Source organism: Sphingomonas sp. P4_D12 (genome assembly GCF_056401895.1).
On the sequence record NZ_JBFUIL010000011.1, the window covers coordinates 56,978 to 166,932 of the forward strand.

Below are 109,955 nucleotides of genomic sequence, written 5' to 3' on the forward strand. Positions count from 1 at the left end.
ACTTCGGCTTCGGCGCTCGGCAGCATCGCCAATGTCATCACCGGCAGCCTGTTCGCCGGGCTGACCCAATTGATCTTCGACGGCGGCCGCACGCGCAGCCGGGTACGGTCGCAGGAAGCCGCCGCCCAGGGCGCGTTCGCTGCCTATAAATCGACCGTGCTGACCAGCCTGGAGGATGTCGAGAACGCGCTCCAGGCGCTGCAGGCGGCGAAACAGCGCCAACGCGAGTTCGCGGTCGCGCTCGATGCCTCGAACGCCGCGGCGATCCTCGCGCGCAGCCAGTATCGCGCCGGGCTGACCGACATCACCACCCTCAACAACAGCGAGGCGGCGTTGCTCTCGGCGCAGAATGGCTTGAACAGCGCGCGCGGTGATCAGGCGCAGGCGATGGTCGCGCTCTACCTCGCGCTCGGCGGCGGGTGGGATGCCACCAAGCCGCCCGAACTCCCGCAGGGATAAGAATATGGCGACCAACCAGGCCGAACTCGACGACTTCCTCGGCGGGCGCCCGCCGTCCAAGCTCAAGCGCTATGCCCTGTGGGCGGGGATCGCGATTGGCGTCGTGCTGGTCGTCCTGCTCCTGATGCGGCTGTTCGGCGCCGCCGCGACATCGGGCTATGCGACCGAACAGGCGCAAAAGGGCAATCTCACCGTCACCGTGTCGGCGACCGGCAAGCTCGCGCCGATCAATCAGGTGACGGTCGGCTCGCAGCTGTCGGGCCAGGTGATCAAGGTGCTGGTCGACGTCAACGACCGCGTCACCGCCGGCCAGCCTCTGGCGCTGATCGACCCGTCGCAGTTCGACGATCAGGTCAAGCAGGCGCAGGCAACCTTGGCCGCGAACAATGCCGCGGTCGGCCAGGCGCAGGCGACGCTCGCCCAGTCCAAAGCCACGCTCTCGCGCTATCAGGAAGTCAGCCGGCTGTCGGGCGGCCGCGTGCCGGCCAAGACCGAGATGGATCAGGCGATCGCCGATCGCGACCGCGCTCTGGCCAATCTCAGCGCGGCCAATGCCAATGTCATATCGGCGCGCGCCGCTTTGTCGTCGGCCCAGACCCAGCGGGTGCGCGCGGTGATCCGCTCGCCGGTCACCGGCGTGGTGCTGGCGCGCCAGATCGATCCCGGCCAGACCGTCGCGGCGTCGTTCAACACGCCGACTTTGTTCGTCATCGCCCAGGATCTGCGCCAGATGAAGCTGGAAGTCGCGATCGACGAAGCCGATGTCGGCAACGTCAAGCAGGGACAGCGCGCCACCTTCACCGTCGACGCTTTCCCCGGCAAGACCTTCCCGGCGATGATCACCCGGGTCGATGTCGGATCGAACCTGTCGGTGCAGGACGCGACCTCGTCGTCCTCGACCTCGTCGACCGGTTCGACCACCGCGCAGGTCGTCTCCTATGCCGCCGATCTCTCGGTCGCCAATCCCGACGAGCAATTGCGGCCGGGCATGACCGCGACTGCGGACATCGTCACGATGGAAAAGAAGAACGTCCTGCTCGTCCCCAACGCCGCCTTGCGCTTCAAGCCGCAGACGGCGGGAGCACCGGCGGCGCAGGCGAGCGGCGGAATTGCCGGCGCGCTCACTCCCCGGATGCGGCGGCGTGGCGGTGGCGGCGGTGACGGCGCGGCCCCGCTCGAACGCGGCTCCAGGCAGAGCGTCTACGTCAAACAGGCCGATGGCAGCCTCAAGGCGATATCGGTCACCACCGGCGACAGCGACGGCTCGATGACCGAGATCACCGGCGGCGATCTCCAGCCGGGGATGCAAGTCGTGACCGGCCAGCTTGCCGGCGCGACCAGCGGCAAGTCGGGCGGCAGCGGCAGCGGCCGGCGGCGCTCGGGCGGCGGCGGCGGCGGACAGAGCGGTGGCTGATACGCTCCCAGAGCCGCTGATCCGGCTGCGCGGTGTCACCAAGACCTATGGCACCGGCGCGACCGCGTTCCAGGCGCTGAAGGGCGTCGACCTCGACATAGCGGCGGGCGATTTCGTCGCGGTGATGGGGCCGTCGGGGTCGGGCAAGTCGACGACGATGAATATCCTCGGCTGCCTCGACATGCCGACGGCGGGCGAGTTCGTGTTCAAGGGCCATCATATCGAGAGCCTCGACCGCGACCAGCGCGCCTTGCTCCGGCGCAAATATCTCGGCTTCGTGTTCCAGGGGTTCAACCTGCTCGCGCGGACCTCGGCGCTGGAGAATGTCGAATTGCCCCTGCTCTATCGCGGCGACGCCAAGGCCGAACGGCGCGAGACCGCGCTCGGCGCGCTCGACAAGGTCGGGCTGAAGGAATGGTGGGACCACACCCCCGCCGAGTTATCCGGCGGCCAGCAGCAACGCGTCGCCATCGCCCGCGCGATCGTCACCCAGCCCGCGGTACTGCTCGCCGACGAGCCGACCGGCAATCTCGACAGCGAACGCTCGGTCGAGATCATGGAATTGCTCACCGACCTCAACAAGAATGCCGGCATCACCGTGCTGATGGTCACCCACGAAGCCGACATGGCCGCCTTCGCCAAGACCATCGTCCATTTCAAGGACGGGTTGGTCGAACGGATCGAAGCGGGGCATCGGCAGGGGGAGAGAGTGGGATGAACTGCATGGTTGAGTTCAAGCCCCTCCCCTTCAGGGGAGGGGTTGGGGTGGGGCCTATCCACAGGCGACAGGGCTTGCCGCACCGCCCCACCCCCCGCCCCTCCCCTAAAGGGGAGGGGAGCTTCTAGTGCTCGGCACCACCTTCATCCTCGCGATCCGTTCGATCCGGCGCCACTTGCTGCGCTCGTTCCTGACCGTGCTCGGCATCGTCATCGGCGTCGCCGCGGTGGTGGCGATGGTGACTTTGGGCAAGGCGACCACGCTTCAGGTCCAGAAATCGATCGCGAGTCTGGGCACCAACGTGCTCCAGATCCGCCCCGGCCAGGGCTTCGGCCGTGGCGGCGGCGGGCCGCGGCCGCCCGATTTCGACCCGCAGGATGTCGAGGCGATCGGCAAGCAGATCACCGGCGTCACCGCGGTCGCGCCGCAAGCGCAGTCGACCGGCACCGCGATCTATGAAGGCCAGAATTGGTCGACCACGATCAACGGCACCACCAACGGCTATTTCCAGGTCCAGCCCTGGCCGCTCACCAGCGGCCGCTATTTCAGTCCCGCCGAGGAAGCGTCGGGCAAGGCGGTCTGCATCATCGGCAGCACGGTCTATACCAACCTCTACAAGACCGCGCCGGCGATCGGCACCCGGATGCGCATCGCCGGCATTTCCTGCGACGTGATCGGCTTGCTGACGACCAAGGGCCAGTCCGGTTTCGGCGGCGACCAGGACGACGTCGTGATCATGCCGATCAAGGCGGTGCAGCGGCGGATGACCGGCAATACCGATGTGCGGCTGATCCTGGTCGGCGTCGACGAAGCCTATTCGACCGCGCAGGTCCAGGCGTCGATCACCGATTTGCTGCGCGAACGCCGCCACATCACCGGCGGCAAGGACGACGATTTCAACATCTTCGACACCAAGCAGATTTCCGACACGCTGAGCAGTACGACCACCTTGCTCACCAACATCGTCACCGCGGTGGCCGGGATCAGCCTGATCGTCGGCGGCATCGGCATCATGAACATCATGCTGGTCTCGGTCACCGAACGCACGCGAGAGATCGGCATCCGCCTGGCGATCGGCGCGGTCGCCAACGAAGTGCTGATGCAATTCCTGGTCGAGGCGGTGGTGCTGTCGTGCCTGGGCGGATTGATCGGGCTGCTATTGGGTCAGCTCGCGGTGATATTATTGTCGATCCTCGGCCAATTGCCGTTCATCTTCGACGTCCAGATCAACGTCATCGCGTTCCTGATCTCGGGCGCGATCGGCGTGGTGTTCGGCTTCTTCCCGGCGCGCCGCGCGGCCTCGCTCAACCCGATCGACGCCTTGCGGCACGAATGAGCGAACGCGGCTTATGTCCGTCATCCCCGCGACAGCGGGGACCCATCTCCTACGCCATCGCCAGGCCATGTCCGCCGAATCAGCGGAGAACGCAGGGGCTGGGTTCCCGTTGTCGCGGGAATGACGAATCAGGATTCTAGGCGGCTGCGGATCTGCCCGAACTTGGCCATCAGTTCGTCGAATTCCTCTTCGGTATCGACATCGATCAGTTCGTCGGGATGCGTGACGACATGGCGGCCGGCCAGGATGAGGTCGCGCGCGCCGGCATCGCCATCGAGGCTTTCGAGCGCGTCGAAGCGGTTGGCGCCGAACAAGGCCGGTGGCTTGGGGTGCACGCCGTCGCTCGATGCGACGATCGTGTCGGGACCGGTCGCAGCGTGGAACAGGCGATAGATTTGCGCCGCGGTCACGCGCGGCATGTCGGCCAGCGCGATCAGCACCGCTTCGATCCCCGGACCGCGCGCCGCCGCGACGCCCATTTTCAGCGACAGCGACAATCCCAGTTCGGGGTGCCTGTTGTGCACCTCGTGATAACCGCGCGCGGCATAATCGAGCTGGACCCCGTCGCGCACCGCAATGCGCCGGGCGAACGGCACCGCGTCCAACGCGGTGACGACGTGCATACCGAGCGGCTGGCCCAGGAACATCTCGGTCAGCTTGTCGGACAGGCCGAAGCGCGCCGACTTGCCCGCGGCGAGCAGGATCAATGCGGTGGTTTCAGGCGCGATCATGCAATGCTCCCACCATACCGGCGGCGATCGACAAAGCGATCTCGGCCGGGCCGACCGCGCCGATGTCGATCCCGGCGGGCGCATCGATGCGGTCGAGGTCGGAGTCTGAAACGCCCAATGCGCCAAGTCGCTCCCGTCGCGCCGCGTGGCTCCGCCGCGATCCCAGTGCGGCGATATAGCCAGTCGGTGCCACCAGCGCGGCGTGCAGGGCGGGGTCGTCGATCTTGATGTCGTGCGACAGCGTGATGACGGCGGTCGCGGGATCGGGCTTGAGCGCGGCGACCGCCTCATCGGGCCAGCGGTCGTCGAGCGTCACGCCGGGGAAACGCTCGGCGGTCAGGAAGCGCGCGCGCGGATCGATCACCGTCGTCGCGATGCCGAGCTCGCGCGCCAGCCCGGTCAGCGCCTGAGCGATCTGCACCGCCCCGACGATCAGCAAGCGGCGCGGCGGTTCATAGCGATTGACGAACGCGGCGCCCTCAATCGGACGCAGGCTCGACTGGCCGGTGTCGAGATTGGTGACGACGTCGAGCGCCGTGCCGCTCGCCCGCGCCTCGGCGATGCGGTCGAACAATTCGGGGTCGAAACCGTCGGCGGCGACCGGCTGGACCATCACCGCGATCTCGCCGCCGCAGGGCAGGCCGACTTCCCACGCCGCGGCGTCGGCGACGCCATAATGTTTGAGCTGGAACGGCGCCCCGGCAATCACCTCGGCGGCGGCGGTCATGATGTCGGTCTCGACGCAGCCGCCCGACACCGATCCCTCGAACCGCCCGTCCTGGTGGACGATCATATGGCTGCCGCGCGGACGCGGCGCGGACCCCCAGGTCGAGACCACGGTGGCGAGCGCCATCGGGGCGTCCCGCCAGGCCAAAGCGGCGGCGATGACGGCGTCGTTATCGGCCATGGGTAACTCCAAAATCCTCCCCAGGATGGGGAGGGGGACCAAGCTGCAAAGCGGCTTGGTGGAGGGGGCGCTCCTCATCGGAATCGGCTTGCGGGACGCCCCCTTCACCGCTCGCTTCGCGAGCGGTCCCCCTCCCCGTAAACGGGGAGGATTTTTGGTCAGCCCCCTTCATACCGGCGGCAACCCAGCCAGCAGCTTGTCGAGCGTAATCGGAAAGTCCCGCACCCTTATCCCGGTCGCATTGTAAACCGCATTCGCCACCGCCGCGCCGGCGCCGGAAATCCCCAGCTCGCCGACCGCCTTGGCCCCGACCGGATTCGCCTGATCATCGACCTGTTCGATGAAATGGCATTCGACCGCCGGCGCATCGGCATGAACCGCGACATGATATTCCCCGAAGTCGGGGTTCACGAATTGCCCGGTGCGAGTATCGACCACGGCATCCTCGCTCAGCGCATAGCCGATGCCCCAGATCATCCCGCCGACCATCTGGTTGCGCGCGGTCTTCTCGTTGAGCACGCGGCCGACGTCGAACACGCCGATCAGGCGGCGCACGCGGATTTCGCCGGTGACCGCATTGACCGCGACCTCGGCGAATTGCGCGCCGTGGCTCGCCTGGCTGGTGCGGCGGCTGACCTGGCCGGGGCCGGTCTTGCCATGGGCGGCGATCGGCTTGCCGCGAACCAGGTCGGCGATCGGCGAGGACCGCCCGCCGGCGCTGACCACGCCGTCCTTGAGCGTCAATTCCTCCGGCGCTGCGTTCATTCGCCGCGCGAGTTCGGCCAGGATGTCTTCGCAGGCCAGCGCCACCGCCGACCCCGAGCTTCCGGCGCCGAACGATCCGCCCGATCCCGCGCTGACCGGCAGATCGCTGTCGCCCAGCCGCACGTCGATCGCCGATACCGGCAGCCCCAGCATTTCGCCTGCGACTTGCGCCAGCACGGTATAGGTGCCGGTGCCGATATCGGTCATATCGGTCTCGATCACCGCGCGCCCCTCGGCGGTCAGCGTGACGCGCGCCTCGCTGTTGACGGTGAAATTGCCGCGCAGCGCCGCCGCCATGCCATGGCCGATCAGCCACTCGCCCTCGCGATTCTGGCCCGGCACCGGATTGCGCCGGTCCCAGCCGAAGCGCCGCGCGCCGTCGTCATAGCATTGCAGCATCAGCCGCGTCGAAAACGGCTTGCCGCTGGTCGGATCACTCTCGGGCTCGTTGCGGCGGCGCAGCTCGATCGGATCGAGCCCGAGTTGCTCGGCCAGTTCGTCCATCGCGCATTCGACCGCGAACGTGCCGACCGCCTCGCCGGGCGCGCGCACTGCGCCCGAGGACGGCAAGTCGACGATCGTCAGCGCAGTGGTGAAGCGGCGGTGCTTGCCCGCATAAAGCGGGATCGTGCCGAAATGGACCGGCTCGAGGAATCCCTTGTCCGGTTTCTGCGAGGTCACGCTGTCATGCGCGAAGGCGGCGATATGCCCCTCGGCGTCGCAGCCGATGCGGATGCGCTGCACCGTGTCGCCGCGATGATGGACCAGGGCCGCGGTCTGGCGGCGCGGCAGCGCGATCTTGACCGGCCGCCCGATCTCGCGCGCGGCGACCGCGGCCAGGATCGTTTCGGGTCCGACCCCGGTCTTGCCGCCGAACCCGCCACCGACATAGGGCGCGAGCACGCGGACTCGCGCCGGATCGAGCCCCAATTGGGTGGCGATCGTCTCGCGCGCGCCGTTCAGGACCTGGAGCGAGGCGCGCACCACCAGATTCTCGCCTTCCCACCAGGCAATGGTCGCATGCGGCTCGAGCGCGGCGGGGAAATGCGGCGGCGTGGCATAAATCTGGTCGAAACGGACTTCCGCCGCGTCGATCGCCGTATCGACATCGCCGATGACGATATTGGGCAGAAAGCCGATCTTGTGGTCGACGATCGGCGTCTGCTCGGCGGGATCGAACCGCCCGTCGCGGGTTTCGTACGTCACCGCGACCGACAAAGCGGCGTCGCGCGCGATTTCCAGGCTTTCGGCGACGATCAGCGCGATCGGCTGGCCGAAATGATCGATGTCATCGCTCCAGTCGCTCATCGGCTCGCGGCTGCTGCCGCCGCTCGACGGGAAATCGGGATGCTCGACGATCACCTTGACCACGCCCGGAATGGCTTCGGCGGCTTTGGTATCGATGCTCAGCACCGTGCCGGCGCCGATCGTTGCGCCAACGATATGTGCATAGAGCGTCCCGTCGGGCGCGCCTTCGACCGCATAAGGCGCGGTGCCGCTGACCTTGAGCGGACCTTCGTAGCGGTCGATCCCCTTGCCGATCAGGCCCTGCATGCCCTTGTCGAGCGCCGCCGGGCGATAGGGGGCGTCCATGGCATGATCGTTCATCGTCGCCTCCCGGTCACAAAACGCCGATAGGGCCGGGCGTCTGTAGATAGAGGAATCGGGTCGCGCATGACGGTTTTCAAGCGAATTCGCGCCGTAACGGTGCTGGGCATCGCCGCGCTGGCATCTTCCGCGATGGCGGGGCAGGGTGGAACAATGACGCCGCTCTCGGATCCCATCGTCATCGGCCATCGCGGCGCAAGCGGCGAACGTCCAGAGCACACGCTGGCGAGCTACAATCTGGCGATCGACGAGGGCGCCGATTTCATCGAGCCCGATCTCGTCCTGACCAAGGACAATGTCTTCGTCGCGCGGCATGAGAACGACATTACCGGCACCACCGATGTTGCCGACCACCCCGAATTCGCCGGCCGCAAGACGACCAAGCTGATCGATGGCGAAAGCCACACCGGCTGGTTCACCGAGGATTTCACCCTCGCCGAACTGAAGACGTTGCATGCGAAGGAACGCCTGCCGCAATTGCGCCCGGCCAATGCCGCGTATGACGGCAAGTTCGAGATCCCGACGCTTGCCGAGATCATCGCCCTGGCCAAGCAACGGTCGAAAGAAGTCGGCCGCACGATCGGCATCTATCCCGAAACCAAGCACCCGACCTATTTCGCCTCGATCGGCAAGCCGATGGAGCGCCAGTTGGTCGCCGAACTGAAGCAAGCCGGCTGGGATTCGGCCGACGCACCGGTGTTCATCCAGAGCTTCGAGGTGAACAACCTCAAGCTGCTCCATTCGATCACCAAGATCCGCCTGATCCAGCTGATGGATTCGACCGGCGGTCCGGCCGACAAGGCGGCGCCGAGCTATGCCGCGATGATCACGCCCGAGGGGCTCAAGCAGGTCGCGACCTACGCCTGGGGCATCGGCCCCAACAAGGACATGGTGGACAAGGGTGCGGGGGAACCGTCGGCGCTGGTCGCCGACGCCCATGCCGCCGGGCTGCGCGTGCATGTCTGGACGTTCCGTGCGGAGAATTTCTTCCTGCCGGCTTCGCTCAGGAAAGGCATCGATCCTCGCGCGCATGGCGATGTCGACACGGCGATCCGGCGCCAGCTTGCGGCGGGCATCGATGGCTTTTTCACCGATTTTCCGCTAATTGGATCGACCGCGCGCAATGCCTATCGGGCGAATGCGGGCAAATGATCCCTGGGGACGAGTAAATGCGTAATATCCTGATCGCCACCGCGGCCGTCTTGCCGCTCCTGACCGGCGGGTGCCTCGCCAAGACCGTGGTCGATGTCGCGACCTTGCCGGTCAAGGCGACGGGCAAGGCGGTCGACTGGACCACCACCAGCCAGTCGGAAGCCGACCGCAATTACGGCCGCAAGATGCGCAAGCAGGAAGCGCGCGAGGGCGCAGCGCGCAAGAAGGCCGCGGAGGCGTGCAAGAAAGACCCGTCGCAATGCGGCACCTATGACGGCTACCGCGCGGGCGACCCGGCGCCGCAGAACTGAGGAAGTTCAAGCCCCTCCCCTTCAGGCGTTCCGGGTCGGTTGTGCCCCCGGCACAACCTGAACAGTCCGGGGGACTGTTCACCCGGAACGGGGTTGGGGTGGGGCAGTCACGGGCGAAGCGCTCTGCGAGGCATCCCCCACCCCCTACCCCTCCCCTAAAGGGGGAGGGGCTTGAATTGATTTCGTCCCCTTTTCTCCCCCCAACACCCCCGCAACCGCGCGCAGCGTTTCCGGGTGCATCTGCACCCCCATATGGCTGCTGACGATCTCGATCTCGCGGCATTGCGGGTCGTGGCACAAATGGCCGTTGACCAGTCCGTCGCTGGCCGACCAGATCGCGGTCGACGGCACCGGCAGCGGCTGCGCGATCTCCTCGCGGCGGGCGACGACGTCGGGCGAATCGACCTTTTCGCCGGTCAGCCATTCGAACGCCCGCCAGACATTGGTCGCGTGCGGATCGCCGGCGAACGGCGAGCTGACGGTGATGACCTCACGCACCATCTCCGGCGCGCGATGCGCCAGGAAGCGCGCCATGATCCCGCCCAAACTGACCCCGATCAACGTCACCGGCTCGCCCGCGTCGCGATGATAGGCCTCCAACCGCGCGAGCAGCTTCTCGCCTTCCGATCCGATCGCCTTGGCACCGCGATTACGCCCCAGCCGCCAGCCCTCGACCCGATAGCCGAGCGCGGTCAGATAGCGCTTCATCACCACGTTCGACCGGTCCGAATTGAACAGGCCGGGCAACAGCATGATCGGCCGGCCGTCGCCCGCCGGCGCCTTCATCAGTTCGGCCCATTCGACCGGAATGCGCGCGATCGTGCCCATCATTCGGGGGAATTCCGCCGCCCATTGCGCCTTGCTCGGCGGGGTCAGAACCATGCCATCACGTCGATCGGAAAAGGTGTCCATACGCCTACTCTCACGCCTGCGGCTCTAAGCGCGCCACCGGTCCATTCGTTGCATGTCCGGATCGCGCTGTACGATCCACGCCCGTCATAGAAGACGTCGTTGACGTCATATCCGCCCGCGACCTTGCCGCCGGGCCCGCGGGTCGCGCGGATATAAGCGGCCAGCCGGCGATATTGCTCCTCGCTCAGCACGATCGCGCGGGTGTCGGGCGCGAGTGGCGGCTCGTCGACATGCTCGACATGGAGCACGGTGCGCGTGCTGCCGGTCGCGGCGCGCAGCACGGTGAGCGGATGGACGTCGCTCCAGGTCGGCGTCTCGACATAGAAGGCGCGATCGCCCCAGCCGACCGCGACCCAGCCGAACCGGGCATAGCGCGGATCGGCGATGTCGCCGGCCGGGAAATCCTGGCTCCAGTCGATCCCAGCCGCACGGACCGGCAGCACCAGCCCGGTATGGATGCCGTTATCCTCGACCAGGATCCGCACGCCCTGCGCTGGCGGTGTCCAGCCGGCATTGGCCGGGATCGACCCGCCGACCATCCCCGCCGTGACATAGGCCAGGACGACGAAGATCAGCGCTCGGCCGAACCATCCCAGGACGCTCGAGGCGCGCGACACGATTTCTTTCCCCACGGTCGTCGTGATAGATGGTTTCAATGGCAACTGAAACGCACGTTCTTGATTCTCCGCCGCCCGGTGCCGCGTCCGACTGGACGATTCCCCAGGATTGGGCGCACTACACGGCCGAAGAGCACGCCACATGGGATACTTTGTTCGCGCGCCAGGCGAAATTGCTCCCCGGCCGCGCGTCCGAAGCCTATCTGCGCGGGCTCGACGTGCTCAAACTGTCCAAGCCCGGCATCCCCGATTTCGAGGAATTGTCCGAGCGGCTGATGAAGCTGACCGGGTGGCAAGTCGTCGCCGTCCCCGGCCTCGTCCCCGATGACGTGTTCTTCGACCATATGGCCAATCGCCGCTTCGTCGCGGGCAATTTCATCCGGCGGCCCGACCAGTTCGATTATCTCCAGGAACCCGACGTCTTCCACGACGTGTTCGGCCATGTGCCGATGCTCGCCGACCCGGTATTCGCCGATTATCTCGCCGTCTATGGCCAGGGTGGTCAGCGCGCCTTGGGGCTGGACGCGCTCAAATATCTCGGCCGGCTTTATTGGTACACGGTCGAATTCGGCCTGATCGCCGAGCCTGAGGGCCTGCGTATCTATGGCTCGGGGATCGTGTCGAGCTATGCCGAAAGCCAATTCGCGCTCGACGATCCCAGCCCCAACCGGATCGGGTTCGATCTCGCGCGGGTGATGGGGACCGAATATCGGATCGACGATTTCCAGCAGAATTATTTCGTCATCCCGAGCTTCGAGGAATTGCTCCGCGTGACGGTGGAGACCGACTTCGCCCCGCTTTACGAACGACTGAAGGCGCAGCCTGACATTCCGATCGCGGCGATCCTGCCCGAGGACAATGTCATGACCCGCGGTACCCAGGACTATGCGCGGGGCAAGGGACCGGCGATCGTTGGCTAAATCGCCCTACGGACTCTGGATAGCTCTGATAGCCTTCGCGGTGGGTTGTGTTGTCCTGGTCCGCGCACAGCCCGTCGACCCTCCGCACTTGGCCGGGCTTGCACCCGGCGATTGCTGGTTCCGTGCTCAAGGCGTCAAGATGTTCTATGGCGAGCCGCGTTGCTACCGAACTCTGCCGCAACGCAGGATCTGTGGCGTGTGGATGCCGGGCTTCGAGCAATCCTTGTTTCTGCACGACGTCGCCGACCTCTCGGCGGTGCGGGCCATTCACTACGAGGATTTACCCTGGTTGGAAGTCGCCAATGGCGCGACCGGATTGCCGACGACAAACGACATCATGAGCCACCGTGCAGCCTACAGGCTTTGCTTTGTCGGGCGAGAGTCGGATTACTATGGCGCTTATGGCCATATGGGGATGTCGCGGACCGGCGTGTTGTTGGAAAAGGTTGAGATCATCCAGGAAATACCCATTCCCGCTGCGCTGAAATTTACCCCGCCCGTCGGCAATTAACTCACCGGATGCTCGCGGAAGCATTCGCCGGCATAGCGCTTGGTGTCTTCCTGTGACGGGCCGGTCATCAGCTCGCCGACGCTCTTGTTGGCGATCAATTTGTCGGCGACGCAGCCGCAGACGACCGAGAAGTCCTTGGTCGAGCCCGACGTCTTCTGCGCGCCTTCCTGGCATTGCGCGATGAACTTGGGCCGGAACGAATCGACGAACCCCTTGTCGAAGCTCGAACTCGAATTGCCGGCGGGACCGCCGCCGCTGCAGCCGGCGAGGATCAGCATGGCCAGGGTCAGCGGAACAGCACGAGTCATAAATCCCCCTTCGAGAATCAGATATCCAATGCCCAGCCGTCCCGGCCCTTGGGATCGAACGGCCTGGTCGGCACATAGCGGACCCTGCCGGCTTCGAGCTTCAGGATCGTCCAGTCGCCGCGCCGGTCGGTCTGTAGCAGAGTGCAACCGCAAGCGGCATAGGCTTCAACCACTTGATCGCGCTGCGTTTCGAGTAGCCCCGCCAGCACGATCGTCGCGCCCGGCGTCGCGACCGCCGCGAGTTCGGGCGCCATCGAGACGAGCGGCCCGGCGAGCACATTGGCGATGATCAGATCATAAGGCGCGGCCGCGGTGATCGCATCGTCGAGCGCGCCGTCGGCGACGATCAGCTCGACGCCGGCAATCGCGTTCGCCTCGGCATTCTCGCGCGTCACGTCGATCGCCATCGGGTCGATATCGGTCGCCATCACCCGCGCCTCGGGCCACAGATGCCGCGCGGCAAAGGCGAGCAGGCCGGTGCCGGTGCCGATATCGATGATATTGGCGAAGCGCCGCTCGGCCATCGCGTCGAGCATCTTCAGACAGCCCGAGGTGGTGGCATGGTGCCCGGTGCCGAACGCGCGCCCGGCATCGATCAGGAAAGCGCGCCCGCCCGCCGGCGGATCGATCGGATGCGCGCTGGTGTGGACGACGAAGCGGCCTTCGCGGATCGGCTCGAGCCCGGCCTGGCTCAACGTCACCCAATCCTCGTCATAGAGCGGCTCGACCAGCGGCGCGACATCGGCCGCGCTCGGCACCAGCGCGCGGATCGCCGCGATCATCGCCGCGTCGGGCTCGGCCTCGCTATAGGCATCGAGCCGCCAGCGCTCGACATCGTCCTCGACTTCCTCGGTCGTCATCAGCACCGCGTCGATCGCGATCTCGGCGGCATCGATCGCCTCGGCCTCGGCGCGCGTGCACGGCAGGGTCAGCCGCCAGCTGTCGATCGTGCGCTCCGCCTCAACGGACATAGCTGGCCCCGTTCACGTCGATCACCGCGCCGGTCATCGACGGCGGTGCGGAGGTCGCGAGATAGGCGACCGCATTGGCGATTTCTTCCGGATCGGCGACGCGCCCGAGCGGGATATCGGCGAGCAATTTATCGCCGCCGCGGCTCGACAGATACTCCTCGGCCATGCCGGTCATGGTGAAACCCGGACAGACCGCGAAAGCGAGGATGCCCTGGGCGGCGTAGCCGCGCGCGATCGACTTGGTCATCGCCACCATGCCCGCCTTGGACGCGGCATAATGCCAGTGCTGGGGACTGTCGCCGCGATAGGCGGCACGGCTGGCGACGTTGACGATCCGGCCGCCCGATTGGCGCTTTTGCCAATGCCGAACCGCGAACCGGCACAATTCGGCGCTCGCGGTCAGGTTGATCCGCATCGTGCGCTCCCAGCCGGCGACCCAGTCGTCGTCACCAAGGTCGATCGGATTGCCCTCGAACACCCCGGCATTGTTGATCACGACGTCGATGCTGCCGAGTTCGGCCAACGCCTTGTCCCACAATTGGCGCGGGCCGGCGGGGTCGGCGAAATCGGCGGCGATGCCGCTCGCGGTGCCGTGCCCGATCAGGCGGATGCCGTCGCCGGCGGAAAGAACCTGCGCGATCGCAGCACCGATGCCGCGGCTGCTGCCGGTCAGGAGGATGTTGGTCATGGGGTCGCGATTACGGGGTGCATCCGCGGCCGGCAATGCCTCCGAGGTGGGGGGCTGATTCAAATTCTTCGCGAGGCCGGGATGGGGTGAGGAGCCAAACCGGACATCGCCTCCAGCCCGGCTTATGGGACGTTCTTTCCCTTCTGATCGATCAGCACGGCTTGTTGCCATCGGCTCGGCGCCTTGTCGGTGCGATGGATGCAGCCGACCCAGCAACAGGGTCGCTTCTTCCCCTCCAGCAATTCTTCGCAGGTTCGCCCGATGCGGCGTTGGCGCGTCGCCGGCTGCTTCGCATCATCGACCCAGCAGATGAACTCGTTGCGACCGATCGGCGTCAGGCCTTCCCACAGCGCAAAGAGTTCGGGATCCGATCGCAGCGCTGCTTGCAGGTCGTCCGCTGCTTCGTGGACAGTGCCGTGCGGAAAAGCGTTCGCCACGAGACCTCCAGCCAATGCCACCGACCGCCCAATTCATCGACGCCGCATAGAGCGGCAGCCTCCGAGCTTGCCTGCTGGATAACGGAATGTCCATGATCGGGTCGTTAACGGTCTGACCGCTCTCGGATCGGGCCTACAGCACGCGAACGTCTGAGACTGGGTGGGAAACGGACATTGACCGCATGGGGTCCGACTGTAGTTTCTCCAGATGTCGACAGCTTACCTCTTCCGCTTTGGCTACGAGTCTCCCCACCAGTTTCGCATCAACCGCGCACTTGGGACCGATGACGAGTCGAGCGCAGCGTTTTGGATCGCAGGTGCGTCTGAACAGGAGGCTGTCAGATGGGGCCAATCTGTAGCCGACCGATTTGTGGCATGGTTGTTCGAGGAGGCTGGCGACGAAGGCTATTCGTGGCATGAAGGCCAGTTCGCGAACTGGATAGAGACAGAGCCAAGCGAGCTGGCAGCATGTCATGCGGCTAAACTGCCTGTCGTTGTGGTAGGCAAGGAGCCATCATTCGAGGCATTGGCAGGCTAATTGCCAACGTCCACAATGGGGTCGTTTGCCAACAGACGGCTTTTCAATTGGTTTCTACCTAGTTTGCCCTAGGTTGGGGGCTCAAATAAGCCGTTGTTCTTAAGGCGTTCCATTTCCATAACCCGTCATCCCAGCGAAAGCTGGGATCTCAAGCGGCATCGCGCCACTGCCAGAGACCAACATCGGGTCGGATCGTCCCCCAGACGATCCTTGAGCATGCGGGGCATGCTCAACCCGATGTTCTTTCGCTGGGGTGACGGGAGGATTCCACGGGGATGACGACAGAATATGAGTCCCCGACCTAGCCCCTCCACCAAGCAACTTTGCGTCTTGGAATCCATCCCGTGCCGGGGAGGGAATTAGCGGATCAGGCCGCCACGCTCGTCGAAAACTGGTCGGCCGCGTCTTTCAGCCCGCCCAGCCGGTCGTCGACATCGCTGACGTCGCTGGCCAGCGCGCCCATTTCGGCGGCGACGGCTTCGGTGTCTTCGCGGATCGTGGCGATGGTGTTCGACATCGAATCGGCGGCAAGCGCGGTTTCGTCGACTGCGGCAGTGATCGCGGTCACCGTCTGCGCCTGCGATTCCATCGCGAACCGGATGCGCGACGCCGATTCCTGCACCTCGGCGACAGTCGCCTTGATGCTGGCATTGGTATCGACGGTCGATCGGGTGGCGGACTGGATCGCGGCGATCTTGGCGGCGATGTCGTCGGTCGCCCGCGCGGTCTGGTTGGCCAGGCTCTTCACTTCCTGTGCGACCACCGCGAAGCCACGCCCGGCATCGCCGGCGCGCGCAGCTTCGATCGTGGCGTTGAGCGCGAGCAGATTGGTCTGACCGGCAATGTCGCGAATCAGCCCCAGGATCGATTCGATCGACTTGGCGTGATCGCTGAGCGCACCGCTGGTCTCGACCGCCTGGCCAGCCTGCGAGCTGGCGCGGGTGGCGATTTCGGCCGCCGCTTCGACTTCGGTCCGGGCATCCTCGATCGCGCGGATCAGTCCAGCGGCGGTCTGCGCCGCCTCGCGCATCGCCACCGCCGATTGTTCGGCCGCGGCCGCCACTTCGGCGGTCTTGTCGAGCATGCCTTGCGCCGAATTGGAGGTGCGCGCCGCCTGGCCGCGAATCTTGTTGCCGAGTTGCGCGGTGCCTTCGATCGACGCCGCGATCGATTCGCGGAATTTGTGCGAACTTTCCAGCCGCGCTTCCTGCGCGCGCGTGCTGACCAGATGGCTGATATAGCTCGTCAGCAAATGCGTCTCGACCAGGGACACGCGCTGCATCACATCGGCATAACGCGCCATGCGCACGCCATCCTGGGCGCACGCTTCCCCGATGATGCGCAACGTCGCCTGGTGCGCCGCGGCCAGCGAGGAGAGCAACGGCGCGAGCGGGACGCCGGCCTGGTCGGCGTCGCGGGCATGCGCGCAGGCCATCGCTTTCCAGTCGCGGCCGAGCGGATGCTCGAACTTGGCGCGCATATAGACGACGCTGCCGGCGATCTGCGCGTCGAACTTCTCCGGCGTGTAATAAGCGCGGACGTGCGCGGTCGCGGGATGCGCGACATAATGATCCCAGAAGACGCGGCAGATGCTCTCATAATGCGGTTCGACGATCGGCACGATTTCCGCGCAGATCGGCGCGACCTGACCATCCCAGTCGAACGGCGGCAGGTCGCGCTTGAGCGCCTGGCGCAATTCGTCGGGCCAAACGACCGACGGAGTTTCTCCCACGTTATCCTCTCCTGGATTCATGCCGCTACCTTGGCGACGAAGTCGCTGGCGCTGGCTTTGAGCTGCCCGAGCTGACCGTCGAGCGAATCGAATCCCTTGCCGACGCCGTCGATTTCGTTGGCGACGGCTTCGGTGTCCTCGCGGATCGTGGCGATGGTGTTCGACATCGAATCGGCGGCAAGCGCGGTTTCGTCGACCGCGGCAGTGATCGCGGTCACCGTCTGCGCCTGCGCTTCCATCGCGAAGCGGATGCGGTTGGCGCTTTCCTGCACTTCGGCGACGGTGGTCTTGATCGATGCATTGGTATCGACGGTCGATCGGGTGGCGGACTGGATCGCGGCGATCTTGGCGGCGATATCGTCGGTCGCGCGCGCGGTCTGGTTGGCCAGGCTCTTCACTTCCTGCGCCACCACCGCGAAGCCGCGGCCGGCGTCACCGGCGCGCGCCGCCTCGATCGTCGCGTTGAGCGCGAGCAAATTGGTCTGGCCGGCAATGTCGCGAATCAGCCCCAGGATCGATTCGATCGACTTGGCGTGATCGCTGAGCGCACCGCTGGTCTCGACCGCCTGGCCAGCCTGCGAGCTGGCGCGGGTGGCGATCTCGGCCGCCGCTTCGACTTCGGTCCGGGCATCCTCGATCGCGCGGATCAGGCCCGCCGCGGTCTGTGCCGCCTCGCGCATCGCCACGGCCGATTGCTCGGCCGCGGCCGCGACTTCGGCGGTCTTGTCGATCATGCCGCGCGCCGATCCCGAACTGCGAGCAGCCTGGTCGCGCAACGTCGCGCCTTCGCTGGTCGCGCGCTCGACCATCGCGGCGATGCCGTCGCGGAATTCGACCGACAGCCGGTCGCGCGCGCCCTGTGCCCGATGCTCGCGATAGGAATTATAGATATCGACGGTGATCTCGCCCTCGAGCGCGGAGAGCCGCATCAGGGTGTCGAGCAGCATCGGCAGGCGGGGATCGTCGCGATCGATTCGTGCCACCATCACGCCCAACGCGGCGCGGTCGCTGGCGGAGATCATCGACAGCAATGCCATTGGCGACACATCGGCGGAAAACGCCGCGGCGACCGAGCGCTCGATCGACTCGACCCAGGCGCGGCCCGACGTGTCGAGGAAGCGGTTGCGCAGAAAGTCGCAGCCGATGTCGATCATCTTCTGCGTCTCGTGCGTCGCCCAGATCCGCTCGTCGGCGAAGCACCGCAGCCATTGCTGCCAATAAGCTTCGGAAATAGCGTGGATTTCTGGCTCGAGCACGGCCCAGGCCTCGCGGCTCGACGAGGCCAGCGTGCCGTCGAAGTCGAACACCCTCAACCGCGCGCGAAGGTCGATCTTCGCGGCGATGGCGCCGGGGACGGGCAAGTCATGCGTGCTCAACGATTTTTCTCCGCCTTACCGGCCGCTGGGAGGAATTAGCCGGTCGGACGCCAGAGCTAGCGCGTACTTGGTTAAGGCAGGGTTAGGATGGGGGAGGGGGAGATACCACCAGATTGGATCTATCTGCCCTCTCCCGTTCACGGGAGAGGGTTGGGTGAGGGTCTTCTTTCTTCTAAAATCCTGCGCATGCGACCCGTCCGCCGTCAGATAAGCGAACACGCCTCCCAACTCCGCCGCGACCGAACCGACGCGGAGGAAAAGTTCTGGCAAGCCGCCCGCAACCGCCAGATCGACGGGTTCAAATTCCGCTTCCAGCACAGCCTGCTGCCGTACATCGCCGACTTCGCCTGCTTGGAGGCGATGTTGATCGTCGAGATCGATGGCGGGCAACATAGCGAAGCACGTGACGCCAAGCGGACGGCCTTCCTCGAATCCGAAGGTTTCGAGATTCTCCGCTTCTGGAACAATGACGTTTTGAGCAACTTGGACGGCGTTATTCACGTCCTCCGCGAGGCGCTGATCCGGCGGACCAAAGAAGAATAAGAAGACCCTCACCCTCCCACCGCTTCGCGGCGGGCCCCTCCCTCTCCCGCACGCGGGAGAGGGGAAATAGTCCGCTTTCATCGCAACGAGTCCCATTTGCCCTCTCCCGCTTGCGGGAGAGGGTTGGGTGAGGGTCTTCTTCTTTCTCCTTCTTTCTTCTTTCTCATCCATCCGATCGAAGAATTAGGAAGAGCGCGAGAGAGGGGATTTAGGTGCTAGCCCCACCCTTGCATCCCGACGCTCCGGGGCTAAGAGGGCGCAGCGCTTTCGCAGGGGACTTTACTTGGCCACGCCGTCCAAACCCGACCGCCCGATTTCGCCCCACCTGACGCATTATCGGTGGGGTCCGCACATGCTGGTGTCGATCCTTCACCGCGCCACCGGCGACGGTCTCGCCATCGTCGGCGGATTGCTGTTCACTTGCTGGCTGGCGGCGCTTGGCGGCGGCAAGGAAAGCTACGACTGGTTCGTGTCGTGGTTCTCGGGCGGCTATTGGAGCATCCTGGGCTATGTGCTCGGCGTCGGGCTCAGCTGGTCGCTGTTCCAGCATATGATGAGCGGCATCCGGCACTTCTTCCTCGATGCCGGCGCCGGCTATGAGCTCAAGACCAACAAGACCGGATCGATCCTGACGATCGTCTTCTCGATCCTCATCACTCTTCTGTTCTGGGGCGTGCTGCTCAAGGACGTCATCCTCGGAGTCGCCAAATAATGGGCCAGGGCACCGAACTCGGCCGCGTTCGCGGTCTCGGCAGCGCCAAGGAAGGCGCGCATCATTGGTGGCGCCAGCGCATCACCGCGGGATCGAACCTGTTCCTGTTGATCTGGTTCATGATCTCGCTAACCCGGCTCGGCGGGTTCGATTTTGAGACCGTCCATGCCTGGATCGCCTCGGCCTGGGTCGCGGTACCGCTTATCCTGCTGGTCATCTCGACCTGCTGGCATGCGCGGCTAGGGCTGCAGGTGCTGATCGAAGACTATCAGCACGACGAAAGCCGCGTCGTGACGATCGTCCTGATCGAATTCTTCCTCGCGGTGATCGCGGTCACCGCCATTTTCTCGATCCTGCGCGCGGCGCTGGCGGGGGCGTAATGAGCGACAGCTACAAGATCATCGATCACACCTATGACGCCGTCGTGGTGGGCGCGGGCGGCTCCGGCCTGCGCGCGACCATGGGCGTCGCCGAAAGCGGCCTCAAGACCGCCTGCATCACCAAGGTGTTCCCGACCCGCAGCCACACCGTCGCGGCACAGGGCGGCATCGCCGCCAGCCTGGGCAATATGGGTCCCGATCACTGGACCTGGCACATGTTCGACACCGTCAAAGGCTCGGACTGGCTCGGCGACCAGGATGCGATCGAGTACATGGTGCGCGAGGCCCCGGCCGCGGTCTACGAACTCGAACATGCCGGCGTGCCGTTCAGCCGGACCGATGCGGGCAAGATCTATCAGCGCCCGTTCGGCGGCATGATGCAGAATATGGGCGAAGGCCCGCCCGCGCAGCGCACCTGCGCCGCGGCCGACCGCACCGGCCATGCCATGCTCCACGCGCTCTATCAGCAGAGCCTGAAGTACGACGCCGATTTCTACATCGAATATTTCGCGCTCGACCTGATCATGGAAGGCGGCGAGTGCAAGGGCGTGATCGCGCTCTGCATGGAAGACGGCTCGATCCACCGCTTCCGCAGCCATGCCACCGTGCTGGCGACCGGCGGCTATGGCCGCGTCTATCAATCGGCGACCAGCGCCCATACCTGCACCGGCGACGGCGGCGGCATGGTGCTGCGTGCCGGGCTCCCCTTGCAGGACATGGAGTTCGTCCAGTTCCACCCGACCGGCATCTACGGCGCGGGCGTGCTGATCACCGAAGGCGCGCGCGGTGAGGGCGGTTACCTGACCAATTCCGAAGGCGAGCGTTTCATGGAACGCTATGCTCCCTCGGCCAAGGACCTGGCCAGCCGCGACGTCGTCGCGCGCTCGATGGCCGCCGAGATCCGCGAAGGGCGCGGCGTCGGCGCCAACAAGGACCATATCTACCTGCATCTGGATCATATCGATCCCAAGGTGCTGCACGAACGGCTGCCCGGCATCACCGAGACCGGCAAGATCTTCGCCGGCGTCGACCTGACGCGCCAGCCGCTGCCGGTCACGCCGACCGTCCATTACAATATGGGCGGTATCCCGACCAATTATCATGGCGAGGTCGTCCATCTGAAGGACGGCGATCCCGATGCGGTCGTCCCCGGCCTGTTCGCGGTCGGCGAAGCGGCCTGCGTCTCGGTCCATGGCGCCAATCGCCTGGGCTCGAATTCGCTGATCGACCTGGTCGTGTTCGGCCGTGCCACCGGCAAGCGCATCGCCGAGATCATCCGCAAGGATTCGAAGCACGGCACCGTCGTGACCGCCGCCGACGACCAGGCGATCGAACGGCTCGACCATTTCCGCAACGCCAAGGGCGCCAAGCCGACCGCGGAGATCCGCGCCGACATGCAGCGCACGATGCAGAAGCATTGCGCCGTGTTCCGCGACACCGCGTTGCTCGACGAAGGCGTCGGGCATATGGACGTGGTCTACAAATCGCTCGCCGATGTCGCCATCACCGACCGCTCGCTGATCTGGAACACCGATCTGGTCGAGACGCTCGAGCTCGATAATCTGCTCGGCCAGGCCGTCGTCACCATCCGCGGCGCATCGAACCGAAAAGAGAGCCGCGGCGCACACATGCACGAGGATTTCCCCGAGCGCGACGACAAGAATTGGATGAAGCACACCATCGCGACGTTCGACGGCTGGGGCGGCAAGGGCGGCAGCGTGACGCTCGATTACCGCCCGGTCCACGACTACACGCTGACCGACGATATCGACTATATCAAGCCGAAGAAGCGGGTTTACTGATGCGCAAAAGCCCTCTCCCGTTTACGGGAGAGGGTTGGGTGAGGGTCTTCTTTCTTCTTCCATGCGTGTGTCGAAACAGAAGAAGACAGAAGACCCTCACCTTCCCACCGCCTTACGGCGGCGGGCCCCTCCCTCTCCCGCAGGCGGGAGAGGGGTTCACAGGCCAACGCCATATCTCCGCGCTGGCGTCCACCACTCCGCGGGTCTAGGAAATGCTCGCCTTGCCGCCCCCTGCTCTATCCTTCGGAGAGTCGTCCATGCGCCTGCCGCTTCGCCTTCTTCCCCTTTCGCTCGCCCTGATCGCGGTGCCCGCCGTCGCGGCGCTGTCGACCGGTGCCGCCGCGCCCGATTTCACCACGCGCGGCGCGATCAACGGCAAGGTGTTCCGCCTGCATCTGGCCGATCAGCTCAAGAAGGGGCCGGTCGTGCTCTACTTCTTCCCGGCCGCCTACACGTCGGGCTGCAATGCCGAAGCGCACGAATTCTCCGAACATATCGACGAGTTCAAGGCCGCCGGCGCGACGGTGATCGGCATGTCGACCGACGCGGTGCCGACCCTGGTCAAATTCTCGACCGAGAAATGCGCCGGCAAATTCCCGGTGGCGAGCGCGGGGCCGCGCATCGTCAGCGCCTATGACGTCGCGCTCGGCAAGCAGTTCACCGATCCCAAGACCGGCAAGGCGCGCGACATCACCAACCGCACCAGCTACGTGATCGGCCGCGACGGCAAGATCAGGTTCGTCCATTCGGACCTGTCGTACGTCGACCACGTCAAACTGACGCTGGATGCGGTCAAGGCGCTTAAATAGGGCCTTTGCAGCTTCGCTGAGACGGTGCCGTCGTTGTCACAAAGACGGATAGGTAGTCACACGCAACGGCTACCTATCCGATAGCTTCGCAAACGCGATCTTAGCCTATCGCGGCTAGGACTTTGCCATCGCCCAGGTGCGATTTTGGCAAGGGAGCGGACGGTGGCGAGCGCCGTAGAAAATTCATCCAAGGCATCGGATCGGCTCTATGCCGCGATCGGCGAATTCCTCGCGCGGCACCGCCTGAGCGTCGATCCGGCGCATTACGCCTTTGCCCACAAAGTGTTGAGCGACCCACGCGGGCCGCTGGCCGCCGCCGTCGCGCGGATCACCGATGGCGGCGTGCGGCTGAGCTCGCGCGATATCGAGGAGCTTGGCGGCAGGGCGGTGATGGGAGCCCCGGCGACCGCGGGCGGCGATTCGGCGCCCACTCTCTCCTCGCCGCCGCAGCTTACCGTCGTCGCCGACAACACCAAGACCCAGTCGCTGGTCGCGCGCGCGCAGATGCAAGTCGAGGATTTCGGCGACACGGTGCGGGCGATGCATGCCGATGCGCGCGGGTTCGGCCAGGATCTGCGCGCCTCGCGCGACGCGATCCGCGACGCGCGCGATGCCCGCGACGGCAGTGCGATCGATGAGGTCGTGCGCATGGCGAGTTCGATGCTCGACCGCGTCTCGTCGGCCGAGGCCAGATTGCAGGAAGCGACCCACGAGGCCGACCGGCTGCGCCACGAACTCGAGCAAGCACGCGACGATGCGCGCCGCGACCCGCTGACCGGCCTGCCCAATCGCCGTGCGTTCGAGGACGCCTATGCCGCCGCGGTCGCCGACCACGCCAATATCTGCGTCGCGATCTGCGACGTCGACAAGTTCAAGTCGGTCAACGACCGGTTCGGCCATGCGGTCGGCGATCGCGTGCTCAAGGCGATCGCGGAGGCACTGCGTGTGGGCTGCGACGAGCATCTCGTCGCGCGTTATGGTGGCGAGGAATTCGTCGTGATGTTCACCGGGCTGGCCCCGGCCGACGCGCTGTCGACGCTGGAGGGCGCGCGCGCCGCGGTCGCCGCCAAGCGCTATCGCCTGCGCGAAACCGACGCGCCGCTGGGCGCCGTCACTTTCTCCGCCGGCCTGACTCCGGTCGCGCCGGAGGACACGATCGGCTCCGCCATGGGCCGCGCCGACCGCCTGCTCTACGCCGCCAAGGAAGATGGCCGCAATTGTATCCAATCGGATCGGTAATATTCACCGACATATAGCGAAAAGTGCGATTTCATTGCGGTAAAAACCGCCATTGCGCGCTTTCTGAAAATACGAATCCAGCATTATCAATAGCTTATAAAACTGGCACGCTCCCTGCAATTCAGTCGGCATGGTCGTCGGATGGTCCGATAGCCATCCACAAATAGGGAGTTAAGATCATGTCGGTTCGTTTCGCTTCGGCTCAGCAGGTTGCGGTTTCGGTGTTCAGCGCGCTCGTCTGCACCATGGTTCTCGTCAACGCCGCCACCTCGTTCGTCCCGGTCGCCTGACCGGGACACACCCCTTCGCGGCGAGCGGGAGGGGGAGGCAAGCCAGCTCGCCAACCGGCGGCCGCGATAGGGCGGCCGCGCCGGGGCCGGGAAACAGCCCCTTCTTTTTATCTAGCGTCCGAGCAGGAAGGTCAGCGGAATATCGACCCGCGCCTGCCACGCGCGTTCGCTATGTTCGGCGCCGGGAAACGCCCGGCTGACCCAGCCACCGCCGCGCGGTCCGGCCGCCGCGTCGAGCTTGTGCTGGAACGGCTCGATCGATCCGTCATTGGTCCCGGTGCCGTAATCGAAATAGAGCCGCGCGGTCCTGGGCGGCAAATGCGCCTCGAACCAGCGTTCGGCGAACCCGTCGCCGATCGGCCACGAGGTCGACAGGCACGCCGCCGCGCCGAACATTTTGGGATAGCGCGTCACCGCATAGGCCGAGATCAGCCCGCCCATGCTCGACCCCATCAGCATGGTGTTTTGGGGGCCGTGTAACGTGCGATAGCGGCGATCGATCAGCGGCTTGAGCTCGGTCGCGAGGAAATTGACGTACGCGTCGCCGACGATCCTGGCACGTTCGACCGGCAGCTTCTTGAACAGGTCGGCCGAGGCCGGATCGCCCTTCGCCCCCAGCGCTGGCACCGCGGCTTGCGGCATATATTCGCCCAGCCGATTGTCGGTGTTCCACACCGCGACCAGGATCGCCGGCCGCACTTTGTTGGCCGCGATCAGCCGGTCGAGCGCGCGATGCACTTCCCAGCTCTTGCCCGAAAAGGGCGACGGCGTGTCGTACACATTCTGCCCGTCGTGGAGGTAGAGCACGGGGTAGCGTTGCCTGGAGGTCGCGTAACCGGGCGGCAGCCAGATCTGCACCGTCCGCGCGGGGACGAACTTGGACTGAACGGTAATTGGCGGTTGCAGCCCGTCGGTAGGATCGGCGAGGGCTGGGGCGGCGACAAGTGCCAGGACGACGGCTAACAGGAAGCGGATCATGCCCGCATTGACCGCGTAACCGCTGCTTGCGTCAACCTATTCCGCCGCCAGCGCTTCCTGCCGTTCCTGCGCCTGGCGTGCCCACATATCGGCATAGAGGCCGTCCTTGCGCAGCAGCTCGGCATGCGTGCCGCGCTCGGCGACCAGGCCGTTGTCGAGCACGACGATCTGGTCGGCATGGACCACGGTCGACAGGCGATGGGCGATGACGATCGTCGTGCGCCCGCGCTCGATCGCCTGGAGCGTGCCGAGGATCTCGGCCTCGGTGCGGCTGTCCAGCGCGCTGGTCGCCTCGTCGAGGATCAGGATCGGCGGGTCCTTGAGCAGGGTGCGGGCGATCGCCACGCGCTGTTTCTCGCCGCCCGACAATTTCAGGCCGCGTTCGCCGACCCGCGTCTCGTACTGGTCGGGCTGGCGCTCGATGAAGCCGGCGATCGCCGCGCCCTTGGCGGCGCGCACGATCTCCTCTTCGCCAGCGCCTTCGCGGCCATAAGCGATATTGTAGCCGATCGTGTCGTTGAACAGCACCGTGTCCTGCGGGACGATGCCGATCGCGGCGCGCAGGCTGGCTTGCGTGACCGTGCTGATATCCTGGCCGTCGATCGTGACCCGCCCGCCGGTCAGATCGTAGAAACGGTACATCAGCCGCGCGAGCGTCGACTTGCCCGCGCCCGATGGTCCGACCACCGCGAGCGTCTTGCCCGCCGGAATATCGAGATCGATGCCCTTCAGGATGTCGCGGCCCGGGTCGTAGCCGAAATGCACGTCCTCGAACCGGATATGGCCGCGGTCGATATTGAGCGGCAGCGCGCCGGGCGCGTCGACGATTTCGGCGCCGGTATCGAGCAGGTCGAACATCGCCGCCATGTCGACCACGCCCTGGCGGATGGTGCGATAGACCATGCCGAGCAGGTCGAGCGGGCGGAACAATTGGGTCAGCAAGGTCGAGACGAACACGACGTCGCCGGGTGAGAAGCGGCCGTGCGCCCAACCCCAGGCGATGAACACCATGCCGCCGCCGAGCATCAAATTGGTGACCAGGGCCTGGCCGATATTGAGCCAGGCCAGGCTGTTCTCGCTCTTGACCGCGGCATTGGCATAGGCGCCGACCGCGGCCTCGTAACGCCTCGCTTCGCGTTCCTCGGCGCCGAAATATTTGACCGTCTCGAAGTTGAGCAGCGAGTCGACCGCGTGCGCCACGGCGCCGGTGTCGAGATCGTTCATCCGCGTGCGCAGTGCATTGCGCCAATCGGTCACGATGCGCGTGAACCCGATATAGACGACGATCATCACCAACGTCGCCACGTCGAGCCACAAGCCGAAATTCGACCAGAAAATCTGCATGACGAAACAGAGTTCGAGCAGGGTCGGCGCGATGTTGAACAGCAGGAAATAGAGCATCGTGTCGATGCTCTTGGTGCCGCGCTCGACGACCTTGGTCACCGCCCCGGTGCGGCGCTCGAGATGGAAGCGCAGCGACAGTCGATGGAGGTGGCGGAAGACGGTGGCGGCAAGCTGCCGGGTCGCCTCCTGGCCGACGCGCTCGAATACGACGTTGCGCAGATTGTCGAACACGACGCCCGACAGGCGCCCGGCGGCATAGCCGATCACCATCAGCATGACGAACTGCGGGACGTTGGCGACGCCCCAATCGTTGCGTCCCGACATCGCATTGACCGCGTAGCGAAGCGCATAGGCCGTGACATAGACCTGCACCACCTTCGACAGGACGACGAAGGTCATCGCGATGACGATGCGTATCTTGAGCCCCGGCGCATCGGCGGGCCACAGATAAGGGAGGAAGCGCCGAAGCGTCGGGATCAGCGGGCGATCCTTGGTCGGCGGGAGTTCGGTGGGCGGCATCGCCGCTTTATGTAGGGTGCCGCGGGCAATCAGGGAACCGTCGTCATGCGCCAGGGATTATAGGCGCGACGGAGGAAGGCATGGGTTCTGTATTCTACGTCATCGCGATCATGGGCTGCGGCGATGGCCAGACGCAATGCGCGCAGCAGCGGATCGAGCCGGTCCGTTATTATAGCGCGGCGCAATGCCGGGCAGCGATGCCGGCGGCGCTGATCCGCAACACCGATATCGACTATCCGACCATCACCGCGGCGTGCCGCCAGGTCGGCCAGTCGATGGCGGACAATAGCAAGGCGCAAGCGCGCCGCAGCTAAGCTGGCGCGGACTTCACCGCACCGGTAATGATGGCCCAGGCATAGGCCAGGGGACATCATGCGCAGGATTATCGGGACCATTATCGGGCTGGTGCTCGCCATCGCGCTGATCGATGGTGCGTGGGAGCTCGCCGAACGCTGGTTCCCCGCCGCGATCCCGGCCGACGCCAGCGACCGGGAGATGCTTGCGCGCTTCGTCATGGCGATGCCGCTCGCCGGCCAGGCGATCATCGCCGCGGGCTGGCTGCTCGCCGGTCTGGTTGGCGCGTTTGCGGCGCTGCGGATCGGCCAATGGCGGCCCGGCGGATGGATCGTCGCTCTCGTACTGGTCGCCGACGGCGTCTGGAACCTGACCCAGCTGACCCAACCTTTGTGGTTACAGGGTGCCACCCTGATCCTGCCCATCGCCGGTATGTGGCTCGCCGAGTGGCATTTTCACCGCGCGCGGCCGGGCGATCCCTTAATCAGCTAATTCCACGTCCGCACCGCGGCGGATCGGCAGCGACCAGCGGATCTGGTCGCGCAGCATGGCCTCGAGATCATCGGCACCGACATTGTGCGCGGCGGCGCGCTTCCTGAGCAAGGTCAGCAACAGCCCCGCGCGCGTCGGCGGCGGTGCCGGCTCGGCGCGGCCACGCTGCAGGGTACGCGCGAACTTTACGGACAACAGGGTCATATTGGGTAAGTTAGGCTGCCCGGCTTGCAGAGTCCTGACCGGACACCCTTTACGCACCGCTAACCACGTGGCCGCGCCCACAAATCCGGATCGCGCGGCGCCGCGGGATAGAGCCGGTTGCGCTGCACGGCCTGACCGAGCGCCCGCGCGATCCAACCGATCTTGGCGGCGGCCGAGGTGCCGGCGCGATGGTCCCAGGCATGGTCGCCGCGCGCGACCACTTCGCGCCCGATCGCGCCATAGATGCCTGCTGCCGCCAGCACGGCCCAGGCCGATCGAAGGCCGAGCCGCCGCGTGCCGACGCGCGCGCTCGCCTCGAACGCCGCCGCGCGCTCGACCAGGCGCCGCGCCAGGACCGTCAGACGGGGGCGGAAGGGCGGCTTCATATGCTGGCCGGGCGGCATGTCCATCTCGACCAGCCATTCCTCGGGCAGGTAACAGCGCCCGCCGCGGTCATCCTCTTCGATATCGCGCGCGATATTGGACAGCTGGAACGCCATGCCGAGGTCGCAGGCGCGGTCGAGCGTGTCCTCGTCGTCGGGCGACACCCCCATCGCGATCGCCATCATGCAGCCGACCGCGCCGGCGACGTGATAGCAATATCGATAGAGATCGTTTTCGCTGCGCGGTCCCCACTCCTCGAGGTCGAGCCGAAAGCCCTCGATCAGATCATGCGCGAAACGGTGCGGCAGCCGCGTTTCCGCCGCGACGATGCGGAGCGCGTCGAACGCCGGATCGCCGACTGTCTCGCCGGCCAGCGCGGCGTCGGTCAGCCGGCGAATCAGCGCGAGCCGCGCCGCGGGATCGGGGACGGCGGACAAATCACGGCCAAATTCCTGTCCGTCGGCGAGGTCGTCGCAGCGCCGGCACCAGGCGTAGAGCAGCCAGGCATGCTCGCGGGTCTTGCGGTCGAACAGCAAGGAGGCGGCGGCGAAACTCTTCGATCCGCGGGCGATTGCTTCGTGCGCCGTGGCGACGATCGCCGCGCGGCCGGGAAGACCGCCGCTCGCGCTCACATTTCCATCCGGTCGCGTCGAACGAAGGATCGGGCGCTCACAGGTCCTTCGCGCCGATCTGTCCGATCGTGGTGGCTGGCTGGAAAGCGGCCATCTTGTCGAGCAAGTCGCCCAATGTGTCCGCGACGATCAGCAGTCCCTGATGCTGCGGCCGGACGAAGCCGACCCGTGCCATCGTCTCCCAGAATTCGATCAGCCCGTCATAATAGCCGTGGAGGTTGAGCAGCCCGACCGGCTTGGCGTGATAGCCGATCTGCGCCCAGCTCAGCGCTTCCCACAATTCGTCCATCGTGCCGGTGCCGCCGGGGAGCGTGACGAACCCGTCCGACAGATCGGTGAACGCCTGTTTGCGCTGGTGCATCGTGCCGACGACATGGAGCTCGGTCAGGCCCTTATGCGCGACCTCGGCAGCGACCAGGGCTTCGGGAATGATCCCGATCACCTCGCCGCCCGCGGCCAGCGCGCTGTCAGCGATCGCGCCCATCAGCCCCAATCGTCCGCCGCCATAGACGACGCCGATCCCGCGCTCGGCGAGTGTGCGGCCGACCTCGCGGGCGTTCTCGACATAGCGGGGGTCGCTTGGGGAAGCGGAGCCGCAGTAAACGGCGAGGCGGTTCATAGATCCTCCCCGTTTACGGGGAGGGGGACCAAGGCGCGCAGCGACTTGGTGGAGGGGGCGGGCCACAAGGGATTCCGAGGAGGATATCCCCCTCCACCACGCGACTTCGTCGCGCGGTCCCCCTCCCCACAAGTGGGGAGGATTTTTTCGATAAAACTCATTTCTGCTCCAGCATCAATTTGGCGGTCGCCTTGGCGCTCATCACCACGCCGGGAATGCCCGCGCCGGGATGCGTGCCGGCGCCGACGAAATAGAGGTTGGGGATATTCGCGTCGCGGTTATGGACGCGGAAATAGGCGGACTGGGTCAGGATCGGCTCAAGGCTGAAGGCGCTGCCGAGATGCGCGTTGAGGTCGTGCGCGAAGTCCGACGGGGCGTAGCTGAATTTGGTGACGATCCGCTCGTGAATGTCGGGGATCAGCCGCGCGCCGATCTCATCGAGGATGCGCTTTTCCAGGATCGGTCCGATCTCCGCCCAGTCGACCGGAAACTTGCCGAGATGCGGCACAGGCGCGAGCGCGTAGAAGGTCGAATGCCCCTCCGGCGCCATCGTGGGATCGGTCACCGTCGGGTGGTGGAGATAGAGCGAGAAATCCTCCGCGAGCACGCCATGGTCGTAAATGTCGGCGAGCAATTCGCGATAGCGTGGGCCGAACAGGATCATGTGGTGCGGGATGCCCGGCCAGCTGCCCGTGACGCCGAAATGGACGACGAACACCGAGGGCGACCAGCGCTTGCGCTCGAGCCGGCCGACGCTGCGCTGCGCGCTGCGCGATCCCGCCAGCAAGTCGCGATAGGAATGCATCACATCGGCATTGGTCGCGACCGCATCGGCCTCGGCCGACCAGCCGCTCGCGGTGGTAACGCCCGTGGCGCGATCGCCGAGCGTCTCGATCCTCGCCACCGGATCGCCGAGCCGCAAGGTGCCGCCCAGCCGCTCGAACAAGGCGACCATGCCCGCGACCAATTTGTTGGTCCCGCCGCGCGCGAACCACACGCCGCCGTCGCGTTCGAGCTTGTGGATCAGCGCATAGAGCGCGCTGGTGGTCATCGGATTGCCGCCGACCAGCAAGGTGTGGAAGCTGAGCGCCTGGCGCAATTTCTCGTTCTTCACGAAGCCCGAGACGATCGAATAGACCGATCGCCACGCCTGATAGCGCATCAGCGCGGGCGCGGCGGCGACCATCTGGCCGAAATCGAGGAACGCGGTCGACCCGAGCTTCTCATAGCCCTCGTGATAGACATGGCCCGAATAATCGAGGAACCGCCGATAGCCGGCGACGTCGTCGGTGTTGAGCCGGGCGATCTCGGCATGGAGCTGGGCGTCGTCGTTCGAATAATCGAAGCTGGTGCCGTCGCGCCAGTTGAGCCGATAGAAAGGCATCACCGGCATCAGATCGACATCGGTGGCGATGTCCTGCCCGGTCAGACCCCATAAGTCGCGCAGCGCCGCGGGATCGGTGATGACGGTCGGCCCGGCGTCGAAGGTGAACCCATCCTTCTCCCAGAAATAGGCGCGGCCGCCGGGCTTGTCGCGCGCTTCGACGATGATCGTCTCGACCCCGGCCGATTGCAGCCGGATGGCGAGGGCGAGCCCGCCGAAGCCGGCGCCGACGACGATCGCGCGCTTCATGCGTGCTGCCTGCGGATCGCCGCGATCGCGCGGCCGACCGGCACCGGCGGCTTGCCGGTCAGGATGCGGGCCTTGTCCATCACGCTCGATCGTCCGGCATAGAACCGTCCTATAAGGCCCGGACCCAGCCGGTAAAAGCGTTCGAGAATGCGGTAGCGCTCTTCGGGTTCGGCGGCGCGGAACAGCATCGCGTCGAGCGTACGGTAAAAAGCGCGGTCGGCCCAGGCGCCGCTCGCCATGCCATAGGTCAGATCGTACAAAGCCGGGGTCGACAGATCGCTCACCGTGGCGATCCGCGCCGCCAGCCGCACCGCATCGGGCAGCGAATAGCCGGTGGTCGGGTGGAACAGCCCGGCGCGCAGCCCGGCCTTGGGCACCCTGACCCCGCCGGCACGCCAGAACGCCTCGAAATCGCCGCCGATCGCGACCGGCAACGCCCCGCTTTCCTCGCGCGATACCGCCTCGGTCACCCAGCCGCGGCCAAGCGCATAATCGTGGATGCGGTCGACCAGGGCATCGCGATCGATCGCCGGCGTATCGCTGTAATAGGTGTCCTCGACGAACATCCGCGTCGCGGTGAAGGGCAAAGAATAGACGAAGCGATAGCCATCGATCTGCTCGACGGTCGCATCCATGATCGTCGGCCGCGTCACCTCATGCGGTTCGCTCAGCAGCAATTCGCGCCCGACGAATTTCTGCCAGCCGAGGTCGAGCGATGACATGTCGCCCGGACCGCGCGCGTCGATAATCCCCTTGGCCTCGATCCGGTCGCCGTCCGCCAGCACCACCGCGGTCGTGCCGACGGCCAGCGCTTTCTGCGCGATCAGCTGGCCCGGCGCGAGGCTCGAGCGCACCACGCGGTCGAAACGCTCGGACTCGATCGAATAATAACTGGTCGGCAGCGTCCGGGCATGCGCCGGAAAGGCGACCTCGTAGCCGCGCCAGCCATAGGAGACGAGTGGTGCTGCGAGCCAGCGATCCTCTTTGGCGACGTCGCGGTCGAAAAACGACCAGACATGGTCGCCGCCGATATGCGGGCTCGCCTCGATCAGCCTGAGGTCGAGGTCGGGACGCTTCCTGCGCAGCGCGAGCGCGATCAGGCCGCCCGCCAATCCTCCGCCGACAATCGCAAGGTCACAGTCAACTTGGCCTGCCATGACGAATCGCTACCCGTTTTGGTCGGGAGCGCAACCCATGGAACGAGACGTTTGAGCCCTGCGGACGAATCCCCTGTGGAAAGATCGTCCTCAGCGACTGTTTGAAAACTCGCGGTAGAGCGAGTTTTAGGACGGTGCCGGCCCGCTCCCCACCCGACCTCCCAATCAGGRTATTCTATGGGAGGTCGGGTGGGGGAGCGGGCCCAGCCATCGAGGCTCAGCCCGGCATATTCGGTCCAGTTGAGCACCGCGAGCAGATAGGCGTCGGCGACCGAAAAGCTGTCGAGCAGATAGTTACGCCCGGTCAGATGCGTTTCGAGCAGGCCGAACCTCTTCTCGATCAGCTGCCGCGACCAGTCGCGCGCACCCTCGGTCGAGCTCCGCGACATCAGCGGTGCGAACACGCCCTTGTGGATTTCGGTCGAGATGAAGTTGAGCCATTTGGTCAGCTCGTAGCGCTCGCGAGTATAGGGCGCCGGCGCCAGCACGCCCTCGGCGGCGAGGTCGGCGATATAGGTCAGCACCGCCGGGCCCTCGGTCAGCGTCACGCTGCCAGCTTCCATCGCCGGGACGTAGCCCATCGGACTGATATCGGTGAAGGCACGGCCATCGGGCAGCGCGCCATCCGGCACGACCTGAACGAAATCGGCATCCAATTCGGCTTCGTTGATCGCGATGCGAGTCGCCAGGCTGCACGCGAACGGGATGAAATAGAGTTTCATGACAGTCCTCCTGGGGCTTGTTTATTTTTGTACTAATCCGCATAAATGTATCCCGCGTCAAGGATTGTTTGCGAGTTGGTACAAAAATCAAACACGACACCGCGGCGGCGTGGCCGGCCGCGCGGCTTCGATACCGGGGAAGTGCTGGGCGCCGCCACCGAGCGCTTTCGCACGCGCGGTTATGCCGGAACCTCGCTCGACGATCTGGTCGACGCGACCGGACTGCAGCGCCCCAGCCTCTACGCCGCGTTCGGCGACAAGCGCGCGCTCTATCTGGCGACGCTCGAGCGCACGATCGAGCGCGCCGGGGCTGCCTTCGATCAGTTGATCGCGGCCGATCTGCCGCTCAAGCCCAGCCTGAAGGTGATGTTCCGCGCGGTGATCGAGGGCTTCCTGACCGGGGAGACCGGGCCGTCGGGCTGCATCATGGTATCGACCTCCGCCACCAGCGCGGTCGACGATGCCGAGATTCGCGCCCGGCTGGCGGCGTTCGTCAAACTAGAGGACGGCAAGATCGAGGAGTTGCTGATCGCGCGCGGCGATCCGCGCGCCGCGATGCATGCGCGCATCGCAACCTCGGTGATCCATTCGCTCAGCGTGCGCGCCCGCGCCGGCGCGACACGCGAGGAACTCGAGGCACTGGCGGCGGATTGCGTGGAATTGATCGCCGGGTGACGGCGGTCGATCCTTCGCCTAGCGTCGGGGCGTGATCCGCCATCCCCTTACCGTCGATCRCCGCGCCTTGGTCGCGGCGATCGGCGCCATCGTCCTGTTCGCCGCGATCGAAATCGCCTGGGGCCGCCCGCCACTCTGTCCGTGCGGCCATATCGCTCTATGGGCCGGCGATCCCAACAGTCCGGAGAACAGCCAGCAACTCAGCGACTGGTATTCGCTCAGCCACATCATCCACGGCTTCCTGTTCTACGGGTTGCTCTGGTCGATCCTGCCCGGACGGCTGCGCCTCTGGGCGCTGCCGCTCGCGGTGCTGATCGAGGGCGGTTGGGAATTGCTCGAAAATTCGCCGATCATCATCGACCGCTATCGCGCGGCGACCATCGCCGTGGGCTATTCGGGGGATTCTATCCTCAATTCGATGAGCGACATCGTCATGATGATGCTCGGCTTCGCGATCGCGCGGCGGTTGCCGCCATGGGCGACGGTCGCGCTGGCGATCTTCTTCGAGCTGCTCGCCCTGGCGGTGATCCGCGACAATTTGACGCTCAACGTACTGATGCTCGCCTGGCCGATCGACGCGGTCCGGACGTGGCAGGCGGGCGGGTAGCAACGTCCTGGCCGTCGCGGCGCTTGACTAGGGTGCGAAGCCGTCATCCATCCATTGCTTGTACTGTGCGATGCGATCGGCGCTCCACGGCTGGCCCGGCGGCATGCGCGGCGGGGCGACACCGGTCAGATGATCGTGCACCGACCGAGCATTGGCGTGGTCGGCATAACCATCATCCCCATCGGGATCGGTCATATAGCCGACATTGCCGAGGAACACGCCGTGTCCGTTCATGCAATTGATGTCGTTCGGCGTGAACAGCGGCTTGATATCCGCAGTATAAGAAAGGGTCATTTCTTCATCGCCTTCGGTTGCGCGCGAGTCAACGACCAGACGAAGTCGAACTGGACGTATTTCGACGATCCATTGGGCTGTTTGAACCAAGTGGGATCGACCGGTCCGACATAGCCGTCGCCATTCGGCTTGAAGATGTCGAGCGCCCTTCCCGTAGCCGCAACCGTCGCCCGTGAATGGCAGGTGATGCATGATGACGTTTTTTGAAACGGCCCCTCGGGCTGTGAATTCGCGAGCAATGTGGCCCCTCCTCGAGAGGTCGCAAAGTCGACTTGCGTACCGCGCAAGCGATAATTCGCCCACGCAGTTCCCTCGAGGCCCATTCCGGCGGGCACCCTGTTGCAATCGGGCTTTTGTCCCTTGCAACCGAAGGTATCGTTGGATGGCAATTCCCATTTCGCGTTGTTGGGCAGGGTGGGATTGTCGACATGTTCGAATGTCGCCCAAAACCAATTGGGCAGATCCTTCGAAATGACGTGCAATGCGGTCAGACCAAAGATCGAGGTGGTGCCGTCGCTGTTGCGCACCTCGGTCCAATGATAGCGCGGCTTGTCGGCGGCCGTGATTGCCCGCCATTGTGCTTTGATCTCCTTGGCGGCCGGTGGGAAGGTGATGGTCAGGTCGCCTCTTTTGGCGAGTGCTCGCTGGCCGTCGAGGTTGAAGAGATCGTTGGTGGTGATGAACTCATATGCCGCGCGGTTCATGCGCGTCTCATTCCCTCCCTGCGGCGACGTTTGCGGATCGAAGAACAGCTTCTGCTTACCAAGCATGGCGTCGCGGAGTTGTAGCTGTCGCGCTCGTGTATCAAATTCGCGGAAACTCCTGATCGCCGGCTTGGTACCCCCGCTCCACGGACCGGGGTCGGCGCCGTCGACGAGAAAGACTTCGTTGGCGTTCTTCCAGCTTTCCCAGACCGTGTCGCCTGTGCTGCCGAGCGGTTTGGCCGAGTCGGCTATCCCTGGCGCGGCGCTTGCCGGCCAATTCAGGGCGACGAATAGCCTCCAGGCATATTGGTCCGGATCGGAGATCGCCATGGCGCTGTCCTGTGGCTCCACCCAAGGCTGCGCCGACTGAGCTTGCGGCAGCGTAGGGGGCTCCGCGCGAAGCGTCGCCGATGCCGAAACGAGGGTTGCAGCGGACAAAAGGATAATGCTTCGCATAACTATCGTTCCTGAAGATAGCGGTGGAGCAAGTCGACCAAAAGAACTGCAACTTTAGTAATGCTAAGGGCATTCTATGGCGATTCAATTTTAATCCAGATTGAACTCGTTAAATTAACATCTGAAAATGGGACGATAATTTCCGTCCAAGTAATTCATCCTGCGCGGGGTTTTATTGGTATCATGCGATGGGGCGTGCGGGGCGAACTTCACGCCCGCGCGACAAAGGCCTAGATCAGCGCCGTGACCTCCGCGCTCGCCATCCTCCTCTCCGCGCTTGCGATGACGCTGATCGTCGGCGTCCGCTATCTGATCAGCAGTGGCGCTTTCGCGCTAGCGACACGTGCGGTGCGGCCGGGACTCTATGCCGGGCTCGGCAGGCAGATCCGGTGCGAGATCGCCTGGAGCCTCGCCTCGGCGGCGATCTATGGCATTCCCGCGGGCGTGGTTGCCTGGGGGTGGCAGAACCGCGGATGGACGCGGATCTATGGCGATCTCCACGCCTTCCCGCTCTGGTATCTGCCGCTGTCGGTGCTGCTCTACCTCGTGGCGCACGACACCTGGTTCTATTGGACGCATCGCTGGATGCACCGGCCGGCGCCGTTCCGGCTGGCGCATGCCGTCCACCATGCCAGCCGGCCGCCGACCGCCTGGGCGGCGATGGCGTTCCACCCGATCGAGGCACTAACCGGGGCGATCGTCCTTCCTGCCCTCGTCTTCGCGATTCCGATCCATATCGGCGCTTTGGCCTTCGTGCTTGGAATCATGACGCTTATGGGGGTGACCAACCATATGGGCTGGGAAATCTTCCCGCGCTTCATGTGGCGGGGACCATTGGGGGCATGGCTGATCACCGCCAGCCATCATCAACGGCATCACGCCGAGTATAGGTGCAATTATGGCCTTTATTTCCGCTTCTGGGATCGCCTCTGCGGCACCGACCGCGGGGTCGGCGGGTTCGCGCGCGGCGAAGGCCGGCGCCCTGCTGGTGCTGGGCGCGCTGCTCCCGGCGACGGCGCCGGCCGCCAGTCCGGCCGCCCCGGTCGGGAGCCTTGAGATCGATGTCGCCGGGATGCGCTCGGCGCGCGGGCTGATCCGAATCTGCCTGACAGCCGAGCCCAGGAACTTTCCCGGCTGCGTCGATGACAAGCACGCCGTCACGCGATCGGTCCCGGCCAGTCAGCACATCATCCGGTTCGACGATCTGCCGCCGGGCAACTACGCCGCCGCGCTGATCCATGACGAGAATTCGAACGCGAAGCTCGATACGCTGCTGGGCATTCCGCGCGAAGGATTCGGGTTTAGCCGCAACCCGCCAATTGGCTTTGGCCCGCCGCGCTTCGCCGCCGCCGAATTCGCGCTGGGCGGCGTTGCCGAAACGCAACAGGTGACGATGCGCTATATGCTTTAGTATCTGGGGCATGGACACAAAACGCCTGGGTGGCGTTGCTTTACCCAAACGTCATCCTGATCGGAGCCTGCCTGTGCGTCTTTTGCTGCTTGCCCCCGCCTTGTTGCTCGCCGCGCCCGCTTTCGCGCAGGACACTGGAGCGCCGCCGGCCCCCACCGCGCCGGAACAGCTCGATACCGGTAGGGACAATGTCACGATCGGCGCCGGCGCGGTCTACACGCCCGATTATGAAGGCGCCGATCATTCCGGCTTTTCCGTCGCGCCGGTGGTGATCGGATCGGTCTCGGGGTTCAATTTCCAGCTGATCGGCAATCGCGCCTCGATCGACCTCATCCCCAACAAGCCCGGGCCCAATTGGGATATTCAGGCGGGCCCGATCGCGGTGCTCGACCTCAACCGCTCGGCGCTGTCGTATATCGACGACCCCCGCGTCCGCGCGCTCGGCAAGCGCGACCGTTCGCTCGAGGTCGGCGGCTTTGTCGGCATCGGCAAGACCGGGGTGATCACCAGCCAGTACGACCAATTGTCGGTGTCGCTCAGCTATCGCAAGGGCGTCACCGGCGCCCAGCGCGGCGCGATCTGGTCGCCGACGATCAATTACATGACCCCGGTCAGCCGCAAGGCCGCGGTCGGCCTGTTCGCCTCGGCCGAGCATGCCGACCGCAAATATGGCCGTGCCTATTTCGACGTCGACGCGGCGGGCAGTTTTGCCAGCGGCCTGCCCCAGTTCAACACCCGCGCCGGGTGGAAGAGCTGGACCGCGGGCGGCTTCGTCACCGTGTCGCTGACCGGCGACCTGCTCCATGGGTTCAAGCTGCTCGCGGGCGGCAGCTACAAGCGCATGCTCAACGACTTCGCCGACTCCCCGATCGTCTCGATCGCCGGCAGCCGCGACCAATGGATGGGCGGTGCGGGCGTGGCCTATACGTTCTGATCCGGCGGACGATTGGCACCTATGTTAAGATGCCTTCGCATTCAGGATTAGGACAAGATGCCAAACTAGGCTAAGGATGCTTCATCACCGACCGTCTAGACGCATATCGGTGGCTGAGAGACTTTGCGAGCGCTCCCGCCTGAGGGAGCACACCATTTTGACCAGCCTAGAGCGCCTGACGCTCCAACCCTTGATCGACAAGCTGAAATTCTGGGCGCCGCTGAGCAACGCGGACGAAGCGGCGCTGCGCGCGCTCCCGGTCACCTTTCGACGCCTCAAGGCCGGACATTATGTCGTGTGGGACGGCGACCGGCCGCAGCATAGCTGCCTGTTGATCCACGGCTTCGCTTATCGCCACAAGATTGTGCGCGAAGGCAAGAAACAGATCTTCTCGCTGCACATGGATGGCGACCTGGTCGACCTGCAGAATTCGCTGCTCGGCCGCGCCGATCACAATGTCGAGACGCTGACCGATTGCGACGTCGCGCTGATCCCGGTCGATGCGATCCGCAAGATCGCGTTCGATCATCCGTCGGTGGGCATGGCGATGTGGTACGAAACGCTTGTCGAGGGATCGATCTTCCGCGAATGGATCGCCAATATCGGCCGGCGCGACGCGCGGGCCCGCATCGCGCACCTGATCTGCGAATTCGCGATGCGGCTGAAGGCCGCCAAGCTCGGCACGCCCGACGGATTCATGATCCCGATGAGCCAGGAATGGATCTCGGACGCGGTCAGCTTGACCTCGGTACATGTCAATCGCGTGCTGAAGGGGCTGCAGGCCGACGGCCTGATCCATCGCTCGCGCCGCTGGATCGAGGTGCGCGATTGGGATGGCCTGGTCGAGGCCGGCGATTTCAACCCGGCCTATCTCCATCTCGATCAGGTGCACCCGGCCGCGATATAGATGGCTTATTCGCCCCTGATGCGATCGACCAGGACGGCCAGCACGGTGATCGCGCGTGCCGGTTTCAGGATCATGGGAAGCTCGGGATGGGTTCGCGCGAGCTCGTCGGGCAATCCCGTACCGGTATAGATGACGACCGGCGTGCCGCGCTCGATCAGGCGGAGCGCCAGCGGGGTGACATCGCGATCGCGCAGATTGGCGTCGAGGATCGCGCCGGCGATATGCTCCTGATCGACACGGACCAACGCCTCCGCCACGCTCGCGATCGGTCCCACCACGCGGCCATCGAAATTCTCGACGATTTCGCATAGCTCGAGCGCAATCAGCGGCTGATCCTCGACGATCAGGATAGGCAGGCCGTCGAGCATGATATCTCCCAGGAGCGGGAGCGCCAAGTCTCTCAGTCGGGGATGCTCGCAAAAACGACCCGATCCGCCAACAACAATCCTAATCTCGATTGGTTTCGATTCATATCCTGGATTAAGTTGTACTTTGCGGCTTGTGGATATGTTGGAAGCAAGATCAGGGTTCGCGGATCGCGCTAGGGGTGACCGTCCGATGCGCGGTCGTCCATCGTCTTCGGGCTGCGCGAGCGCCGCCGATCGAAACAAGTGGCTTTCCTTCGCGCGCTCAAGCGCCTAGCGTGCACGGCATCCCCGGGGGAGCGCCGATCCGCGCTTGAGAGGAGGGCAGGAGCCCTCGACCCGTCGAACCTGATCCGGTTGAGACCGGCGGAGGGAGTGGGCGGTTTTCATCCGAAATCCGTGTCCTCGCTCCGGTATTTGGAGTGAAGACGAATGGCCGACATCCCCGCGCGTACCGAAATCGGTGTGACCACTGGCCCGATCCGGGGCAGCCGCAAGATCCATGTCGGTCCGCTCAAGGTCGCGATGCGCGAGATCGATCTCGACCCGAGCTGCGACGAGCCCCCCTTGCGCGTCTACGACACGTCGGGCCCCTATACCGATCCGAACGCCCGGATCGACATCCAGGCCGGCCTGCCCAATCTGCGCCGCGAATGGATCGAGGCGCGCGGCGACGTCGAAAGCTATGACGCGCGCCACCTCAAACCCGAGGATAATGGCCAGCTCGGCCCCGACCGTTCGGGCGGCGTCGATCCCTTCCCCAATGTGGTCAAGCGACCCTTGCGCGCCAAGCCGGGGATGAATGTCAGCCAGATGCATTATGCCCGCCGGGGCATCATCACCCCCGAAATGGAATATGTCGCCGAGCGCGAGAATCTCGGCCGCGCCCGCCTGGCGGAATATGTCCGCGACGGCCAGGATTGGGGCGCCGCGATCCCCGATTACGTCACGCCGGAGTTCGTCCGCGACGAAATCGCGCGCGGCCGCGCGATCATTCCCAACAATATCAACCACCCCGAATCCGAGCCGATGGCGATCGGGCGCAATTTCCTGGTCAAGATCAACGCCAATATCGGCAATTCGGCGGTCGCCTCCAACGTCGCCGCCGAAGTCGACAAGATGGTCTGGTCGATCCGCTGGGGCGCCGACACGGTGATGGACCTGTCGACCGGCCGCAACATCCACGACACCCGCGAATGGATCATCCGCAACTCGCCGGTGCCGATCGGCACCGTGCCGATCTATCAGGCGCTGGAAAAGGTCGGCGGCATTGCCGAGGACCTGACCTGGGAAATCTTCCGCGACACCCTGATCGAACAAGCCGAACAGGGCGTCGACTATTTCACCATCCATGCCGGCGTCCGCCTGCCGTACGTGCCGCTGACCGCCAAGCGCGTCACCGGCATCGTCAGCCGCGGCGGCTCGATCATGGCGAAATGGTGCCTGTCGCACCACAAGGAGAGCTTCCTCTACGAGCGGTTCGACGAGATCACCGAGATCATGAAGGCGTATGACATCGCCTATTCACTGGGCGATGGCCTGCGCCCGGGATCGATCGCCGACGCCAATGACGAAGCGCAATTCGCCGAGCTCTACACGCTGGGCGAGCTGACCAAGCGCGCCTGGGCGCAGGACGTCCAGGTGATGATCGAGGGCCCCGGCCACGTGCCGATGCACAAGATCAAGGAGAATATGGACAAGCAGCTGGAGGCGTGCGGCGAGGCGCCGTTCTACACGCTCGGGCCGCTGACCACCGACATCGCGCCGGGCTACGACCATATCACCAGCGGCATCGGCGCCGCGATGATCGGCTGGTACGGCACCGCGATGCTTTGCTACGTCACGCCCAAGGAGCATCTCGGCCTGCCCGACCGCGATGACGTCAAGGTCGGCGTGGTGACCTACAAGCTCGCCGCGCACGCCGCCGATCTCGCCAAGGGCCACCCGGCGGCCAAGATGCGCGACGACGCGCTCAGCCGCGCCCGCTTCGAATTCCGCTGGCGCGACCAGTTCAACCTGTCGCTCGATCCCGACACGGCGGAGCAGTACCACGACCAGACCCTGCCCGCGGAAGGCGCCAAGACCGCGCATTTCTGTTCGATGTGCGGACCCAAATTCTGCTCGATGAAGATCACCCAGGAAGTGCGCGACTTCGCGGCCAAGCAGAACTCGGCGCCGGAGACGTTCATCGCTGCTGAGGAAGCGGAAGCCGGGATGGCGAAGATGAGCGAGCTGTACAACGAGACCGGGCGGGAGTTGTACATGGGTGCTGGGGGGCGGGAGCACGATTGATGAAGTGACGAACGGGCGATGACTTTACCCGTCGCCCGTTCGCTCGTTCGTTAAACCGGTGACGCTCCGGTCCGCGGGGTCGCATTGCTCAATAATGATACCGGCATTGCGCGATCTCGAGCGATTGCGCCTCGTCCTTGCCGCTCACCCGATAGACCAGCCGATGCTCGCGGTTGATCCGGCGCGACCACCAGCCTGACAGATTGCCGCTGAGCGGTTCGGGCTTGCCGGTTCCCCGGAACGGATCGCGCAGGCATTCCTTGATCAGCGCGTTGACGCGATCGAAGCCGCGGCGATCGTCGCCTTGCCACGAAAGATAATCTTCCCAGGCTCGCGACGAGAAGACGAGCTTCATGGCTCGATCAGTTGGCGCTCTTTACCCTTGCCGGCGTCGAGCTCGGCCACGCTGTCGAGCAAGCGTTTGGCGTTGGCCGGCGACTGCAACAAATACAGTGTCTCTTCGATCGACGCCCATTCGCTTTCGGACACCATGACGACGCCTTCGCCCTTCGGGCGGGTGATCGCGATCGGCGCCTTGTCGGCGACGACCTTGTCCAGCACCGCTTTCAGGTTCGCGCGAGTTTCGGAGATGCTCAGACTTTGCATGTCGATCATGTACGATAATTTGTACAAATTTGCAATGGCCCTACCCAGCGCGCGCCGCTAGAAATGGCGGAATGCAGACACACCTCGCCCATATCGCTCTCGTCGTTCGCGACTATGACGAAGCGCTCGCCTTCTACGTCGGCAAACTCGGCTTCACCCTGGTCGAGGACAGCTACCAGCCCGAGCAGGATAAGCGCTGGGTGACGATCCGCCCGCCCGGTGCGCCGGTCAATGCTACCACCATCCTGCTCGCGCGGGCGTCGACCGAGCATCAGGCCAAGTATATCGGCGACCAGGCCGGTGGGCGGGTGTTCCTGTTCCTGGCGACCGACGATTTCGATCGCGATCATGCCGCCTTTACCGCCGCCGGGGTCGAATGGGTGCGTCCGCCGGCGATATACGATTATGGCAAGGTGGCGGTGTTCCTCGACCTTTATGGCAATCGTTGGGATCTGGTGCAGTTGCGGAGGGGCACGCGGACGCGGCCTGACCTCTAGTTCGTCATGCCGGCCTTGTGCCGGCATCCACGGAGCCGCGAGTCCTGGGGCATGTGGGACGGTGGACCCCGGGACGAGCCCGGGGTGACGGTTAGGATTGTCGGGCCGCCGTCGCGCCCAATCCCACGCCACTGAACCCTTCCGCCCCCAACGCGTTTCTCCCCCCGAGCGGGGGCTGGAGACACGCCATGCGCCTGCTGTTCCTCACCCTCGCGCTGCTGCCTGCCGCGGCGATCGCGCAGGACAACACGTCGCCGCCACCGCCCGACGGGGTCGGGGTCGAGACGATCGGGCTCAACCCGGGTGAGGCCAAGAGTTTCGTCCTCCGCCCCGGCAAGAACCACCAATTGCTGGTTCCCGCCGCGATCGACGATCCCGGCGCGATTTCGGTCGCTTATACCGACAATGGAGGCAAATCGGCGATCACCGTGACCAGCGCGTCGGGTCCGATGACCTACAAGATATTGTCGGATCCGACCGGGAGCGGCGGCTATGTCGACGCCGGCACCTTCACCATGCGCGGCAACGGCACCGCGACGACCGAGAGCTTCAATCGCGATCTCGGAGCGATCGTCGTCGGCGAGTTCAAGCAGGCGGGCTGAATTCGATTTCGGCAGAGACGAAAAAGGGCGCCCGGACCCGCCGAACGCCCTTTCTTCAGCCGATCGGCCGCCGCTTAGAAGCGGACGCCGACGCCCGCCGCGACGTGGCGGCGCTGCAGGTTGATGCCGTAAAAGCTACCGTAATCGGCGTAGTTAACTTCGCCCATCAGATAGACGTTCCTGGTGACGTTGACGTCGACGCCCAGCGCGCCCTGCACGCCGTCCTTGTTGGCGTTGGCGGAAGCGCCGCCACTGCTCGCCTTGAAGCTGATATGGGCATAGCCTGCCTTGGCGTAGATCACGACCTTGGGTGACACGACGAAGCCGATGCGGCCGCCGACGCCCAGATTGCCGTTCTCCTTCAGGCAGTCGCCACCGTCGCACAGCGACACGCTCGACGCCTCATAGACCGCGTACGGACCGAACGTGACGTTCTTGGCACGAAGGTCGAAACCGATTTCGCCGCCGTACGACACTGCGCTGCCGATCTTGTAGACGCCGCTGTCATCGCTGACGGTCGGCGTTTCGTAACCGATGCGCGCCTCGAGACGAACGCCGGAAAGCTTGGCGTCGGCGGGCTTGTCCTGCCCATAAGCGACCCCCGGGACGCACGCCATCAATGCGGCGAGCGCGACAAACTTCTTCATGATTGCCCCCAAATTCTTACTGCTGTTGAACCGGCATTCCGCCAGGACGGCGGGCCGGAGGCGTGCCGCTAGGATAAGACACTTTCGCTGTCCAGTGGTCGGGCAGGCTTTTCTACCCATTATGGATAAGATTTTGGAATCGTTTCAATTCCGAATCCGTTCGCGATTGTTCGCGCGGCGCGATCGTCGTCGGGGAATTCAGGCAGGCGGGCTGAGCCGGGACAGGCTCACAGCCCCTTGCGGCCGAAACCACGCGCCGCCGGAGCGGCCGTGGCGGGTTGCGGCTGATAGGCCGGCGTCGGCGCCGGGGCAGGAACCGCTGCCGCGATGCCGCCGTTTTCCAGTTCGGCAAGCCGGTCGATGCCGCCGGCTCGAACTCCGGCCGACCCGCAGGTCAGAGCCAGGCCTTGCTCGGATCGGTCTTGTCCACCCACACTTGGATCGCGTCGCCGCGATGCGCGTAGAATTCGTCGTCATTGCCGTCGATCTTAATCTCCGCGGTCTGGAACGACTGGTCCTTGGGCGAGGTGAAGCTGACGGTCAGAATGCCCTTGCCGACGATGTTCTTGCGGCGCTCGCCCGGATTCCCGCGTAGCGCCTCGAACTCGTCGGTCGTGTCGCAGGGCAGCATCTCGCCCATGCGTTCGGTGATCGGGCGGCCCTTCCGCTCTCCGACCACCGATCGGTACGAGCATTTGCGCTCGATACTGGCGATCTCGGCCTTGACCGACACGGCATTGGGATTGCCGCAGGCGGCGAGCGGTGCGGCGGCGATCGCGATCAGGCAGAAGGGGTGGAGGCGCATCGGTGAGAATTTCCCGGCTGGTTGGTTGATCACAGGCCCTTGCGGCCGAACCCGCGCGCCGCCGGGGCGGTCATCGCGGGTTGCGGCTGATAGGCCGGTGGCGAGGTCGAGGCGGCCGGACCGGCGCCGCCGCTGCTTTCCAGCTCGGCGAGCCGCGCGCTGACTCGCGATTCGAACGGATCGGCCTCGGCGAAGGTCCGGCGCGCCGGGCGGCGGAACAGCGGCGACAGCGCGGCGCGCAACGCCGATCGCAGCATGAAGCGCAGCATCGCGAAGAAGCCGACCACGACGATCGCGGCGACGAAGCCAAGCCCGCCCGATCCGCGCCGCGTCGGCGAACGATCGGGCAGCGGCTGTCCGGCGGCCGGCGCGCTATCGTCGTCGCTCGCCACCCGGCCGCGGCTGGCGGCGACGGGCGGGACATAGTCTTTGGTCGGATCCTCGCCCAGTGCGAACGTGACCGCGCTCAGCTTTTCCGGGTCGAGCTTGATATAGCGATCGTCGTGATAGAGCACGAAGCCCTGTCCGGTCCGCGCCACGTCGGCGCCGTTCACTCGCTCGGTCGAATAGAGATAGCCCAGATCGTAATATTGGCCGTCATGCTCGAACGGATCTTCGTTGGGCAGGTCGCGGACCAGGTCGATCCTGGAACTGGTCGGCATGCGGAAATTGGGCTCGGCCATGGCGGGCGCCGCGGGCATGACGGCGGCCAGCGCGACGGCCAGCACCGCGAGCGGACGGACGGATCGGGTCATCTCTTGCCCCCCTTGGTTCGAACATCGGGGGGATATCCAAAACGGGTAAACATAGGCTGAAGCCCCGTCTGGGGGCGCTGAATCGTTGCGATATCGATTCGACTCGTCGAACCGGGCGCGCTGGGTTAAGCTGCTGGAATCGTCATCGATTGGGGAAACGCGATGAACACGATCCTCGGCCTGTCGCTTCCGGCCTTTACCGAATTGCACGTCATCATCAGCCTGATCGGCATCGTCGCCGGGCTGGTCTTCTTCGCCGCCTTGACCGGCGGGCGCTGGCTGTCGCTGATCAACGGCCTGTTCCTGGTCTTCACCATCCTGACCAGCGTCACCGGTTTCCTGTTTCCGCCCAAGCCGATCGGACCGCCGTTCATTTTCGGCGTGGTGTCGCTGGTCGTCCTCGCGATCGCGCTCTACGCTTTGTACGGGCGCAAGCTCGCGGGCGGATGGCGGCGCGTGTTCCTGATGACCGCTCTGTTCGCGCAATGGCTCAACATGGTCGTGCTGGTGGTGCAGAGCTATCAGAAGGTCCCGGCGCTGCACGCGCTGGCGCCGCTCGGCAACGAACCCGCCGTACTGGCGACGCAAGCCGTGGTCGCGGTCGTGATCCTCTATTTTGCGTGGCGCACGCTACGGCGCCCCGCCGCCTGACGTCCAGAGCGACTGCCGCGCTCTAAAGATGGCGAGCTAGCCCCTCCCCTTCAGGGGAGGGGTTGGGGTGGGGCAGTGCCGCAGGCGGTGCACTCTGTGAGACGTCCCCCACCCCCATCCCCTCCCCTGAAGGGGAGGGGCTTAGAGAGTTAGCTCAGCGGACCTGCGCGTCGTGCTTCTGGCGATAGATGGCGCGGCTGGTGCGGTCCTGCATCCGTTCGATGCGATAGCGTTCGCGGCCGCTCAGCCCGCCGCCGTCCGCGCGGCTGCGTGCTTCGTAGCGGGCGATATGGCCTTCGCGGCGCTCGAGCCGATAGGTTTCGCGGGCGTTGAGCTGGCCCGAATTGACGCCATTGGCGATGCGCTGTTGCTGGCGATTTTGGCGCTGGTTGATCCGTGCCTCGGCCGGGGCGGCGGCGGTCAATGCGGTCAGGCCGATCAGCGCGGCGCAAAAGAGCTTGGTACGCATGTCACTTCTCCTCTGGGGTATCGTCCCCGCGAGAGATCAACGAACCGCCGCGCCTCACCCTTCGGTCTGGCCGAACCGGTCAGATCCAGCCCGGCGCGTGGACGATCTCGAGCTTGAGCCCATCGGGATCGGCGAAGAAGACGGCGTAGTAATCGCCCGAATATTCCGGATAATGCGCCGGCGGATCGAGCACCGCGATGCCGTGTTCGACCAGCAGGGCATGCGCGGCGTCGACCGCATCGCGGCTCTCGACCCGCCAGGCGAGATGGTGCAGCCCGGGCGCATAGCGGTCGTGCGATCCGCCGCTGGTCGCGACGCGAATGCCCAGCGAGGCGCCGAACGGCTCGCGCCCCTTCAAATCCCACTCGCAGCCGTCTGGCCGGTCCTTGACCATCGTATAGCCGAGAAAGTCGAGCATTGGCGCATAGACGCGCCGGGCCGCGGCGACGTCGCTGACGCTCAGGTCGATATGATGGAAGGCACCGCGATTGGCATTCGCGTCGGTCATGAGTCGACTCCTTCGATCCAAGAACATATCATGAACATTACACCCGATTCGGAGGACTGTCATGCTCGTGCAAACGCTTCACCGCCTGTTCTTCGCCATCAAGCCGGCGATGCACGCCATTCCCGCGATCGAGGCGGCGCGCCGGCTTCATTGTCCCGGCCGCCCGGTCCGCAGCGAGCATCTCCATGTCACGATGGAGATCTTCAACGACCATATCGGCCTGCCCGAAATGCTCGTCGATCGGCTGATCGCGGTGGGTAACGATATCGACATGCCCGGGTTCCTGCTGTCGATGGGGCGCGTGGTCGGGACGACGCGGTCGGTGGCGCTCCGGCCCAATGGCCGCTCGACCGGACTCGCGTTGCTGCAACGCGCGATCCGCGAGCGGGTGACCGATGCCGGGCTGGAGCCGCGCGATGGCTGGACGTTCAATCCGCACATGACGCTCGGCTATCGCGACGACGCGGCCTTTTCGCGCGCGATCGATCCGATCCTGTGGCAAGTCGAGGAATTGGTACTGGTCCACAGCCATGTCGGCGAAACGCGGCATGACATTATCGGGCGGTGGATGCTGTCGCCGGAATTGCCGTTGTTTCAGTGAGTGGGCCGTGGGTGCGGCCTGTAAATCCTCCCCGCTTGCGGGGAGGGCGTTGGGGCTTTGGTTCGCCCCCGGCGAACCTGCCCAATCGATCGGTTTCTCGCCATGCGCCTCGAGAAACGCATTGGCCTTGGAGAAATGGCGACAGCCGAGGAAGCCGGTATGCGCCGACAGCGGCGACGGGTGCGGCGCGCGCAATACCAAATGCCGCCCACCGCGCTCGACCGACTCGACGAACGCCGCCTTCTTCTGCGCGTGGCTGCCCCACAGCATGAACACGACCGGCTTTTCGCGCGCATTGACCAAGCGGATCACCGCGTCGGTAAAGCGTTCCCAGCCGCGCCCCTGATGCGACGCCGCCATTCCCATCTGCACGGTCAGCACGGCGTTCAACAGCAGCACGCCCTGCTCGGCCCAATGTTCGAGAAAGCCGTGCCGCGCGGGCGGAATGCCGAGATCGGCCTCCATTTCCTTGTAGATGTTGACCAGGCTGGGCGGGGTGCGCGTCCCCGGCTTGACCGAGAAGCACAGGCCATGCGCCTGGCCGGGGCCGTGATAGGGATCCTGCCCGAGGATGACGACGCGAACATTCTCCAGCGGCGTCAAATCGAGCGCACGGAACCATTCGGGTCCCTTGGGAAAGATCGCCTTGCCCGCCGCTTTCTCGGCGACCAGGAAGGCGCGCAGGCTCGCCATATAATCGCTGGCGAACTCGCCGCGCAGCGGTTCGAGCCAGCTCGGGTGGAGTTTGGGCTCGCTCATCGCTTGGCCTCAGTCCGCGCGTTCGACCAGCGCCCGATATTCGGGATGGCGCTCGATGAACGCCTTCACGAACGGGCAGATCGGGATGACCTTGAGCCCGCGGTCGCGCGCCGAATCGAGCGCCGCGCGGATCAGCTTCGATCCGACCCCGCGCCCTTCGAGCTTCTTGGGCACCAGGGTATGCGTGAAAGTGATCGTGTCGCCTTCCAGCTGGTATGCCGCGATCGCGCGATGGCCATCGACCTCGAGCTCGAATTCGTTCTCGGCGCGATTGTCGACGACTATATTCTCGGCCATTCCTGTTCTCCGCTGCTGTCCATTCCGCTTAACGGTAGCACCGCGCCATGCAACCCAACCGCCGCACCGTTCTTGCCGCGCTCGCCGCATCATATCGATTGCAAACCGTTGCCGTTAAAGCCCTCTCCCGTTCACGGGTGCACCGGGTCGGTCATGCCCCCGGCATGACCTGAACAGCGCGGGGCGCTGTTCACCCGGTACAGGTTGGGTGAGGGTCTTCTTTCTTCTTCCAAGCGTGTGCCAATATAGAAGAAGGAAGACCCTCACCCTCCCACCGCCTTCGGCGGCGGGCCCCTCCCTCTCCCGCAAGCGGGAGAGGGATCCATCCGCCTTGCCGATCGAGAGGCTTATTCCAATCGACGACTCTCCACGAAAAAAGCGGCCGGTTTCCCGGCCCCTATCGCCGCGGTGCGCCGGAATTTCGCCGGGCGGCTCGTCATCGGCCGCGATTTGATGGAAGTCTGAGCCGCGCATGGCTACATCCGCCGCCGTGACCGATCCCGCTAGCGTTCTCCACTCGACTTTTGGCTTCCCTGCGTTTCGCGGCGTGCAGGAATCGGTAGTGTCGCGTGTGCTGGCGGGGGAGAATACGCTCGCGGTGATGCCGACCGGGGCCGGCAAGTCGCTTTGCTACCAATTACCGGCAGTGATGCTCGACGGCACCTGCGTTGTCGTCAGCCCGCTGATCGCGTTGATGCACGATCAGTTGCGCGCGGCGGAAGCGGTCGGCATCCGCGCCGCGACCCTGACCAGCGTCGATGAGAATCGCGCGGAAACGCGCGGACGCTTCCTCGATGGCGAGCTCGACCTGCTCTACATCGCCCCAGAGCGCGCCTCGGGCAGCGATTTCCACGATTTGCTCGAGCGCGGACGCGTCGCCTTGTTCGCGATCGACGAAGCGCATTGCGTCAGCGAATGGGGGCACGATTTCCGCCCCGATTATCGCCTGCTGCGCCCGCTGCTCGACAAATTTCCCGGTGTCCCGCGGCTCGCGCTGACCGCGACCGCCGATGCGCATACCCGCGCTGACATCCTCGAGCAGCTCGGGATTCCCAAGGACGGGCTGATCGTCGCCGGGTTCGACCGGCCAAATATCCGCTATGCGATCAGCCCGCGCGACAATACCACGCGTCAGATCGCCGATCTGATCACCGAAACGCCAGGCCCCGGCATCGTTTACGCCCAGACGCGCGCCGGCACCGAGAAACTGGCCGAGGCTTTGGCCAAGACCGGGCGCCCGACCCGCGCTTATCACGCCGGGCTCGAACCGCGCGTGCGGGCGAAGAACCAGGCCGATTTCGTCGCGTCGGAGGACATGGTGATTGTCGCCACGGTGGCGTTCGGCATGGGCATCGACAAGCCCGACGTCCGCTTCGTCGCGCATGCCGGGCTGCCCAAGTCGATCGAGGCTTATTATCAGGAGACCGGCCGCGCCGGGCGCGACGGCGACCCCGCGATCGCGCATCTGTTCTGGGGCGCCGAGGATTTCGCCAAAGCGCGCCAGCGGATCGGCGAGGTCGAAAGCGCACGGCAACCAGGCGAGCGCATCCGGCTCAACGCGCTTGGCGCCTTGGTCGAAACCGCGGGATGCCGCCGCAAGCTGCTGCTCGGGCATTTCGACGAGCGCGACGTGCCCGATCGCTGCGGCAATTGCGACAATTGCCTCGCCCCGCCCGCCGCGGTCGACGCGACCACCGTCGCGCAGAAATATCTCTCGGCGGTGTTCCGCACCGGGCAGAGTTTCGGCAGCGGCTATGTCGAAGCGATCCTGACCGGCCAGTCGAGCGAGCGCAGCCTGATGAACGGGCACGAGGCTTTGTCGGTATTCGGCATCGTCGATGGCGAGGAAGCCGCCTTGCTCCGTCCGGTCGGCCGCGCGCTCCAGGTCCGCGATGCGCTGCGCACCAATCCGCATGGCGGGCTCGAATTCGGGCCGGGCGCGCGGGCGATCCTCAAAGGCGGCGAGAAAGTCGAACTCGTCCTGCCGCCCAAGCGCGAACGGCGGCGCCGTGGCGGTTCGACCGCGGGCGGCGCCAATCCGGTGGGCGATCCCTTGTTCGAGGCGCTGCGCGAGAAGCGCCGCGAGCTCGCCAGGGACGCGAGCGTCCCGCCTTATGTCATCTTCCACGATTCGGTGCTGCGCGCGATGGCCGAGCTCAAACCCGACAGCCGCGCCGCGCTCGGCACGATTTCGGGCGTGGGCGAACGCAAGCTCGACGCTTATGGTGACGCCTTCCTGCAAGTCATCCGGGAAGCCGCGTGAGTCTGTTTCCCGAACAACGATGAGGTCCAGTGACGATGATCCGCAAGGTCGACGACAATATTTCGGTAGCACCGCAGATCGCGGTCGAGGACGTGGCGGCGATCAAGGCGGCCGGCTTCACCGCGATCGTCAACAACCGCCCCGATGAGGAAGAAGCCGGCCAGCCCGAAGGCGATGCGATCCGCGACGCCGCGCTGGCGGCGGGGCTGACCTATACGGCGATTCCGATCACCCATGCCGGCTTCAGCTATCCGCAGATCGAGGCGATGGCCGAGGTGCTGGCGGGCGCCGACGGCCCGGTGCTCGCTTTCTGTCGGTCGGGCACGCGGTCATGCAACCTGTGGGCCCTGGCCCAGGCCCGGAATGGCGCCGATCCGGAGGAGCTGATCGCGAAGGGTGCGGGCGCGGGCTACAATCTCGACGGTCTCCGGCCGCTGCTCGATCAGTTGAAGGCGCAGGCATGACCCACGCCCAGCTCGTCCAGCTCGCAGGGTCGATCGTCGCGATCCTGGCGCTGGCCGGGTTTGCGCGCTGGCTCAAGCTGGGCGAGAGCCGGATCGCCACGGAGGAAGACGCGCGCCGCTTCGCCGAAGAGGCATTGGCGGGATTCGAAGGCGGCCGTGCGCTGATCTCGGGCGACGGTAGCGCGGCGCTGGTCCAGGGGCAGGGCACGATCGCCGTGCTCAAGCGCCACGGCGCCAAGGTCGCGGTGCGCCGGCTGGTCCCGCCGCTGCGCGTGCGCGAAGCGGTCGAGGGGGCGACGGTCGATACCGGCGAGAAATTGTTCGGGCCGGTCACGTTGTTCGGCATCACCGCCGATCAGGTTCGGGGTCTGGAAGCGCCACTGACACTCGTGTAAGCAAGCCGCGGTAGGGGTAAATATGCCCCAGAGGATGCTGATGACCGCGCCGCACTTGCCCGACATCGTCTCGCTCGCCGTGCCCGGCTTCGTGCTGCTGGTACTGGCCGAGATGCTGGTCGCCTGGGCCAAGGACAAAAGCCGTTACGAGCCGAAGGACACGCTGACCAGCCTCGCGCTCGGCACCGGCAGCACCGTTGCGGGCGCGATTACCGCAGGCCTGATCTACGCGCTGGCGACCTGGCTCTACGGCCATTTCCGCATCGTGACATTGCCCAATCCCTGGGCCTGGTATTGGTTCGCTTTGTGCTTCGTGATCGACGATTTCGCTTATTATCTGTTCCACCGCTCGGCGCATCGCGTGCGCTGGTTCTGGGCAAGTCACGTCATCCATCACAGCTCGCAGCATTATAATCTGTCGACCGCGCTCCGACAGACCTGGACGGGATTCCTCTCGATCGCCTTCATCTTCCGGCTGCCTTTATTCCTGGTGTTTCCGCCGGCGATGGTGATCTTCGTCGGTGGGGTGAATCTGATCTATCAATTCTGGATCCATACCGAAGTGATCAGGCGGATGCCGCGCTGGGTCGAAGCGGTGATGAACACGCCGTCGCATCACCGCGTCCACCATGCGACCAACCCGCGCTATCTCGACAAGAATTATGCCGGCGTGTTCATCGTCTGGGATCGCTGGTTGGGCACGTTCGAGCCCGAGCGCGACGACGAGGCGCCGCGTTACGGCATCGTCAAGAATCTGGGCAGCTTCAACCTGATCTGGGCGGCGTTTCACGAATGGGTCGGAATCGCCAGGGACGTGTGGGCGGCGCCGGGGTTCAGGGCCAAATGGAATTACATCGCCAAGCCGCCGGGCTGGAGCCACGACGGCAGCCGCGAGACATCGGAAACTATCAAAGCTCTTTGGGAACAACGCGAGCGCGAGCGGGAGAAAGCTGAGTGGACGAAGCCGATATCGTCGTCGTTGGGGGAGGATCGGGCGGCGCCGCGGCGGCCGGACGGCTCAGCGAGGACGGTCGCCATACCGTAGCGTTGCTCGAGGCGGGCGGGCGCAATACCGGGCTACGGACGCGCGTCCCCGGCTTCATGGCCTTCCAGACCGACAAGACCAATTGGCGGCTGGAAACCGTGCCGCAACCGGGGCTGAACGGCCGCCGCGGCTACCAGCCGCGCGGCAAGGGGCTGGGCGGGTCGAGCGCGATCAATGCGATGCTCTATCTGCGCGGCAACGCCTGGGATTACGACAATTGGGCGGCGATGGGCTGTGACGGCTGGTCCTATGCCGACGTGCTGCCGGCGTTCAAACGGTCGGAGGGCAACGAGCGCGGGGCGAGCGACTATCATGGTGGCGATGGGCCGCTCAGCGTGTCCGACCAGCATTGGCCGCATCCCGGCAGCCTCGAATTCGTCGAGGCGGCGGCAATGCTGCAGCTTCCGCGCAACGAGGATTTCAACGGCGCGCGGCAGGACGGCGTCGGCCTCTATCAAGTGACGCAGAAGAACGGCGAACGTTGGACGTCGAGCCGGGCTTATGTCGATCCGGCTCTGTCGCGGCCCAATTTTCACGTCGTGACCGAGGCACTGGCCGAGCGCGTGCTGTTCGAGGACGGCAAGGCCTGGGGTGTCGCTTATGCCCACGGCAACGAGCATCATGTCATCCGCGCGCGCGAGGCGGTGGTGCTGGCGGGTGGGGTGTTCGGCACGCCGCAATTGCTGATGCTGTCGGGAATCGGCCCCGCCGCGCATCTCGCCGCGCATGGCCTGACCGTCGCGGTCGACCGGCCCGCGGTCGGCGGCAACCTCCAGGACCATGTCGATTACGTTGCCGCCTATGAAGTGCCGGGGCGGTTCTTTCTCGGCAGTTCGCTGGCCGGAACGCTCAGTATGGCGGGCGGCGTGATCCGCTGGTTCAAGAGCCGATCGGGCGTGATGACCACGCCGTTCGCCGAGGCAGGCGGCTTTCTGACCGTGATGCCCGACGCGCCGGCGCCCGACGTGCAACTCCATTTCGTGCCGGTGGTGCTCGAGGATCACGGGCGGACCAAGGTCAAGGCGCATGGCTTTTCGTGCCATGTCTGCGTGCTCCGGCCGGAAAGCCACGGCACCGTCCGCCTCGCCTCGCCCGATCCGCGCGCCGCGCCGCTGATCGATCCCGCCTTCCTGAGCGATCCGCGCGACATGGCGGTGATGAAGGCCGGGGTGCGCACGATGTACCGCATCCTCAACGCCCCGCCGCTCAGCCGGCATCGCGGCAAGGACCGCTATCCGATCGATTTCGGCGACGATGACGCGCTGGAGCGGCTGATCCGCGCGCGTGCGGATACCGTCTATCATCCGGTCGGCACCGTGCGGATGGGCTCGGACGCCGATGCGGTATGCGATCCCAAGCTGCGCGTGCGCGGGGTCGGCGGCCTCTACGTCGCCGACGCCTCGATCATGCCCAAGCTGATCAGTGGCAATACCAACGCGCCGTCGATCATGATCGGGGAGCGTTGCGCGGACTTCGTGAAGGCGGATTTGGCGGGCTGACTCCCCTCCCTGAAAGGGAGGGGTTGGGGGTGGGTGCGCGCGTCTGCGCGCCCAAAAAGACTCATTCGTCCACGGGCAAACAGCGTCAGGCGAGGCATCGAGCCTCGCCTGACGCTAAACCCACCCCTTGATCCCCTCCCTTTCAGGGAGGGGAGGAAAACTCAGTACACCCAGTCGACCGTCAGAAACACCTTGTCGGTATCGGTCGCGAAGGCGTCCGCGCGATAATGCGCGAAGCGTGCGGCGAGCGTGTAGCGCTTGACCTTGGCCGAGGCGATCACATCCAGCTCATCGCCATAATGCAGCGACAACCGGTCGCTGTCGAAATGGTGATACGTCGCGCCAAGCCCGTAACTCGACACCCAGCCCTGACCCTTCCAATTGGCGCCAACTGTCGCATAGGCATCGCGCAGGCCGTTGGGCGGCGTGACGGTGAACTTGCTGTCCCAGCCCTGGAACTTGAAGAACGACGCCAGCGGGGTCTGCACGCTGGTCAGCGCTACGCCCTTATCGGCGCCGAGCACTTCGTAGCCGGCGGTCGCGCTCAGCACCTTGCCGGTCAGGCTCGCTTCGCCCAGCCAGTAATTGGCGGCATAATGGTTGGGATTGCGCGCGTAATCGCTCTGCCGCGCATAGCTCGCGGTGTAGCCGAGCTTGATGGTCTTCGACAGCGGCCGGCTGCCGGCAAAGCGCACGCCATAGGTCTGGCTCGACAGACGGAAGCCCGACAGCGTCGCCGAATCCTGGTCGACCAGATAGGCGAAGCCCGACAGCGTGCCGATCGGCGTGGCATAGCCCAGCACCCCGAAGTAATTGTCGCCGCCGATTGATTGCGGCCGCGCGGGCGTGCCCTGGATGCCGTTCACCGTGCGCACCGACCAGGAGTAAGCCGCATCGACGGTCAGGCCTTTCAACCCGCCCAACCCGCTATATTGCAGGCGCACGGCGTCGAACGTCTGTTCGTTCTGGCGCCACGCGGCGGGGCCGACGAAGCGTTGATCGGCGAAGTCGAGCACCTGGCGCCCGGCGGTCAGCTTGAAACCTTTGCTCGCATAAGCAAGCTGTGCGCGGTTGAGTTCGATATTGCCGGGATCGACGACGAGCGGCGTCGGGCGGCCGTTGAACCCGTCATTGTAGCTGGTGGTGAAAGGAATATTGCCCTCCGCCTCGACCAACGCACTGAACGGCCCGGTGCTCGCCTGGATACCGCTCCGGATCCGGAGCGTGACCGCATCGGCGCTGTCGGCGATGCCGTCCTGGTCGACATGTTCGTAGCGCAGCCGCGCATCGATCAGCGGCTTGAGCGTGATGTCCTGGGCATGCGCACCGGACGCGGCCAAGCCGGTGGCGGCGAGCGCGAGCGCCCGCAAGGTGCAGCGATGCATGACGCTTACTCCGCCGCGTCGATCGCGAGCGCCCCGCGCTCGGGCGTGTTCAGCGCGCCGAGCTCACCATCGGCGCGCGCCTTGCGGCCGTAGACGATCTCGAACAGCGGCCCGGCCATCATCGTCGTGACGATCGCCATCAGCACCAGCATCGAGAACAGGGTCGGGCCGATAATGCCCTTTTGCAGCCCGATATTGATGATGATCAGCTCCATCAGTCCGCGCGAGTTCATCAGCGCGCCGATGCCGAGCGCGGTGCGATTGTCCTCGCCCGACAGCCGCGCCGCCGCCCAGCAGGCGCCGAACTTGGCGAGCACCGACACCGCCAGGATACCGAGCGCGATCAGTACCAGCTCGACCGAATTGACCATGTCCATCCGGGTGTTGAGCCCCGAATAGGTGAAGAACATCGGCAGCAGCAGGACGACCGCGAGCGGCTCGACCTTGCGCTTCAATTCCTCGACGAACAGCCCGCGCGGCATGCACACGCCGAGCAGGAAGCCGCCAAAGATGGCGTGGATGCCGATCGCGTCCATCACGAAGGCCGAGGTGCAGAACAGCATCATCGTAATCGCCAGCACGGTGGTGCTCATCTCGCCCCGCGCCTCGACCGCGCGAGCCAGCGGCAACAGCAGGCGCCGGCCATAAAGCAGCATGAACGCGGTGTAGAGAATCGCCCCGCCGATCGCGAGCACCGCGACCCCGGGTCCCGCGCCAAACGTCGCCAGCACCACCGCCAGCACGCACCAGGAGGTAGCATCGTCGAACGCACCCGCGGTCAGCGACAAGGTGCCGAGCGACGAATTGGCGAGGCCGCGCTCGTTGATGATGCGCGCGAGCATCGGGAAGGCGGTCAGGGCGATGCATGCACCCATGAACAACGTCGCATTAGCGTTGCTGATCCCCGGCGCGAACAGCCCCGGCACGGTCAGCAGCATCGGCGTGATCAGCGCGGCGAGCAGGAACGGCACGACGATTCCTGCTGCCGAAACGCCGGCCGCGCTCTTCGCCTTCGCCTTGAAATGATCGAGGTTGAGCGTCAGCCCGACCATGAACATGTACAGCCCGACACCGAGTTGCGCGCCGGCATAGAGGACGTTGCGCGTTTCCTTGGGGAATAGAGCGAGCTGGAAGTCGGGAAACAGCAGCCCGAGCAGCGACGGCCCGAGGATGACGCCGGCGATCATCTCGCCCACCACTTGCGGCTGGCCGAGCAGTTTTTGTCCCGCCCAACCGACCACGCGGCAGGCCAACAGGATCACCGCCAGCTGGAGGAAGAAATGCACGCTGAAATCGCCCGGCGTGTAGCTCTTGGCGATCGCCTGCACGGCGGGGCCATGTGGTGCCAGGATTCCCGTCACCGTCGATATCAGACTGTCGATCATACCTTGCTGCGGCATGCACTTTCCCCATCCCCAATTCCGACCCTGAGCAGGTCGTGTCGCAGGCAAGGGAATGCCAATTGATAACGTTAGCAATGGGGTTTTTGCGCTCTTGTCGGTCGGCGCCGTCACTTTTTCGACCGCCAGGGGAAATGTGTTGCGAGTGTGCTACAACGTAGTAACGTACCTACATAACCAACCACCCGAACAACCCGCGCGAGCACCCAAAATGCGAGTCGTTTCCAGCCGCGAATTCAATCAGGACGTCAGCCAGGCGAAGCGGCTGGCGCGATTCGAGCCGGTGTTCGTCACCGATCGCGGGCGACCGACGCATGTGTTGATGAGCATGGAGGCGTTCCGCCGGCTGTCGGGGCAAAGCGAGACGATCGTCGACCTGCTCGCGGCGCCCAATGCGCCCGCCCCGGCCGACGACATGCCGCTGCGTGCCGATCCCTGGCGCCATCGCGATGGTGAGCGCTGAATGCACTTGCTCGACACACCGGTCGTGGTCGCGTTGCGCGACGCGCGCAGCGGTCGTGCCGACCTCGCGCTAAGCGCCTGGGCATCCGGCGTTGCGCCGCAGAGCCTGTTCATCTCGGCGATCACGCTCCACGAACTGGAGGGCATCGCCGCTCGCACCGCGCGCAAGGATCGCGCGGCCGGCGCCTTGTGGCGCACTTGGCTCGACGATCAGGTGGCGCGCGCGTTCGACGGCCGCGTGCTCGCGATCGACGCGGCGATCGTCCGCCGCGCCGCCGCGCTCGATTATGCCGATCAGCGCGACGGGTTGATTGCCGCCACCGCGCTCGAGCACGGTTTGACCCTGGCGACCTTGCGGCCGCGCGCGTTCAAGGCCGGGCGGGTCAAGACGTTCGACCCATCGCGCTACGTTGCCGATGCCGGGGACGGCGACTGGCGCCAGGCATCGCGTGCGGCGCCGGCGTGGATCAAGGGCCTGTTCGTGCGCAGTTAAGGACGGTAGCGAAGGAATATGGAGGGAAAGCGCAGCATCCTGATCGTCGGCGGCGGCACCGCAGGCTGGCTGACGGCTGCCTATCTTGCCAAGTTCCTCGACATCGCCAATCGCCCCGATCTGTCGATCACCTTGGTCGAATCGCCCGATATCGGCATCGTCGGCGTCGGTGAGGGCGCGTTCCCGACGATCCGCACGACGCTGCAATTCCTCGATATCGACGAACGCGATTTCATCCGCGCGACCGGCGCGACGTTCAAGCAAGGCGTGCGGTTCGACGACTGGGTGCGCACCCCGGCGCCGGGCGCGCACGATCATTATTTCCATCCGTTCGAAGCGCCGCTTTATGCGCCCGACGCCAGCCTGGTGTCGCTATGGCTGGCCGAGGACGAGGCGACCCGCCCGCCTTTCGCGGAGGCGGTGACGATCCAGCACCGCGTCGCCGAAGAGCGCCGCGGACCGAAGCGTGCCGAGGAGGATGGGTTCGCCGCCCCGCTCAATTACGCTTATCATTTCGACGCGGCGGCGCTGGCGCGGCTGCTCGCCGATCGCGCACGGAGCCTGGGCGTGGCTCATGTCGAGGATTGCTTGCTCGGTGCGAAGCTGAGCGAGCGCGGGACGATCGAAAGTCTCGACTTCGAACGCTCGGGGACGCTGACCGCCGATCTGTTCGTCGATTGCACCGGGCTGCGCGCCGAGCTGATCGGCAAGGCGCTCGACGAGCCGTTCGTCTCGGTGCGCCGCTACCTGTTCACCGACCGTGCGCTTGCCTGCCGCGTGCCGCGCGGCGACCCCGACGCGCCACTCCCCAGCTATACGATCGCGGCGGCGCACGAGGCGGGCTGGATCTGGGATATCGGGCTGCGCGACCTGCGCGGCGTCGGTTCAGTCTATTCGAGCGACCATGTCGACGAAGCGCGTGCCCGCGACATCCTGGGCAATTATATCGGCCAGCCCGAGCTTGCCGCCGACGCGCGATTGATCACCTTCGACCCCGGCTATCGCCGCCGGCAATGGGTCGGCAATTGCGTCGCGGTCGGGATGGCGGCGGGGTTTCTCGAGCCGCTCGAATCGACCGGGATCGTATTGATCGAAGCCGCCGCGGCGATGATCGCCGAATTGCTCCCGCCAAGTGGGCTGGTCGACGCCTCGGCGGATCGCTTCAACGCGCTGATGACCGCGCGGTTCGACAATATCGTCAATTTCCTCAAGCTGCATTATTGCCTCAGCCGGCGCGACGAGCCGTTCTGGCGCGACAATGCCGACCCGAGTTCGATCCCCGACGCGCTCAAGGAGATGCTCGATCGCTGGCGCTCGCGCCCGCCCAGCCGGTTCGACTTCATGCTCGACGTCGAGACCTTCGCCTATTTCAACTATCAGTACATTCTCTACGGCATGGGCTTTCGCACCGATCCGCCCGGGGGCGGCATGCCGGACAATCGCCGCGCGGCGACCGTGTTCGCCCGCATCCGGCATTTCGGCGATCAGGCGGTCGACGACCTGCCGTCGCATCGCGAGCTGATCCGGCAGATCAATCAGAGCTGATTCCCCTCCTCGGAAGGGAGGTCAGGGCTGATCACACTCGGCTTACCCGTCATGCCGGCCTTGTGCCGGCATCCACCGTCCCGCGCACCATCGGCCGTTGGCGGAGCGACACGGTGGACCCCGGGACGAGCCCGGGTGTGACGAAGGACATTGCCTGGCGCACGAGACCCCGGCCTTCGCCGGGGCTGCGCTTCAAATGCTTTTGCATTTGAAGCTTGAAAAGAGGGCCGGCGACTTTCGTCACCGGCCCAGGTCGTCCGCAGGAGGAACATCGTGGGGGCGCSGGGTTCGMCCGGCGCCCCGATCTTGTCAGTAGTGGTAAGCCCGCTCGCCATGCTCGGCGATGTCGAGGCCTTCGCGCTCGACTTCTTCAGAGACCCGGAAGCCCCAGAGCTTGTCGATGATGACGTAGAGGATGGCGGCGCCAACGCCCGACCAGACGAGCGTGAGCCCGACGGCCTGGGCCTGGATCCACAACTGGGCGACCCAGTCATAGGGTGCCACGATCAACGTGCCAGGCTTGGTCGTATAGTCGGCAACGCCCTGACCACCCAGCGTCGGATTGGCGAGGATGCCGGTCATCAGCGCGCCGGTGATACCGCCGATGCAGTGGACGCCGAACACGTCGAGCGAGTCGTCATATTTGAACTTCGACTTCACGTAGCTGACGAAGAAGAAGCAGATCGGCGAGACCATCAGGCCGAGGATCACCGAGCCCATCGTGCCGGCATAACCCGAGGCCGGGGTGACGGCGACCAGGCCGGCGACGACACCTGAGGCGGCACCGAGCAACGACGGCTTGCCGCGCACGATCTGTTCGGTCAGCAGCCAGCTCATGCCGGCAGCGGCGGTGGCGATCATCGTGTTCATGAAGGCGACCGAGGCGATCGACGACGCTTCGAGGTTCGAACCGGCGTTGAAGCCGAACCAGCCCACCCACAGCAAAGACGCGCCGATCATGGTCATGGTCAGCGAGTGCGGCGGCATCGGCTCGTTCGGATAGCCGAGACGCTTGCCGAGCAGCAGGCACATCACCAGGCCGGTGATACCGGCGTTGATGTGGACGACGGTGCCGCCCGCGAAGTCGAGCGCCCCCTTGTTGTAGAGATATCCCGATTCACCGGTGACGGCGGCGAGCGCGTCCTTGCCCTTGAGCGCGGCGGCAGCGAGGGCGTCGGGCCCGTCCCAATACCAGACCATGTGCGCGATCGGGAAATAGATGAAGGTCGCCCATAGCGCGACGAACAGCATCAGCGGCGAGAATTTGATCCGCTCCGCCACCGATCCGACGAACAAGGCCGGGGTGATCATCGCGAACGTCATCTGGAACAGGACATAGGTCAGTTCCGGAATATAGACGCCGTTCGAGAAGGTCGCCGCGGCGGCATTGGCATCGACGCCCTTCAGGAACAATTTGGTGAAGGGATTGCCGACGAATGGGCTGTACGTCGTGAACGTCTCCGAATAGCCCCAGCACACCCAGATCAGGCCGACCATGCAGACGATCATCAGCACCTGGGTCAGCACCGACAGCATGTTCTTGGTGCGGACCAGGCCGCCGTAGAACAAGGCCAGGCCGGGTACCGACATCATCAGCACCAGCAGGGTCGACACCAGCATCCAGGTATTGTCGCCCTTGTTCATATTGGCGAGCGACGGCGTGGCGATAACCGGTGTGGCGGCAGGCGCGGGCGCAGCGGCCACGGCCTGGGCAAAGGCCGGGTGGCACATCAGCGCAGCAACGCCCACGGCTCCCAATCCGGCCAGCATCTTGGTCGATTGTTTCATCATTCCCCCCATCTCAGAGAGCACTGTCATCGGTTTCGCCGGTGCGGATGCGCACCGCCTGACCGACGTCGAGCACGAAGATCTTGCCGTCGCCGATGGCGCCGGTGTTGGCGGATGCCTGGATCGCTTCGATCACCGCGCCCGCCATGTCGGTGGCGCAGGCGACCTCGATCTTGATCTTCGGCACCATGTTCGTGCTGTATTCGGCACCGCGGTAAATCTCGGTCTGGCCCTTTTGTCGGCCGAACCCCTTCACCTCGGTCACGGTCATACCCGCGACGCCCACGCCCGACAGTGCTTCGCGCACCTCGTCGAGCTTGAACGGTTTGATGATGGCAATGACGAGTTTCATCGCGCCCCTTTCCGTTTTGTCCCGGAATGCTGCCTCGCAAGGGGCGTGCCAGAGTCGATTCCACGTGTTTACAAGCGGAATCGCGCAATGAAATATTACGGAGGCGTTAAAATTTGTGCAGCCGCGAACACGTGCTTATTTTTCAGGCAGAGTCGGCTGCCCATTCTTTAAGCAGCCGCTGCGCCAGCGCTAAATCGTCTTCGTCGACCATCACTCGCACCGGGATCAGGCGGAACGACCCTTCCGCCATATGCGTGCCGGCGTCGAAGGCGATCGCCGGAATGCCTTCGGATTCAAGCCGACCGACGATGATATGCGCTTCCGGATAGGAATAGCCGCCGAGTTCGACCAGGCTCATTGCTGTTGTTGTTCCTGCTGCTGGTTCGGGGGCGGTCCCATCGTCGGATTTCGCACCGGCAGGCCGTCGATGCTCTTCAGCCGCACCGCGTATTTGGCCTGGCGCACCTCCTCGCCATATTGGCGGTGATATTTGCTCAGCGTGTCACGCTCGCGCTCGAAGCTCATATGCGGGACGCCCCAGCCGCAGCTGGTCTGGACCTGATCGATCTCGATGACGAAGATCTGCCGCGTGCCGGGGAGCAGGTCGAAAGGCCGGGCATGCTCATTCCAGTCGGCGTCCTGCGGCAGCACCGGGCGGCCGTGGCCGTAGAGGCGCAGGATCAGCGCGGGATTGTCGAACGCGCAGAACATGATCGTGATGCGCCCATCGGCGATCAGATGCGCATTGGTCTCGTTGCCCGACCCCTGGACGTCGAGATAGGCGACGCGATTGGGGGACAGGACGCGGAACGAATCCATTCCCTTGGGGCTGAGATTGACCCGCGCATCCGCCGCGGCGGTGGCGACGAAGAACACAGGCTGACGCTCGACGAAGGCGATATGCTGGTCGCTCAGCGCATCGAAGAATTCGGCCATTCTCTATCCTGTCATCCCAGCGAAAGCTGGGATCTCAAGCCGTATCATATGATTGCATGAGACCCCAGCTTTCGCTGGGGTGACGGTCTAGACCATTCGCGGCAGCCGCATCAGATCGGCCGGGCCGATGAGCGCACGGGATTCCGCCCTGGCCCCTCTAGCGCGTGCCGCGATCAGGCGCAGCGAAATAGGCCGTCGGCGTGGCCCCGAACGCCTTGTGAAAGGCGACGGTGAACGCGCTCGGCGTGCTGTAGCCGGCATCGAGCGCGACCGCGGTGACGCTCGCCCCGCCGCCGAGCGATCGAACCGCGTGCATCAAGCGCGATTGCTGGCGCCAGCGGCCGAGCGACAGGCCCGTTTCTGCCAGAAAGAGCCGCTCGATCGTGCGACGGCTCGCCCCCGCATCGCGGCAGAGGGATGCCAATCGGGTTTCAGCGCCCGGCGCGACGGCGAGCCGTTCGGCCACGCGCCGCGCCCTGACGTCGGACGGCATCGGCAGTTCGAGTGCGAGCGTCGGCAAGGCGCGCAATTGATGCGCGAGGAGCGCGCCGACATGGCGGTCGGCGCCATGCGCGCAGGCGTGCAAGATGAGCTCCTTGACGAGGTTGGGGACGCCGACGACGCAGCATTTGCGCGGCAGCCCAGGAATGCGGGCGGGCCGGAAATAGAGCGTCCGCATGGCGACCTGACCCGACATGACAATGGCGTGGGGGATACCGGCGGGAATCCAGACTGCGCGATGCGGCGGCGTAACCCAGGTCCCTTCCGCGGTGCGCACGGTCATGACGCCCGACGAGGCATAGACCAATTGATCGCGGTCGTGCGCGTGCGTCGCGATCGTGTCGCCCGATGCATAATCCCGCGCGAAGCTCGTCACCGCCGCTTCCCGTCCGGCTCTTTCGGCTCCGAGCGACGATTGGCGAGCATTCGACATCGATTGTCGATTTATCGAAAGATTGCCGAATGGAAAAGCATAGCATCACCCCGGTGCCGACGAACCGCGTCGGAAGGAGTCGATGATGTCGGTTGTTCGAGGCGTATTGCCGCGCCGGACCATGCTGTGCGGGATGGGCGCGGCAGTGGCCTTGCCGTTCCTGCATGCCATGGTCCCGCTCAGCGCGACGGCGGCGGCGCGCGGTCGGCCGAGGCAACCGCGATTGCTCGCGATCGAGATGGTGCACGGCGCGGCGGGCAGTACCGTTTATGGCCGCGCGCGCAATCTCTGGTCGCCTGCCGCCGACGGGTGCGGGTTCGCGTTGACGCCGAGCCTCGCGGCGCTGGCGCCGTTTCGCGAGCAGGTGACGATCGTCAGCAATACCGAATTGCGGCCCGCCGGATCGCTGTCGCCCGCCGAGGATGGCGATGGGGTCGATCATGCGCGCTCGTCCGCCGCCTTCCTGACCGGCGCGCATCCGGTACGAAGCGCCGAAGGCAAGATCCATGCAGGCGCCTCGATCGACCAGATCTTCGCGCGGTCGCTCCGGGGCAAGACGCGGGTCGGTTCGCTCGAACTGACCGTCGAGAGCCTCAACGAGCCGCCCGATCCGACCTGGCCGCAAGGCTATAGTCCCGCCTATCGCCACGCGATCAGCTGGGTCGACGCGCATATGCCGGCCCTGCCGGAAGTGTCGCCGGGCAAGGTGTTCGCCAAGCTGTTCGGCGCAGGTCGCGGCGGTGCCGCGAGCGACGCCAGCATTCTCGATGCCCTGGTCGATCCCGCGCGGCGGCTGCAAGGCGATCTCGGCGGCGAGGATCGCCAACGGCTCATCGCGCATCTCGACGACATTCGCGATCTCGAGCGGCGGATTCGCGATTTCGAGATCGCGACGCATGCCGATCCGAGCGGCGGGGCAGGCGATCCGCCTACATTCTCCGAGCATGTGCGCATTCTCGGCGATCTGGTGCGGCTGGCGTTTGCGAGCGACCTGACCCGTGTCGCGACGATCAAGCTCGGGCTGGATCGCAGCCAGCGCGTCTATCCAGAAAGCGGCGTGACGACGCCATTCCACGCGGCTTCGCACCATCGCCAGGAGCCCGAGCGGATCGACGCCTATGCGCGGCTGAACGCGTTCCACGTCGGCCGGGTCGCCGAGTTGATCGCGGGTCTCGAACGGACCGGCGACGGAGAAGCGAACCTGCTCGATCGGTCGCTGGTGCTTTACGGCAGCCCGATGGGCGATTCGCATGTCCACGCCCATGACTTCCTGCCGGTTTTCCTGGCGGGCCACGCCGACGGCGCCTTGGCGGGAGGGCGACATATGGTCTGCGCGCCCGGGACACCTTTCGCCAATCTGCTGCGGACGACGCTCGGCCTGCTCGATGTGCCGGTCAGGCGGGTCGGCGATAGCGGCGGCGTCCTGGCGGTCTGATCCCGACGGCGGACGGCGACAAATGCAGGCCGGTCAGACCATGCGCGGCACCCGCGGGTGGCCGAGCGGGCATTCGAGGGCATCGCGGTCCCACGCCGCCAGATCGGCGGCGGCGTCATAGGTCGATTGGCAGAAAGCGAGCAACGCGGCGTCGGGATCGGGCGCGGCGCGAACCGCGGCGTAGGGCAGGATGAACTCGCGCATGTCGGCGTTCCACGCGGCCTGTTCGGGTGCGACTCGCGCCTCCGCATAGCCGGCGGGCTCGGGATAGGCATAAGCGTAGAAAGCCGCGTGCGGGAAGGCGTCGCTGCCCGGCCAGAAGCCGACGCTGGCTTCCTCATGGCTGTACGCCTCGCAGGCGACGTCATCGGGCAGGCCCGGCATGCCGCCGGGATGTTTCGGTGCGGCGCGGCCCGAAAAGCGCGTCGCGGCGAGGTCGAAGCTGCCCCAGAACAGATGGATCGGGCTCGCCTTGCCGAGGAAGCCGGTGCGGAATTGGTAGAGCACGCGGCGCACCTGGATCAGCGCGCGCCAGAAATCGCGGGCGGCGTCGGCGTCATACGGGCGCTGCTCGCGATCCTCGGCGAAGCGCGGATAGCCGGGCATCTCGCTCGGGCTGCCGTCGAAATCCGACGCGGCGCCCAGCGCCTCGAGCGTCGCGACGACCTCGCGATGGAAATCGGCGATCGTCCCTGCCGCCAATGCGATCGACCGCGTCGCGCCATCGCTGGTCGCGAACACTACCGCATCCCCGATCAAGTCGAAGTCGACCTGCAGGATGCGGCTCCCGCACGGGATCGCCGAGGTCGTCCAGCCGCGCGCGGTCAGATAGAAAGGGACGTGCCAGCTATGGTTGAGCCACGGCGTCAGCGCGAGCCGCACCTTGCCGACGATCTGCGCGCGCAATTGCAGCCCGATCGCGGTCTCGCGCCAGGCGGGCCAATCGAGCTGCGGCCAGTCGTCTCCGTCACTGCTCATGGCTGGCCGATCCTGTATTCGCTTTGCACCAGCCCGCTCGGATAGGAGCGGGTCGCAATGTGGCTGAGGTGGATGTCGCGATCGAGCGACCCGAACAGCGGAATTCCCTCGCCGATCAGCACCGGAACGCGGGTAACGATGAGGCGCTCGATCACGCCCGCGCGCAGGAAGCGTTGGATCGTGATCCCGCCGTCGATATAGAGATTGGGAGCCCCGTCCGCGGCGAGGTCGGCGATGATCGTGGCGGGATCGCCTGCCCTCTGTTCGACCCTGCCGCCGCGCACCGCCGACAAATCGAGCGGGCGACTGCTCAGCACGACCACGCGCTTGTCGCCATAGGGCCAGGGATCGAAGCCGAGCACGATCTCAAACGTGTTGCGGCCGATCACGATCGCGTCGACGCCGGCCATGAATTCGTCATAGCCATGCGGTTCGCCGCCGCCCGCGGGCAGCCAGTCGAGCCCGCCATCGGCGCGCGCGATGAACCCATCCACGCTGGCGCCGACAAAAACCGATGCCGTCATCGTCACCTCCGCTGCCCCGTGCTCGCCATCCCTGATGTGGCAGGGGGTACAGTGTCGCGCGATCCGCGGTAAGCCCTCCGACCGATGCGGTCATCCGATCGGGCCGCCGAAGATCAGCTTCCATCCTGCCACAACCAGCCAATGCACGATCACGCCGGGCCAGATGCTGCCGCTCCGGCGATACATCCAGACCAACGTGGTGCCCAATATCGCGACGATGGTCAGGAAGGCGGGGTCGAGGAAGGTTGCGCGCCACGGCGGCCCGATCGTCACCGCCTGAAGGGGATGCCAGAGGATGAATGCGGCAACGGCGCCGATTCCTGCCGGCATGGACATCGGCCGGTCGCGCGGCGGCACGATCAGGCCGCGGAACAGGATTTCCTCGCCCAGGCTCGGCACGATGACCAGCAAGGCAGCCTGAAGCAGCCACGTCCAGCCAAACGGCATCGGGTCGAACCGTGCGAGGCCGGTGGCGATCGCGACGGTGGCGATGATCGCCACCCCGCCCATCGCGATTAGCGACGCCCCCCCACCAGCCGTCGCGATCGGGTAGCCGCAGCGCCTTCCCCAACCGGCGCCGCGCTTCGACGATCACGCCGCGCCATTTCCATAGTCGAAGCCACGCGCGGCCAGGGCGCGCCAGCGCCGCTGACGATGGCGGTAGAAGACCAGCGCGAACAGCCAGGCGGTGAAGGTGCCCAGCCCGGCGTGGATCTCGACCGTGTCGCGATAATCGGTGCGGCCGTCGGCGCGTGGCCTGATCTCGATCATGTGGTCCCACATGCGGATGCGGTCGCCGCTGCCATTGTCGCGCATCCTGAGCACGCCGTCGCCGCGATCGGGCGGAAATTCGATGCCGATATATTGCGTGCCGATCGGGATGCGCCCGAACAGCATCAGCCGGTAGAGATAGCGGCCGGTTTCCCAGCGCGCGGGCGGGACGGCGGGATCGATCGGAACGAAGGCCTGGAGCGGCGAGGCGACATGGTCGAGCGCCGCGGGCTTGCGGACCTCTTCCCACACCCGCTCGGCAGGCGCGTCCAGGATCGTCGCGACGTCGATCCTCACATCGCGGTGCCGCCGACGGTCAGCCCGGAGACCAGCAAGGTCGGCTGGCCGACGCCTGCCGGCACGCTCTGCCCGCCCTTGCCGCACATGCCGACGCCTTCGTCGAGCGCGAAGTCGTTGCCGATGCCGGTCACCTTGGTCAGCACGCTCGGCCCGTCACCGATCAGCGTCGCACCCTTGATCGGGGCGCCCAATTTGCCGTTCTCGATCAGATAGGCCTCGGTGCAACTGAACACGAACTTGCCCGACACGATGTCGACCTGTCCGCCGCCGAACGACTTGGCGAAAATGCCTTTCTTGACCCGGCTGAGCAGTTCGGCGGGATCGTCCTTGCCGCCTTTCATAAAGGTGTTGGTCATGCGCGGCATCGGCGCGTGCGCAAACGATTCGCGGCGGCCGTTGCCGGTCGGCTCGACGCCCATCAGCCGGGCGTTGAGGCGGTCCTGGATATAGCCCTTGAGGATGCCGTCCTCGATCAGGATATTCTCGCGCGTCGGCGTGCCTTCGTCGTCGATCGACAGCGATCCGCGCCGTGCGTTGATCGATCCGTCGTCGACCACGGTGACGCCCGGCGCCGCGACGCGCTCGCCGATCCGGCCGGAAAAGGCGCTGGTGCCCTTGCGGTTGAAATCGCCTTCGAGCCCGTGCCCGATCGCTTCGTGGAGCAGCACGCCCGGCCAGCCCGGCCCGAGCAAGACGGTCATCTCGCCAGCGGGCGCGGCGACCGAGTCGAGATTGACCAGGGCCTGGGCCAGCGCCTCGTCGATCGCGCGGTTCCAGGTCGCAGGCTCGAACAGCGACTCGTAGAGATAGCGCCCGCCGATCCCGAAGGTACCGGTCTCGCGCCGACCGTCATGCTCGACCACGATCGAGACGTTGAGGCGGACCAAAGGGCGCACATCGGTTGCGGTGAAACCGTCGGGACGGACCACTTCGATCACGTTCCACGACCCCGACAGCCCGACCGAAACCTGGGCGACGCGTGGATCGCGGGCGCGCGCGGCGGCGTCGATCGTCTGGCACAGGTTCACCTTGTCGGCGAACGGGATCAAATCGAGCGGATCGGCATCGGTATAGAGGTGGCGATTGGTGTGCTGCGGTGGCGGCGCCTTGGGGCCGGTCGACGGATCGATCAGCGCCATCGTCTCCGACGCGCGCAGGATGGCGGCCGCGCTGATCTCGTTTGCATGGGCAAAGGCAGTGGTCTCGCCCGACACCGCGCGCAGGCCGAATCCCGAATGCGTGTCGTAGCTCGCGGTCTTCAGCCGCCCGTCGTCGAACCCGAACGCTTCGGACCGCGCATATTGCAGATAGAGCTCACCATCATCGGCATGGTCGAGCGCTGTCGCGGTCAGCCTTTTGGCCTCTTCTGGGTCGAGCTGGTCACGGTACAGGAACTGGCGGGGGTCGGCTGGGCTGGTCATGCCGGCCAATATAGGCAGGCATTGGCCTGTGTCACGCTGCTGCGTTGGCCTTAAAGTGAAGCCCCCGCCGGATGGTCCGGAAGTTCGCTCTGGTCGGCGCCATCGGCCGGGCCGCCGATCAGCACGAAGCGGCGGTCGCAATAGCCGCAATCGACATAGCCGGCCTCGTCGATCTGCAGGAACACGCGCGGATGGCCCAGGGCTGCGCCGCCCGGAATGTCGGTCGCGCCGTCGCAGGCGACGCGGGGATGGGAGACGCGGATGGTTTCGGGCGGTGCGATCATGCTGGCGCGATAGCAAGGCGCGTCGGGCGCATCAATCTCTCCTGCTGCCTTGCCAAGCTCGACCCCGCGACGCACGATAAGGCCATGATCCTTGTAAAGCTTGCGGCGATCGCCGCTTTGATCGTGGCGGTCCCGGCCGCCGCCGTTCCCCAAGCCGCGACCAAGTCCGCCGCCAAGCCGGCGCCGGGCAAGCCCGCCGCCAAGGCCAAAGCAAAGCCGAAGGCGAGGACCAAACTCCCGCCGCCGGCGCTCAACATCGCGGAAAAGGACGGGTTCGGCGTCATGCAGGTCGCCGCGGCCGACGCCGCCGCCTTCATCGCCGCCTGGAAGATTGGCGATGGCGCCAAGAACGAAACCACCCGCACGGTCGCCGACAAGCCGCTCTTCACCATGTTGATCTTCCGCGGCTGCAAGGCCGATGCCGACGGCAAATGCGACATCGTCGCCGATTTCGTGATCAATCGGCCCGACGGCACGGTCAATGAGGATAACAAAGGCGTCGTGGTGTGGAACAAGGCCGCGCCGGCCGATGCCAAGAAACCGATGATCGGCGATGGTGCGCTCGGTTACGGCGTCGATTCGGAAGGGCCGTTCGGCGATTATCGCGTGGTCGCGACCGTGACCGACAAGGTAGCCGGCACGTCGGTCACCACCGAACAGACGCTGACGATCGCTCCCGCGCTGGTCGCGCCGGAGGTGAAGTAGATAATTCCTTCCCGTGCCGGGGAGGAATTGGGTTACCCTTCACGTTCGACTCGGAATCCGATCGTCACGACGTCCGGATCGTCCGCCCAGCGATCGCCGGGTGCATGAAGCATGTCCCAATACGCCTGAAACGCGTGGCGCGGGTCGAGATATCGGCCTCCGACCGAGCCGGGCCAGCGCCACAGCAGGCCGGCAAGCAGGGGAATCGCGCCTTCCGCCCGCGCCTCCATTCGAGTCATCTGGCGCAATCGCCCTAGCCGCACGGAATCCACTGCCAGCGTCAGCCGGGTTGCCCAGTCCGGCATGTACATCGCGCCGATCCACTGGCTGTAGCTGTCGGTCGGGCGCCGCCCGCGATCGTGGCGGCCGTCGCGATATTGTCGCCAGCCATCGGCGAACACCACCAGCTCCGCGCGGCGACGGCCGGTCGCGTGGAGCTTGCCGCCGACGATCCGCGCCGGGATGCATGCCTCGCGCACCTGGATGCGATCGCCGGGCGCGACCGAGGCCAGCGGGCTGTGCGTCGGCACGCGCATCTCGGTCTTGCGCCCGGTCAGCAATGCCATGGCGATGCCGGGGTCGGCGAGGACGAAGGCGCTCATTCTGGGAATGCTCTAGGCGCAACGATTGCGCGGGCATAGCAGCGCCGAGGCTTGGCGGAGCGGGTTCGCGCGCCTAAGTCCCGGCTATGACCGACGCCGCGATCGTAATCGACCAGCTTTGCAAGACCTATGCGGGGGGCAAGCAAGCCCTGGACGGCGTCAGCTTCGAGGTGCCGCGCGGGTCGGTGTTCGGGCTGCTCGGGCCGAATGGCGCGGGCAAGTCGACCTTGATCAACATCCTCGCCGGGCTGGTCAACAAGACCGGCGGCAAGGCGGAGATCTGGGGCTTCGATATCGACGAGCATCCGCGCAACGCCAAATATTCGATCGGGATCGTCAACCAGGAGATCACCTTCGATCCCTTCTTCACCCCGCTCGAGACGCTGGAGATCACTGCCGGCCTGTACGGCGTGCCGAAGAACAAGCGCATCTCGATGGAATTGCTCCGCGCGGTGCACCTCGAGGACAAGGCCAAGGCTTATTCGCGCACTTTGTCGGGCGGCATGAAGCGCCGGTTGATGGTGGCCAAGGCGATGGTCCATTCGCCGCCCGTGCTTGTCCTCGACGAGCCAACCGCCGGCGTCGACGTCGAACTCCGCCAGCAGCTCTGGGCTTATGTCCGCCAGCTCAACGAGCGCGGCGTAACGATCGTACTGACGACGCATTATCTCGAGGAAGCCGAGCAATTGTGCGACCGCATCGCGATCATCAACCATGGCAAGGTGATCGCCAACGAGCCGACCCGCGACCTGATCGGCATGGCGCAGGAAAAGGTCGTCGCGGTGACCGTCGACCGCGACATCGCGACGGCGCCGCAGGCGAGCTGCTTCCAGAAGGTCGAGCTGAAGGGCGATCGCGTGCTCGAAATCACCTATCGCAAGGATCTCGCCAATGCCGGGCAGGTGCTCGACGCGGTGCAGAAGGACGGGTTCGCGATCATCGACGTCTCGACCAAGGAGCCCGATCTGGAGGATGTGTTCCTCAATCTGACACGGGCGTCGAACCTGGCCTAAGTGTTTTGCAAGGCGGCGAGGGCGTCGGCCGAGGCGCGACCCGGCTCGGGATAGCTGCTGAACCGCGCGAAGACACGCCATGCGCCGTCGCTCTCAAGGCGCCAAAGGTCGGTCAGCCAGAACGCGCCCGACCGGTCGTGACCATCGAGCTCCGCCTCCTGCTCGGCGATCGAGGACATCACCGCGAGGCCTTCTCCGATCGCGCGGACCTGGACGTCGCGATAGGCGAAGCGCGAGCAGCGATAGCGGTCGCAGGTCGCCAGCCATGTCTGCCGCGCCATCGGGCGCGTTGGAAAAGCCGAAACGGTGAGGGTGAAATCCTGAGCCAGGCTGTCTTCGAGTATCGCGCGGTCAAGCGTCACCCATGCCTGCATCCAGCGAGTCGCGGCGCGCTCCACTTCCTGTGCCGGATCCCCCATCACCCTCTCCTTGTCAGCCGACTGTATCACGCGGCGGAATTTGCAAAAGCGCTCGTTCCGCGACTAGGCCGGTTTATTCCGCAGCGGAGACCCACGTGACCGACCCGCATCTATCCGACGTCCTGATCATCGGCTCCGGCGCCGCCGGGCTCACCGCCGCGCTCAACCTCGCCGATCGTTTTCGCGTCACCGTGCTTGCCAAGGGCGGGCTGGCCGAGGGGTCGACTGCCTGGGCGCAGGGCGGGATCGCCGCGGTGCTCGAGCCGGGCGACACGTTCGACAGCCATATCGAGGATACGATGATCGCCGGCGCGGGGCTCAACGACCGCAAGACCGTCGAATTCGTCGTCGAGAACGCGCCGCGCGCGATCGAGCGGCTGATCGAACTCGGCGTGCCGTTCAACAAGGAAGGCGGCGACCTCCATCTGACGCGCGAAGGCGGGCACAGCCATCGCCGCATCGTCCATGTCAACGACGCCACCGGCTGGGCCGTTCAAGAGGCGCTGCTCCACGCAGCCCAGGCGCACGACAATATCACGCTGGTTCCCGACATGGTGGTGGTCGACCTCGCCACCTCGAAGCATGAGCAGCGCTATTCGGGCGCGGGCAATATCTGGGGCGTCTATGCGGTCAACCGCGCCACCGGCCGCGTCGAATTGTTCACCGCCAACGCGACGATCCTGGCGACCGGCGGGGCGGGGCGAACCTATCTGTTCTCGACCGCGCCGCGCGGCGCGACCGGCGACGGCATCGCGATGGCGTGGCGCGCTGGCTGCCGCATCTCGAACATGGAGATGATGCAGTTCCACCCGACCTGCCTCTACAATCTCGACGTCAAGAATTTCCTGATCACCGAGGCGGTGCGCGGCGAGGGCGGACAGCTCAAGATCCCCGACACCGGCTATCGCTTCATGCCCGATTTCGATCCGCGCGCCGAACTCGCGCCGCGCGATATCGTGGCGCGCGCGATCGACCATGAAATCAAGCGGCTCGGGCTCGATTACGTCCATCTCGACATCAGCCACATGGGCGCCGAGTTCGTCACCCATCACTTTCCGACGATCTATGAGAAGCTCAAGGGCCTCGGCATCGACATGACCAAGGAGCCGATCCCGGTCGTGCCGGCGCAGCATTATACCTGCGGCGGGATCGTGATCGATCTCGATGGCCGCACCGACTTGCCGCACCTCTATGCTGCGGGCGAGTGCACCGAATCGGGGCTGCACGGCGCCAATCGCCTGGCGTCCAACTCGCTGCTCGAATGTTTCGTGTTCGGTGAGGCCTGTGCCCGGCACATCAACACGCATTGGGACGATCTGCCGCCACCGCCCGCGATCCGGCCATGGGACGAAAGCCGCGTGACCGATTCGGACGAAGAGGTGGTGATCAAGCAGAACTGGACCGAGATCCGCCGCTTCATGTGGAATTATGTCGGTATCGTCCGCACCACCAAAAGGCTCGAACGTGCTGCGCACCGGATCAAGATGCTGACCGGCGAGATCGAGGATTATTACGGCCATTTCCGGGTGACGCCGGACCTGATCGAGCTCAGAAATCTGCTCCAGACATCGGACCTGATCGTGCGCTCGGCGCTCCATCGCCACGAATCACGCGGGCTCCATTACACGCTCGATTATCCCGAAACTTTGCCGGTGGCGGTCGACACCGTATTGGTCCCTTAAGGGAATCCACGGATTCTCAGCGGGTTGGTTGCTCGCTCCGCCGCTTTTCAGGTGCGGTTCATCGCGGAGACCCTATATCAGGGATTCCGCAACCGTTTTCCTGCGATACTCTCATCGTCGAGAAAAACACGGGCGGGGGTCATGGGTCTTTCTGTGCAGCGTATTGGTAAGATAGCGTTTGGTGTGATCGTCGGCCTCGCGATTGCGGGCTGCGTCTCCGACAGTCAGTCCGGCAGGGTCTCGCGCAGCTTCGCGCCGCCGGTGGCGTATGCGCCGCCGCGCGAAGTGGTGCAGCCGATCCCGACGGCCAGGCCGGCAGTGCTGGCGCCCGCGGCGCTGACCGCGTTGGTGCCCTCGCTGACTCGCGATTTCGGCGGCAAGGTCGGCATCGCGGTGATGAGCATCGACGATGGCTGGACGGTCACGTCGAACGGCGACCTGAAATTGCCGCAGCAGAGCGTGTCGAAGCTATGGGTGGCGATGACCGTGCTCGACCTGCGCGATCAGGGCAAATTGACGCTCGATGACCCTTATACGGTGCGCAAGGACGACCTCACGTTGTTCCACCAGCCGATCGCGGCATTGGTCAAGGACGACGGCTACAAGACCACCGTCGGTGAGTTGCTGCAGCGCGCGCTGACGCAGAGCGACAATACCGCCAATGATTGTCTGTTGCGGCTGGCCGGCGGGCCGACCGCGGTGCGCGCCTTCCTGACCAAGAAGGGGATCGCCGATATCCGCTTCGGTCCCGGCGAGCGCCTGTTGCAGAGCTTCACCGCCGGGCTCGAATGGAAGCCGCAATATTCGACCGGCCGCTCGTTCGAAGCGGCGCGCGCGAAAATCCCCGCCTCGACCCGGATGGACGCGTTCGAACGCTATGTCGCCGATCCGCCCGACGGCGCCGCACCGCGCGCGATCGTCACCGCGCTCGCCCGTCTCAAGAAGGGCGACTTGCTCTCGCCGAATTCGACCCAATATCTGATGGCGACGATGGAATCGTCGCGCACCGGGCGCGCGCGCCTGCGCGGCGCGGTTCCGGAAGGCTGGACCTTCGGGCACAAGACCGGGACCGGTCAGGACTTCAGCGGACGGACCGCGGGCTATAACGATGTCGGTTTCCTGATCGCGCCCAATGGCAAGGCCTATGCCATCGCCGTGATGATTGGCGACACGCCCAAGACCATCCCCGAGCGCCAGCAATTGATGCAGGCGGTCGTGCTGGGCGTGGTGACCAACCACCATTGGTGATTTGACCGCAATCCCCGGGGCGCGGTCCGGCAAGGCCGCGCCCTATGGGCTGTTCCATGAACAACGATCACGATTGGACGACGCTCGCCGGCGAGCTTGACGCGCGCGGCTGGGCGATCCTGCCTGGCCTGCTCGACACCGACAGCTGCGTGCGGATTGCCGCCGGCTATGACCAGCCGGCGCAGTTCCGCAGCCATGTGGTAATGGCGCGCCATGGCTTCGGGCGCGGCGAATATCGTTACTATCGCTATCCGCTGCCCGATCCGGTCGCCGGGCTGCGCTCGGCGCTCTATCCGCGCCTCGCGCCGATCGCCAATCGCTGGCACGAACGGCTCGGCCTGCCGACGCGCTTTCCCGCCGACCATACGGATTTCCTCGCACGGTGCCACGAAGCGGGTCAGACGCGGCCGACGCCATTGCTGCTGCGCTATGGGCCCGGCGACTATAATTGCCTGCATCAGGATCTGTATGGCGAGCACGTCTTCCCGCTCCAGGTCGCGATCCTGCTGTCGCGGCCGGGCGACGATTTCGCCGGCGGCGACTTCGTTCTGACCGAACAGCGGCCGCGTATGCAGTCGCGAGTCGAGGTGGTGCCGCTCGGCCAGGGCGATGCGGTGGTGTTCGCGGTCAACCATCGGCCGGTCGCGGGCACGCGGGGCGACTATCGCGTGGCGATGCGTCATGGCGTCAGCACGTTGCGGTCGGGACGGCGGCATACGCTGGGGATCATCTTCCACGACGCGGCTTAGTTGCAGCCTTGTGCCGGGGTCCATAGTGCCTCGATCTCGGGGCTGGAACCGCTTGCCTCGCGTTCGCCTCCCGGTGGACCCCGGCACAAGCCCGGGGTGACGGCGGAGACAAGGATGGCTTGTCCGCCACACCCCGGTTAGCGAATGCCCTCCGCCAACCTAACCATTTGTTCCTACGCGTGCGCCACGCTATCTCCTCCGACGATGCCTCATCTCTATCTCGTCGACGGCTCGGGCTATATCTTCCGCGCCTATCACCAGCTTCCTCCGCTGACGAACCGCCATGGCACGCCGGCGGGCGCGGTCTATGGCTATACCGCGATGCTGTGGAAGCTCGCCGATGCGCTCGACAAGGCGGAAGGGCCGACGCATCTGGCGGTCGTGCTCGACAAGGGCTCGCACACCTTCCGCAACGATCTCTACGACAAATACAAGGCGCAGCGCCCACCGCCGCCCGAAGATCTGATCCCGCAATTCCCGCTGATCCGCGAAGCGACCCGCGCCTTCTCCTTGCCGTGCATCGAGGAAGAGGGGTTCGAGGCCGACGACATCATCGCCACCTACACCTGCCGCGCGGTCGAGGCCGGGTGGGACGTGACCATCGTCAGTTCCGACAAGGACCTGATGCAGCTCATCCAGCCGGGCGTCGACATGCTCGACACGATGAAGAACGAACGCCGCGGCCCGGAATATGTCGAGACCAAGTTCGGCGTGCGCCCAGACCAATTGGGCGACGTGCTGGCGCTGATGGGCGATGCGGTCGACAACGTCCCCGGCGTGCCTGGCATCGGCGCCAAGACCGCGGCCAAGCTGATCGTCGAATTCGACAATCTCGACGCGGTGCTGGCCGCCGCACCGGGCATGAAGCCCAGCAAGATGCGCGACAACCTGATCGAGCATGAGGAAATGGCCCGGCTGTCGCGCAAGCTGGTCGCGCTGCACACCAATACCGCGGTGCCGCACACGCTGGACGAGCTCAAGCTCGAGGGCATCCCGCCCGAGCCGTTGCGCGCGTTCCTCGAGGATCAGGGATTCAAGACCTTGCTGTCGCGGATGGCGGCGCACGCGCCGGGCCGCGAGCAGCCCGATCCGGTCGCCGCGGCGGTCGCGACGGCCGGGCCGGTCACGCCCGATTTCATCGAGCTGCCGCCGGTCAATTGCGACGCTTATGAAACCGTGACGAGTATCGACCGGCTCGAGGCGTGGATCGCCGAAAGCCATGCCAGCGGCACGATCGCGATCGACACCGAAACCGATTCGCTCGACAGCATGGCGGCCAATCTGGTCGGCATCTGCCTCGCCACCGCGCCGGGACGCGCCTGCTACATCCCGATCGGACACAAGAGCAGCGACGACATGTTCGGCGAAGTCCCGCCGCAGCTGCCGCTGGCCGAGGTGGTGAGCCGCCTCAAGCCGCTGTTCACCGCGCCCGGCGTGCTCAAGATCGGGCACAATATCAAATACGACATCAACGTGCTGATCCGCCACGGCCTGCCGGTCTCGCCGATCGACGATACGATGGTGATGAGCTTCGACCTCGATGCCGGCCAGTCGCTCAGCGGCCACGGCATGGACGAGGTGGCGCATGCCGTGCTCGAACATAGCTGCATCAGCTTCAAGGACGTGACCGGCAGCGGCAAGAAAGCGATCAGCTTCGCCCAGGTGCCGCTCGACCAGGCGACGCGCTATGGCGGCGAGGATGCCGATGTGACCTGGCGGCTATGGACGCGGTTCAAGCCGCGACTGGCGTATGAAGGCGCGACGCGCGTGTACGAAATGGTCGATCGCCCGATCATCCCGGTCGTCGCCGCGATGGAGCGCGCCGGGATCAAGGTCGATCGCGACCAGCTCTCGCGCCTGTCGAGCCGCTTCGCGCAGGAAATGGCGCGGCTGGAGGAAGAGATCCAGGCCGAGGCCGGGCAGCCGTTCCAGATCGGATCGACCCAGCAGCTCGGCGCGATCCTGTTCGACAAGATGGGATTGAAGGGCGGCAAGAAAGGCAAGTCCGGCGCCTATTCGACCGACGTCACTGTGCTCGAGAAGATGAAGGCCGAGGGCGTGGCGATCGCCGGGCTGGTGCTCGACTGGCGCCAGCTGTCGAAGCTCAAATCGACCTATACCGACGCGCTGCAGCAGCAGATCGATCGCGACACCGGGCGCGTGCACACCAGCTATTCGCTGACCGGCGCGCAGACCGGGCGGCTGTCCTCGACCGACCCCAACCTCCAGAACATCCCGATCCGCACCGAGATCGGCCGGCAGATCCGCGACGCCTTCGTTGCGGAACCGGGCAACGTCATTCTGGCGGCCGACTATTCGCAGATCGAGCTCAGGCTGGCGGCGCACATGGCCGACGTGCCGCCGCTCCGCGATGCCTTCCTGCGCGGCGAGGACATTCACGCCGCGACCGCCAAGGAGCTGTTCGGCGAGGTCAATCGCGATACGCGCGGCCGCGCCAAGACGATCAATTTCGCCATCCTCTACGGCATTTCGCGCTGGGGCCTCGCCGCCCGGCTGGAGATCGACGCGGAGGAAGCGCAGGCGATGATCTCGCGCTATTTCGACCGCTTCCCCGGCATCTCCTCCTATATCAACGAGACGCTCGAGGGCGTGCGGCAAAAGGGCTATACCCAGACCCTGTTCGGCCGGAAAACCTGGTTCCCGCAGATCCGCGCGCCGATCCAGCACGTCCGCCAGGGGGCGGAGCGCGCCGCGATCAACGCGCCGATCCAGGGCACCAGCGCCGACATCATCAAGCGCGCGATGGCGCGGATGGGGCCGGCTTTGGCCGATGCCGGCCTGACCGGCACGAAGATGCTGCTCCAGGTCCATGACGAACTCGTGTTCGAAGTGCCCGAGAGCGAGGTCGAGGCGGCCAAGCCGGTGATCGAACGCGTCATGGCGACGGCGGCGGAGCCGGCCGTGCCGCTCAGCGTCCCGCTAGCGATCGAGATCGGCACCGGTACCAGTTGGGGCGCCGCGCATTGAAATTGTCCGCGACGCGTGTCGGCCTCTTCCTGGCAACTGCGGTGATCATTCCTTCCACGAACGCGCCTGCTGCCGGGACTCTCACGCTAGAGCAGATGCGGGCGCTGGCGCCGGCGGCGCTTGCCAAATATCTCTCGGTCACCTCTGCCGATGCGTTCGTCGAGTCGACGGTCTTCGACCGGACCGACGGTTCCCGTTACGCGCGCCGCAGCGTGACCTTGGCAAGCAGGCCGAGGTTTTCCGGATTCATGGGTATTTGCCAAGCGTCGACCGTATCGATTTCCTATCCCATACCCGTATCCGAGGCGGATGGATTCGCCGGGCCTGTTTCACCGGACGAGCCCGAAAAACGCGACGTCGGGCTGCGGTTTCGCATTGTCGGTGAGGTGCCAGGCGGGCAACCCGACGCCGCCGATACCGCGAGGTTCGACAAAGAATGCGAAGCGGCAGGGCCCGTGCTCGATCGCAAGAACGAACGCGGCGCGCGTTTCTTTCAGCTCTGGTATGGAACAGCGTCGGATATCGATTTCGCGGTGCGTGCCCTGCGTGTTGCGCAAGCGGAGGGCAAAACTTGGAAGCACGTACCGGAATGCACGCGTGACGTTTTTCTGGATGCCGATCCGATGTGCCGCAACCCGGTCAGTGCGCTGATGCGGCTGGACTGGCGACGTATCGAAGGGCTCAGCGTCGGCACCGACAAGCAATCCGCCACCACTCGGCATATCACATTCTATTTCCGGCGTGATCCCAATGAGACGCGCGGCGCCGACCACGTCCATGTCGAGATGGCCGTGGTCAAACAATATCGGGATCGGCCAGATATCGAATCGATCAGGCTGGCCGGGGTCACCTATGTCGACTGACGCTCGCGCCGCCGCGCCGGTCGTGCCCCCTACCGGCCCGGCCGACGACCTGGCCGTGCTGGCCAAGGGCGGGCGGACCAATATCGGCGGGTTCGCGCTGCGGCTGGTCGCACGCTTGCCGTTCCTGTTCGTCGCCGGACGGCTCTACGGACCCGATGCGGTCGGGCGGTTCGCGCTCGCACTGGTGGTGGTCGAACTCGCCGCGTTGATCGCGACGCTCGGGTTGAAGCGTGGGCTGGCCCAGGCGCTGGCCACCACCGAGCGCCCGCATCCGCATGTCGTGTGGGACGGGATGGCGGTGGCGATGCTCGCCTCGACCATTGCCGGCGCGGTGCTGATCGCCTTGCCGCGCGTGATGTACCCGCATGGCGAGATCACCCTGATCGAGCGGCTATTGCCGTGCATCATCGTCGCCAGCGCCTGGTCCGACGTCGCGCTCTCGGCTTTGGCCTATCGTCACAATATCAAGGCGAGCGTCACCGCGCGCGCGGTGGTCGAGCCGTGGACGATCTCGATCGCCGCACTAGGCTTCTACTTCGTCAATGCGCGCGACGGGCTGGTGCTCGCCTATATGCTGTCGATGGTGGCGGCGATGATCGCGTCGTTGATCCCGCTGATCCGCAGCTACGGCCTGCCGCATGGCTGGACGCCGCAAGTGGCGCGGGTGGCGACGCTGGCGCGGCGTAACGCGCCGCTGGCGGGCGCCGACGCGATCGAATGGGCGACGCGCAATGTCGACCGTTTCATCCTGGGGCTGCTGTTTCCACCGGCGATCGTCGGCATCTATTATATGGCGCAACAGGTCGCCTCGCTGCCGCAAAAGCTCAAGACCAGCTTCGACCCGATCCTCGGGCCGGTCATCGCCACCAGCCTGGCGCGCGACGACAAGGCGGCGATCGCCGACCAGGTGCGCCAGGTCGGTTTCTGGATCATGGCGTTGCAGGCATGCCTGGCGCTGATGGGGTCGATCCCGGGCGAGGCGGTGATGGGGCTGGTCGGCAAGCAATTCGTCGCCGGCACCGCCGCGCTTGCCTTCCTGTTATGGGCGGAAGTGTTCGCTTCGACCGGCGCGGTGTGCGAATCGGCGCTCGTCTATATCGCGCGGCATCGCAACCTGATGATCTCGATCGGCGTGCTGGTGCTTCAGATCGTGCTGAGCTTCACGCTGGTCGCGGTGATGCGCTCGATCGACTGGGACCATTCCGTGCTAGCGGAATTCGGCACGCGCGATTCGGTCCAGGGGGTGAGCGTCGCGATCGCCTTGCTCATCGCGCTGAGCGTCGGGTCGGTGATCAAGTCCAACTTCCTCGCCCGGCTGTTGAAGGCGCGCGTGGCGGGATGGCGCTGGTCGCTGCTCGGGACCGCGGCCGTCACCATCCTGGTCGGGACGGCGTTCACCTCGCTGCCCAAAAGCTACGAATGGGTCGAGCTCTCGCTCGGCGAGCCCGCGATCCTGGTGACCTATCTGTTCGTGCTGTGGAAATGGGCATTCCGCCCCGAGGATCGGGCGTTGTTCAAGAAACTGCCCGGGGCGGGTGCCTCGGCATCGGTTACCTGAGCAGCGATTTTAGAGTTAAATGCCGCCAAACTGAATCGTCACCCCGGCCTTGTGCCGGGGTCCAACTCTCCACCACGGAATCCAGCCGGTGTCGCACGTTGGATGCCGGAACAAGTCCGGCATGACGGTTAAAGCTGATCGCAAAACGATTTTGGGCGCGGTTTCGATTCAACGGAGCGTCGGGCCGGACACGCCGCGCTTGGGGGCTGCCGGCAAATCGGCGAACAGCTTGATCATGCCGGGGCTGCGCGCATCGCCATTGGCGTAATCGCGCGCCGATTTACCCGCCATGTAATCGCGCTTGTCGGGATCGGCGCCGCCCTCGATCAGGTCGCGCACCATCTGTTCGTCGCGGCGCAACACTGCCTTGATCAATGGGGTCTGGCCGCCGTCGCCGGCCAGATTGGGGTTGGCCTTGCCCTTGAGCAGGAGAGGGATCAGGTCACCATAACCGCGATCGACCGCGAGCAGGAGCGGGGTATCGCCCTGTCGGTTCTTGATATTGGGATTGGCGCCCTTGGCCAGCAGATAGGAGACGTACCGCGAATCGTCGCGACGCACGACGATGTGCAGCGCGCCTTCGCCGCTCGACGGGTCCTGGGTGTCGATGATCCGCGACCCCGGCTTGGCCAGGATCGATTCGACGTCGTTGCCCTTGTCGTTCTTGACCGCGTCGAGGAATTGATAGCCGGGCGAGCCGCTGGCGAGCTGCGCCGCGGCGGGAAGGGCGGTGACGGCCAGCGCGCCGGCAAGCGCGATGCGGGAGAGACGTGCGATCATGATGTAATGCCCTGCGCGAAAAGTCGGGATCAACTTGCGTAGCCGCCCGTAAAAGATCAAGGCTGGCGCTGCGATGAACCTGCGTTTGCTTCCGATTTCGCTGCTGTTGGCGCTCGCCGCCTGCTCGAACGCCGCCCCAGCCGACCCCCCGCTGGCGGGCGCCAAGATCGGCGGCCCGTTCCAGCTGATCGATCAGGACGGCCGGGCGATCACCGAGAAGGCGTTCGCGGGCAAATATCGCATCATGTATTTCGGATACACTTATTGCCCCGATGTCTGCCCGACCACGGCGCAGACGATCGGCGCGGCGATGCGGCTGCTCGACAAGAAAGATGCCGCGCTGTCGGCCAGGGTGGTGCCGGTGTTCGTGACGGTCGATCCCGATCGCGACACGCCGGCGGTGGTCAAGCAATTCGTCAGCGCTTTCTATCCGCGCTTCGTCGGCATGACCGGGAGCGCGGCGGCGATCGACACGATCAAGACCGAATATGGCGTGTTCTCGTCCAAGGGAAAGACCACGCCCAATGGCGGCTATCTGGTCGAACATTCCAACGCCGCCTATCTGATGGACAGCAGCGGCAAGCCGCTCGCCTTGCTGCCGACCGAGCAGGGCGCGCAGGCGACCGCCGATGAAATCAAGCGCTGGGTGAAGACCAACCCGTGACGACCGACAGATTCTGGGAAACCAAGACATTGGCCGAGCTCGATCGCGGCCAATGGGAGGCGTTGTGCGACGGCTGCGGCAAATGCTGCATCCACAAGCTCGAGGATGAGGAGACCGGCGAACTCCATCCGACCAATGTCGCGTGCCGGATGCTCGATCGCCGCGCCGGCCAGTGCAAGGATTACCGCAATCGCCGCGCCTATGTACCCGATTGCGTGCGGCTGACGGTCAAGAACGTCTATACCACCGACTGGCTGCCCTCGACCTGTGCCTATCGCCTGCGCGCCAATGGCGAGAAGCTGCCGGACTGGCATTATCTCGTCAGCGGCGATCGCGAGGCGGTGCATCGTGCCGGCGAATCGACCCGCGGCTGGACGGTCAGCGAGGACGATGCCGGCGAGCTCGAATTCCATCTGGTCGATCGCAAGCTGTGACCGGCGATCTCGACGTCGTCCGCCATGCCCGCGCCCGGCGGATGCGGTTGTCGGTCGATCCGACGAGCGGGCGCGTGCGGCTGACCATTCCCCCGCGCGCCTCGCTCAAACAGGCAATGGCCTGGGCCAATGACCATCGCGGCTGGATCGACGCGCAACGGGCGAAACTGCCCGAGGGGCGGCCGTTCTTGCAGGGGGCGGAGATCCCGATCGAGGGTGTTGAGGTGACCGTCGACTGGTCTCCTGACCGGTCGCGTACCGTCGCGCTGATCGACGGACGGCTGGTTTGCGGCGGGCCGATTGAAGGCCTGTCACGTAGGATCGAGGCCTGGCTCAAGCGTCGCGCGCTCGCCGTCCTGACCGAAGAAACCGCCGAATTCGCGGCCAAGGCTGGCGTCACCGTCAGCCGCGTTACCGTCGCCGACCCGAAAGGCCGCTGGGGCAGCTGCGCCTCGACCGGCGCGATCCGCTATAGCTGGCGGCTGATCTGCGCGCCGCCCTATGTCCGCCGCTCGACCGTCGCGCACGAAGTCGCGCATCGGCTGCATATGGACCATTCGCCGGCGTTCCACGCCGCCTACCGGCAATTGCTTGAGGCAGATCCCGCACCGGCGCGCGCCTGGTTACGGCGCCACGGCGCGACGCTTCACTGGGTCGGGCGGGGCGGCTGAACCTCACGCGGGCGATCGGCCGGGGCCGATCCGTTCGGAACGACACGTTTGGGCCGGTTCGGATCGGTGCCCGAGCCGCCGGTCATGCGATCGATCCATTTGCGGTCGAGCCGATCGTCGGGCCGTTGCGCACCATCGTCGGCGGCGTCGGGCGCAGTCTGCGGCGGGTCATTTTCACTCTGCGGCGGCTCGCCCACGTCACCCCCGCCGATTGGCGCATCGGGAGCGATCTGGTCGGGTGGAATGGGATTGCCGTCGGGGTCGACGAACAAGCCGTTGTCGGGCTGACCGAAGTCGCTTTCGTTGTCGAGCTGCCATTCGGGCAAGGTCACCTGGGTGTCGAACGCTTCGACCGGGCGGCCGGCGGTGGCGACCTTCATGAACGCCGCAAAGGCGCGCGCGGGCAAGGTGCCGCCCTGAAGGCCAGGAATAGACTTGGCGTCGTCGCGGCCCATCCACACGCCGGTCGTCAGGCCCGAGGAAAAGCCCAGGAACCAGCCGTCCTTGTTCGAGCTCGTCGTCCCGGTCTTGCCAGCGACCGGACGCCCGATCTGCGCCGCCTTGCCGGTGCCGGTGGCGACCGCGGTCTGCAACAGGTCGGTCATCTCGGCGGCGACATAGGGCGCGACCAGCACGTGGCTGCGGTCGACTTCGTGGTTGTAGATCGTCTCGCCCATCGAGGTGACCTTGGTGATCCCGTAGGGGGTCACCGCCACGCCCTTGTTGCCGACGCTGGCAAAGGCGCGGGTCATGTCGATCAGGCGGACGTCGTTCGATCCCAGCACCATCGACGGCACGGTCGAGATCGGGGTCGAGATGCCGAAGCGGCGCGCCATGTCGGCGACGGTCGAAAAGCCGACTTCCTGGCCGATCTTGGCCGCCACGGTGTTGACCGAATACGCAAACGCCGTGCGGATATCCATTTCGCCGGCATTGCGGCCCGACGAATTGCGCGGGCTCCAGCCGTTGATCGTCACCGGCTCATCGACCACGCGGTCGCTCGGCCGATGCCCCGCCTCCAGCGCCGCCAGATAGACGAACAATTTGAACGACGATCCCGGCTGGCGCAGCGCGGTCACGCCGCGATTATAGTTCGACGTGACATAATCCTTGCCGCCGACCATCGCGCGCACCGCGCCATCGCGATCGAGGCTGATCAGCGCGCCTTGCGCGTTGCCGGGGGCGTAGCCGGCGATCGCGGCATCGGCCGCTTTCTGCATGCGGATGTCGATCGTCGTCCACACTTCGAGCGGGCGCGTCGGCTCGTCGATCAGATTTTCGAGCTGGGGCAGCGCCCAGTCGGTGAAATAGCGCACACTGTTCTGATTGGGCTCGGGCGCGAGCTTGACCGTCTTGGGATCGACCGCGGCGGCTTCGGCGGCCGAGATCTTGCCGGTTTCCTTCATCAGGCCGATCACCACGCCGGCGCGGTCGACCGCGGCCTGGGCATCGGCGGTGGGCGAATAATGCGACGGCGCCTTGACCAATCCGGCGATGATCGCCGCTTCGCCCAGGGTCAATTGGCCGGCGCCATGGCCGAAGAATTTGCGGCTGGCGGCGTCGATGCCGTACGCGCCGCCGCCGAAATAGACCTTGTTGAGATAGAGTTCGAGCACCTGGTCCTTGGAGAATTTGCGCTCCAGCGCCAGTGCCAGCACCATCTCGCGCGCCTTGCGGCCGAACTTCTTGGTCGACGACAGGAAGATGTTGCGCGCCAGCTGCTGGGTGATCGTCGACCCGCCCTGGGTCCAATGCCCCTGTTGGACGCGCACCTGGAACGAACGAGCCACGCCGATCGGATCGACGCCCGGATGGTTGCGGAAGCGGCGATCCTCGACCGCGACCATCGCATCCTTCATCACTTGCGGGATCTGGGCGTAGGGCAGCCATTCGCCATAGCTCGGCCCCAGGCTGACGATCGGGGTGCCGTCATCGGCCAGCACCCGGATCATCTGGCCGTTGGGCGAGGATTTCAGCTCGTCGAAACTCGGCAGCTGCGATTCGGTCACATAGACGGTGACGACGAGCGCAATGATCCCGAGCAAGGCGGCGACGCCGGTAAGGCGCAGGCCCAGCACGAGCCAGCGGCGCCAGCGGGGGACAATTTTGGACGCCTTGGCCATCGTTATGGGCGAGGGCTTAGAGGGTTAACCGAGTGTCGACAAGCGCCGGTTCACGCGGTTCGCCGCGCCAATCAATCCGCACGCGGGCGGAAATCGAGGCTGATCGAGTTCATGCAATAGCGCAGGCCCGTCGGCGGCGGCCCGTCGGGGAAGACATGACCGAGATGGCTGTCGCACCGTGCGCAGCGCGTTTCGGTGCGCGTCATGCCATGGCTGACGTCGCTATGGTTGGTGACGTGATCCTCGGCGATCGGCTGGGTGAAGCTCGGCCAGCCCGACCCCGAATCATATTTGTCGGTGCTGTCGAACAGATCGAGCCCGCACGCCGCGCAGTCATAGATGCCATCCGCCTTGTTGTCGTTATAGATGCCGGCAAAGGCGCGTTCGGTCCCCGCCTCGCGCAGCACATGATATTGCTCGGGGGTCAGGCGCTTGCGCCATTCGGTTTCGGAGAGCGAGAGATGTTCCATGGACTGGAAGATCGTTACGCTGCGATCATGCGTCAAGCGGCTTGTGGTTGATCCGGGTTAGCCGGGCGGCGATTCCGGCGATCTGCGGCGCCAGCCGGACCGCCGCGGTCAGCGCGTTCGCCCAGGCGGGCCGCTCGGCGGCGGCGCGGATGCGGTTGGCGATGGCGAATGGCGTCGTCAGGTCGCGGGCGAGCCGCTGTTGATAGGCGATCGCGCCGGCCGGGCCATGGCGCAGATACTCGGACGCCGCCAGCGCACCGCTTTCGATCGCGATTCCCATGCCTTCGCCCGCCAGGCTGGGAATGCACGCCGCCTGATCGCCGAGCCGGAACAGCCCGGCCGTACCGTTCACTGCGCGCCAGCCATAAGGGACGTTGGCGACCGCATCGATCGACGCAGCGCTGGCGCGATGGGCCAGGCGCTCGCCCAGCCGCGGCGATTCGATCGCCAGCGCGGTGAGCAGTTGATCGGGCGATCCCGCCGCGCTCAGCCGCGACCGGTGCACCGCCATGCACAGATTGACCGTGCCGTCCTCCTGCCGTGCGATCCCGGCATAGCCGCGATCGAACAGATGCAGCTCGATCGTATCGCCAACCATCCGGTCGAGCGCGCCGCTCGGCCCCAGCCGGACGCGCAGGCCCAAAGTCGGGTCCTGGCCGCGCTCGGCACCACGTGCCAGCCCGCGCAAATCGTGCTTGCCCGTGGCGAGGAACAAGGCGTCGGCGGCGATTTCGCTGTCGTCGGCCAGACGCAGGTAATCTCCTTCGAGCGCACGTACCGCGACGCCGCGCTCGACCACCGCACCGGCGGTGATCGCATGATCGAGCAGTAAGGTATCGAGCCGCCGGCGCGACACCGCCAGCGCCGGGCGCGGCAACCATGCTTCGGCCTGACGCGCGCCGGCAAACAGCCGCAGTCGGCGGATCTCGTCGCGATTGAGCGCCTCGCGGCGGATGCCGAGCCGATCGAGTGCCTCGAGCGTCCGCCAGCTCAGGAAGCCGCCGCACAAGGCGTCGCCGGTCTCGGCGCCGCGCTCGACCAGCAGATGCGGCGCGCCGGCCCGCGCCAGCAGCAACGCCGCCACCGCGCCTGCCGGCCCGCCGCCGACGATCAGCGCAGGCGTTCGACGCACAGGCGAAAGGGGAAAGCGCGATAGACGCGCGCGTCGGCAATGCCGGCCTCGGCCAGGATCGGCGGCCATTCCGCGGGACGATAGGATCGCGCGATCGACAAGGTGCCGTCGAGCCGGACGATGCGGTGCCAGCCGAAGGTGCGGGCGAGGATCGGGAATCCCCAATGCGCGAAACCGTGGCGGTGGAGGTCGTTGACCAGCCATCCCATCCGCGCCTTGGCCTGCATGAAGCGCAGAAAAGCGACCAGCTGGTCGTGCGTCATGTGATGCGCGACCAGGCTGGAGATCACCATGTCCCAGCCCTGGCCGGCGAGGTCGGCATAATCGCCGGTGATCCAGCGGATCCTCGTGTCGGGCGCGCTATGCTGCCGCGCCGCCGCTTCGCTGCGCGGATTGAGGTCGACGCCGACCAGCTCGGCCGCGATCCCGCGCTTCGTTGCCCAGCGCGCGATCGTGCGCAGCATGTCGCCGTCGCCGAACCCGACATCGAGTAGTTTGAACGCCGTGCGGCCGTTCAGCACGCGCTCGATGAACGATAAGGTCGGTCGCGCCGCCATCGTCACGACATTGACCTTGGCGAGGTCGCCCACCACCGCGGCATAGGTCGCCGCGTCGAGATCATCGGCGTCCATCAGCTCATCGGCGATGGCGCGCTGCGTCAGGCTCACGCCGCGCTCCGGAACCCGAACCCTTCGGCCGCCAGCCCCGGCCCGAACGCCAGCGCGATGCCCTGGCCGATGCGCGGCCCCTTGAGCATCTTGCCCAGCGCGAACATCAGCGTCGCCGACGACATGTTGCCGTAATCGTGCAGCGTCTCGCGCGACGCCCATAAGGCACCTTGCGGCAGATGATAGGCGGTCTCGACCGCGTCGAGGATCGAGCGACCGCCGGCATGCACTGCCCAGCCGTCGATCGCCTCGACATCGCGTCCGCCCAAAGCGGCGGCGGCGAAGTCGGGATCGGCGAGTCCTTGCGCGATGCGTTGCGGGACCTCGCCCGACAAATGCATCTCGAATCCCTTGTCGGTGATGTCCCAGCGGATCAGTCGATCCGAATCGGGGAGTGTAGTGGCGAACGGCGCCTCGAGTTCGAAGCCGGCGGCATCGCTCGTCACCAGCGCGGCGCCCGCGCCGTCGCCGAACTGAAGCATCGCCAGCAGCTTTTCGATCTCGCCGGTATCCTGGAGGTGGAGCGAGCAGAGTTCGACGCATACCACCAGCACGCGCGCGCCCGGTTCGGACCGCACGATGTGCCGCGCGCTGCGCAACGCGGCGACAGCGGCGTAGCAGCCCATGAACCCGACCAGCAGCCGCTCGACCGACGGCGCCAGACCGAGCCGGCGCGCGACCACCTGATCGACGCCCGGCGCGACGAAGCCGGTGCAGCTCGCGACCACCAGATGCGTGATGCGGTCGATCTCGACTTGCTCGGCGAGCCGATCGATCGCTTCGAGGCTCAGCGTCGGCGCGGCCTCGGCATAGACCCGCATCCGGGCATCGGTGCCGGGCATGAAGCCGCCTTCGTAGAAGCCGCCGGGGCCGATCGGCGATCCACCATCGTCGGCGCGCGGCAGCACGGTCCAGCGATGCTCGATCCCCGACCGCGCGACCATCCGGCCGAACAATTTGGCCAGGCGCGGGTCGGCGATCTTGGGCTGAGCCCAACCGATGAACGCGCTATGCGCTTCATGGTCAGGCACCGCGGTACCGATTGCGTTGAGATAGACGTTGCCGGGCACGATTGGCGACCTTTCGGGGCAAGGGACACCGGGTTAGTGCCTCGTAACCTGTACGCCACATTAACAGATGCCGTGGAGTTTTGCTCCGCCTGCGCCGCGCCGCTATCAGGCTCGCATGAATCCGATCTACGCCGCCATGGGCACGACGATCTTCGAAGCGATGTCGGCGCGCGCGCGGGCGACCGGGGCGATCAACCTGGGCCAGGGGTTCCCCGAAGCGCAGGGGCCGGCCGATATCATCGACGCAGCGGCGAAAGCGCTGGTCGAGAAATCGAACCAATATCCGCCGATGATCGGCGTGCCCGAACTGCGCCAGGCAGTCGCCGCGCATTATGCCGAGCATCAGGGGCTCGATCTGTCGCCCGACGAGGTGGTGGTCACCTCAGGCGCGACCGAGGCGATCGCGGCATCGTTGCTCGCCCTGGTCTCGCCGGGTGACGAAGTGATCCTGTTTCAGCCGCTCTACGACGCCTATCTCCCGCTGGTCGAGCGCGCCGGGGGCGTGGCGAAGTTGGTCCGGCTGAGTCCGCCCGATTGGCGCGTGACCGCCGAGATGCTGGAAGCCGCGTGGTCGCCCAAGGCCCGGCTGCTGGTGCTCAACAGCCCGCTCAATCCTTCCGCGTCGATGATCGGCGCCGAGGAGCTGACGGTGATCGCGCGCTTCTGTATCGAGCGCGACCTGATCGCGATCTGCGATGAGGTGTGGGAAGAATTGGTGTTCGACGGCGCCCGCCACGTCCCGCTGATCGGCCAACCCGGCATGCGCGAGCGCACGGTCAAGATCGGCTCTGCGGGCAAGATGTTCGCGCTGACCGGGTGGAAGGTCGGCTGGATGTGCGCCGCGCCGGCCCTCGCGCGCGGTCTGGCCAAGGCGCACCAGTTCTTGACCTTCACCACGCCGCCTAACCTGCAATGGGCCGCGGCTTATGGGCTCGGCAAGGACAAGGCCTGGTTCGACAAGGAGCGCGCCGGCTTCCAGCGCTCGCGCGATCGGCTCGCGGCGGGATTGCGCGAGGCGGGCTATGTCACCTTGCCGTCGGCGGCGACCTATTTCATCTCGATCGACCTGACCGCCTCGGGCATCGCGCTCGACGACGTCACCTTCTGCAATCGCCTGCTCGACGAAGCGGGCGTCGCCGCGATCCCGGTCTCGGCCTTTTATGCCGAAGACCCGGTGACCAATGTGGTTCGGCTGTGCTTCGCCAAGAGTGACGCGACGCTCGACGCCGCGATCGAGCGGATGGCGGGGCTCCCGGAGACGCTTGGGCAAGAATAAGGCCCGCGGATCGCTCCGCAGGCCTCTTATCTTTACCAGGCCGTCGCAGCAAAGCCGCGACGTCGGACGGGCCGTGCGGCCCGTCGGCCGAGGCTTCGGCTTGTTCAGGGATTAGCTGACGCTAATCCCTGGCCTCAGCCATCATAATCCCCACCCAGATTCTGGTTGCGCGGCGGCGCGGCGGCGGTGAGGCGGAGCGCCTCGGCCGACTGCGACAGCGAGCCGATTTCGTCCGGCGTGTCGTCGTCGTCGACCTGGACCTTCTGCATGCCGCTGATCACCGCGTCCTGCAGATGATCGGGGCGCACCGTTTCCTCGGCGATTTCGCGCAAGGCCACGACCGGGTTTTTATCGCGGTCGCGATCGATGGTGAGGTCGGCGCCGCCCGAAATCTGGCGGGCGCGCTGGGCCGCGAACAGCACCAGATCGAAACGGTTCGAAACCTTGTCGACGCAATCTTCGACAGTGACGCGCGCCATGAAACGCTTTCCTTCAGCAAAACACCAAGATGGGAAGCCCTGGCGCTTAGGGCAATGGCGCGTGAAGAGTCAAGAAAATCGGGTTTTCCGCTTGTTGCCGTCGAGAACCGAGCCGCGCGCTTGCCCCGCGCGGCGTCGCGCTCCAATAGAGGCGCGATGGCCGGCGAACCCAGCTTCACGATCGACGGCGACACGCTCCGACTCATCACCGAGGGGCCCGAGCGGCTGACGGCATTGCTCGACCTGATCGACGGGGCCGAGCGATCGCTGCGGATCCTCTATTATATCTATGTCGACGACGATGCCGGGGCGAGGGTGCGCCAGGCACTGATCGAGGCGGCGGCGCGCGGGGTCGCGGTCAAGCTGATCGTCGATGGCCTGGGCAGCGAGCATGCCGAGAATCACCGCTTCTTCGATCCGCTCAAACATGCCGGGATCGACGTCTGCCGCTTCGTGCCGCGGCTCGGGCGGCGCTATCTGTTACGCAACCACCAGAAGCTCGCGCTCGCCGATGAGAGCCGGGTGATCATCGGCGGCTTCAACATCCAGGACAGCTATTTCGGCACCAACGAAGAGCAGGCGTGGCGCGATCTCGGCTTCTATATCGAGGGCCCCTCGGCTGCGCATTTGACAGGCTATTTCGATGCGCTCGATCGCTGGGCGAAGCACGATCAGGCGCCGCTCCGAACGCTGCGCACGTTGCTGGCGAAATGGAGCGAACCCGATGGCGGGACGCGCTGGCTGTTCGGCGGCCCGACGCGCAAGCCTTCGCCCTGGGCCAAGGCGATGCGCGCCGATCTCGAGCGCGCGATGCGGGTCGACCTGATCAGCGCCTATTTCGCGCCGAGCCCGGGAATGCTGCGCCGGCTCGACCGGATCGGCATGCGCGGCGTCGCGCGCGTCGTGCTGGCGTCGAAGAACGATCATGGCGCCGCGATCTGGGCGTCGCGCTTCACTTATGCGGGGCTGCTCAGGAAAGGCGTCGAGATCTACGAATATCAGCCGACCAAGCTCCACACCAAGCTCTTCGTGATCGACGACACTGTCTATATCGGCTCGGCCAATTACGATATTCGCAGCCTGTTCCTGAACCTCGAGCTGATGCTGCGCGTCGAGGACAAGGCGTTCGCCGCTCATGTCCGGGCCTATATCGATGGCGAGATCGCCGACTCGGAGCGGATCACGCCCGAGCTTTACCAGTCGCGCACCGGCTGGTGGACGCGGATCAAGCAGGCGGCGGCGTTCTTCGTCATGACCGTGCTCGACTACAACGTCACGCGGAGCCTCAATTTCGGACCCGAGCGGCGATTGCGGAAATAGGCGATATAATTTCGCCCTTTCCCGTCAGTCCTTCCAGGCGAAGAAATTGTGCGAGGGCGGGATGTTCCACCATTCGATCGAATAGTCGATCCGGTCCCAATGCGGTTCGAGGAAGTCGCGGACCTTGGGACGGAATTGATAGACCAGGAAGGCGCCGCCGGTCTTGAGCACGCGGTGCGTCGCGGCGGCGATGGCGGGGGCGACACCCTTGGGCAAGGTCGAGAAGGGCAGGCCCGACAGCACGTAATCGGCTTGTTCGAAACCATGTTCGGCGATGATCTTTTCGACGTCGGCGGCCGAACCATGCACCGGGATGAAGCGCGAATCGGTGAACTTGATCCGGAGATAGTCGATGAAATCCGGATTGGTATCGATCGCGATATAGGTGCCGTCAGCCGGCAGGCGGTCGAGAATCGCCTGGCTGAACGTACCGACGCCGGGGCCATATTCGACGAACAATTTGACCTTGGGCCAGTCGGGCACCTTGAGCATCGCGTTGATCTGCGCCTTGGACGAGGCGATGATCGAGCCGACCATCACGGGCCGTTTGAAGAACCCGCTGAGGAACATTGCCCAGGGAGAGGGGAGCTTGCGCGCGCGCGTCTCCGCATTGTCGAGAGCGAAGCGGGGCTGGGACATGAGATTCCTTGTAGCTGTGCGCCAAATCGTACGCGACCGGAAACCCCTGTCGCAAAGCTGTAACGCCTGATCAAGCCTTTAGGTGTCGGCGACGGGTTGCGTCGCCTCGCGCGCGGGTCCATCGGCAGCCTGATGACGACGTTCGCCCCCGGAACAATCGCGGTGATCTTCGTGTCCGAGGTCACCGGCGAGGATCCCGAAGGCTATGCCGCCGCGGCGGCCGAGGCCGACGCGCTGGCCGCCGCGCAGCCCGGTTATCGCGGCATCGACAGCGCACGCGGCACCGACGGGATCGGCATCACGGTCAGCTATTGGGCGGACGAGGCGGCAGCAATCGCCTGGCGCCAGCACGCGCGGCACAGCGAGATTCGCGACGCCGGACGCGGGCGCTGGTACCGATGGTATTCGCTCCACGTCGCCGAAGTCGGGCGCAGCTACGATTGGGAGAAGGAATGACGGCGAGGTTCGACCGGGACTTCGCCTTGTTGTTCACCGTGATGCTGACGATCGCGGCGGGGAACACCGCCTTGCAATCGGTCCTGCCCGCGATCGGGCGCTCGCTTCATGTCCGCGACAATGCGGTCGCCGCCGCTTTCTCCGTCTCGGCCTTGTTATGGGTAATCGCCGCACCGTTCTGGGCGAGCCGATCGGACCGGCGCGGGCGGCGGTCGATGATCCTGCTGGGGGTCGGCGGGTTCACCATCTCGCTGACCTTGTGCGGACTCTTCCTGGCGGCAGGGATCAATGGCTGGATCGGCGGCACCGCGGCGTTCATGCTCTTCATCGTCGGCCGGCTGATCTACGGCACATTCGGTGCGGCGGCGCCGCCAGCGGTGCAGGCGATCGTCGCCGGACGCACCACGCGCGAGGAGCGGACCAAGGCTCTGACCTTGCTCGGGTCGGCGTTCGGGCTCGGCACCATCCTGGGGCCGGCGATCGCGCCGTATCTGCTGCTCGGCAGTGTCGGTGGGGTGGAGATCGGCCTGTCCGGTCCGGCGTTCCTGTTCGCCTTGTTCGGAGCGGGGATGTTTCTCGCCGTGCTGCGCATGCTGCCCAACGATCGCAACGAAGCGGCGATGGACGATCCCGCCGCGCATGGCGCCGCCAATGCCTATCCCTCGATCGGCGGCCAGTCCTCGGGTGCGAGCATCACCGCCGCGACCGGACAGCATGTCGAGGAAGTCGGCTTCCTCGATCCGCGCGTCCGTGCCTGGATGATCGCCGGGCTGGTGTTCGGCCATGCCCAGGCGATGACGGGGCAGGCGATCGGCTTTCTGGTAATCGACCGTCTTCATTTGCCTCCGGCCGAGGCGCTGCAGCCGACCGGACTCGTGCTGATCATGGGCGCCGGTGCGGCGTTGCTCGTGCAATGGGGATTGATCCCGCTATTCAACCTGACGCCGCGCCTGATGATGCTGATCGGGCTCGCGATCGCGGCGGCGGGGTGCGCGCTGACCGGCCTCGCCACGTCGCTCTACGGCCTGGCGACCGCTTATGCCCTGGCGAGCATCGGCTTCGGCTTCACCCGCCCCGCCTTCACCGCCGGATCGTCGCTCGCGGTCGGATCGGCGGCGCAGGGCTCGGTCGCTGGCAAGGTCACCTCGATCAACGGCGCCAGTTTCGTGCTCGGACCGTCGATCGGGGTGGGGTTGTACGAGTTCTGGCACTCGCTGCCCTATCTGACCGCCGGCGCGGCGTGTTTGGCGCTGCTGGGATATTGCTGGATGGCGCTGAAGCCGTCTGTCCGGACCGCCTAGAGCATCGCACGGAAAAGTGGGTACCGGTTTTCTGCAAAAAGCGATGCGACAACAAATAACTAGAGCGGAGTGCGTGATTCAGAAATCACGCACTCCGCTCTAGTCGGGAATCGCCACTCCCGCGCGGCGCGCGGACAGGGTTGCGCCAACGGCATAGATCGCCAGCGCGACCCAGATCAGCGCAAATGCCGCCCACTGCCCCGGCACCAATATTTCGCCATAGACCGCGACCGCCAGGATCAACTGCAGCGTCGGCGCTATATATTGGATCAGCCCGAGATCGGTCAGCCGCACGCGCCGCGCCGCGGCGGCGAACAGGATCAGCGGCGTCGCCGTCAGCAGCCCCGAGGCGGGAAGCAGCGGCCAGGCCGGTCCGCCGGCGAGCGAGGTGCCGGCAAACAGCAGCCAGGCCAAGGAGGCCGGTGCCAGGATCGCGGTTTCGACCAGCAATCCGTCGATCGCGTCGACCGGAGTCACCTTGCGCACCAGTCCATATAGCCCGAACGAGAAGGCCAGGGTCAGCGGGATCACCGGCACGCCACCTTCTTCCCATGCCAGGAAAGCGACCCCGCACGCCGCCAGCCCTACCGCGACGATCTCAATCCGGCCGAGCCGCTCACGCAGCACGATTGTGCCGAGCAGCACATTGACCAATGGATTGATGAAATAGCCCAGGCTCGCCTGCGCGACCTGCTCGTTGTTGATCGCGACGATATAGACCAGCCAATTGACCCCGATCAGCAGCGACGAGGCGGTGAGCGCGAGGATCAGCTTGCGGGTCGCGACGATCTTGCGCAGCGCCGGCCCATGCCGCAGCGCCACCGCCAGCACGCCGAGCAGGAGCAGCGACCACAGGATGCGGTGCGCGAGGATATCGGGCGCAGGGAGCGGCTTGAGCAGTTTGAGGAAGGCAGGAAGCAGGCCCCAGGTCGCATAGGCCGCGACGCCGTACAGGATGCCGGGATTGACGCGACGGTTCATGCCGGCGCGTGTGGCCGATATGATGCGGCGTGGCGAGGGCAGGAAGCCGGCGCTGCGCAGTAGAAAAGCTTTTTGCGCCGCTTTGGGAACGCCGGCGATGGCTGCCGGCGCGTACCGAATTCGGCGATCCGGTCGCCTCTCAGCGAGACGACCGGATATTTTTCTGACCGGTGCCCACCCGTTTTCGGGCGATCAATCCGTTCCCTTCGGCCCATGCGGCCGCAACTGTCCCGGCGAGATGAAGCCCAAAGGCTGCAGCGACGCCGCATCCTGCTTCATCGTCGCGGCGAGCTGTTCGTAATCGCGCTCCATCTCCGCGGTCACCGAGGCACGTGAATCAACCAGCGCGTCCTCGAAATCGGCCATCGTCACTTGCTTGACGTCGATATTCTTGCGCAGCGCGACCAGGCCCGCGCGGCGGGTCAGATCCTCGAGGTCGGCGCCGGTGAAGCGGTCGGTGCGCGAGGCGATGCGGTCGAGATCGACATCGTCGGCCAGCGGCATCTTCTGCGTCTGGATCGCCAGGATGCGGCGGCGCCCCTTCTCGTCGGGCACGCCGACATAGATCAGCTCGTCGAACCGGCCGGGACGCAGCAGCGCGGGGTCGATCAGATTGGGCCGGTTGGTCGCGCCGATCACGACGACCGACTGCAATTCCTCGAGCCCGTCCATCTCCGCGAGGATCGTGTTGACCACGCGCTCGGTGACTTGCGGCTCGCCCAGGCCACCGCCGCGCGCGGGGACCAGGCTGTCGAGCTCGTCGATGAAGATCACGGTCGGTGCGACCTGGCGTGCGCGCGCGAATAATTTGGCGATCTGCTGCTCGCTCTCACCATACCATTTGCTGAGCAGGTCGGACGATTTGGTCGAGATGAAGTTCGCCTCCGCCTCGCGCGCAACCGCCTTGGCGAGCAGGGTCTTGCCGGTGCCGGGCGGGCCATAGAGCAGGAAGCCCTTGGCCGGACGAATGCCCAGCCGGCGGAACGCGTCGGGGTCCTTGAGCGGCAGCTCGACACCTTCCTTGAGGCGCATCTGCGCGTCGTCGAGCCCGCCGACATCGTCCCAGCGGACGCGCGGCGCCTCGACCATCACTTCGCGCATCGCCGAGGGCTGGACGCGCTTCAACGCGCCGAGGAAGTCCTCGCGCGTCACCGCCAGCGTTTCGAGCACGTCCGCCGGAATGGTGCGGTCCTCGAGGTTGAGGCGCGGCATGATCCGCCGCACCGCCTCGATCGCCGCCTCGCGCGCGAGTGCTGCGAGGTCGGCGCCGACGAAGCCGTAGGTCGTGCGCGCGAGCTCGTCGAGATCGACATGATCGCCGAGCGGCATGCCGCGCGTATGGATGCCCAATATCTCGCGGCGGCCGCGCTCGTCGGGCACGCCGACGACGATCTCGCGGTCGAACCGGCCGGGGCGGCGCAGCGCCTCGTCGACCGCTTCGGGCCGGTTGGTCGCGGCGATCACCACCAGATTGGCGCGCGCTTCCAGCCCGTCCATCAAGGTCAACAGCTGCGCGACCAGGCGCTTCTCGGCCTCACCCGACACGTTACCGCGCTTGGGGGCGATCGAATCGATCTCATCGATGAACACGATCGACGGCGCATTCTTGGCCGCTTCCTCGAACACCTGGCGCAGCTTCGATTCGGACTCGCCATAGGCCGAACCCATGATCTCGGGCCCGTTGATCAGGAAGAATTGCGCGTCGCTTTCGTTCGCGACGGCGCGCGCCAGGCGCGTCTTGCCGGTTCCGGGCGGGCCATGAAGCAGCACGCCCTTGGGCGGTTCGACGCCGAGCCGCTGGAACAGTTCCGGATAGCGCAACGGCAATTCGACCATCTCGCGCAACTGGTCGATCGTGTCGGCCATGCCGCCGATATCGTCATAGGTAACGTCGGCGCGCCGCGCGTCCTTGGGTTCCTCATATTCGGGGCGCAGCTCGATCTCGGTATTCTCGTCGACCAGCACCACGCCCTTGGGAACGGTCGAGATCACCGCGAGGCGGATTTCCTGCAGCGCATAAGCCGGCGCGCGGAGATATTGCGCGACGTTTGGCGGCACGCCTTCGGGGTCGATGCGCTGCTGCCCCGCGGTCGCGACGACGTCGCCGGCGCACAGCGGACGGCCGAAAAAGGTGCGCTTGAGCGCGCCGGTCGATCCCTGCAGGCGCAGATTCTGCTGCGCGGGAGCGAACACGACGCGCGTCGCCGGCTTGGCCTCAGCCTTGCGCACGTCGACATAATCGCCCGACCCGGCGCCGGCATTGGCGCGTTGCAGGCCGTCGATCCGGATCAGTTCGAGCCCCTCATCCTCGGGATAGGGTGCGACCGCGCGCGCCGGGGTGGTCGACTTGCCGACGATTTCGATGATGTCGCCTTCACCGATGCCCAATTGCGCCATCAGCGGACGCGGGATGTGCGCCAGTCCGCGGCCACTATCCTCGGGACGCGCATTGGCGACCTGAAGCTTGCGTTGGGGGGCATCGTCGCCGTCTGCCATGGGGGTCACCTTGTTTCGCGAGCGGAAGAATCGAGAGCGTGTGAGATAGTGACCCGGTTCCCGAAGCGCGAGAGGGCGGCTATCAGGCGGCCGCGAATCGAGACAAAAAAAGGCCGGACCCAAGGGGCCCGGCCGGGAAAGTTTTTAGGAGAGGATGCCTGAAAGGCCTGCTCTATGTGCAGCGCAGCACATTATTGTGCAAGTGCGAAGTGATACCGGTAACATGCATTTTTCGCAATCAACCCTTTCCTTTCACGGAGAGGGGATGATAGCGTTCCAAGCATCGGTATGTGACGCGTTGCACAACTAACAGGGCCAAGGGAGAGAATTTCCATGCGGCGTTTGCCCCCGCTGACCGCGATCGAGGCCTTTATTCAGGTCGCCCGCACCGGGTCGGTCAAGGCTGCCGCGCAGGAACTCGCTTTGTCCGCGCCGGCGCTCAGCCGCCGGATTCAGGCGCTCGAACGCTTCATCGGCAAGCCCTTGTTCGAACGCCGGCACCAGGCGGTGGCGCTCAACAGCGACGGCGAACGGCTGCTGCAGCAGATCGCGCCGGTGCTCGACCGGCTGACCGACGCGGTCGAATATATGACCAGCGGGATCGAGGTCCTGCGCCTGCGTTTGGGGGTGTTGCCGCTGTTCGCCTCGCAACGCATCTTCCCGCACCTCGGCGACCTGCGTGCGCGCTATCCGCAGATCCATCTCGATATCGATACGGCGGGACACAATATGGCGCGCGTCGGCGACGGGCTCGACGCCGCGATCGCGCTGGCGCGCGAGCCCGATCCCAGCCTCTATGCCAAGCGGCTCGATACCAACAATGTCTATGTGATCGGCGCGCGGAGCCTGCTCGACGGGCCCGATCCGGTCACGCGCCCCGAACAGATCGAGAAGCTGACCGCGTTGATCCACCGCGACATGCCCGACACGTTCAGCGCCTGGCGCCATGCGGCGGGGCTCGACGAGCTCGAGCCGCTGGCGATCGACCATTTCGATTCGGGCGCGCTGATGCTCGAGGCGGCGGCCCAGGGCCTGGGCATCGCCTTCATGCACGAAAGCCATTTCGACGAGGCGCACGACCCGCGGCTGGTCAAATTGTTCGATATCGAGGTGGCCAGCCCGTACAGTTACTGGTTCGTCTGCCGCCCGCGCGCGATGCAGATGCGCCAGGTCAAATGGTTCCACGACTGGCTGGTCGAGGTCCTCGACGCCTAAGGGCGTCGCGGGCTGTTCAATCCTCTCCCGCCGCACCTCGTCATCCCCGCGAAAGCGGGGATGACGGAAGGTGGCGAGGAGCGGCTGTTGGTTGCGCTTACTCGGCGCGGGCCTTGAGGATCTTGCCGGGGTTCGCCGGCGGCTCGCCCTTGGGCAGCGCGTCGATAAGCTCCATGCCCTCGGTGACTTCGCCCCATACGGTGTATTGGCCGTCGAGGAAGCGCGCGTCGTCGAAGCAGATGAAGAACTGACTGTTGGCCGAATTGGGATCCATCGTCCGCGCCATCGACGCAACGCCGCGGACATGCGGCTCACGCGAGAATTCGGCCGGCAGGTTCGGCTTGTCCGATCCGTGCATGCCGGTGCCGGTCGGGTCGCCGCCCTGCGCCATGAAGCCGGGGATCACGCGGTGGAATACGACGCCGTCGTAAAAGCCTTCATTGGCCAGCTCGGCGATGCGGTCGACATGTTGCGGCGCGAGATCCGGGCGAAGCTTGATGACGACGTCGCCGCTGTCCAGCGTCAAAGTCAGTGTCTCGGGGGTATCGGCCATCATTTTGCTCCATGAATCGGGGAATTTGCGCCCGCCCTAAACTGCTCGGTGGGTGCTGGCAAACCGCGCGGAAACCGCGTACGGCCCCCGATATGGATATGCCGGTGCCCGAAAAAAGGTCAGACGATGAGCGAGACCGATCTGGCGCCCACCGACGGCGCCACCGAACTCGATAACGTCGCGGATCAGCTGGACGAGGACGACCGGCTGAAACCCGAATTCGTGCGCGCGGTGCTCGACGCGGTCGAGGCCGGCGACAATGACGCGGCGCGCGCGCTGGTCGAGCCGCTCCACCCCGCCGACATCGCCGATCTGTTCGAGCTGGCGCCGCACGAGGATCGCGGGCCGCTCGCCAAGGCACTGACCGACCTGCTCGATGCCGACGTGTTCGCCGAGATGAACGATTATGTCCGCGAGGATTTGATCGACAGCCTCGCGCCGCAGCAGGTCGCCGACATCGCGTCGGAGCTCGATACTGACGACGCCGTCGCGATCATCGAGGACATGGAGCCGGCGGATCAGCGCGAAGTGCTCCGAGCGCTCGATCCCGACGACCGCGCCGCGATCGAGGAAGCTTTATCCTTCCCCGAGGAATCGGCCGGCCGCTTGATGCAGCGCGAGCTGATCGCGGTGCCCGAACATTGGACGGTCGGCGACGCGATCGATTATTTGCGCAGCCAGGAGGAACTGACCACCGATTTCTGGGAAATCTTCGTGGTCGATCCCGGGCACAAGCCGATCGGCACCTGCTCGCTGTCGTGGATCCTGCGCGCGCCGCGCTCGGTCGCGATCGCCGACGTGATGAAGCGCGAACAGACGTTGATCCCGGTCGACATGGACCAGGAAGAAGTCGCGCTGCGCTTCCAGAAATACGCGCTGATCTCGGCCGCGGTGGTCGATGCCGCTGGGCGGCTGGTCGGCATGATCACGGTCGACGACGTCGTCCACATTATCCAGGAAGAAGCCGGCGAGGACACGCTGCGCCTGGCCGGCGCCGGCGATGGCGACATCAACGAACCGATCGCGATGACGGTCCGGACCCGGCTGATGTGGCTGCTGATCAACCTGCCCACCGCAATGCTCGCGGCTTGGGTGGTCAGCCTGTTCGATGCCGAGATCGCCAAGTTCGCGGTGCTCTCGGCGCTGATGGGGATCGTCTCGGGCATGGGCGGCAATGCCGGCACCCAGACCCTGGCGGTGGTGGTGCGTGCGATCGCGACCAATCAGCTGACCGATTCGAACACCGCGCGGATGATCTGGCGCGAATTCCGCATCGCCGTATCGAACGGCGCCGCGCTCGGCGTGCTGATCGGGATCGGCACCTATTTCATCTTCGGACGCGGCGATCTGGCGGCGGTGTTCGGGCTGGCGATCCTGATCAACAATATGGTTGCCGGCCTGGCGGGGGTGTTCGTGCCGGTGACGCTCGACCGCTTCCGGATCGACCCGGCGATCTCGTCGTCGGTGTTCGTGACGATGTTCACCGATTGCATGGGCTTTTTCTCTTTCCTCGGCCTCGCCTTCTTGTGGGGCCTGGGCCGGTAACCCAGATCGACGGAGTGCCGCTTCATCTGACCAAGGTCGCGTTCGGCGTGGCGAGCCTGGAGGCGTTCGTCGCGCGCTGGGCGGCGCGCGAGGGCGATCCGCCCTACGAACTCGGCACGCGCTATCTACCCAAGCGCTGGGAAGAGATTGCCGGGCAGGGATCTTTATTCTGGATCCTCAAGCACCAGCTCGTCGCGCGCTCGCCGATCGTCGGATTCGGCGAACTGCCCGGCGGCCGTACCGCGATCAGGCTCGATCCGCGCCTGGTCCTGGTCGAAGCACGGCCAAAGCGAGCGCACCAGGGCTGGCGCTATCTCGAAGATACGAGCGCGCCGCGCGACCTTGGTGCAGGTGGCGAAGGGGTAGGTGAACTACCGGCCGATATGGTGGGCAAGCTGGCTGAGCTGGGTTTGCTTTAGGTTGGGGACTCACATTCCTGTCGTCATCCCCGCGGAATCCTCCCGTTACTCCAGCGCACCCTCCCGTCACCCCAGCGAAAGAACATCGGGTTGAGCATGCCCCGCATGCTCAAGGATCGTCCGGGGGACGATCCGACCCGATGTTGGTCTCTGGCGGTGACGCGATGCCGCTTGAGATCCCAGCTTTCGCTGGGATGACGAATTTTGGAAAATCGGCCCGACCGATTGGCCGCGGACGGTGCATTTCGGATTGCCGGTGACCGCGATCAGGCCAAGGCCCTTGTTGGTTAGGTCGGCGAGATAGCGTGCGCTTGCCCGCGTTTCGCCCGCGCCTTCGAGCGTGACGATGATCTCGCCCGCGTCGAGCGCCATCGCCGCGATCGAGCCGCCGCCATTGGTCGAGAACCGCGCCCGCGCGGTGCGTCCGGCGAGGGCGACATTGCCGTTGCCGATCACGGTGACCACGACGTCGTCGGCATCGACGCCGCGCGCGTCGATTGTCCCTGCGCCAGTGATCTGGACGTCGAGCCGCGCCGTACGCAGCCTACCGTTGAGCGCCAGCTTGGCGCCGCCGACCACGGTCGCGCCGCGCACCGCCGGCGTGCGCAGAATGATCACCGGCGGCGGGCCGCTTGCTTTGCCTCGTTCGCCCCAGCCCTGGCTGCCTTTGCGGACGGTCAGCGTGCCGCCGTTGACCGAGATGTCGAGGTCGCCGAGTGCCCGGTCGTCGCCCGACGCGCTGGCCGCGGCGCCGCCGCCGGTGCCGACTTCGACCTGCACCGAATATGGGCCATCCACCCGCACGCGGTCGAAATTGGTGACGACATAGCTGCGGTCGGCGGCATGCGCCGGCGTGGCGAGCGCGATCAGCGCGAAAGCGAGAGAGCGGCGGAGCATGGATGCGAGCATCGCACCGCCCCGCCGCTTTATGCAAGCTGGGTTAGAGTCTTTGCAGCCTTTCCGTCACGGTGCCGCAACCGGTTCAGCCTTGCTGAACCCAAATCAGCTGCAGCTGACGTCGCCCGAGCCCATCTTGGATGTGGTGCATTTGGCGCCGCCGGTGAGCGTGACGTCGCCCGAGCCCATCACGTTGACATTCGCCGCGCCGTTGACCGCCGCGGAGACGCCGCCCGAGCCCATGACATTGACGCTGGCCTGGCCGAGCGACAATTTGGGCGCGGTGATGTCGCCCGATCCGGTGACCGAGAAGGATCCGGTCCTGGCGCTGCCAGCGGTGCCCAGGCTGCCCGACCCGGTGACCGACAGCGCGACTGCCTGGACGCTGAGCGATCCGATATTGAGGTCGCCCGACCCGGTCGCGCTGGCCTGGAACTTCTCGCCATCGATATGGTCGACCGCCATGTCGCCCGACCCGGTGGTGCTCGCCGCGGTCATGCGCGGCATGGTGATGTAGATCTTGGCGCCCTTACGCTCGCCGCCCCAACTGAAGCTGCGCTCCTTGCGGCGAACCCTCAGCGTGTCGCCTTCCTTCACGATCTCGAGCTTGTCGAGGATCTTGGGATCGCCCTCCGCACGAACCGAAAAGCCCGAGCCGACACGGACATCGACATCGTCGGGCCCGGCGGCATCGACGCCGGTGAAGCCGTCGACCGCGAAGGTGCGGTTGCCGCCGGCGCCGCTGGGCGGCGTGCCTTCCGACCGGGCCGTGCCCGAACAGGCGGCGAGCGGAAGCAAAGCGAGCAGCATGTAGCGGTTCATGAGATCCTCCATTGTGTGTTGTCTACGTAACACACTACGGATGGGGCCGCAACGAAAAAGGGCGGCCCCAAAGGACCGCCCTATTTTATCAACGACTTGACCCGGGATTACGCCGGAATCTTGTCCTTGTTATGGATCGCCGCGGCCTTGCGCAGGATGTCGAGGATCTTCTCCAGCGCACCCTTTTCGTCGGTCTCTTCCATCGCCGCGAGCTCGCGGGCGAGGCGGGATGCGGCGGCCTCGAAGATCTGGCGCTCCGAATAGCTCTGCTCAGGCTGGTCTTCGGCACGGAACAGGTCGCGGACCACTTCGGCGATCGACACGAGGTCGCCCGAATTGATCTTCGCTTCATATTCCTGCGCGCGGCGCGACCACATGGTGCGCTTGACCTTGGGCTTGCCCTTGAGCGTGTCGAGCGCCTCGCGGAGCGTCTTGTCCGAGGACAGCTTGCGCATGCCGACACTCTCGGCCTTGTTGGTCGGCACACGGAGCGTCATGCGCTCTTTCTCGAACCGGAGCACGTACAGCTCCAGCGTCATGCCGGCGATTTCCTGTTTGAGAAGTTCAACGACACGGCCGACGCCGTGCTTGGGGTAAACAACGTAATCACCGACGTCGAAGGACAGCGCCTTGGCAGCCATGTAACTTCAACCTTTCACTTGGAATGTCGCCCGAATAAACGCACGACGCCCGGACATGGCGCCGGCAGGGGCTTGATTGGATGTGTGTGTCTCCACACGAGAGACTCGGAAAGGGGCTCTCGTCCTGACCTATTTAACATAGCCGTAATAAAATTACCAGCCCGACGTCGTTTTCATCCGACGGAGCATCCCCCGAAATGGGTACGGCCCCGTCCCATTGCTGGGCGAGGCCGCTTTGATCTCGATCAACTTTGCTGGCGCGCTCAGTCGCCCTGGCCGGCCTCGGGCGAGAAATACTTGTCGTATTTGCCGTCTTCGCCCTTGTGCTCGTCGGCATCGGCGGGGGTCTGGTCGTTCTTGCGCGTGACGTTGGGCCATTGGCTGCTGAACGTGTTGTTGAGCTCGAGCCACTTTTCCAGGCCGTTCTCGGTATCGGGCAGGATAGCCTCGGCCGGGCATTCGGGTTCGCATACGCCGCAGTCGATGCATTCGCTCGGATTGATGACGAGCATGTTCTCGCCTTCGTAGAAGCAGTCGACCGGACACACCTCGACGCAGTCCATATACTTGCAGCGGATGCAGGCGTCGGTCACGACGTAGGTCATTTCTGGCTCCCCAGGAGTACGATTTGGGCCGTGCTATGCGCGTGTCCCGCGCCCGTCAATCGATCGCGGCTTTCTGCGAGACGTTTTTAAGTTGCGGGCGCGCTGCCGGCCTGGAGATCCTGATAGCAACGCTGCGCCTCGGAAGGCGGGCCGCGGCGAATCGGCAGCGCTTCGATCCGGATGGTGCGGACCTCGCCGCGATGGGTGGCGAAGGTCAGGATGTTGCCCGGGCGCACCGGTGCCGCGGCGCGATCGGTCGGGCGACCGTCGATCCGCATATGCCCCTCCTCGGCAAGGCGTTGCGCGAAGCTTCGCGTCTTCACGATCCGCGCGAACCACAGGAACTTGTCGAGACGCATCGTCGGTCCGTTACCGGGAAGCTGCTCAGCCATCGAGCATCCCGGCGAGCGCGGCGAAGGCGTTGTCGCGCGGCGGTGCCTTGGGCTTGGCGTTGGGCGTCAGGCCCTGCCACATCCAGCGCGGCTTGCCGTCGTCGCCCGGCCGCGCGGCGCGAAAGCCGAGTTGCGCCATCAGCCGCGCCAGCGTGTCGGGCTGGATCCCCATTGAGGTCGCGAGCGCCGCGTCGGGCGCGAACGGCGCGCGTCCCTTGCGCGAATCGTGCGCAGCGCGCGCGATGCGTTCGACCAGGTCGATCCGCACTGCCTGCTGGCCGAGCGGGCGGAAGCCGAAGGGCAAGTCGGCGCCCGGCGCGTTGCGCGGCAACACGGTGGCGCCGTCGCGCGGGCCCTCGCCGAGCCGCATCAGCATCCGCCGCCAGCGCGCTGGACCCGGCTTGAGCAAGGCCGGCGCGAACAGGTCAAGCGTACCGATCGTCACGCCCATCTTGTGCAACTTCTTTCGCGCGAGCGGGTCGAGCGCCTCGACCTGCACGCCGATCGCGCGCCGCGGCAACAATCCGCCGGCATCGAGCAGCGCCCCCGCGACCGCGCGCAGCGGCGCACCGGCGGCGGCATCGCGCAGGCAGGCGTCGAGCGCGCCGAATACCGGCAAATGCCGCGCCAGCTGCTCTGCGACCCAGCGGTCGAGCCGTGCTTGCACAGCCTTGCGTACCGCAGGATCGAGCGCTTCGACCGGACGATCCAGCAGGACGCGCGGCTGGGCGAGATTGGCGCCAGCGGTCAATTCGGCCACGCCGACGCCGCGCCATTCGATCCGGGGGAAGGACAGAGAGAGCTCGTCGTCACCCGAGTCAGCCAGTTCGCGACCGCGCTTCGCCAGCTCGGCACCGAGCCTTTTCTCCGCCGCCGCGAGCAGCAGGCGCTTGTCTGCATGCCGCGCGTCGGCGGCGACGGTGAAGCGGAAGCCTTCCAGCGTGCCGATCGGATGATCCTCGACCAGCACTTCGCCTTCCTCACCGATCACCACCGGCAGCGCGCCGGCATCCTTGCCGATCTGGCGCAGCAATGCGGTCGTGCGCTTGTCGACGAAGCGCTGGGTCAGCGATGCGTGGAGCGCGTCGGACAGGCGCTCTTCGACCGCCGCGGTGCGCGCCGCCCAATGCGCCGGGTCGGCCAGCCAATCGCTGCGATGCGCGATATAGGCCCAGGTGCGGATCGCCGCGATTCGCCCCGCGATCGTCTCGACATCGCCGGTGACATCGTCGAGCCGCGCGACCTGATCGGCGAACCAGGGCGCGGCGATATGGCCGTTGCCGGTGCTGAGATCATTATAGAGCTTGGCGACCAGCCGTGCATGCGGATCGACGCCGAGCTTGCGGAAATCGGGCACGCCGCATGCCGCCCATAACCGTGCGACCTGGCCCGGCGATCGCGCGCGGTCTCGGACGGCATCGTCCTCGGTCAGCCGCTTGAGCACCGCGAGATCGGTCGCGACCGGTGCCGCGCGCAGCACCCGATTGTCGGGTTTGGCTTCCAGGCTGGCGATCAGCGCATCGACTGAATCGCAATCGGGCTCGCCATCGCGCCAATAGAGGAAATCGAGCCGGGGAAAATGATGGTGCTCGATCGCGTGGATTTCCTCGGGCGTGAACGCACCGGGGCCGTCGGCGGTCAGCGCGCCGAACGTCCCGTCGCGCTGATGCCGCCCGGCGCGCCCGGCGATCTGCGCCATCTCGCTCACCGTCAGCCGGCGCTGGCGATAGCCGTCGAACTTGGTCAGGCTGGCGAAGGCGACATGGTTGACGTCCATGTTGAGGCCCATGCCGATCGCGTCGGTCGCGACGAGATAATCGACCTCGCTGGCCTGGAACATCGCGACCTGGGCGTTGCGGGTGCGCGGGGACAAGGCGCCCATCACCACCGCGGCGCCGCCGCGAAGACGGCGGATCATCTCGGCGACGGCATAGACTTCCTCGGCGCTGAACGCGACGATCACCGAGCGCTTGGGCAGCCGCGACAGCTTGCGCGCGCCGGCATAGGACAGAGTCGAGAAACGCGGGCGGTTGACGATCTCGGCGTCGGGGACCAGCGCCTTGACCATCGGCCGCAACGTCTCCGAGCCAAGGATCATCGTCTCCTCGCGGCCGCGCGCGCGCAACAGACGGTCGGTGAAGACATGGCCGCGCTCGGGATCGGCGCCGAGTTGCGCCTCGTCGAGCGCGACGAATGCCAAGTCACGCGCGCCTTTGTTGTCGGCTCCGGCCAACAGGCCTCCGCCGATCGGCATGCTCTCGGCGGTGCACAGGAACCAGCGCGCGTCGGGCGGAACGATACGCTCCTCGCCGGTGATCAGCGCGACCTGCTTGGCGCCCTTCAATTTGACGACGCGATCATAGACTTCGCGCGCGAGCAATCGCAGCGGGAAGCCGATCATCCCGCTCGAATGACCGCACATCCGCTCGATCGCGAGATGCGTCTTGCCGGTGTTGGTGGGCCCGAGCACCGCGGTGACCGGGGACGAGAACGCACGCATGACGGCTTATAGATCGGCGCGCCGGGCGATCGACGCAAGCGAGACTTGATTAAGCCATGATAGTCGCGCCCATGGTGCGAGTCCGTAAGTAATCGCCCCTAGGGCAAGTCACCGCGACGAAAAGATCCCGAATTTGCCGGTACTTGAAATAGTTCCGCGTCAAATGGAGTTTGTCCCTCGCGCTGCACGGCTTGCCGCACGGATCGGCGCTTAACGAGGCGGTTAAATTGACTTTAACACCCCATCGGCAGAGTGTTTGGACAGCGCCGGGGGTGGATCGGCGATTACGTAACGGGGACGTTTCGTCGTGTTTCTGCGCAGTGAGCATTATGAGCAATCGGGTGGCGCTGCCCCCAGCTCGACCGGCCGTGCGCTCGTCCTCACCACCGACCTCTCTTTTGTCGACCGGGTGCGTGCCTCCATGGCGCAGGTCGACTGGACGCCCGATCTCGGCGCGCGGATCGGATCGCGCGACTGGTTCCGCGGACTCGCTACCTGCACCGCGCTGGTCGGCGCGTGCTGGGCGCTGTCGCCGGGCATCGGTCAGCCGCTGGTCGCTGCATCCGCTTTGCCGCTCAAGGGCAAGGCGTGGGAAAATGCCCGTGCGCAATCGATCGCGCCACTCGCCTTGGGTGCCGATACCGGTCAGCGCATGGCGGCGACCGATCTGGTGCGGCCGCTGGCCGAAACCCCCGATCGCCCGACCCAGGCCTTTGCATCGGCGATGAGTGACGGCGACAGCCTGGCAACGCTGCTGCGCCGCGCCGGCGCCGCCAAGACCGATATCGCCCGCGTTGCCGATCTGGTCGCGGGCGCGCTGCCGCTCGACAATATCCGCCCTGGAACGCGGTTCGAAGGCGTGCTCGGCCGCCGTGCCAAGAAAAGCGATCCGCGCCCGCTCGAACAATTGAGCTTCCAGCCGGCATTCGATTTCCGCCTGACGATCAAGCGCACCGCCAACGGCCTGACGATGAATCGCCAGGCGATCGCGGTCGACGACACGCCGCTGCGTATCCAGGGCCTGGCCGGATCGAGCCTGTACAAATCGATGCGCGCCGCCGGCGTGCCCTCGACCGTTGCCGCCGATTACATCAAGGCGATCGCGACGCGGATCTCGATCGGCGGCGATGTCGCGTCGGACGACACCTGGGACGTCATGCTATCGCAGCGCCGCGCCGCGACCGGCGAGGTCGAACTCGGCAAGATCCTGTTCGCCGGGCTCGATATGGGTCGCCGCAAGGTCCAACTGGTCAAGTGGAGCCGCAACGCCGACGAGGACGAGGATGGCGGCAACGGCCATGGCGATTGGTACGACGCCAGCGGTCAGACCGAGCGCCAGGGTTTCATGGGCCTGCCGGTCGCGGGCCGGATCAGCTCGTCCTTCGGCATGCGGATGCACCCGATCCTCGGCTATTACCGGATGCACAAGGGCATCGACATCGCCTGCGCTTATGGTTCGCCGGTTTATGCGGTATTCGACGGCATTGTGAATTGGGCCGGCTACAAAGGCGGCTATGGCAGCTTCGTCGGCATTCAGGCGCAGGGTAGCGGGGTCGGCACCGGTTATGGCCATTTGAGCCGGGTGCTGGTGCGCAACGGCCAGCATGTTCAGCGCGGCCAGATCGTCGCTTATTCGGGCAATTCGGGACTATCGACCGGCCCGCATCTGCATTTCGAAGTCTATCGCAGCGGCCAGGTGGTCAATCCGCGCGGCTTCTCCTTCTCGAGCGTCGCCGCGCTGACCGGCGCCGCCTTGCGCGCGTTCAAGTCGCACGTGTCGGAATTGCTGTCGGTCCATCCGGGTACGCCGCGCAAGTCCAGCTGACGCGATAAGTCTCGCTCCTGGGTAAGCAGGGGCTCAAAATTACAAGTGATTCCGTTGGTAACTCCCGCCTCCTG

At 65.6% G+C, this 109,955-nt stretch carries 117 protein-coding genes, 1 pseudogene and 1 riboswitch (1 of these 119 cut by a window edge); of the genes and pseudogenes, 55 read left to right on the forward strand and 63 right to left on the reverse strand.

The features are described from left to right. The 4 genes from AC1DSD_RS19185 to AC1DSD_RS19200 form a co-directional block, all read left to right on the forward strand. On the forward strand, positions 1–459 hold the end of the coding sequence (locus tag AC1DSD_RS19185) for an efflux transporter outer membrane subunit (RefSeq protein WP_478032345.1). It extends 945 nt beyond the left edge of the window; only the last 459 of its 1,404 coding nucleotides appear in the window; the start codon falls outside the window, past its left edge; it ends in the stop codon at positions 457–459. A 4-nt stretch (positions 460–463) separates the two neighbouring features. Beyond that, positions 464–1,873, forward strand: coding sequence for an efflux RND transporter periplasmic adaptor subunit (locus AC1DSD_RS19190; RefSeq protein WP_478032347.1), 1,410 nt, complete (start codon positions 464–466; stop codon positions 1,871–1,873). Further along, positions 1,866–2,591, forward strand: a complete 726-nt coding sequence (locus tag AC1DSD_RS19195; RefSeq protein WP_478032348.1) for an ABC transporter ATP-binding protein — start codon at positions 1,866–1,868, stop codon at positions 2,589–2,591. The genes AC1DSD_RS19190 and AC1DSD_RS19195 overlap by 8 nt, the downstream gene beginning before the upstream one ends. Before the next feature lie 127 nt (positions 2,592–2,718). Next, on the forward strand, positions 2,719–3,927 hold the full coding sequence (locus AC1DSD_RS19200; RefSeq protein ID WP_478032349.1) for an ABC transporter permease: 1,209 nt from the start codon (positions 2,719–2,721) through the stop codon (positions 3,925–3,927). 128 nt (positions 3,928–4,055) lie between these two features. On the opposite strand, the gene AC1DSD_RS19205 is transcribed toward AC1DSD_RS19200, so the two are convergent. From AC1DSD_RS19205 to AC1DSD_RS19215, 3 genes are all read right to left on the reverse strand, one after another. Beyond that, positions 4,056–4,658, reverse strand: coding sequence for a nucleotidyltransferase family protein (locus AC1DSD_RS19205; protein WP_478032350.1), 603 nt, complete (start codon positions 4,656–4,658; stop codon positions 4,056–4,058). Continuing rightward, positions 4,645–5,565, reverse strand: coding sequence for an XdhC family protein (locus AC1DSD_RS19210; RefSeq protein ID WP_478032351.1), 921 nt, complete (start codon positions 5,563–5,565; stop codon positions 4,645–4,647). Before AC1DSD_RS19210 ends, AC1DSD_RS19205 begins: the two co-directional genes overlap by 14 nt. A gap of 168 nt (positions 5,566–5,733) precedes the next feature. Then, positions 5,734–7,938, reverse strand: coding sequence for a xanthine dehydrogenase family protein molybdopterin-binding subunit (locus AC1DSD_RS19215; RefSeq protein WP_478032352.1), 2,205 nt, complete (start codon positions 7,936–7,938; stop codon positions 5,734–5,736). Between the two features lie 132 nt (positions 7,939–8,070). On the opposite strand from AC1DSD_RS19215, the gene AC1DSD_RS19220 reads away from it, so the two are divergent. Together AC1DSD_RS19220 and AC1DSD_RS19225 are read left to right on the forward strand one after the other, a co-directional pair. Then, positions 8,071–9,090 (forward strand): glycerophosphodiester phosphodiesterase, encoded by a 1,020-nt coding sequence (locus AC1DSD_RS19220; protein WP_478032539.1) that lies wholly within the window; start codon positions 8,071–8,073, stop codon positions 9,088–9,090. 17 nt (positions 9,091–9,107) lie between these two features. Then, entirely contained in the window at positions 9,108–9,401 is a 294-nt protein-coding gene (locus AC1DSD_RS19225; RefSeq protein WP_478032354.1) for a hypothetical protein, read from the forward strand. Between the two features lie 144 nt (positions 9,402–9,545). On the opposite strand, the gene AC1DSD_RS19230 is transcribed toward AC1DSD_RS19225, so the two are convergent. Further along, positions 9,546–10,283 (reverse strand): lipase family alpha/beta hydrolase, encoded by a 738-nt coding sequence (locus tag AC1DSD_RS19230; protein WP_478032355.1) that lies wholly within the window; start codon positions 10,281–10,283, stop codon positions 9,546–9,548. Continuing rightward, positions 10,274–10,930, reverse strand: a complete 657-nt coding sequence (locus AC1DSD_RS19235; RefSeq protein WP_478032356.1) for a TIGR02117 family protein — start codon at positions 10,928–10,930, stop codon at positions 10,274–10,276. The genes AC1DSD_RS19230 and AC1DSD_RS19235 overlap by 10 nt, the downstream gene beginning before the upstream one ends. 38 nt (positions 10,931–10,968) lie before the next feature. Here AC1DSD_RS19235 and phhA point away from each other — a divergent pair, with 38 nt between their 5' ends. After that, on the forward strand, positions 10,969–11,850 hold the full coding sequence (gene phhA, locus AC1DSD_RS19240) for a phenylalanine 4-monooxygenase (protein WP_478032357.1): 882 nt from the start codon (positions 10,969–10,971) through the stop codon (positions 11,848–11,850). A 139-nt stretch (positions 11,851–11,989) separates the two neighbouring features. Then, positions 11,990–12,361: a hypothetical protein gene (locus AC1DSD_RS19245; protein WP_478032359.1), complete on the forward strand. Its 372-nt coding sequence runs from the start codon at positions 11,990–11,992 to the stop codon at positions 12,359–12,361. Here the strand turns inward: AC1DSD_RS19245 and AC1DSD_RS19250 are convergent. The 6 genes from AC1DSD_RS19250 to AC1DSD_RS19275 form a co-directional block, all read right to left on the reverse strand. Then, positions 12,358–12,669, reverse strand: a complete 312-nt coding sequence (locus AC1DSD_RS19250) for a hypothetical protein (protein WP_478032360.1) — start codon at positions 12,667–12,669, stop codon at positions 12,358–12,360. The genes AC1DSD_RS19245 and AC1DSD_RS19250 overlap by 4 nt on opposite strands. A 17-nt stretch (positions 12,670–12,686) precedes the next feature. Then, positions 12,687–13,640 (reverse strand): 50S ribosomal protein L11 methyltransferase, encoded by a 954-nt coding sequence (locus AC1DSD_RS19255; protein WP_478032361.1) that lies wholly within the window; start codon positions 13,638–13,640, stop codon positions 12,687–12,689. Then, the gene (locus AC1DSD_RS19260; protein ID WP_478032363.1) at positions 13,630–14,328 is read right to left on the reverse strand and encodes an SDR family NAD(P)-dependent oxidoreductase; all 699 of its coding nucleotides are present in this window, start codon (positions 14,326–14,328) and stop codon (positions 13,630–13,632) included. Before AC1DSD_RS19260 ends, AC1DSD_RS19255 begins: the two co-directional genes overlap by 11 nt. Positions 14,329–14,450: 122 nt before the next feature. Further along, a complete protein-coding gene (locus AC1DSD_RS19265) occupies positions 14,451–14,765 on the reverse strand; it encodes a YdeI/OmpD-associated family protein (RefSeq protein ID WP_478032364.1) in 315 nt (104 codons plus the stop codon). Between the two features lie 905 nt (positions 14,766–15,670). After that, positions 15,671–17,035, reverse strand: coding sequence for a methyl-accepting chemotaxis protein (locus tag AC1DSD_RS19270; RefSeq protein WP_478032366.1), 1,365 nt, complete (start codon positions 17,033–17,035; stop codon positions 15,671–15,673). A 17-nt stretch (positions 17,036–17,052) separates the two neighbouring features. Continuing rightward, entirely contained in the window at positions 17,053–18,396 is a 1,344-nt protein-coding gene (locus tag AC1DSD_RS19275) for a methyl-accepting chemotaxis protein (RefSeq protein WP_478032540.1), read from the reverse strand. Between the two features lie 165 nt (positions 18,397–18,561). Between AC1DSD_RS19275 and AC1DSD_RS19280 the strand changes: the two genes are divergently transcribed. The 6 genes from AC1DSD_RS19280 (at position 18,562) to AC1DSD_RS19305 (ending at position 23,896) form a co-directional block, all read left to right on the forward strand. Continuing rightward, the gene (locus AC1DSD_RS19280) at positions 18,562–18,954 is read left to right on the forward strand and encodes an endonuclease domain-containing protein (protein WP_478032367.1); all 393 of its coding nucleotides are present in this window, start codon (positions 18,562–18,564) and stop codon (positions 18,952–18,954) included. Between the two features lie 352 nt (positions 18,955–19,306). Next, positions 19,307–19,666: a succinate dehydrogenase, cytochrome b556 subunit gene (gene sdhC, locus AC1DSD_RS19285; protein WP_478032369.1), complete on the forward strand. Its 360-nt coding sequence runs from the start codon at positions 19,307–19,309 to the stop codon at positions 19,664–19,666. Next, positions 19,666–20,046, forward strand: a complete 381-nt coding sequence (gene sdhD / locus AC1DSD_RS19290) for a succinate dehydrogenase, hydrophobic membrane anchor protein (protein ID WP_478032370.1) — start codon at positions 19,666–19,668, stop codon at positions 20,044–20,046. Before sdhC ends, sdhD begins: the two co-directional genes overlap by 1 nt. Beyond that, positions 20,046–21,848 (forward strand): succinate dehydrogenase flavoprotein subunit, encoded by a 1,803-nt coding sequence (gene sdhA / locus AC1DSD_RS19295; protein ID WP_478032371.1) that lies wholly within the window; start codon positions 20,046–20,048, stop codon positions 21,846–21,848. Before sdhD ends, sdhA begins: the two co-directional genes overlap by 1 nt. A gap of 257 nt (positions 21,849–22,105) precedes the next feature. Next, a complete protein-coding gene (locus tag AC1DSD_RS19300) occupies positions 22,106–22,657 on the forward strand; it encodes a peroxiredoxin (RefSeq protein ID WP_478032372.1) in 552 nt (183 codons plus the stop codon). A 162-nt stretch (positions 22,658–22,819) separates the two neighbouring features. Next, positions 22,820–23,896, forward strand: a complete 1,077-nt coding sequence (locus AC1DSD_RS19305) for a GGDEF domain-containing protein (RefSeq protein WP_478032373.1) — start codon at positions 22,820–22,822, stop codon at positions 23,894–23,896. Positions 23,897–24,297: 401 nt separating this feature from the next. Here AC1DSD_RS19305 and AC1DSD_RS19310 read toward each other — a convergent pair whose 3' ends face one another. Both AC1DSD_RS19310 and AC1DSD_RS19315 read right to left on the reverse strand, forming a co-directional pair. Continuing rightward, positions 24,298–25,164, reverse strand: a complete 867-nt coding sequence (locus tag AC1DSD_RS19310) for an alpha/beta hydrolase (protein WP_478032374.1) — start codon at positions 25,162–25,164, stop codon at positions 24,298–24,300. Positions 25,165–25,200: 36 nt separating this feature from the next. Next, positions 25,201–27,027, reverse strand: a complete 1,827-nt coding sequence (locus tag AC1DSD_RS19315; RefSeq protein WP_478032376.1) for an ABCB family ABC transporter ATP-binding protein/permease — start codon at positions 27,025–27,027, stop codon at positions 25,201–25,203. A gap of 80 nt (positions 27,028–27,107) precedes the next feature. Between AC1DSD_RS19315 and AC1DSD_RS19320 the strand changes: the two genes are divergently transcribed. Then, positions 27,108–27,341, forward strand: a complete 234-nt coding sequence (locus AC1DSD_RS19320; RefSeq protein ID WP_066827762.1) for a hypothetical protein — start codon at positions 27,108–27,110, stop codon at positions 27,339–27,341. Between the two features lie 58 nt (positions 27,342–27,399). After that, the gene (locus tag AC1DSD_RS19325; protein ID WP_478032377.1) at positions 27,400–27,813 is read left to right on the forward strand and encodes a hypothetical protein; all 414 of its coding nucleotides are present in this window, start codon (positions 27,400–27,402) and stop codon (positions 27,811–27,813) included. Here the strand turns inward: AC1DSD_RS19325 and AC1DSD_RS19330 are convergent. The 6 genes from AC1DSD_RS19330 to AC1DSD_RS19355 all read right to left on the reverse strand — a co-directional run bounded on the left by AC1DSD_RS19330 (position 27,802) and on the right by AC1DSD_RS19355 (position 33,164). Beyond that, complete coding sequence (locus AC1DSD_RS19330) at positions 27,802–28,017, reverse strand: hypothetical protein (protein WP_478032378.1); 216 nt, start codon at positions 28,015–28,017, stop codon at positions 27,802–27,804. The genes AC1DSD_RS19325 and AC1DSD_RS19330 overlap by 12 nt on opposite strands. Positions 28,018–28,076: 59 nt before the next feature. Continuing rightward, positions 28,077–29,033: a phytoene/squalene synthase family protein gene (locus tag AC1DSD_RS19335; protein WP_478032380.1), complete on the reverse strand. Its 957-nt coding sequence runs from the start codon at positions 29,031–29,033 to the stop codon at positions 28,077–28,079. Between the two features lie 37 nt (positions 29,034–29,070). Continuing rightward, the gene (locus AC1DSD_RS19340) at positions 29,071–29,652 is read right to left on the reverse strand and encodes an LOG family protein (RefSeq protein WP_478032381.1); all 582 of its coding nucleotides are present in this window, start codon (positions 29,650–29,652) and stop codon (positions 29,071–29,073) included. Between the two features lie 157 nt (positions 29,653–29,809). Further along, complete coding sequence (locus tag AC1DSD_RS19345) at positions 29,810–31,285, reverse strand: phytoene desaturase (RefSeq protein ID WP_478032382.1); 1,476 nt, start codon at positions 31,283–31,285, stop codon at positions 29,810–29,812. Then, positions 31,282–32,442 (reverse strand): lycopene beta-cyclase CrtY, encoded by a 1,161-nt coding sequence (gene crtY, locus AC1DSD_RS19350; RefSeq protein WP_478032383.1) that lies wholly within the window; start codon positions 32,440–32,442, stop codon positions 31,282–31,284. The genes AC1DSD_RS19345 and crtY overlap by 4 nt, the downstream gene beginning before the upstream one ends. Beyond that, on the reverse strand, positions 32,382–33,164 hold the full coding sequence (locus AC1DSD_RS19355) for a glutathione S-transferase family protein (protein WP_478032384.1): 783 nt from the start codon (positions 33,162–33,164) through the stop codon (positions 32,382–32,384). The genes crtY and AC1DSD_RS19355 overlap by 61 nt, the downstream gene beginning before the upstream one ends. Positions 33,165–33,239: 75 nt before the next feature. Between AC1DSD_RS19355 and AC1DSD_RS19360 the strand changes: the two genes are divergently transcribed. Both AC1DSD_RS19360 and AC1DSD_RS19365 read left to right on the forward strand, forming a co-directional pair. Further along, complete coding sequence (locus tag AC1DSD_RS19360; protein WP_478032385.1) at positions 33,240–33,839, forward strand: TetR/AcrR family transcriptional regulator; 600 nt, start codon at positions 33,240–33,242, stop codon at positions 33,837–33,839. Positions 33,840–33,873: 34 nt separating this feature from the next. Then, positions 33,874–34,446, forward strand: coding sequence for a DUF2585 domain-containing protein (locus AC1DSD_RS19365; RefSeq protein WP_478032541.1), 573 nt, complete (start codon positions 33,874–33,876; stop codon positions 34,444–34,446). A 27-nt stretch (positions 34,447–34,473) separates the two neighbouring features. On the opposite strand, the gene AC1DSD_RS19370 is transcribed toward AC1DSD_RS19365, so the two are convergent. Together AC1DSD_RS19370 and AC1DSD_RS19375 are read right to left on the reverse strand one after the other, a co-directional pair. Then, a complete protein-coding gene (locus AC1DSD_RS19370; RefSeq protein WP_478032386.1) occupies positions 34,474–34,740 on the reverse strand; it encodes a hypothetical protein in 267 nt (88 codons plus the stop codon). Next, positions 34,737–35,900 (reverse strand): hypothetical protein, encoded by a 1,164-nt coding sequence (locus AC1DSD_RS19375; RefSeq protein WP_478032387.1) that lies wholly within the window; start codon positions 35,898–35,900, stop codon positions 34,737–34,739. Before AC1DSD_RS19375 ends, AC1DSD_RS19370 begins: the two co-directional genes overlap by 4 nt. A 282-nt stretch (positions 35,901–36,182) precedes the next feature. On the opposite strand from AC1DSD_RS19375, the gene AC1DSD_RS19380 reads away from it, so the two are divergent. The 4 genes from AC1DSD_RS19380 (at position 36,183) to AC1DSD_RS19395 (ending at position 39,152) form a co-directional block, all read left to right on the forward strand. Next, positions 36,183–36,956 carry a sterol desaturase family protein gene (locus AC1DSD_RS19380; RefSeq protein WP_478032542.1) on the forward strand — a complete coding sequence of 258 codons (774 nt, stop codon included), beginning with the start codon at positions 36,183–36,185 and terminating at the stop codon, positions 36,954–36,956. A 16-nt stretch (positions 36,957–36,972) separates the two neighbouring features. After that, positions 36,973–37,311, forward strand: a complete 339-nt coding sequence (locus tag AC1DSD_RS19385; protein ID WP_478032388.1) for a DUF2141 domain-containing protein — start codon at positions 36,973–36,975, stop codon at positions 37,309–37,311. Positions 37,312–37,384: 73 nt separating this feature from the next. Further along, a complete protein-coding gene (locus AC1DSD_RS19390; RefSeq protein ID WP_478032389.1) occupies positions 37,385–38,245 on the forward strand; it encodes a MipA/OmpV family protein in 861 nt (286 codons plus the stop codon). Between the two features lie 157 nt (positions 38,246–38,402). Continuing rightward, positions 38,403–39,152 carry a Crp/Fnr family transcriptional regulator gene (locus AC1DSD_RS19395; RefSeq protein WP_478032391.1) on the forward strand — a complete coding sequence of 250 codons (750 nt, stop codon included), beginning with the start codon at positions 38,403–38,405 and terminating at the stop codon, positions 39,150–39,152. A 5-nt stretch (positions 39,153–39,157) separates the two neighbouring features. Here the strand turns inward: AC1DSD_RS19395 and AC1DSD_RS19400 are convergent, their stop codons facing one another. Then, positions 39,158–39,520 carry a response regulator gene (locus AC1DSD_RS19400; RefSeq protein ID WP_478032393.1) on the reverse strand — a complete coding sequence of 121 codons (363 nt, stop codon included), beginning with the start codon at positions 39,518–39,520 and terminating at the stop codon, positions 39,158–39,160. A 281-nt stretch (positions 39,521–39,801) separates the two neighbouring features. Further along, positions 39,802–39,909, forward strand: a riboswitch (TPP riboswitch). Positions 39,910–39,949: 40 nt separating this feature from the next. Between AC1DSD_RS19400 and thiC the strand changes: the two genes are divergently transcribed. Beyond that, entirely contained in the window at positions 39,950–41,809 is a 1,860-nt protein-coding gene (gene thiC / locus AC1DSD_RS19405) for a phosphomethylpyrimidine synthase ThiC (protein ID WP_478032394.1), read from the forward strand. 88 nt (positions 41,810–41,897) lie between these two features. Here the strand turns inward: thiC and AC1DSD_RS19410 are convergent, their stop codons facing one another. Continuing rightward, entirely contained in the window at positions 41,898–42,164 is a 267-nt protein-coding gene (locus tag AC1DSD_RS19410; protein ID WP_478032396.1) for a Txe/YoeB family addiction module toxin, read from the reverse strand. Further along, complete coding sequence (locus AC1DSD_RS19415; protein ID WP_478032397.1) at positions 42,161–42,424, reverse strand: type II toxin-antitoxin system Phd/YefM family antitoxin; 264 nt, start codon at positions 42,422–42,424, stop codon at positions 42,161–42,163. The genes AC1DSD_RS19410 and AC1DSD_RS19415 overlap by 4 nt, the downstream gene beginning before the upstream one ends. Positions 42,425–42,486: 62 nt before the next feature. On the opposite strand from AC1DSD_RS19415, the gene AC1DSD_RS19420 reads away from it, so the two are divergent. Beyond that, complete coding sequence (locus AC1DSD_RS19420) at positions 42,487–42,912, forward strand: VOC family protein (RefSeq protein ID WP_478032398.1); 426 nt, start codon at positions 42,487–42,489, stop codon at positions 42,910–42,912. A 188-nt stretch (positions 42,913–43,100) separates the two neighbouring features. Next, positions 43,101–43,514, forward strand: a complete 414-nt coding sequence (locus AC1DSD_RS19425; RefSeq protein ID WP_478032399.1) for a hypothetical protein — start codon at positions 43,101–43,103, stop codon at positions 43,512–43,514. A gap of 74 nt (positions 43,515–43,588) precedes the next feature. Here the strand turns inward: AC1DSD_RS19425 and AC1DSD_RS19430 are convergent, their stop codons facing one another. From AC1DSD_RS19430 to AC1DSD_RS19440, 3 genes are all read right to left on the reverse strand, one after another. Beyond that, positions 43,589–44,161 carry an outer membrane protein gene (locus AC1DSD_RS19430; protein ID WP_478032400.1) on the reverse strand — a complete coding sequence of 191 codons (573 nt, stop codon included), beginning with the start codon at positions 44,159–44,161 and terminating at the stop codon, positions 43,589–43,591. Between the two features lie 394 nt (positions 44,162–44,555). Further along, on the reverse strand, positions 44,556–44,966 hold the full coding sequence (locus tag AC1DSD_RS19435; protein WP_478032402.1) for a hypothetical protein: 411 nt from the start codon (positions 44,964–44,966) through the stop codon (positions 44,556–44,558). A 29-nt stretch (positions 44,967–44,995) separates the two neighbouring features. Continuing rightward, on the reverse strand, positions 44,996–45,721 hold the full coding sequence (locus AC1DSD_RS19440) for a hypothetical protein (protein ID WP_478032403.1): 726 nt from the start codon (positions 45,719–45,721) through the stop codon (positions 44,996–44,998). A gap of 162 nt (positions 45,722–45,883) precedes the next feature. Between AC1DSD_RS19440 and AC1DSD_RS19445 the strand changes: the two genes are divergently transcribed. Further along, positions 45,884–46,372: a hypothetical protein gene (locus tag AC1DSD_RS19445; RefSeq protein ID WP_478032404.1), complete on the forward strand. Its 489-nt coding sequence runs from the start codon at positions 45,884–45,886 to the stop codon at positions 46,370–46,372. Positions 46,373–46,526: 154 nt separating this feature from the next. Here AC1DSD_RS19445 and AC1DSD_RS19450 read toward each other — a convergent pair whose 3' ends face one another. Together AC1DSD_RS19450 and AC1DSD_RS19455 are read right to left on the reverse strand one after the other, a co-directional pair. Then, positions 46,527–46,841 carry a hypothetical protein gene (locus AC1DSD_RS19450; protein ID WP_478032405.1) on the reverse strand — a complete coding sequence of 105 codons (315 nt, stop codon included), beginning with the start codon at positions 46,839–46,841 and terminating at the stop codon, positions 46,527–46,529. A 79-nt stretch (positions 46,842–46,920) separates the two neighbouring features. Further along, positions 46,921–47,349: a VOC family protein gene (locus AC1DSD_RS19455; protein WP_478032406.1), complete on the reverse strand. Its 429-nt coding sequence runs from the start codon at positions 47,347–47,349 to the stop codon at positions 46,921–46,923. 109 nt (positions 47,350–47,458) lie between these two features. Here AC1DSD_RS19455 and AC1DSD_RS19460 point away from each other — a divergent pair, with 109 nt between their 5' ends. Continuing rightward, positions 47,459–47,950: a 2'-5' RNA ligase family protein gene (locus AC1DSD_RS19460; RefSeq protein WP_478032543.1), complete on the forward strand. Its 492-nt coding sequence runs from the start codon at positions 47,459–47,461 to the stop codon at positions 47,948–47,950. Positions 47,951–48,019: 69 nt separating this feature from the next. On the opposite strand, the pseudogene ung reads toward AC1DSD_RS19460, so the two are convergent. Beyond that, positions 48,020–48,709 (reverse strand): annotated as a pseudogene (gene ung / locus AC1DSD_RS19465) (uracil-DNA glycosylase); the annotation flags it as partial. A 9-nt stretch (positions 48,710–48,718) separates the two neighbouring features. Then, entirely contained in the window at positions 48,719–49,006 is a 288-nt protein-coding gene (locus tag AC1DSD_RS19470; protein ID WP_478032407.1) for a GNAT family N-acetyltransferase, read from the reverse strand. A gap of 472 nt (positions 49,007–49,478) precedes the next feature. On the opposite strand from AC1DSD_RS19470, the gene recQ reads away from it, so the two are divergent. The 5 genes from recQ to AC1DSD_RS19495 are packed head-to-tail and all read left to right on the forward strand — an operon-like array spanning position 49,479 to position 54,672. Further along, entirely contained in the window at positions 49,479–51,269 is a 1,791-nt protein-coding gene (gene recQ, locus AC1DSD_RS19475) for a DNA helicase RecQ (protein WP_478032409.1), read from the forward strand. Positions 51,270–51,304: 35 nt separating this feature from the next. Then, positions 51,305–51,733 carry a protein tyrosine phosphatase family protein gene (locus AC1DSD_RS19480; protein WP_478032545.1) on the forward strand — a complete coding sequence of 143 codons (429 nt, stop codon included), beginning with the start codon at positions 51,305–51,307 and terminating at the stop codon, positions 51,731–51,733. Continuing rightward, positions 51,730–52,128 carry a hypothetical protein gene (locus tag AC1DSD_RS19485; protein WP_478032411.1) on the forward strand — a complete coding sequence of 133 codons (399 nt, stop codon included), beginning with the start codon at positions 51,730–51,732 and terminating at the stop codon, positions 52,126–52,128. Before AC1DSD_RS19480 ends, AC1DSD_RS19485 begins: the two co-directional genes overlap by 4 nt. A gap of 22 nt (positions 52,129–52,150) precedes the next feature. Further along, a complete protein-coding gene (locus AC1DSD_RS19490) occupies positions 52,151–53,173 on the forward strand; it encodes a sterol desaturase family protein (RefSeq protein WP_478032412.1) in 1,023 nt (340 codons plus the stop codon). Continuing rightward, positions 53,083–54,672: a GMC family oxidoreductase gene (locus AC1DSD_RS19495; RefSeq protein ID WP_478032413.1), complete on the forward strand. Its 1,590-nt coding sequence runs from the start codon at positions 53,083–53,085 to the stop codon at positions 54,670–54,672. The genes AC1DSD_RS19490 and AC1DSD_RS19495 overlap by 91 nt, the downstream gene beginning before the upstream one ends. A 161-nt stretch (positions 54,673–54,833) precedes the next feature. Here the strand turns inward: AC1DSD_RS19495 and AC1DSD_RS19500 are convergent, their stop codons facing one another. Together AC1DSD_RS19500 and AC1DSD_RS19505 are read right to left on the reverse strand one after the other, a co-directional pair. After that, entirely contained in the window at positions 54,834–56,057 is a 1,224-nt protein-coding gene (locus AC1DSD_RS19500) for an alginate export family protein (protein ID WP_478032415.1), read from the reverse strand. A 5-nt stretch (positions 56,058–56,062) separates the two neighbouring features. After that, positions 56,063–57,457, reverse strand: coding sequence for a cation:proton antiporter (locus tag AC1DSD_RS19505; RefSeq protein ID WP_478032416.1), 1,395 nt, complete (start codon positions 57,455–57,457; stop codon positions 56,063–56,065). A gap of 211 nt (positions 57,458–57,668) precedes the next feature. Between AC1DSD_RS19505 and AC1DSD_RS19510 the strand changes: the two genes are divergently transcribed. Genes AC1DSD_RS19510 through AC1DSD_RS19520 form a run of 3 tightly spaced genes read left to right on the forward strand, consistent with a single transcriptional unit; the run spans position 57,669 to position 59,957 of the window. After that, positions 57,669–57,920: a type II toxin-antitoxin system Phd/YefM family antitoxin gene (locus tag AC1DSD_RS19510; RefSeq protein WP_478032417.1), complete on the forward strand. Its 252-nt coding sequence runs from the start codon at positions 57,669–57,671 to the stop codon at positions 57,918–57,920. After that, positions 57,921–58,412 (forward strand): PIN domain-containing protein, encoded by a 492-nt coding sequence (locus tag AC1DSD_RS19515; RefSeq protein WP_478032418.1) that lies wholly within the window; start codon positions 57,921–57,923, stop codon positions 58,410–58,412. 18 nt (positions 58,413–58,430) lie between these two features. Then, positions 58,431–59,957, forward strand: coding sequence for a tryptophan halogenase family protein (locus tag AC1DSD_RS19520; RefSeq protein WP_478032419.1), 1,527 nt, complete (start codon positions 58,431–58,433; stop codon positions 59,955–59,957). Between the two features lie 309 nt (positions 59,958–60,266). Here the strand turns inward: AC1DSD_RS19520 and AC1DSD_RS19525 are convergent, their stop codons facing one another. The 5 genes from AC1DSD_RS19525 to AC1DSD_RS19545 form a co-directional block, all read right to left on the reverse strand. Further along, positions 60,267–61,745 (reverse strand): ammonium transporter, encoded by a 1,479-nt coding sequence (locus AC1DSD_RS19525; protein ID WP_478032420.1) that lies wholly within the window; start codon positions 61,743–61,745, stop codon positions 60,267–60,269. A 13-nt stretch (positions 61,746–61,758) separates the two neighbouring features. Next, the gene (locus tag AC1DSD_RS19530) at positions 61,759–62,097 is read right to left on the reverse strand and encodes a P-II family nitrogen regulator (RefSeq protein ID WP_478032421.1); all 339 of its coding nucleotides are present in this window, start codon (positions 62,095–62,097) and stop codon (positions 61,759–61,761) included. Between the two features lie 142 nt (positions 62,098–62,239). Beyond that, a complete protein-coding gene (locus AC1DSD_RS19535) occupies positions 62,240–62,455 on the reverse strand; it encodes a putative signal transducing protein (RefSeq protein ID WP_478032422.1) in 216 nt (71 codons plus the stop codon). Further along, positions 62,452–63,033 (reverse strand): pyridoxamine 5'-phosphate oxidase family protein, encoded by a 582-nt coding sequence (locus tag AC1DSD_RS19540; protein WP_478032423.1) that lies wholly within the window; start codon positions 63,031–63,033, stop codon positions 62,452–62,454. Before AC1DSD_RS19540 ends, AC1DSD_RS19535 begins: the two co-directional genes overlap by 4 nt. Positions 63,034–63,190: 157 nt before the next feature. After that, a complete protein-coding gene (locus tag AC1DSD_RS19545; protein ID WP_478032424.1) occupies positions 63,191–63,910 on the reverse strand; it encodes an AraC family transcriptional regulator in 720 nt (239 codons plus the stop codon). 142 nt (positions 63,911–64,052) lie between these two features. On the opposite strand from AC1DSD_RS19545, the gene AC1DSD_RS19550 reads away from it, so the two are divergent. After that, positions 64,053–65,402, forward strand: a complete 1,350-nt coding sequence (locus AC1DSD_RS19550) for a DUF1552 domain-containing protein (RefSeq protein WP_478032425.1) — start codon at positions 64,053–64,055, stop codon at positions 65,400–65,402. A gap of 33 nt (positions 65,403–65,435) precedes the next feature. Here the strand turns inward: AC1DSD_RS19550 and AC1DSD_RS19555 are convergent, their stop codons facing one another. From AC1DSD_RS19555 to AC1DSD_RS19580, 6 genes are all read right to left on the reverse strand, one after another. After that, a complete protein-coding gene (locus AC1DSD_RS19555) occupies positions 65,436–66,380 on the reverse strand; it encodes a DUF5996 family protein (protein ID WP_478032426.1) in 945 nt (314 codons plus the stop codon). After that, positions 66,377–66,904, reverse strand: coding sequence for a dihydrofolate reductase family protein (locus tag AC1DSD_RS19560; RefSeq protein WP_478032427.1), 528 nt, complete (start codon positions 66,902–66,904; stop codon positions 66,377–66,379). The genes AC1DSD_RS19555 and AC1DSD_RS19560 overlap by 4 nt, the downstream gene beginning before the upstream one ends. A 90-nt stretch (positions 66,905–66,994) precedes the next feature. Continuing rightward, a complete protein-coding gene (locus AC1DSD_RS19565; protein WP_478032428.1) occupies positions 66,995–67,405 on the reverse strand; it encodes a CPBP family glutamic-type intramembrane protease in 411 nt (136 codons plus the stop codon). Positions 67,406–67,495: 90 nt separating this feature from the next. Continuing rightward, positions 67,496–67,972: a hypothetical protein gene (locus tag AC1DSD_RS19570; RefSeq protein WP_478032429.1), complete on the reverse strand. Its 477-nt coding sequence runs from the start codon at positions 67,970–67,972 to the stop codon at positions 67,496–67,498. After that, positions 67,969–69,396, reverse strand: coding sequence for a metalloprotease TldD (gene tldD / locus AC1DSD_RS19575; RefSeq protein ID WP_478032430.1), 1,428 nt, complete (start codon positions 69,394–69,396; stop codon positions 67,969–67,971). Before tldD ends, AC1DSD_RS19570 begins: the two co-directional genes overlap by 4 nt. Positions 69,397–69,446: 50 nt before the next feature. Next, on the reverse strand, positions 69,447–69,680 hold the full coding sequence (locus tag AC1DSD_RS19580) for a zinc-finger domain-containing protein (protein ID WP_478032547.1): 234 nt from the start codon (positions 69,678–69,680) through the stop codon (positions 69,447–69,449). Positions 69,681–69,764: 84 nt separating this feature from the next. Between AC1DSD_RS19580 and AC1DSD_RS19585 the strand changes: the two genes are divergently transcribed. After that, on the forward strand, positions 69,765–70,385 hold the full coding sequence (locus tag AC1DSD_RS19585) for a hypothetical protein (RefSeq protein WP_478032431.1): 621 nt from the start codon (positions 69,765–69,767) through the stop codon (positions 70,383–70,385). A 32-nt stretch (positions 70,386–70,417) separates the two neighbouring features. On the opposite strand, the gene AC1DSD_RS19590 is transcribed toward AC1DSD_RS19585, so the two are convergent. After that, a complete protein-coding gene (locus AC1DSD_RS19590) occupies positions 70,418–70,987 on the reverse strand; it encodes a hypothetical protein (protein ID WP_478032433.1) in 570 nt (189 codons plus the stop codon). Between the two features lie 86 nt (positions 70,988–71,073). Here AC1DSD_RS19590 and AC1DSD_RS19595 point away from each other — a divergent pair, with 86 nt between their 5' ends. Continuing rightward, a complete protein-coding gene (locus tag AC1DSD_RS19595; RefSeq protein WP_478032434.1) occupies positions 71,074–72,000 on the forward strand; it encodes an ABC transporter ATP-binding protein in 927 nt (308 codons plus the stop codon). Here the strand turns inward: AC1DSD_RS19595 and AC1DSD_RS19600 are convergent. Next, complete coding sequence (locus AC1DSD_RS19600) at positions 71,997–72,419, reverse strand: nuclear transport factor 2 family protein (RefSeq protein ID WP_478032436.1); 423 nt, start codon at positions 72,417–72,419, stop codon at positions 71,997–71,999. The two genes, AC1DSD_RS19595 and AC1DSD_RS19600, sit on opposite strands and share 4 nt — an antisense overlap. A gap of 95 nt (positions 72,420–72,514) precedes the next feature. Between AC1DSD_RS19600 and nadB the strand changes: the two genes are divergently transcribed. From nadB to AC1DSD_RS19630, 6 genes are all read left to right on the forward strand, one after another. Continuing rightward, positions 72,515–74,101 carry an L-aspartate oxidase gene (gene nadB, locus AC1DSD_RS19605; protein WP_478032437.1) on the forward strand — a complete coding sequence of 529 codons (1,587 nt, stop codon included), beginning with the start codon at positions 72,515–72,517 and terminating at the stop codon, positions 74,099–74,101. 153 nt (positions 74,102–74,254) lie between these two features. After that, complete coding sequence (gene bla / locus AC1DSD_RS19610; protein ID WP_478032438.1) at positions 74,255–75,349, forward strand: class A beta-lactamase; 1,095 nt, start codon at positions 74,255–74,257, stop codon at positions 75,347–75,349. Positions 75,350–75,405: 56 nt separating this feature from the next. Then, a complete protein-coding gene (locus AC1DSD_RS19615; RefSeq protein ID WP_478032440.1) occupies positions 75,406–76,098 on the forward strand; it encodes a 2OG-Fe(II) oxygenase in 693 nt (230 codons plus the stop codon). Between the two features lie 204 nt (positions 76,099–76,302). Beyond that, positions 76,303–79,086: a DNA polymerase I gene (polA, locus tag AC1DSD_RS19620; RefSeq protein WP_478032441.1), complete on the forward strand. Its 2,784-nt coding sequence runs from the start codon at positions 76,303–76,305 to the stop codon at positions 79,084–79,086. After that, on the forward strand, positions 79,083–79,949 hold the full coding sequence (locus AC1DSD_RS19625; protein WP_478032442.1) for a hypothetical protein: 867 nt from the start codon (positions 79,083–79,085) through the stop codon (positions 79,947–79,949). Before polA ends, AC1DSD_RS19625 begins: the two co-directional genes overlap by 4 nt. Beyond that, positions 79,939–81,507 (forward strand): lipopolysaccharide biosynthesis protein, encoded by a 1,569-nt coding sequence (locus AC1DSD_RS19630; RefSeq protein WP_478032443.1) that lies wholly within the window; start codon positions 79,939–79,941, stop codon positions 81,505–81,507. The genes AC1DSD_RS19625 and AC1DSD_RS19630 overlap by 11 nt, the downstream gene beginning before the upstream one ends. A 168-nt stretch (positions 81,508–81,675) precedes the next feature. Here the strand turns inward: AC1DSD_RS19630 and AC1DSD_RS19635 are convergent, their stop codons facing one another. After that, complete coding sequence (locus AC1DSD_RS19635) at positions 81,676–82,287, reverse strand: ankyrin repeat domain-containing protein (RefSeq protein ID WP_478032444.1); 612 nt, start codon at positions 82,285–82,287, stop codon at positions 81,676–81,678. 73 nt (positions 82,288–82,360) lie between these two features. Here AC1DSD_RS19635 and AC1DSD_RS19640 point away from each other — a divergent pair, with 73 nt between their 5' ends. The 3 genes from AC1DSD_RS19640 to AC1DSD_RS19650 are packed head-to-tail and all read left to right on the forward strand — an operon-like array spanning position 82,361 to position 84,056. After that, positions 82,361–82,951, forward strand: coding sequence for an SCO family protein (locus AC1DSD_RS19640; protein WP_478032445.1), 591 nt, complete (start codon positions 82,361–82,363; stop codon positions 82,949–82,951). Continuing rightward, entirely contained in the window at positions 82,948–83,385 is a 438-nt protein-coding gene (locus AC1DSD_RS19645; RefSeq protein WP_066819991.1) for a YcgN family cysteine cluster protein, read from the forward strand. The genes AC1DSD_RS19640 and AC1DSD_RS19645 overlap by 4 nt, the downstream gene beginning before the upstream one ends. A gap of 41 nt (positions 83,386–83,426) precedes the next feature. After that, positions 83,427–84,056 (forward strand): M48 family metallopeptidase, encoded by a 630-nt coding sequence (locus tag AC1DSD_RS19650; protein ID WP_478032548.1) that lies wholly within the window; start codon positions 83,427–83,429, stop codon positions 84,054–84,056. On the opposite strand, the gene AC1DSD_RS19655 is transcribed toward AC1DSD_RS19650, so the two are convergent. From AC1DSD_RS19655 to AC1DSD_RS19675, 5 genes are all read right to left on the reverse strand, one after another. After that, on the reverse strand, positions 84,032–86,179 hold the full coding sequence (locus tag AC1DSD_RS19655; RefSeq protein WP_478032447.1) for a transglycosylase domain-containing protein: 2,148 nt from the start codon (positions 86,177–86,179) through the stop codon (positions 84,032–84,034). The two genes, AC1DSD_RS19650 and AC1DSD_RS19655, sit on opposite strands and share 25 nt — an antisense overlap. A gap of 71 nt (positions 86,180–86,250) precedes the next feature. Then, on the reverse strand, positions 86,251–86,649 hold the full coding sequence (msrB, locus tag AC1DSD_RS19660; protein WP_478032449.1) for a peptide-methionine (R)-S-oxide reductase MsrB: 399 nt from the start codon (positions 86,647–86,649) through the stop codon (positions 86,251–86,253). Between the two features lie 25 nt (positions 86,650–86,674). Next, complete coding sequence (locus AC1DSD_RS19665) at positions 86,675–87,781, reverse strand: NAD(P)/FAD-dependent oxidoreductase (RefSeq protein ID WP_478032450.1); 1,107 nt, start codon at positions 87,779–87,781, stop codon at positions 86,675–86,677. Beyond that, positions 87,760–88,449: a methyltransferase domain-containing protein gene (locus AC1DSD_RS19670; RefSeq protein ID WP_478032452.1), complete on the reverse strand. Its 690-nt coding sequence runs from the start codon at positions 88,447–88,449 to the stop codon at positions 87,760–87,762. The genes AC1DSD_RS19665 and AC1DSD_RS19670 overlap by 22 nt, the downstream gene beginning before the upstream one ends. Then, positions 88,446–89,519, reverse strand: coding sequence for a type III polyketide synthase (locus AC1DSD_RS19675; RefSeq protein WP_478032454.1), 1,074 nt, complete (start codon positions 89,517–89,519; stop codon positions 88,446–88,448). The genes AC1DSD_RS19670 and AC1DSD_RS19675 overlap by 4 nt, the downstream gene beginning before the upstream one ends. A gap of 115 nt (positions 89,520–89,634) precedes the next feature. Here AC1DSD_RS19675 and AC1DSD_RS19680 point away from each other — a divergent pair, with 115 nt between their 5' ends. Then, positions 89,635–90,795, forward strand: coding sequence for an aminotransferase (locus tag AC1DSD_RS19680; RefSeq protein ID WP_478032455.1), 1,161 nt, complete (start codon positions 89,635–89,637; stop codon positions 90,793–90,795). Between the two features lie 134 nt (positions 90,796–90,929). Here the strand turns inward: AC1DSD_RS19680 and rpoZ are convergent, their stop codons facing one another. Next, positions 90,930–91,274: a DNA-directed RNA polymerase subunit omega gene (gene rpoZ, locus AC1DSD_RS19685; RefSeq protein ID WP_066584135.1), complete on the reverse strand. Its 345-nt coding sequence runs from the start codon at positions 91,272–91,274 to the stop codon at positions 90,930–90,932. 156 nt (positions 91,275–91,430) lie between these two features. Here rpoZ and AC1DSD_RS19690 point away from each other — a divergent pair, with 156 nt between their 5' ends. Beyond that, positions 91,431–92,594 carry a phospholipase D-like domain-containing protein gene (locus AC1DSD_RS19690; protein ID WP_478032456.1) on the forward strand — a complete coding sequence of 388 codons (1,164 nt, stop codon included), beginning with the start codon at positions 91,431–91,433 and terminating at the stop codon, positions 92,592–92,594. A 24-nt stretch (positions 92,595–92,618) separates the two neighbouring features. Here the strand turns inward: AC1DSD_RS19690 and AC1DSD_RS19695 are convergent, their stop codons facing one another. Next, the gene (locus tag AC1DSD_RS19695; RefSeq protein WP_478032458.1) at positions 92,619–93,233 is read right to left on the reverse strand and encodes a class I SAM-dependent methyltransferase; all 615 of its coding nucleotides are present in this window, start codon (positions 93,231–93,233) and stop codon (positions 92,619–92,621) included. A 132-nt stretch (positions 93,234–93,365) separates the two neighbouring features. On the opposite strand from AC1DSD_RS19695, the gene AC1DSD_RS19700 reads away from it, so the two are divergent. Both AC1DSD_RS19700 and AC1DSD_RS19705 read left to right on the forward strand, forming a co-directional pair. Continuing rightward, entirely contained in the window at positions 93,366–93,689 is a 324-nt protein-coding gene (locus tag AC1DSD_RS19700; protein WP_478032459.1) for an antibiotic biosynthesis monooxygenase family protein, read from the forward strand. Then, positions 93,686–94,990 (forward strand): MFS transporter, encoded by a 1,305-nt coding sequence (locus AC1DSD_RS19705; protein WP_478032461.1) that lies wholly within the window; start codon positions 93,686–93,688, stop codon positions 94,988–94,990. The genes AC1DSD_RS19700 and AC1DSD_RS19705 overlap by 4 nt, the downstream gene beginning before the upstream one ends. A gap of 99 nt (positions 94,991–95,089) precedes the next feature. On the opposite strand, the gene rarD is transcribed toward AC1DSD_RS19705, so the two are convergent. Further along, complete coding sequence (gene rarD / locus AC1DSD_RS19710) at positions 95,090–95,971, reverse strand: EamA family transporter RarD (protein WP_478032462.1); 882 nt, start codon at positions 95,969–95,971, stop codon at positions 95,090–95,092. A gap of 192 nt (positions 95,972–96,163) precedes the next feature. Next, positions 96,164–98,467 (reverse strand): CDC48 family AAA ATPase, encoded by a 2,304-nt coding sequence (locus AC1DSD_RS19715; protein WP_478032463.1) that lies wholly within the window; start codon positions 98,465–98,467, stop codon positions 96,164–96,166. A gap of 333 nt (positions 98,468–98,800) precedes the next feature. Between AC1DSD_RS19715 and AC1DSD_RS19720 the strand changes: the two genes are divergently transcribed. Continuing rightward, positions 98,801–99,682, forward strand: coding sequence for a LysR substrate-binding domain-containing protein (locus AC1DSD_RS19720; protein ID WP_478032464.1), 882 nt, complete (start codon positions 98,801–98,803; stop codon positions 99,680–99,682). A 97-nt stretch (positions 99,683–99,779) separates the two neighbouring features. Here AC1DSD_RS19720 and AC1DSD_RS19725 read toward each other — a convergent pair whose 3' ends face one another. After that, complete coding sequence (locus tag AC1DSD_RS19725) at positions 99,780–100,235, reverse strand: peptidylprolyl isomerase (RefSeq protein WP_478032465.1); 456 nt, start codon at positions 100,233–100,235, stop codon at positions 99,780–99,782. 126 nt (positions 100,236–100,361) lie between these two features. Here AC1DSD_RS19725 and mgtE point away from each other — a divergent pair, with 126 nt between their 5' ends. Further along, positions 100,362–101,780 carry a magnesium transporter gene (mgtE, locus tag AC1DSD_RS19730; protein WP_478032467.1) on the forward strand — a complete coding sequence of 473 codons (1,419 nt, stop codon included), beginning with the start codon at positions 100,362–100,364 and terminating at the stop codon, positions 101,778–101,780. Between the two features lie 14 nt (positions 101,781–101,794). Beyond that, complete coding sequence (locus tag AC1DSD_RS19735) at positions 101,795–102,199, forward strand: DUF1489 family protein (RefSeq protein WP_478032468.1); 405 nt, start codon at positions 101,795–101,797, stop codon at positions 102,197–102,199. Between the two features lie 66 nt (positions 102,200–102,265). Here the strand turns inward: AC1DSD_RS19735 and AC1DSD_RS19740 are convergent, their stop codons facing one another. From AC1DSD_RS19740 to AC1DSD_RS19765, 6 genes are all read right to left on the reverse strand, one after another. Continuing rightward, positions 102,266–103,096: a GIN domain-containing protein gene (locus tag AC1DSD_RS19740; protein ID WP_478032469.1), complete on the reverse strand. Its 831-nt coding sequence runs from the start codon at positions 103,094–103,096 to the stop codon at positions 102,266–102,268. A 105-nt stretch (positions 103,097–103,201) separates the two neighbouring features. Continuing rightward, positions 103,202–103,918: a head GIN domain-containing protein gene (locus AC1DSD_RS19745; RefSeq protein WP_478032470.1), complete on the reverse strand. Its 717-nt coding sequence runs from the start codon at positions 103,916–103,918 to the stop codon at positions 103,202–103,204. A gap of 107 nt (positions 103,919–104,025) precedes the next feature. Next, the gene (locus AC1DSD_RS19750) at positions 104,026–104,559 is read right to left on the reverse strand and encodes a CarD family transcriptional regulator (protein WP_066813023.1); all 534 of its coding nucleotides are present in this window, start codon (positions 104,557–104,559) and stop codon (positions 104,026–104,028) included. Positions 104,560–104,822: 263 nt separating this feature from the next. Further along, the gene (gene fdxA, locus AC1DSD_RS19755; RefSeq protein WP_478032472.1) at positions 104,823–105,164 is read right to left on the reverse strand and encodes a ferredoxin FdxA; all 342 of its coding nucleotides are present in this window, start codon (positions 105,162–105,164) and stop codon (positions 104,823–104,825) included. An 86-nt stretch (positions 105,165–105,250) separates the two neighbouring features. Continuing rightward, positions 105,251–105,556 (reverse strand): RNA-binding S4 domain-containing protein, encoded by a 306-nt coding sequence (locus AC1DSD_RS19760; RefSeq protein WP_478032473.1) that lies wholly within the window; start codon positions 105,554–105,556, stop codon positions 105,251–105,253. Beyond that, the gene (locus AC1DSD_RS19765; RefSeq protein ID WP_478032474.1) at positions 105,549–108,056 is read right to left on the reverse strand and encodes a helicase-related protein; all 2,508 of its coding nucleotides are present in this window, start codon (positions 108,054–108,056) and stop codon (positions 105,549–105,551) included. The genes AC1DSD_RS19760 and AC1DSD_RS19765 overlap by 8 nt, the downstream gene beginning before the upstream one ends. 307 nt (positions 108,057–108,363) lie before the next feature. Between AC1DSD_RS19765 and AC1DSD_RS19770 the strand changes: the two genes are divergently transcribed. Continuing rightward, positions 108,364–109,881 carry a peptidoglycan DD-metalloendopeptidase family protein gene (locus tag AC1DSD_RS19770; protein WP_478032476.1) on the forward strand — a complete coding sequence of 506 codons (1,518 nt, stop codon included), beginning with the start codon at positions 108,364–108,366 and terminating at the stop codon, positions 109,879–109,881. Positions 109,882–109,955: the final 74 nt, after the last annotated feature.

What these genes read in the sequence shown, in the direction of transcription:
- AC1DSD_RS19190 (WP_478032347.1), top strand. Translation starts at nt 464, where the DNA reads ATGGCGACCAACCAGGCCGAACTCGACGACTTCCTCGGCGGGCGCCCG.
- AC1DSD_RS19205 (WP_478032350.1), bottom strand. Translation starts at nt 4,658, where the DNA reads ATGATCGCGCCTGAAACCACCGCATTGATCCTGCTCGCCGCGGGCAAG.
- AC1DSD_RS19210 (WP_478032351.1), bottom strand. Translation starts at nt 5,565, where the DNA reads ATGGCCGATAACGACGCCGTCATCGCCGCCGCTTTGGCCTGGCGGGAC.
- AC1DSD_RS19215 (WP_478032352.1), bottom strand. Translation starts at nt 7,938, where the DNA reads ATGAACGATCATGCCATGGACGCCCCCTATCGCCCGGCGGCGCTCGAC.
- AC1DSD_RS19220 (WP_478032539.1), top strand. Translation starts at nt 8,071, where the DNA reads ATGGCGGGGCAGGGTGGAACAATGACGCCGCTCTCGGATCCCATCGTC.
- AC1DSD_RS19225 (WP_478032354.1), top strand. Translation starts at nt 9,108, where the DNA reads ATGCGTAATATCCTGATCGCCACCGCGGCCGTCTTGCCGCTCCTGACC.
- AC1DSD_RS19230 (WP_478032355.1), bottom strand. Translation starts at nt 10,283, where the DNA reads ATGGTTCTGACCCCGCCGAGCAAGGCGCAATGGGCGGCGGAATTCCCC.
- phhA (WP_478032357.1), top strand. Translation starts at nt 10,969, where the DNA reads ATGGCAACTGAAACGCACGTTCTTGATTCTCCGCCGCCCGGTGCCGCG.
- AC1DSD_RS19245 (WP_478032359.1), top strand. Translation starts at nt 11,990, where the DNA reads ATGTTCTATGGCGAGCCGCGTTGCTACCGAACTCTGCCGCAACGCAGG.
- AC1DSD_RS19250 (WP_478032360.1), bottom strand. Translation starts at nt 12,669, where the DNA reads ATGACTCGTGCTGTTCCGCTGACCCTGGCCATGCTGATCCTCGCCGGC.
- AC1DSD_RS19255 (WP_478032361.1), bottom strand. Translation starts at nt 13,640, where the DNA reads ATGTCCGTTGAGGCGGAGCGCACGATCGACAGCTGGCGGCTGACCCTG.
- AC1DSD_RS19260 (WP_478032363.1), bottom strand. Translation starts at nt 14,328, where the DNA reads ATGACCAACATCCTCCTGACCGGCAGCAGCCGCGGCATCGGTGCTGCG.
- sdhC (WP_478032369.1), top strand. Translation starts at nt 19,307, where the DNA reads ATGCTGGTGTCGATCCTTCACCGCGCCACCGGCGACGGTCTCGCCATC.
- sdhD (WP_478032370.1), top strand. Translation starts at nt 19,666, where the DNA reads ATGGGCCAGGGCACCGAACTCGGCCGCGTTCGCGGTCTCGGCAGCGCC.
- sdhA (WP_478032371.1), top strand. Translation starts at nt 20,046, where the DNA reads ATGAGCGACAGCTACAAGATCATCGATCACACCTATGACGCCGTCGTG.
- AC1DSD_RS19300 (WP_478032372.1), top strand. Translation starts at nt 22,106, where the DNA reads ATGCGCCTGCCGCTTCGCCTTCTTCCCCTTTCGCTCGCCCTGATCGCG.
- AC1DSD_RS19310 (WP_478032374.1), bottom strand. Translation starts at nt 25,164, where the DNA reads ATGATCCGCTTCCTGTTAGCCGTCGTCCTGGCACTTGTCGCCGCCCCA.
- AC1DSD_RS19315 (WP_478032376.1), bottom strand. Translation starts at nt 27,027, where the DNA reads ATGCCGCCCACCGAACTCCCGCCGACCAAGGATCGCCCGCTGATCCCG.
- AC1DSD_RS19320 (WP_066827762.1), top strand. Translation starts at nt 27,108, where the DNA reads ATGGGTTCTGTATTCTACGTCATCGCGATCATGGGCTGCGGCGATGGC.
- AC1DSD_RS19325 (WP_478032377.1), top strand. Translation starts at nt 27,400, where the DNA reads ATGCGCAGGATTATCGGGACCATTATCGGGCTGGTGCTCGCCATCGCG.
- AC1DSD_RS19330 (WP_478032378.1), bottom strand. Translation starts at nt 28,017, where the DNA reads ATGACCCTGTTGTCCGTAAAGTTCGCGCGTACCCTGCAGCGTGGCCGC.
- AC1DSD_RS19340 (WP_478032381.1), bottom strand. Translation starts at nt 29,652, where the DNA reads ATGAACCGCCTCGCCGTTTACTGCGGCTCCGCTTCCCCAAGCGACCCC.
- AC1DSD_RS19345 (WP_478032382.1), bottom strand. Translation starts at nt 31,285, where the DNA reads ATGAAGCGCGCGATCGTCGTCGGCGCCGGCTTCGGCGGGCTCGCCCTC.
- crtY (WP_478032383.1), bottom strand. Translation starts at nt 32,442, where the DNA reads ATGGCAGGCCAAGTTGACTGTGACCTTGCGATTGTCGGCGGAGGATTG.
- AC1DSD_RS19370 (WP_478032386.1), bottom strand. Translation starts at nt 34,740, where the DNA reads ATGACCCTTTCTTATACTGCGGATATCAAGCCGCTGTTCACGCCGAAC.
- AC1DSD_RS19375 (WP_478032387.1), bottom strand. Translation starts at nt 35,900, where the DNA reads ATGCGAAGCATTATCCTTTTGTCCGCTGCAACCCTCGTTTCGGCATCG.
- AC1DSD_RS19380 (WP_478032542.1), top strand. Translation starts at nt 36,183, where the DNA reads ATGACGCTGATCGTCGGCGTCCGCTATCTGATCAGCAGTGGCGCTTTC.
- AC1DSD_RS19385 (WP_478032388.1), top strand. Translation starts at nt 36,973, where the DNA reads ATGCGCTCGGCGCGCGGGCTGATCCGAATCTGCCTGACAGCCGAGCCC.
- AC1DSD_RS19400 (WP_478032393.1), bottom strand. Translation starts at nt 39,520, where the DNA reads ATGCTCGACGGCCTGCCTATCCTGATCGTCGAGGATCAGCCGCTGATT.
- thiC (WP_478032394.1), top strand. Translation starts at nt 39,950, where the DNA reads ATGGCCGACATCCCCGCGCGTACCGAAATCGGTGTGACCACTGGCCCG.
- AC1DSD_RS19410 (WP_478032396.1), bottom strand. Translation starts at nt 42,164, where the DNA reads ATGAAGCTCGTCTTCTCGTCGCGAGCCTGGGAAGATTATCTTTCGTGG.
- AC1DSD_RS19415 (WP_478032397.1), bottom strand. Translation starts at nt 42,424, where the DNA reads ATGATCGACATGCAAAGTCTGAGCATCTCCGAAACTCGCGCGAACCTG.
- AC1DSD_RS19420 (WP_478032398.1), top strand. Translation starts at nt 42,487, where the DNA reads ATGCAGACACACCTCGCCCATATCGCTCTCGTCGTTCGCGACTATGAC.
- AC1DSD_RS19425 (WP_478032399.1), top strand. Translation starts at nt 43,101, where the DNA reads ATGCGCCTGCTGTTCCTCACCCTCGCGCTGCTGCCTGCCGCGGCGATC.
- AC1DSD_RS19430 (WP_478032400.1), bottom strand. Translation starts at nt 44,161, where the DNA reads ATGAAGAAGTTTGTCGCGCTCGCCGCATTGATGGCGTGCGTCCCGGGG.
- AC1DSD_RS19435 (WP_478032402.1), bottom strand. Translation starts at nt 44,966, where the DNA reads ATGCGCCTCCACCCCTTCTGCCTGATCGCGATCGCCGCCGCACCGCTC.
- AC1DSD_RS19440 (WP_478032403.1), bottom strand. Translation starts at nt 45,721, where the DNA reads ATGACCCGATCCGTCCGTCCGCTCGCGGTGCTGGCCGTCGCGCTGGCC.
- AC1DSD_RS19445 (WP_478032404.1), top strand. Translation starts at nt 45,884, where the DNA reads ATGAACACGATCCTCGGCCTGTCGCTTCCGGCCTTTACCGAATTGCAC.
- AC1DSD_RS19450 (WP_478032405.1), bottom strand. Translation starts at nt 46,841, where the DNA reads ATGCGTACCAAGCTCTTTTGCGCCGCGCTGATCGGCCTGACCGCATTG.
- AC1DSD_RS19455 (WP_478032406.1), bottom strand. Translation starts at nt 47,349, where the DNA reads ATGACCGACGCGAATGCCAATCGCGGTGCCTTCCATCATATCGACCTG.
- AC1DSD_RS19460 (WP_478032543.1), top strand. Translation starts at nt 47,459, where the DNA reads ATGCACGCCATTCCCGCGATCGAGGCGGCGCGCCGGCTTCATTGTCCC.
- AC1DSD_RS19470 (WP_478032407.1), bottom strand. Translation starts at nt 49,006, where the DNA reads ATGGCCGAGAATATAGTCGTCGACAATCGCGCCGAGAACGAATTCGAG.
- recQ (WP_478032409.1), top strand. Translation starts at nt 49,479, where the DNA reads ATGGCTACATCCGCCGCCGTGACCGATCCCGCTAGCGTTCTCCACTCG.
- AC1DSD_RS19480 (WP_478032545.1), top strand. Translation starts at nt 51,305, where the DNA reads ATGATCCGCAAGGTCGACGACAATATTTCGGTAGCACCGCAGATCGCG.
- AC1DSD_RS19485 (WP_478032411.1), top strand. Translation starts at nt 51,730, where the DNA reads ATGACCCACGCCCAGCTCGTCCAGCTCGCAGGGTCGATCGTCGCGATC.
- AC1DSD_RS19490 (WP_478032412.1), top strand. Translation starts at nt 52,151, where the DNA reads ATGCCCCAGAGGATGCTGATGACCGCGCCGCACTTGCCCGACATCGTC.
- AC1DSD_RS19500 (WP_478032415.1), bottom strand. Translation starts at nt 56,057, where the DNA reads ATGCATCGCTGCACCTTGCGGGCGCTCGCGCTCGCCGCCACCGGCTTG.
- AC1DSD_RS19505 (WP_478032416.1), bottom strand. Translation starts at nt 57,457, where the DNA reads ATGCCGCAGCAAGGTATGATCGACAGTCTGATATCGACGGTGACGGGA.
- AC1DSD_RS19510 (WP_478032417.1), top strand. Translation starts at nt 57,669, where the DNA reads ATGCGAGTCGTTTCCAGCCGCGAATTCAATCAGGACGTCAGCCAGGCG.
- AC1DSD_RS19515 (WP_478032418.1), top strand. Translation starts at nt 57,921, where the DNA reads ATGCACTTGCTCGACACACCGGTCGTGGTCGCGTTGCGCGACGCGCGC.
- AC1DSD_RS19520 (WP_478032419.1), top strand. Translation starts at nt 58,431, where the DNA reads ATGGAGGGAAAGCGCAGCATCCTGATCGTCGGCGGCGGCACCGCAGGC.
- AC1DSD_RS19525 (WP_478032420.1), bottom strand. Translation starts at nt 61,745, where the DNA reads ATGAAACAATCGACCAAGATGCTGGCCGGATTGGGAGCCGTGGGCGTT.
- AC1DSD_RS19530 (WP_478032421.1), bottom strand. Translation starts at nt 62,097, where the DNA reads ATGAAACTCGTCATTGCCATCATCAAACCGTTCAAGCTCGACGAGGTG.
- AC1DSD_RS19535 (WP_478032422.1), bottom strand. Translation starts at nt 62,455, where the DNA reads ATGAGCCTGGTCGAACTCGGCGGCTATTCCTATCCGGAAGCGCATATC.
- AC1DSD_RS19540 (WP_478032423.1), bottom strand. Translation starts at nt 63,033, where the DNA reads ATGGCCGAATTCTTCGATGCGCTGAGCGACCAGCATATCGCCTTCGTC.
- AC1DSD_RS19550 (WP_478032425.1), top strand. Translation starts at nt 64,053, where the DNA reads ATGTCGGTTGTTCGAGGCGTATTGCCGCGCCGGACCATGCTGTGCGGG.
- AC1DSD_RS19555 (WP_478032426.1), bottom strand. Translation starts at nt 66,380, where the DNA reads ATGAGCAGTGACGGAGACGACTGGCCGCAGCTCGATTGGCCCGCCTGG.
- AC1DSD_RS19560 (WP_478032427.1), bottom strand. Translation starts at nt 66,904, where the DNA reads ATGACGGCATCGGTTTTTGTCGGCGCCAGCGTGGATGGGTTCATCGCG.
- tldD (WP_478032430.1), bottom strand. Translation starts at nt 69,396, where the DNA reads ATGACCAGCCCAGCCGACCCCCGCCAGTTCCTGTACCGTGACCAGCTC.
- AC1DSD_RS19580 (WP_478032547.1), bottom strand. Translation starts at nt 69,680, where the DNA reads ATGATCGCACCGCCCGAAACCATCCGCGTCTCCCATCCCCGCGTCGCC.
- AC1DSD_RS19585 (WP_478032431.1), top strand. Translation starts at nt 69,765, where the DNA reads ATGATCCTTGTAAAGCTTGCGGCGATCGCCGCTTTGATCGTGGCGGTC.
- AC1DSD_RS19590 (WP_478032433.1), bottom strand. Translation starts at nt 70,987, where the DNA reads ATGAGCGCCTTCGTCCTCGCCGACCCCGGCATCGCCATGGCATTGCTG.
- AC1DSD_RS19595 (WP_478032434.1), top strand. Translation starts at nt 71,074, where the DNA reads ATGACCGACGCCGCGATCGTAATCGACCAGCTTTGCAAGACCTATGCG.
- AC1DSD_RS19600 (WP_478032436.1), bottom strand. Translation starts at nt 72,419, where the DNA reads ATGGGGGATCCGGCACAGGAAGTGGAGCGCGCCGCGACTCGCTGGATG.
- AC1DSD_RS19615 (WP_478032440.1), top strand. Translation starts at nt 75,406, where the DNA reads ATGAACAACGATCACGATTGGACGACGCTCGCCGGCGAGCTTGACGCG.
- polA (WP_478032441.1), top strand. Translation starts at nt 76,303, where the DNA reads ATGCCTCATCTCTATCTCGTCGACGGCTCGGGCTATATCTTCCGCGCC.
- AC1DSD_RS19630 (WP_478032443.1), top strand. Translation starts at nt 79,939, where the DNA reads ATGTCGACTGACGCTCGCGCCGCCGCGCCGGTCGTGCCCCCTACCGGC.
- AC1DSD_RS19635 (WP_478032444.1), bottom strand. Translation starts at nt 82,287, where the DNA reads ATGATCGCACGTCTCTCCCGCATCGCGCTTGCCGGCGCGCTGGCCGTC.
- AC1DSD_RS19640 (WP_478032445.1), top strand. Translation starts at nt 82,361, where the DNA reads ATGAACCTGCGTTTGCTTCCGATTTCGCTGCTGTTGGCGCTCGCCGCC.
- AC1DSD_RS19650 (WP_478032548.1), top strand. Translation starts at nt 83,427, where the DNA reads ATGCGGTTGTCGGTCGATCCGACGAGCGGGCGCGTGCGGCTGACCATT.
- AC1DSD_RS19655 (WP_478032447.1), bottom strand. Translation starts at nt 86,179, where the DNA reads ATGGCCAAGGCGTCCAAAATTGTCCCCCGCTGGCGCCGCTGGCTCGTG.
- msrB (WP_478032449.1), bottom strand. Translation starts at nt 86,649, where the DNA reads ATGGAACATCTCTCGCTCTCCGAAACCGAATGGCGCAAGCGCCTGACC.
- AC1DSD_RS19680 (WP_478032455.1), top strand. Translation starts at nt 89,635, where the DNA reads ATGAATCCGATCTACGCCGCCATGGGCACGACGATCTTCGAAGCGATG.
- rpoZ (WP_066584135.1), bottom strand. Translation starts at nt 91,274, where the DNA reads ATGGCGCGCGTCACTGTCGAAGATTGCGTCGACAAGGTTTCGAACCGT.
- AC1DSD_RS19690 (WP_478032456.1), top strand. Translation starts at nt 91,431, where the DNA reads ATGGCCGGCGAACCCAGCTTCACGATCGACGGCGACACGCTCCGACTC.
- AC1DSD_RS19695 (WP_478032458.1), bottom strand. Translation starts at nt 93,233, where the DNA reads ATGTCCCAGCCCCGCTTCGCTCTCGACAATGCGGAGACGCGCGCGCGC.
- AC1DSD_RS19700 (WP_478032459.1), top strand. Translation starts at nt 93,366, where the DNA reads ATGACGACGTTCGCCCCCGGAACAATCGCGGTGATCTTCGTGTCCGAG.
- AC1DSD_RS19705 (WP_478032461.1), top strand. Translation starts at nt 93,686, where the DNA reads ATGACGGCGAGGTTCGACCGGGACTTCGCCTTGTTGTTCACCGTGATG.
- rarD (WP_478032462.1), bottom strand. Translation starts at nt 95,971, where the DNA reads ATGAACCGTCGCGTCAATCCCGGCATCCTGTACGGCGTCGCGGCCTAT.
- AC1DSD_RS19715 (WP_478032463.1), bottom strand. Translation starts at nt 98,467, where the DNA reads ATGGCAGACGGCGACGATGCCCCCCAACGCAAGCTTCAGGTCGCCAAT.
- AC1DSD_RS19720 (WP_478032464.1), top strand. Translation starts at nt 98,801, where the DNA reads ATGCGGCGTTTGCCCCCGCTGACCGCGATCGAGGCCTTTATTCAGGTC.
- AC1DSD_RS19725 (WP_478032465.1), bottom strand. Translation starts at nt 100,235, where the DNA reads ATGGCCGATACCCCCGAGACACTGACTTTGACGCTGGACAGCGGCGAC.
- mgtE (WP_478032467.1), top strand. Translation starts at nt 100,362, where the DNA reads ATGAGCGAGACCGATCTGGCGCCCACCGACGGCGCCACCGAACTCGAT.
- AC1DSD_RS19740 (WP_478032469.1), bottom strand. Translation starts at nt 103,096, where the DNA reads ATGCTCCGCCGCTCTCTCGCTTTCGCGCTGATCGCGCTCGCCACGCCG.
- AC1DSD_RS19745 (WP_478032470.1), bottom strand. Translation starts at nt 103,918, where the DNA reads ATGAACCGCTACATGCTGCTCGCTTTGCTTCCGCTCGCCGCCTGTTCG.
- AC1DSD_RS19750 (WP_066813023.1), bottom strand. Translation starts at nt 104,559, where the DNA reads ATGGCTGCCAAGGCGCTGTCCTTCGACGTCGGTGATTACGTTGTTTAC.
- fdxA (WP_478032472.1), bottom strand. Translation starts at nt 105,164, where the DNA reads ATGACCTACGTCGTGACCGACGCCTGCATCCGCTGCAAGTATATGGAC.
- AC1DSD_RS19760 (WP_478032473.1), bottom strand. Translation starts at nt 105,556, where the DNA reads ATGGCTGAGCAGCTTCCCGGTAACGGACCGACGATGCGTCTCGACAAG.
- AC1DSD_RS19765 (WP_478032474.1), bottom strand. Translation starts at nt 108,056, where the DNA reads ATGCGTGCGTTCTCGTCCCCGGTCACCGCGGTGCTCGGGCCCACCAAC.